The sequence below is a fragment of the Flagellimonas baculiformis genome, from assembly GCF_033441575.1.
Taxonomy (GTDB): Bacteria; Bacteroidota; Bacteroidia; order Flavobacteriales; family Flavobacteriaceae; genus Flagellimonas; species Flagellimonas baculiformis.
In genome coordinates, this window is the sequence record NZ_JAUZVW010000001.1 from 346,028 (window position 1) to 461,370 (window position 115,343).

92 protein-coding genes and 1 riboswitch (2 of these 93 running past the window's edge) are annotated in these 115,343 nt (G+C 46.3%); of the genes, 38 read left to right on the forward strand and 54 right to left on the reverse strand.

Annotated features, from left to right (window positions below):
* The 3 genes in view from SD450_RS01560 to SD450_RS01570 are tightly spaced (at most 31 nt apart) and all read left to right on the forward strand, a layout consistent with a single transcriptional unit that may run on beyond the window.
* Window positions 1-337, forward strand: partial view of a xylulokinase gene (locus SD450_RS01560; RefSeq protein ID WP_318342899.1) — the 3' portion only. 1,148 nt of this gene lie to the left of the window's left edge; the window shows 337 of its 1,485 coding nt (coding positions 1,149-1,485); its start codon lies beyond the left edge, outside the window; its stop codon occupies window positions 335-337.
* Window positions 338-350: 13 nt separating this feature from the next.
* A complete protein-coding gene (gene xylA, locus SD450_RS01565) occupies window positions 351-1,676 on the forward strand; it encodes a xylose isomerase (protein WP_318342900.1) in 1,326 nt (441 codons plus the stop codon).
* A 31-nt stretch (window positions 1,677-1,707) separates the two neighbouring features.
* Window positions 1,708-3,360, forward strand: a complete 1,653-nt coding sequence (locus tag SD450_RS01570) for a sodium:solute symporter (protein WP_318342901.1) — start codon at window positions 1,708-1,710, stop codon at window positions 3,358-3,360.
* A gap of 124 nt (window positions 3,361-3,484) precedes the next feature.
* Here the strand turns inward: SD450_RS01570 and SD450_RS01575 are convergent, their stop codons facing one another.
* The 3 genes from SD450_RS01575 to SD450_RS01585 all read right to left on the reverse strand — a co-directional run bounded on the left by SD450_RS01575 (window position 3,485) and on the right by SD450_RS01585 (window position 5,593).
* On the reverse strand, window positions 3,485-3,916 hold the full coding sequence (locus tag SD450_RS01575; RefSeq protein WP_318342902.1) for a GNAT family N-acetyltransferase: 432 nt from the start codon (window positions 3,914-3,916) through the stop codon (window positions 3,485-3,487).
* A gap of 65 nt (window positions 3,917-3,981) precedes the next feature.
* Complete coding sequence (locus tag SD450_RS01580; protein WP_318342903.1) at window positions 3,982-5,286, reverse strand: phosphoribosylamine--glycine ligase; 1,305 nt, start codon at window positions 5,284-5,286, stop codon at window positions 3,982-3,984.
* Between the two features lie 25 nt (window positions 5,287-5,311).
* Entirely contained in the window at window positions 5,312-5,593 is a 282-nt protein-coding gene (locus SD450_RS01585; protein ID WP_318342904.1) for a hypothetical protein, read from the reverse strand.
* 1,013 nt (window positions 5,594-6,606) lie between these two features.
* Here SD450_RS01585 and SD450_RS01590 point away from each other — a divergent pair.
* A complete protein-coding gene (locus SD450_RS01590) occupies window positions 6,607-6,954 on the forward strand; it encodes a winged helix-turn-helix domain-containing protein (RefSeq protein WP_318342905.1) in 348 nt (115 codons plus the stop codon).
* Here SD450_RS01590 and SD450_RS01595 read toward each other — a convergent pair.
* From SD450_RS01595 to SD450_RS01640, 10 genes are read right to left on the reverse strand one after another with little or no spacing between them, the layout of a single operon-like run.
* The gene (locus tag SD450_RS01595) at window positions 6,951-7,706 is read right to left on the reverse strand and encodes a sulfite exporter TauE/SafE family protein (protein WP_318342906.1); all 756 of its coding nucleotides are present in this window, start codon (window positions 7,704-7,706) and stop codon (window positions 6,951-6,953) included. The two genes, SD450_RS01590 and SD450_RS01595, sit on opposite strands and share 4 nt — an antisense overlap.
* A 3-nt stretch (window positions 7,707-7,709) precedes the next feature.
* Window positions 7,710-8,876 (reverse strand): molybdopterin molybdotransferase MoeA, encoded by a 1,167-nt coding sequence (locus SD450_RS01600; protein ID WP_318342907.1) that lies wholly within the window; start codon window positions 8,874-8,876, stop codon window positions 7,710-7,712.
* Window positions 8,876-9,868, reverse strand: coding sequence for a GTP 3',8-cyclase MoaA (gene moaA, locus SD450_RS01605; RefSeq protein ID WP_318342908.1), 993 nt, complete (start codon window positions 9,866-9,868; stop codon window positions 8,876-8,878). Before moaA ends, SD450_RS01600 begins: the two co-directional genes overlap by 1 nt.
* Window positions 9,861-10,757 carry a bifunctional molybdenum cofactor biosynthesis protein MoaC/MoaB gene (gene moaCB / locus SD450_RS01610; RefSeq protein ID WP_318343088.1) on the reverse strand — a complete coding sequence of 299 codons (897 nt, stop codon included), beginning with the start codon at window positions 10,755-10,757 and terminating at the stop codon, window positions 9,861-9,863. The genes moaA and moaCB overlap by 8 nt, the downstream gene beginning before the upstream one ends.
* Complete coding sequence (locus tag SD450_RS01615) at window positions 10,757-11,200, reverse strand: molybdenum cofactor biosynthesis protein MoaE (RefSeq protein ID WP_318342909.1); 444 nt, start codon at window positions 11,198-11,200, stop codon at window positions 10,757-10,759. The genes moaCB and SD450_RS01615 overlap by 1 nt, the downstream gene beginning before the upstream one ends.
* A complete protein-coding gene (locus SD450_RS01620) occupies window positions 11,193-12,206 on the reverse strand; it encodes a HesA/MoeB/ThiF family protein (protein WP_318342910.1) in 1,014 nt (337 codons plus the stop codon). Before SD450_RS01620 ends, SD450_RS01615 begins: the two co-directional genes overlap by 8 nt.
* A complete protein-coding gene (locus SD450_RS01625) occupies window positions 12,203-12,439 on the reverse strand; it encodes a MoaD/ThiS family protein (protein WP_318342911.1) in 237 nt (78 codons plus the stop codon). Before SD450_RS01625 ends, SD450_RS01620 begins: the two co-directional genes overlap by 4 nt.
* The gene (locus tag SD450_RS01630; RefSeq protein WP_318342912.1) at window positions 12,436-13,041 is read right to left on the reverse strand and encodes a nucleotidyltransferase family protein; all 606 of its coding nucleotides are present in this window, start codon (window positions 13,039-13,041) and stop codon (window positions 12,436-12,438) included. The genes SD450_RS01625 and SD450_RS01630 overlap by 4 nt, the downstream gene beginning before the upstream one ends.
* Window positions 13,038-14,192 (reverse strand): XdhC family protein, encoded by a 1,155-nt coding sequence (locus SD450_RS01635; protein WP_318342913.1) that lies wholly within the window; start codon window positions 14,190-14,192, stop codon window positions 13,038-13,040. Before SD450_RS01635 ends, SD450_RS01630 begins: the two co-directional genes overlap by 4 nt.
* A complete protein-coding gene (locus SD450_RS01640; RefSeq protein WP_318342914.1) occupies window positions 14,189-15,343 on the reverse strand; it encodes a cysteine desulfurase family protein in 1,155 nt (384 codons plus the stop codon). The genes SD450_RS01635 and SD450_RS01640 overlap by 4 nt, the downstream gene beginning before the upstream one ends.
* A gap of 627 nt (window positions 15,344-15,970) precedes the next feature.
* Between SD450_RS01640 and SD450_RS01645 the strand changes: the two genes are divergently transcribed.
* Window positions 15,971-16,978, forward strand: a complete 1,008-nt coding sequence (locus tag SD450_RS01645; protein WP_318342915.1) for a glycoside hydrolase family 43 protein — start codon at window positions 15,971-15,973, stop codon at window positions 16,976-16,978.
* Between the two features lie 85 nt (window positions 16,979-17,063).
* Here SD450_RS01645 and SD450_RS01650 read toward each other — a convergent pair whose 3' ends face one another.
* The 3 genes from SD450_RS01650 to SD450_RS01660 form a co-directional block, all read right to left on the reverse strand.
* A complete protein-coding gene (locus tag SD450_RS01650; RefSeq protein ID WP_318342916.1) occupies window positions 17,064-18,080 on the reverse strand; it encodes an acyl-CoA dehydrogenase family protein in 1,017 nt (338 codons plus the stop codon).
* A complete protein-coding gene (gene pnuC / locus SD450_RS01655) occupies window positions 18,067-18,666 on the reverse strand; it encodes a nicotinamide riboside transporter PnuC (RefSeq protein ID WP_318342917.1) in 600 nt (199 codons plus the stop codon). Before pnuC ends, SD450_RS01650 begins: the two co-directional genes overlap by 14 nt.
* 61 nt (window positions 18,667-18,727) lie before the next feature.
* Window positions 18,728-18,839, reverse strand: a riboswitch (TPP riboswitch).
* 145 nt (window positions 18,840-18,984) lie between these two features.
* Window positions 18,985-19,800, reverse strand: a complete 816-nt coding sequence (locus tag SD450_RS01660) for a helix-turn-helix domain-containing protein (RefSeq protein WP_318342918.1) — start codon at window positions 19,798-19,800, stop codon at window positions 18,985-18,987.
* A gap of 379 nt (window positions 19,801-20,179) precedes the next feature.
* Between SD450_RS01660 and SD450_RS01665 the strand changes: the two genes are divergently transcribed.
* The 11 genes from SD450_RS01665 to SD450_RS01715 all read left to right on the forward strand — a co-directional run bounded on the left by SD450_RS01665 (window position 20,180) and on the right by SD450_RS01715 (window position 30,280).
* Window positions 20,180-21,871, forward strand: coding sequence for a GMC family oxidoreductase (locus SD450_RS01665; RefSeq protein ID WP_318342919.1), 1,692 nt, complete (start codon window positions 20,180-20,182; stop codon window positions 21,869-21,871).
* 14 nt (window positions 21,872-21,885) lie between these two features.
* Window positions 21,886-22,965 (forward strand): Gfo/Idh/MocA family protein, encoded by a 1,080-nt coding sequence (locus SD450_RS01670; RefSeq protein ID WP_318342920.1) that lies wholly within the window; start codon window positions 21,886-21,888, stop codon window positions 22,963-22,965.
* A gap of 16 nt (window positions 22,966-22,981) precedes the next feature.
* Entirely contained in the window at window positions 22,982-23,533 is a 552-nt protein-coding gene (locus tag SD450_RS01675) for a gluconate 2-dehydrogenase subunit 3 family protein (RefSeq protein ID WP_318342921.1), read from the forward strand.
* Window positions 23,533-24,240 (forward strand): galactosamine-6-phosphate isomerase, encoded by a 708-nt coding sequence (locus SD450_RS01680; protein ID WP_318342922.1) that lies wholly within the window; start codon window positions 23,533-23,535, stop codon window positions 24,238-24,240. Before SD450_RS01675 ends, SD450_RS01680 begins: the two co-directional genes overlap by 1 nt.
* Before the next feature lie 109 nt (window positions 24,241-24,349).
* Window positions 24,350-24,739, forward strand: a complete 390-nt coding sequence (locus tag SD450_RS01685; RefSeq protein WP_318342923.1) for a DUF1398 domain-containing protein — start codon at window positions 24,350-24,352, stop codon at window positions 24,737-24,739.
* 134 nt (window positions 24,740-24,873) lie between these two features.
* A complete protein-coding gene (locus SD450_RS01690) occupies window positions 24,874-25,671 on the forward strand; it encodes a LuxR C-terminal-related transcriptional regulator (protein ID WP_318342924.1) in 798 nt (265 codons plus the stop codon).
* A gap of 281 nt (window positions 25,672-25,952) precedes the next feature.
* Window positions 25,953-27,089, forward strand: coding sequence for a hypothetical protein (locus SD450_RS01695; protein WP_318342925.1), 1,137 nt, complete (start codon window positions 25,953-25,955; stop codon window positions 27,087-27,089).
* Window positions 27,090-27,095: 6 nt separating this feature from the next.
* Window positions 27,096-28,031 (forward strand): toxin-antitoxin system YwqK family antitoxin, encoded by a 936-nt coding sequence (locus SD450_RS01700; RefSeq protein WP_318342926.1) that lies wholly within the window; start codon window positions 27,096-27,098, stop codon window positions 28,029-28,031.
* Between the two features lie 22 nt (window positions 28,032-28,053).
* Window positions 28,054-28,629: a hypothetical protein gene (locus tag SD450_RS01705; RefSeq protein WP_318342927.1), complete on the forward strand. Its 576-nt coding sequence runs from the start codon at window positions 28,054-28,056 to the stop codon at window positions 28,627-28,629.
* 26 nt (window positions 28,630-28,655) lie between these two features.
* On the forward strand, window positions 28,656-29,549 hold the full coding sequence (locus SD450_RS01710; RefSeq protein ID WP_318342928.1) for a formylglycine-generating enzyme family protein: 894 nt from the start codon (window positions 28,656-28,658) through the stop codon (window positions 29,547-29,549).
* 14 nt (window positions 29,550-29,563) lie between these two features.
* Complete coding sequence (locus tag SD450_RS01715) at window positions 29,564-30,280, forward strand: formylglycine-generating enzyme family protein (RefSeq protein ID WP_318342929.1); 717 nt, start codon at window positions 29,564-29,566, stop codon at window positions 30,278-30,280.
* 11 nt (window positions 30,281-30,291) lie between these two features.
* Here SD450_RS01715 and SD450_RS01720 read toward each other — a convergent pair whose 3' ends face one another.
* Complete coding sequence (locus SD450_RS01720) at window positions 30,292-30,978, reverse strand: TrkA family potassium uptake protein (protein WP_318342930.1); 687 nt, start codon at window positions 30,976-30,978, stop codon at window positions 30,292-30,294.
* Window positions 30,979-30,988: 10 nt separating this feature from the next.
* Entirely contained in the window at window positions 30,989-32,737 is a 1,749-nt protein-coding gene (locus SD450_RS01725; RefSeq protein WP_318342931.1) for a TrkH family potassium uptake protein, read from the reverse strand.
* A gap of 231 nt (window positions 32,738-32,968) precedes the next feature.
* On the opposite strand from SD450_RS01725, the gene SD450_RS01730 reads away from it, so the two are divergent.
* The 5 genes from SD450_RS01730 (at window position 32,969) to trxA (ending at window position 40,265) form a co-directional block, all read left to right on the forward strand.
* Entirely contained in the window at window positions 32,969-33,565 is a 597-nt protein-coding gene (locus SD450_RS01730) for a Crp/Fnr family transcriptional regulator (RefSeq protein ID WP_318342932.1), read from the forward strand.
* A 532-nt stretch (window positions 33,566-34,097) separates the two neighbouring features.
* Window positions 34,098-34,652, forward strand: a complete 555-nt coding sequence (locus SD450_RS01735) for a DUF4347 domain-containing protein (protein WP_318342933.1) — start codon at window positions 34,098-34,100, stop codon at window positions 34,650-34,652.
* Between the two features lie 7 nt (window positions 34,653-34,659).
* The gene (locus SD450_RS01740) at window positions 34,660-38,865 is read left to right on the forward strand and encodes a T9SS type B sorting domain-containing protein (RefSeq protein WP_318342934.1); all 4,206 of its coding nucleotides are present in this window, start codon (window positions 34,660-34,662) and stop codon (window positions 38,863-38,865) included.
* Between the two features lie 2 nt (window positions 38,866-38,867).
* Window positions 38,868-39,782: a PorP/SprF family type IX secretion system membrane protein gene (locus SD450_RS01745; protein ID WP_318342935.1), complete on the forward strand. Its 915-nt coding sequence runs from the start codon at window positions 38,868-38,870 to the stop codon at window positions 39,780-39,782.
* A gap of 183 nt (window positions 39,783-39,965) precedes the next feature.
* Window positions 39,966-40,265 (forward strand): thioredoxin, encoded by a 300-nt coding sequence (trxA, locus tag SD450_RS01750; protein WP_318342936.1) that lies wholly within the window; start codon window positions 39,966-39,968, stop codon window positions 40,263-40,265.
* A gap of 24 nt (window positions 40,266-40,289) precedes the next feature.
* Here the strand turns inward: trxA and SD450_RS01755 are convergent, their stop codons facing one another.
* Both SD450_RS01755 and SD450_RS01760 read right to left on the reverse strand, forming a co-directional pair.
* Window positions 40,290-41,159: a universal stress protein gene (locus tag SD450_RS01755; RefSeq protein WP_318342937.1), complete on the reverse strand. Its 870-nt coding sequence runs from the start codon at window positions 41,157-41,159 to the stop codon at window positions 40,290-40,292.
* A complete protein-coding gene (locus tag SD450_RS01760) occupies window positions 41,156-42,001 on the reverse strand; it encodes a universal stress protein (protein ID WP_318342938.1) in 846 nt (281 codons plus the stop codon). The genes SD450_RS01755 and SD450_RS01760 overlap by 4 nt, the downstream gene beginning before the upstream one ends.
* A gap of 259 nt (window positions 42,002-42,260) precedes the next feature.
* Between SD450_RS01760 and SD450_RS01765 the strand changes: the two genes are divergently transcribed.
* From SD450_RS01765 to SD450_RS01775, 3 genes are read left to right on the forward strand one after another with little or no spacing between them, the layout of a single operon-like run.
* Window positions 42,261-43,337 carry an efflux RND transporter periplasmic adaptor subunit gene (locus SD450_RS01765; protein WP_318342939.1) on the forward strand — a complete coding sequence of 359 codons (1,077 nt, stop codon included), beginning with the start codon at window positions 42,261-42,263 and terminating at the stop codon, window positions 43,335-43,337.
* A complete protein-coding gene (locus SD450_RS01770; RefSeq protein ID WP_318342940.1) occupies window positions 43,334-46,432 on the forward strand; it encodes an efflux RND transporter permease subunit in 3,099 nt (1,032 codons plus the stop codon). The genes SD450_RS01765 and SD450_RS01770 overlap by 4 nt, the downstream gene beginning before the upstream one ends.
* Entirely contained in the window at window positions 46,422-47,732 is a 1,311-nt protein-coding gene (locus SD450_RS01775; protein ID WP_318342941.1) for a TolC family protein, read from the forward strand. Before SD450_RS01770 ends, SD450_RS01775 begins: the two co-directional genes overlap by 11 nt.
* A 249-nt stretch (window positions 47,733-47,981) precedes the next feature.
* Here the strand turns inward: SD450_RS01775 and SD450_RS01780 are convergent, their stop codons facing one another.
* From SD450_RS01780 to SD450_RS01815, 8 genes are read right to left on the reverse strand one after another with little or no spacing between them, the layout of a single operon-like run.
* Window positions 47,982-49,601: a sodium:solute symporter gene (locus SD450_RS01780; protein WP_318342942.1), complete on the reverse strand. Its 1,620-nt coding sequence runs from the start codon at window positions 49,599-49,601 to the stop codon at window positions 47,982-47,984.
* Window positions 49,602-49,608: 7 nt separating this feature from the next.
* Window positions 49,609-50,793 carry an aldose epimerase family protein gene (locus tag SD450_RS01785; protein WP_404828211.1) on the reverse strand — a complete coding sequence of 395 codons (1,185 nt, stop codon included), beginning with the start codon at window positions 50,791-50,793 and terminating at the stop codon, window positions 49,609-49,611.
* 35 nt (window positions 50,794-50,828) lie between these two features.
* The gene (araA, locus tag SD450_RS01790) at window positions 50,829-52,334 is read right to left on the reverse strand and encodes an L-arabinose isomerase (protein WP_318342944.1); all 1,506 of its coding nucleotides are present in this window, start codon (window positions 52,332-52,334) and stop codon (window positions 50,829-50,831) included.
* Between the two features lie 17 nt (window positions 52,335-52,351).
* Window positions 52,352-53,053, reverse strand: a complete 702-nt coding sequence (locus tag SD450_RS01795) for an L-ribulose-5-phosphate 4-epimerase (RefSeq protein ID WP_318342945.1) — start codon at window positions 53,051-53,053, stop codon at window positions 52,352-52,354.
* Window positions 53,054-53,056: 3 nt separating this feature from the next.
* Window positions 53,057-54,733, reverse strand: a complete 1,677-nt coding sequence (locus tag SD450_RS01800) for a ribulokinase (protein WP_318342946.1) — start codon at window positions 54,731-54,733, stop codon at window positions 53,057-53,059.
* A 28-nt stretch (window positions 54,734-54,761) separates the two neighbouring features.
* Window positions 54,762-56,693: a glycoside hydrolase family 97 protein gene (locus tag SD450_RS01805; protein WP_318342947.1), complete on the reverse strand. Its 1,932-nt coding sequence runs from the start codon at window positions 56,691-56,693 to the stop codon at window positions 54,762-54,764.
* 53 nt (window positions 56,694-56,746) lie between these two features.
* Window positions 56,747-58,723, reverse strand: coding sequence for a glycoside hydrolase family 127 protein (locus tag SD450_RS01810; protein ID WP_318342948.1), 1,977 nt, complete (start codon window positions 58,721-58,723; stop codon window positions 56,747-56,749).
* Window positions 58,724-58,729: 6 nt separating this feature from the next.
* Window positions 58,730-60,262, reverse strand: a complete 1,533-nt coding sequence (locus SD450_RS01815; protein WP_318342949.1) for an alpha-N-arabinofuranosidase — start codon at window positions 60,260-60,262, stop codon at window positions 58,730-58,732.
* Between the two features lie 377 nt (window positions 60,263-60,639).
* On the opposite strand from SD450_RS01815, the gene SD450_RS01820 reads away from it, so the two are divergent.
* On the forward strand, window positions 60,640-61,377 hold the full coding sequence (locus SD450_RS01820; protein WP_318342950.1) for an NUDIX hydrolase: 738 nt from the start codon (window positions 60,640-60,642) through the stop codon (window positions 61,375-61,377).
* Window positions 61,378-61,397: 20 nt separating this feature from the next.
* Here SD450_RS01820 and SD450_RS01825 read toward each other — a convergent pair whose 3' ends face one another.
* The 8 genes from SD450_RS01825 to SD450_RS01860 all read right to left on the reverse strand — a co-directional run bounded on the left by SD450_RS01825 (window position 61,398) and on the right by SD450_RS01860 (window position 76,554).
* Window positions 61,398-63,545, reverse strand: a complete 2,148-nt coding sequence (locus tag SD450_RS01825) for a family 43 glycosylhydrolase (protein ID WP_318342951.1) — start codon at window positions 63,543-63,545, stop codon at window positions 61,398-61,400.
* A 3-nt stretch (window positions 63,546-63,548) separates the two neighbouring features.
* Complete coding sequence (locus tag SD450_RS01830; RefSeq protein ID WP_318342952.1) at window positions 63,549-66,254, reverse strand: DUF5695 domain-containing protein; 2,706 nt, start codon at window positions 66,252-66,254, stop codon at window positions 63,549-63,551.
* A gap of 12 nt (window positions 66,255-66,266) precedes the next feature.
* A complete protein-coding gene (locus SD450_RS01835; protein WP_318342953.1) occupies window positions 66,267-69,317 on the reverse strand; it encodes a beta-L-arabinofuranosidase domain-containing protein in 3,051 nt (1,016 codons plus the stop codon).
* A gap of 27 nt (window positions 69,318-69,344) precedes the next feature.
* Entirely contained in the window at window positions 69,345-71,609 is a 2,265-nt protein-coding gene (locus SD450_RS01840) for a S9 family peptidase (RefSeq protein ID WP_318342954.1), read from the reverse strand.
* Between the two features lie 183 nt (window positions 71,610-71,792).
* Window positions 71,793-73,037 carry an NAD(P)/FAD-dependent oxidoreductase gene (locus SD450_RS01845; protein ID WP_318342955.1) on the reverse strand — a complete coding sequence of 415 codons (1,245 nt, stop codon included), beginning with the start codon at window positions 73,035-73,037 and terminating at the stop codon, window positions 71,793-71,795.
* An 11-nt stretch (window positions 73,038-73,048) separates the two neighbouring features.
* Entirely contained in the window at window positions 73,049-74,056 is a 1,008-nt protein-coding gene (locus SD450_RS01850) for a 4-hydroxyproline epimerase (protein ID WP_318342956.1), read from the reverse strand.
* Window positions 74,057-74,107: 51 nt separating this feature from the next.
* A complete protein-coding gene (locus SD450_RS01855; RefSeq protein WP_318342957.1) occupies window positions 74,108-75,631 on the reverse strand; it encodes an aldehyde dehydrogenase (NADP(+)) in 1,524 nt (507 codons plus the stop codon).
* Window positions 75,628-76,554 (reverse strand): dihydrodipicolinate synthase family protein, encoded by a 927-nt coding sequence (locus SD450_RS01860; RefSeq protein WP_318343089.1) that lies wholly within the window; start codon window positions 76,552-76,554, stop codon window positions 75,628-75,630. The genes SD450_RS01855 and SD450_RS01860 overlap by 4 nt, the downstream gene beginning before the upstream one ends.
* Window positions 76,555-76,817: 263 nt before the next feature.
* On the opposite strand from SD450_RS01860, the gene SD450_RS01865 reads away from it, so the two are divergent.
* Complete coding sequence (locus SD450_RS01865) at window positions 76,818-77,693, forward strand: AraC family transcriptional regulator (protein ID WP_318342958.1); 876 nt, start codon at window positions 76,818-76,820, stop codon at window positions 77,691-77,693.
* Between the two features lie 43 nt (window positions 77,694-77,736).
* On the opposite strand, the gene SD450_RS01870 is transcribed toward SD450_RS01865, so the two are convergent.
* The 7 genes from SD450_RS01870 to SD450_RS01900 form a co-directional block, all read right to left on the reverse strand.
* Window positions 77,737-79,473: a DUF885 family protein gene (locus tag SD450_RS01870; RefSeq protein WP_318342959.1), complete on the reverse strand. Its 1,737-nt coding sequence runs from the start codon at window positions 79,471-79,473 to the stop codon at window positions 77,737-77,739.
* A 2-nt stretch (window positions 79,474-79,475) separates the two neighbouring features.
* Window positions 79,476-81,251, reverse strand: coding sequence for a DUF885 family protein (locus SD450_RS01875; protein ID WP_318342960.1), 1,776 nt, complete (start codon window positions 81,249-81,251; stop codon window positions 79,476-79,478).
* Window positions 81,252-81,560: 309 nt separating this feature from the next.
* Window positions 81,561-83,297, reverse strand: a complete 1,737-nt coding sequence (locus SD450_RS01880; RefSeq protein WP_318342961.1) for a DUF885 family protein — start codon at window positions 83,295-83,297, stop codon at window positions 81,561-81,563.
* Between the two features lie 134 nt (window positions 83,298-83,431).
* Window positions 83,432-84,886: a SusD/RagB family nutrient-binding outer membrane lipoprotein gene (locus tag SD450_RS01885; protein ID WP_318342962.1), complete on the reverse strand. Its 1,455-nt coding sequence runs from the start codon at window positions 84,884-84,886 to the stop codon at window positions 83,432-83,434.
* Between the two features lie 10 nt (window positions 84,887-84,896).
* Window positions 84,897-88,082 (reverse strand): SusC/RagA family TonB-linked outer membrane protein, encoded by a 3,186-nt coding sequence (locus tag SD450_RS01890; RefSeq protein ID WP_318342963.1) that lies wholly within the window; start codon window positions 88,080-88,082, stop codon window positions 84,897-84,899.
* A 634-nt stretch (window positions 88,083-88,716) separates the two neighbouring features.
* Window positions 88,717-90,327: a RagB/SusD family nutrient uptake outer membrane protein gene (locus tag SD450_RS01895; protein ID WP_318342964.1), complete on the reverse strand. Its 1,611-nt coding sequence runs from the start codon at window positions 90,325-90,327 to the stop codon at window positions 88,717-88,719.
* Window positions 90,328-90,340: 13 nt separating this feature from the next.
* The gene (locus SD450_RS01900; protein WP_318342965.1) at window positions 90,341-93,382 is read right to left on the reverse strand and encodes a SusC/RagA family TonB-linked outer membrane protein; all 3,042 of its coding nucleotides are present in this window, start codon (window positions 93,380-93,382) and stop codon (window positions 90,341-90,343) included.
* 484 nt (window positions 93,383-93,866) lie between these two features.
* Between SD450_RS01900 and SD450_RS01905 the strand changes: the two genes are divergently transcribed.
* Window positions 93,867-95,237: an exonuclease domain-containing protein gene (locus SD450_RS01905; protein ID WP_318342966.1), complete on the forward strand. Its 1,371-nt coding sequence runs from the start codon at window positions 93,867-93,869 to the stop codon at window positions 95,235-95,237.
* Window positions 95,238-95,248: 11 nt separating this feature from the next.
* Here SD450_RS01905 and SD450_RS01910 read toward each other — a convergent pair whose 3' ends face one another.
* Together SD450_RS01910 and SD450_RS01915 are read right to left on the reverse strand one after the other, a co-directional pair.
* Entirely contained in the window at window positions 95,249-96,025 is a 777-nt protein-coding gene (locus SD450_RS01910; RefSeq protein WP_318342967.1) for an aldose epimerase family protein, read from the reverse strand.
* Window positions 96,026-96,207: 182 nt separating this feature from the next.
* Window positions 96,208-97,449, reverse strand: a complete 1,242-nt coding sequence (locus SD450_RS01915; RefSeq protein ID WP_318342968.1) for an ABC transporter permease — start codon at window positions 97,447-97,449, stop codon at window positions 96,208-96,210.
* 3 nt (window positions 97,450-97,452) lie between these two features.
* On the opposite strand from SD450_RS01915, the gene SD450_RS01920 reads away from it, so the two are divergent.
* Entirely contained in the window at window positions 97,453-98,679 is a 1,227-nt protein-coding gene (locus tag SD450_RS01920; protein ID WP_318342969.1) for an exo-beta-N-acetylmuramidase NamZ family protein, read from the forward strand.
* Here the strand turns inward: SD450_RS01920 and SD450_RS01925 are convergent.
* Together SD450_RS01925 and SD450_RS01930 are read right to left on the reverse strand one after the other, a co-directional pair.
* Window positions 98,670-99,506, reverse strand: a complete 837-nt coding sequence (locus tag SD450_RS01925; RefSeq protein ID WP_318342970.1) for a sterol desaturase family protein — start codon at window positions 99,504-99,506, stop codon at window positions 98,670-98,672. The genes SD450_RS01920 and SD450_RS01925 overlap by 10 nt on opposite strands.
* 21 nt (window positions 99,507-99,527) lie before the next feature.
* Window positions 99,528-100,022, reverse strand: a complete 495-nt coding sequence (locus SD450_RS01930) for a YkgJ family cysteine cluster protein (RefSeq protein WP_318342971.1) — start codon at window positions 100,020-100,022, stop codon at window positions 99,528-99,530.
* 74 nt (window positions 100,023-100,096) lie between these two features.
* Here SD450_RS01930 and SD450_RS01935 point away from each other — a divergent pair, with 74 nt between their 5' ends.
* Together SD450_RS01935 and SD450_RS01940 are read left to right on the forward strand one after the other, a co-directional pair.
* Window positions 100,097-100,807 (forward strand): class I SAM-dependent methyltransferase, encoded by a 711-nt coding sequence (locus SD450_RS01935; RefSeq protein WP_318342972.1) that lies wholly within the window; start codon window positions 100,097-100,099, stop codon window positions 100,805-100,807.
* A gap of 41 nt (window positions 100,808-100,848) precedes the next feature.
* Entirely contained in the window at window positions 100,849-101,676 is an 828-nt protein-coding gene (locus SD450_RS01940) for a hypothetical protein (protein WP_318342973.1), read from the forward strand.
* Window positions 101,677-101,686: 10 nt separating this feature from the next.
* On the opposite strand, the gene SD450_RS01945 is transcribed toward SD450_RS01940, so the two are convergent.
* Window positions 101,687-102,319, reverse strand: a complete 633-nt coding sequence (locus tag SD450_RS01945) for a 7-carboxy-7-deazaguanine synthase QueE (protein ID WP_318342974.1) — start codon at window positions 102,317-102,319, stop codon at window positions 101,687-101,689.
* Between the two features lie 34 nt (window positions 102,320-102,353).
* Window positions 102,354-102,806, reverse strand: coding sequence for a RidA family protein (locus tag SD450_RS01950; protein WP_318342975.1), 453 nt, complete (start codon window positions 102,804-102,806; stop codon window positions 102,354-102,356).
* A 56-nt stretch (window positions 102,807-102,862) separates the two neighbouring features.
* Here SD450_RS01950 and SD450_RS01955 point away from each other — a divergent pair, with 56 nt between their 5' ends.
* Entirely contained in the window at window positions 102,863-104,371 is a 1,509-nt protein-coding gene (locus SD450_RS01955; protein ID WP_318342976.1) for a helicase HerA-like domain-containing protein, read from the forward strand.
* Window positions 104,372-104,376: 5 nt separating this feature from the next.
* A complete protein-coding gene (locus SD450_RS01960; RefSeq protein WP_318342977.1) occupies window positions 104,377-104,925 on the forward strand; it encodes a hypothetical protein in 549 nt (182 codons plus the stop codon).
* Window positions 104,926-104,946: 21 nt separating this feature from the next.
* Here the strand turns inward: SD450_RS01960 and SD450_RS01965 are convergent, their stop codons facing one another.
* A complete protein-coding gene (locus SD450_RS01965; RefSeq protein ID WP_108423855.1) occupies window positions 104,947-105,369 on the reverse strand; it encodes a winged helix-turn-helix transcriptional regulator in 423 nt (140 codons plus the stop codon).
* Window positions 105,370-105,467: 98 nt separating this feature from the next.
* Between SD450_RS01965 and SD450_RS01970 the strand changes: the two genes are divergently transcribed.
* Both SD450_RS01970 and SD450_RS01975 read left to right on the forward strand, forming a co-directional pair.
* Complete coding sequence (locus SD450_RS01970; RefSeq protein ID WP_318342978.1) at window positions 105,468-106,307, forward strand: alpha/beta fold hydrolase; 840 nt, start codon at window positions 105,468-105,470, stop codon at window positions 106,305-106,307.
* 32 nt (window positions 106,308-106,339) lie between these two features.
* Window positions 106,340-106,762: a VOC family protein gene (locus SD450_RS01975; RefSeq protein ID WP_192938422.1), complete on the forward strand. Its 423-nt coding sequence runs from the start codon at window positions 106,340-106,342 to the stop codon at window positions 106,760-106,762.
* On the opposite strand, the gene SD450_RS01980 is transcribed toward SD450_RS01975, so the two are convergent.
* On the reverse strand, window positions 106,763-107,389 hold the full coding sequence (locus SD450_RS01980) for a DUF2306 domain-containing protein (protein ID WP_318342979.1): 627 nt from the start codon (window positions 107,387-107,389) through the stop codon (window positions 106,763-106,765).
* A gap of 119 nt (window positions 107,390-107,508) precedes the next feature.
* Between SD450_RS01980 and SD450_RS01985 the strand changes: the two genes are divergently transcribed.
* Window positions 107,509-107,667: a hypothetical protein gene (locus SD450_RS01985; RefSeq protein ID WP_159076345.1), complete on the forward strand. Its 159-nt coding sequence runs from the start codon at window positions 107,509-107,511 to the stop codon at window positions 107,665-107,667.
* On the opposite strand, the gene SD450_RS01990 is transcribed toward SD450_RS01985, so the two are convergent.
* The 3 genes from SD450_RS01990 to SD450_RS02000 all read right to left on the reverse strand — a co-directional run bounded on the left by SD450_RS01990 (window position 107,664) and on the right by SD450_RS02000 (window position 111,796).
* Window positions 107,664-108,551: a bifunctional 5,10-methylenetetrahydrofolate dehydrogenase/5,10-methenyltetrahydrofolate cyclohydrolase gene (locus tag SD450_RS01990; RefSeq protein WP_318342980.1), complete on the reverse strand. Its 888-nt coding sequence runs from the start codon at window positions 108,549-108,551 to the stop codon at window positions 107,664-107,666. The two genes, SD450_RS01985 and SD450_RS01990, sit on opposite strands and share 4 nt — an antisense overlap.
* A gap of 72 nt (window positions 108,552-108,623) precedes the next feature.
* Complete coding sequence (ffh, locus tag SD450_RS01995; RefSeq protein ID WP_318342981.1) at window positions 108,624-109,952, reverse strand: signal recognition particle protein; 1,329 nt, start codon at window positions 109,950-109,952, stop codon at window positions 108,624-108,626.
* A 104-nt stretch (window positions 109,953-110,056) separates the two neighbouring features.
* Complete coding sequence (locus SD450_RS02000) at window positions 110,057-111,796, reverse strand: hypothetical protein (RefSeq protein WP_318342982.1); 1,740 nt, start codon at window positions 111,794-111,796, stop codon at window positions 110,057-110,059.
* Between the two features lie 114 nt (window positions 111,797-111,910).
* Here SD450_RS02000 and SD450_RS02005 point away from each other — a divergent pair, with 114 nt between their 5' ends.
* The 3 genes from SD450_RS02005 to SD450_RS02015 form a co-directional block, all read left to right on the forward strand.
* Complete coding sequence (locus SD450_RS02005) at window positions 111,911-112,411, forward strand: RNA polymerase sigma factor (RefSeq protein ID WP_318342983.1); 501 nt, start codon at window positions 111,911-111,913, stop codon at window positions 112,409-112,411.
* 115 nt (window positions 112,412-112,526) lie between these two features.
* Window positions 112,527-113,441: a FecR family protein gene (locus SD450_RS02010; RefSeq protein ID WP_318342984.1), complete on the forward strand. Its 915-nt coding sequence runs from the start codon at window positions 112,527-112,529 to the stop codon at window positions 113,439-113,441.
* Window positions 113,419-115,343 carry the 5' portion of a TonB-dependent receptor gene (locus tag SD450_RS02015; protein WP_318342985.1) on the forward strand. Its footprint extends 643 nt past the window's final position, so the window shows 1,925 of its 2,568 coding nt (coding positions 1-1,925); it begins with the start codon at window positions 113,419-113,421; its stop codon lies off the right edge, out of view. Before SD450_RS02010 ends, SD450_RS02015 begins: the two co-directional genes overlap by 23 nt.

Genomic DNA, 115,343 nt, shown 5'->3' on the forward strand with positions numbered 1-115,343 from the left:
TATTGCCTTTTCATTTGTGTATGGCATGGAAATCCTTCAGAATGATGGGGTGGAGATCGCTTCCATCAAAGCAGGCAACGACAATTTGTTCAGGGCGGGGCTGTTCTCCCAGACCATAGCCACGCTGACGAACAGTAAAATAGACATTGTGCAGACCACTGGGGCCGTAGGGGCGGCGAGGGCGGCGGCCTTTGCCCATGGAGATTTCAAGAGCATCGGCGAGGCAACGGCATCTGATGCCATACAGATGACCCATGAACCTGTAGCTTCAGCCGCAGCGTACCACGAAGCCTATCAAACATGGAAAAAAGAATTGAAAAAATATATTGATAACTGAATAAACCACAATCATGATCACAACAGGAGACAAAGAATATTTTAAAGGGATAGGAAAAATCCAATATGAGGGAAAATCATCCGATAACCCACTGGCATTCAAGTATTATGATGAAAACAAAGTTGTAGGTGGCAAGACCATGAAGGAGCATTTCAGGTTTGCCATAGCCTATTGGCATACCTTCACCGGTACAGGTGGAGATCCCTTTGGTGCCCCTACCCAAGATTTTCCATGGCTTACAAGCACAGACCCCATCCAACAGGCCAAGGACAAAATGGACGCCGCTTTTGAGTTCATGACCAAGATTGGCGCGCCCTACTATTGCTTCCATGATTTTGATCTGATCTCGGAAGGGGCCACCCTTGCCGAATCTGAAAAACGATTGGACCTCATCACGGATTATGCCCAAGAAAAAATGAAGTCATCGGGGGTAAAATTACTCTGGGGAACGGCCAATTGCTTCAGTAATCCCCGATATATGAACGGCGCTGCGACCAATCCTGATTTTGATGTGGTCGCCTTCGCTGGCGCACAGGTGAAAAACGCCTTGGACGCCACCATCAAACTAGGTGGGGAAAACTACGTCTTCTGGGGAGGACGCGAGGGGTATATGTCCCTGTTGAACACTGATATGGGCCGCGAACTGGACCACATGGCCCGTTTTCTGCACATGGCCAAGGACTATGCCCGCAAGCAGGGCTTCAAGGGCACTTTTTTCATCGAACCAAAACCGATGGAACCCACCAAGCACCAATATGATTTTGATTCGGCGACCGTGCTCGGCTTCCTGACCAAATATGACCTTTTGGGCGATTTCAAACTCAACATCGAAGTGAACCACGCCACCTTGGCCCAACACACTTTTGAGCACGAACTCCAAGTGGCCGCGGACAACAACCTCTTGGGAAGTATCGATGCCAATAGGGGCGATTATCAGAACGGGTGGGACACCGACCAATTCCCTGTGGATGTGTATGAACTCACCCAAGCCATGTTGGTGATCCTTCAGGCAGGTGGTTTTCAGGGCGGCGGAATCAATTTTGACGCCAAGATCAGACGAAATTCCACAGATCTGGAAGATATTTTCCATGCCCACATTGGAGGGATGGACGCATTTTCAAGGGCATTGTTAGCCGCAAATGCAATATTGGAAAATTCCAAATATGTCAGCATGAGAAGTGATCGCTATTCTTCTTTTGATTCTGGGAACGGAAAAGCGTTCGAAGAGGGAAAACTCACTTTGGAAGACCTTCATGCACATGCCTCTTCCAACCCAAACATCAAAAAGCGGAGCGGGAAGCAAGAGTTGTTTGAAAACATCATCAACCAGTACATATAAATTATAACCGAACAAGCTAAACCCAACAATTATGGAATCAGTTTTGGAAACGCCGGATTGGATCGTTCTCGGCATTTATTTCTTGGCCCTTATAGCAGTGGCGGCATGGGTGGTCCTCCAAAAAAACAAGGACACCGAGGATTACTTTTTGGCAGGCAGGAATGTAGGCTGGTTTGTGATCGGGGCCTCCATCTTTGCATCGAACATTGGTTCGGAACATGTTGTGGGACTTGCCGGCACCGGCTTTGAATCGGGCACGCCCATGGCCCATTATGAGCTTCATGCCTGGATCGTACTGCTGTTGGGTTGGCTGTTTCTCCCTTTCTATATCAGGAGTGGGGCTTTCACCATGCCAGAGTTCCTTGAAAAACGATTTGACAGTCGTTCCCGTTGGTTTCTTTCCATTTTTTCGTTGGTCGCCTATGTGTTGACCAAAGTCTCGGTGACCATTTATGCCGGCGGCATCGTGGTCTCGGAACTTTTGGGGATTCCTTTTTGGTATGGTGCCATTGGCGTAGTGGTCTTTACTGGCATTTATACGATCATTGGTGGGATGAAGGCCGTGATCTACACCGAAACGTTACAGACCGTGATCTTGATTTTGGGTTCATTGATCATCACCTATCTGGGACTGCAAGAAGTGGGTGGCTGGGGACAACTCCGGGAAACGGTCACCTCCGTTAGCCCGGACCACTTCAATATGTGGCGCCCCATGAGCGACCCACAGTTCCCATGGACGGGGCTGTTAATCGGTGGAACCATAGTGGGAATCTGGTATTGGTGTACCGATCAATATATTGTGCAACGAACCCTTGCTGCCAACAATATAAAAATAGGAAGACGAGGGGCCATTTTTGGGGCCTATCTGAAGCTGATGCCCATTCTGATATTTTTGGTTCCTGGTATCATTGCCTTTGCCCTGACCATCCAAAATCCTGAGGTTTTTAACGTTGACCGTGCCGATAGGGCCTTTCCTATGCTGGTCAAGACCCTTCTGCCTGTAGGGTTGAAAGGTTTGGTGGCCGGGGGACTTATGGCCGCCCTAATGAGTTCCTTGGCATCGGTGTTCAACTCCTGCTCCACCATTTTCACCATGGATATCTATAAAAAACTTCGTCCAGAAAAGACCGAGCGTGAACTATTGACCATCGGTAAGGTAGCCACAGGGATCATAGTGGTGCTGGGAATCATCTGGATCCCGATCATGGACAAGATCGGTGGTGGGGTCATGTACCAATACTTGCAAAATGTTCAGTCCTACATTGCACCTCCAGTAACAGCCGTGTTCTTGTTGGGCATTCTCTGGAAACGGGTCAATTCCAAAGCTGCAATTACGACGCTTTTGGCAGGTCTGGTCCTGTTGATCCTCAGGTTGGGCTCCGAAATTTATTATCAGCCACAAATAACGGCTGGAGAAGAAGTGTCAGGCTTTCTTTTCCAGTTTGCCACTGTGAACTTTGCCCACATGGCCATTTTTATGTTCATCTTTTCGGTGGTACTTTGTGTATCGGTCAGCTTGGCCACGACGCCACCGGATTATGTGACCATCAAAGGGCTTTCCTTTGGCACCTTGTCCGCTGAGGACAAAGCGGCCACCAAGGGAAGTTATAGCAAAGTCGATGTGGTACTCTCCGTATTGCTGGTGGTCATAGTAATCGCAATTCTATCCTATTTCACGGGGTAGCGAAGGCGTTATACAACATATAGAATGAAGTAGTAAAATACATAGGATATATGGGGAATTGAGTTTTTCAAAAGAGATTTTTGAAACTTAAACACATTATCAAAAATCAGATGTAGAAATTTTGTCAAGAGGTTTTTGGCCGGCCTTCAAAATGGTTCGGTGGTTCCCAAATCAAAAGTTCTTCACAAATCTGACCCTGTATAAGCGTAGCCGTCCACTTGAACCCGTTTTTTTCATAAAACGCAATCAAACCTGGTTCTTCAACGGTGAGCCAAAAACCTTTGTCCCCATGCAACGTCTTTATACATTCCAACCAGGTGCTTCCTAGGTTCTGCCCCCTATACGCTGGCACCACAAATAGAAAACCGATATATAAATGACCGTTTTCCACAAAAGGCTCCACTTCCTTTTCAAAAATTCCCATCTCTGGGGGAAGTCCCTTGAATAGCATTCCTCCCCCTAAAATGTGGCCCTGTTCCATTATTGCATACAACTCCATCCTGTCCATAGAACTCTCCATATACAGGAAAAAATCCAAACGCCATTCCTCGGGCATCGCCGTCAAGAATTGATCTGGGGATCCTTCCCACTTTAGAAATTGTCTCCCAGTTCGGTCTAAATCTATAACAGTCCCCACGACCACAATTTATCCGAATCTTCCAGCCATCGATCACCAATATCGGTGCGGTAATACCCATTGTTGACAATCACATTTTGGATACGGTTGTACATATTGCGCTGTGCATCGCGCATGGTAATTCCCGTTCCGGTGACCAAGACCGCAATTCCGGTATTCCCCGTAATGAGCCATTGGTCGTTTACCTTTTTTACGTGCATGGGATGTACGCCCTCTTTTTGGTCTTTTTTGAATACAACCACCGCGTCCTTGGAAAAAAGCTCAAATGTTTTTTTATCGTCGTACGGAAACGGTGGCACCACAATATATGCACCGACCTGGAATCCCTTTTTTACCTGGATCTGGTTTTTGGTCCCATCCGCGACTCCCATAAGCAGCGTGCTGATAGGGTCCACCAGACCGGCCCTTTGGATGAACACTTGGGGATATCCAAATCTGGAGGTGAATTCCAAAGGATATATGCCATTGCCATTCACAATACAGTTCAGGTCAATATGCCCACGGAACCCTTGCTGTGCCAAAGTGCTTTCGAAAGGCTCCAATGTCTTCTGGAACAACGGAGAGTCCTTTGTCCAAAACATACTGGTCCCCATTTCCCCCGTGGACACCCCTAGTTCCTTGGGAAACAGTTTCTTGTGCTCAAATGTGATGTTCACTGGTTGTAAAAACTGTTTTCCGTTAAAATAGGCCCCAATGGAAACCTCCACGCCCTTTACCTTATGCTGCAATTGAAAAGTGCCAAAGCGGTCCCCCCACGATTTCTCGTAGGCATACAACATCCGGATCACATCCAGTCCACGGTCATCATTGCCCACAAACAAAAGTTGTTTGAGGTCCTGTGTCTTGCCCGACGGTTTGAGCACGTAGGGATTGGGATGGGATTCGATGTGGGCGATGGCCTCGGAAAACGAGTCAAAATCCTTGGACGCCAAGGTCCTTATTTTGTGTCTTCGAAGTTCTGCCTGGCCAAAATTACGGTCCAGTTCAAGACGATCGGTATAGAGGGAACCCCCAAAGACCGATTTTCCTGCGGCCCTTAATTCTTCGTATTCTTCACCATAGCCCGTATAATCGAATACAATGCAATCCGCCCATGCGACGTGTTTTTTCCAATCCAGGGCTTTGGGTACAAAACCATACCCAATCTCCCGTGAGGATTTATCCTCAATGAACAGTTTTACCTGCTGTCCCTCATTTTGTGCAGCTAGGGCAACATCCAAAGTTTCACCCCAGCGGGATACAAACAATATCCTTTTTCCCTTTTGCTCTTGTTTTTTTAGTTTTTCCATGAAAAGTTAAGAATGTGCTATGAAATCAATAAACCAATGAAAGCCCGGTACCGATATACCTCCCAAAGGTTTCATTCGGATCACCATCCAATTCTTTCGCTATCCTATAGGTCAACCCGAAATGGTGGCCTACAAAGAATTCTTCGGAAAGATGGCCCGGTTCCAAACCAGCATTTTCCACACTGTGAAATAGGTAGGTGTTGCCATTCCCATCCACAAAAGGATGGGTGGTTTTTTCCGAGCAATCATACATGGTGTCAAGGGTATTTTCTTGGGGATTGTCCATCCAGGACAAAATAGGGGTCATTGAAATTATAATAGTTTTGATAGTATATGGATTTGGATCAAAAGATTCAGTTTTGTCAGTGCAAAAAGTCAGCTGTCCTGAAGACATACGGCTAAAAAGTCCCACTATGGAATTCCCGTATAGAACAGGCCTTATTCGGACTGAGTGAAAAAAAGGGATGCACCATCTGGGAGCCAATGCCAAAAACATTCTTTGACATAGAGATGTTGGGAATATATTCTCTTCGTTGGGCACCTACCCTGTAGATGGTTTTGGAGACGAATTCCCTATACACCAAAACCCCAACATCGTTGTTTGCTAGCATGGCCTTTCGCCTAAGGCGAGGCTCTTAAATCACAGTTCAAAGGAAGTGAAAAAACAGATATATTATAGTTAAGGTTGACTTTTTTTTATGAATCTGTCCTTGGGCTTTTATTCGTCCCTATTAACCTTTTTTGCACAGAAAATCCGAAAAAGCCAGTATGGAACCTTACTATACATGTCGTTTTCCAACAGCATCAGTTGTATGGAACAATCCATCAAGGAGACTCGGTACTTTGTTTTTATGCCCATCTTGTCATATTCACCATCCATGTACAGTCCCAATAAAATATTGTCAATGGGAATCTCGCTCTACCTGTTCTTGATAATCAAGACTCCAACGCCTACTTTTTGGCTTGGACCAATTGACCGAAACCTGAACCGTATTCAAATTGCATATGGACCAGGCTTATACAATATCTAGCCATGTACACAACTATTTAGTAAAAAAACGAATTGACCCCTTTTGGGTCTCAGTCAATGTTCAGCAAAAAAAGGCAAAATAAACTCGTTTTCCTTTTGCCTCATAATTCTATGGTGTTCCCGCTTTAAGGAGAACTCGCTCCCATGGTCACTCAGCCATCATCACCAGTTGCACAACCCTTTATTCAAGACTCCAAGGTAATACCCACATGGCGATTAATCCCTACCTTAGGCTCAGGCAATTTCAAGAAAAAGAACAAAATCATTGGCCAATACTTAAAGTTGCGATTATGGAAGGTATTAAACAACTTCGAACCAGATGCTGGATAGATATTGATGGAAAAAAATTCTTTGGCCCTGGACGGGCCCAACTATTGATGATGATTGCCAAAAATGGATCTTTGTCCAAAGCGGCCAAGGAAATGGGAATGTCGTATCGCAAGGCTTGGTCCATGGTGGAAGACATGAATCAAAGGGGACAGAAACCTTATGTGGACCTCCATAAAGGTGGAGCCGAAGGGGGTGGGGCCGAACTAACGGAGACTGGCAAGAAAGTGCTTTCCACCTTTTTAAAAATGAATGATGAAATCACTATCTCCATGCAAAAATATACCGATGAAATGTTGGCGCTGATTTAAATCTTTATACCAAAACCGTGCAATAAAATCAATCGGAAACCCACATAAAGAACCAAAATACTGGTAAGGAAGCCCAAAAATTTCAAGTTGAACTTTTTATTGGATAAGTAGGAACCGATACTTCCTCCGATCACAACTGCCACCACCAATTGCAATGTCAGTTCGTCGTGTAACTTGAAGGTTCCTGCCACATTGAGGCCAATCAGACCAGAAATGGAATTGACCAGAATAAAAACAGAGGCCAGCGAGGCTACTACCCGTGGGTTTTCCCACTTTAAAAGATTCAGCACCGGGGATAGAAAAATACCTCCGCCAATTCCAGAAATTCCGGAAAGCAAACCGATGCCACCACCAAGTGCCAATTTTTTCGGATTGGAAAATTTCTTCGAATCCAGTTTTTTCTTTGCAAAACGGAGCAGCATAAAAATCCCGGCCATGACCAAGGCGCTTCCCAGCACCAGAAAAAATACGGTTTGCGACAAGCGTATTTGAGCACCCAAATAGGCAAACAGAATGCTCATCAGCAAAAACGGCCAGAACAGTTTCATATCGAACACCCGGTTGCGGATAAAGACTATGGTCCCAATGGTCACGACACAGATATTCAAAATGAGTGCCGTGGAGCGTATCTCATAAAAATCGGTCAGGAAAAGGCTCAAAATGGCCAAGTAACTGGACCCTCCCCCAAAACCGACCGAGCTATAAAAAAGTGCGATCAAAAAGAAAACGATGGGCAAATATTCCACACTCATCAGTCAAGAAATCAATTTACAATCCACCAAATCCCCTTCTTTCAATTTTATCCCGTCATCCACAAAAGCCAAGGCATTCCCAATGGCCATGGATTGGATCATGGAGGATCCCTGTCCATCCAATATCTCTACCTTTCCCTCGAATACATGGGCCTTGAGAAAGGAGGGGCGTCCAAAATTGTTCGTATAGGCATGGCTTATGGGAAATTGGTACGTGGGCAAACCTACCTTTCCATATCCTGAAAACTTTTGCAGCAGAGGAAGCACGTACATATAAAAACAAGTAAGGGACGATGCAGGATTGCCTGGCAGTGCAAAAACAAATTGGTTTGCCCTTCGTCCAAAATACAATGGTTTTCCAGGCTTTTGGAGTACCCGATAAAACAATTCATCCACTCCGTTCGCTTCCAGGGCCGGCCGGACAAAATCGTAGTCACCTACCGATATCCCCCCAGACACAATCAAAACATCGCAGGATTCCAAGGCATTTTTAATGCCTTTTTTGGTTGCCTCAAGATTGTCCTTGATCTGCATTTTATGCTGATGTTGGAACCCAAATTGCTGCAACACTCCCGCAATGGCAAAGCTGTTGGATTCGTATATCTGTCCCTCTTGCTTGGGTTGTCCAGGGTGCACCAGTTCATTGCCGGTAGTGACGATGTTGACCCGAGGTTTTGAAAATACGTCCAAATGTTCCAATCCGAGACTTCCCATCAAGGATAGTGAGGGTGGGCCCAAAACATGTCCTTTCCCGAATACCAATTGCCCTTCGGTCAGTTGCCCTCCTCTTTTTCGGATATTTTGTCCTATTCTGGGCATTTCGTCCAAAAAAAGTGTGCCCGATTCCACCGAGGTTTTCTCCTGCATCATCACCGCGGAAGTGGCATGGGGCACTTTGGCCCCAGTAAAAATACGGACGGCCTCCCCATCATTCAACTGTATTTTTTTGGATTCCCCTGCTGCTACCTCACCTACCAGTTTATATGCTTGGTAAAGTCCACACAGGGCATAACCGTCCATAGCGGAATTGTCAAACTCAGGTACATGAAAGGGTGACAACGTATCTTTTGATAGGGCATATCCAAGGGATTCCCCTAAGCGAAGGGTTTGACTTTTTACATTGATTTTTTGATCATCAATGATGCGAAGTGCTTCAGAAATCGTTACCATTAGCCCCCTATTGAAATCATTGAACGGTTTTGCTCATAGTGCGCTGCGTCCATTTTTACTTCCATGCCGTCCCGGGAATGCTTTTTGGATTTTATGGCGTCCAAAATGATGGATTCCATTTTTTCTCCCTTGCGCAATGGGGTCAACAGATCGGTCTCTGATGTGGCGAACAGGCAATTTTTCATTTTGCCATCTGCCGTGAGGCGAATGCGGTTGCACTCATCACAAAAAGGATTGGTAATTGTGCTGACAATTCCAAAACTACCCTTATGTCCCTTGACCCTAAAATTAGTGGAAGTGCTGTGCTTTGGATTTTGAAGTTCCTCTATTTCACCAAATGCATTGCCAATGGTCTGCAGGATTTCTTCTTTGCCGACACCCTTGCTCCAGTCCCACTTGTTTCCTTTGAAGGGCATAAACTCAATGAACTTGATGGTCAAACCCTTATGTTTTGTCAAGGCGATGAAGTCATTGATTTCGTTATCGTTCACCCCTTTGATCAAAACTACATTGAGTTTGATGTCCATATCCATATCGAGCGCCATTTCGAGGTTCTCCATGATCCGGTCGTAATAATCGCGCTTGGTAATAAATATGGATTTGGCCTTGTCCAAGGTGTCCAGACTAAAATTGATCTTACGCAATCCTATCTTTTGGAAAAGTTCCAGATACTTGTCAAGCACAATACCGTTGGTAGTCAATTTAAGGGTCACGCCCAGTTTGGCCAGCTCCTCGACCAAAAAGCCAAAATTCTTCCGAACCAAAGGTTCACCACCTGTCAACCGAACCGTATCCACACCCAGATCCCGAAATGTTCTGGTCATCTCGATGATTTCCTCCAGGGTCATGATGCTCGGTTTTTCCATCAACTCAATACCTTCTTCGGGCATGCAGTAAAAACACCGAAGGTTGCACCGATCCGTCAATGAAATGCGGAGATAGGTGTGCGGCCTACCAAAATTATCCAGTATTTGTGGTTTTTTGTCAATCATGTCTTTTTCCTTCTATCACTTTAAATGCGTGCAGCACGTGTGGGAAAATCGCATCCATGGATTCCGCTGCTCCCTTGGTGGAACCAGGTAGTGCCAGAATCAATTTACCGTCCTTGATGCCCGCGATGGAACGCGAGAACATCGCATACGGCATCCGATTTTGCCCGTAGCTTCGCATTTGTTCTTCTACTCCTTTTAGTTTGATGTCCAACAAGGGCTCCAAAGTCTGAGGGGTGACATCCCGTGGCCCCACGCCCGTACCTCCTGTAAAAATCAACATGTCTACGGAAGAGTTTTCCACTTTCTTGATGATTTCCTCGGCTTCATCTGGAATGATGCTTTTTTGGGATGTTACCCCAAAAGCCTCCAATTTCTCGATAATCGCTTCGCCTGCCTTGTCCTCCCCTTTTCCTTTGGAAATGGTATCGGAACAAACAACAACATCAGCGGTCAAGCCTTCCGAATTGATTTTATAAGAGGATTTTCCTCCTTTTTTCGATTTGAGACGGATGGTGCCGATTTCGACATTCTTATCAATCGGTTTGAGCATATCGTACATGGTGAGCGCCACAACACTTGCTCCGTGCATTGCCTCTACCTCCACCCCTGTTTTGTAAATGGTCTTTACCGTCATCGAAATGATGATGTCCAGACCATTGATTTCATAGTCGATTCCTGTGTATTCAATGGGCAACGGATGACAATCGGGCAAGAGGTCCGGTGTCTTTTTCACGCCCAACAATCCCGCTGCCTTGGCCATTTCAAACACATTCCCTTTGGGAACTTCGTTGTTTTGAATTGCATCGATTGTAGCTTGATTACTTGTTTTTACGATGGCTTCCGCAGTGGCCTCCCGAAGGGTCGTTACCTTATATGTGATGTCTACCATTACTTGTTCACTTTCCATTGATGGGTTTCGTCTTCAAAAATTTCTTTGCCGAACACGGGCACTTTTGCCTTGATCTCTTCCACAAAAAAGTTGGTGGCGGCTATCGCAATTTTTCGATGTGCCGATGAAGTGAACACAAACAGGCAAAGCTCTCCAACGCCCACCTTGCCCAGACTATGGTAAATATGGGCACAGGTAATGTCAAACTTGGCAAAAGCGGTTTCACGTATTTCGTGGAACACTTTTTCCGCCATCTCTTCATAAGCTGTATAATCGATGGCGGTCACGGTTTTACCATCTACTTCATCTGCCCTGATCTGTCCCAAAAAAATACTGTGTGCACCAATATTGGTCTTGCTTTGGTGGTTGGCCACCGATTGGGCTATTTTTTCGGGAGGAATGGCCCCTTGTACAAATACTTTTTTCGGTTTTTTCTTATCCATCGATAATAGTTTCTATACCGCCTTCCACATTTTTCAAATTATGGAAACCAAATTCATTTTTAAGGATTTCGATTGCGTTCTTGCTTCGCTTTCCAGACTGGCAGAACACAAAAACCTCCTGATTATCAGGAATTTCCCGGTATCGTGATGTGAGATCGCCCAAGGGAATGCTCAACACTTTTTTTCCTTTTGGTTTGGGCTGTTCAAACGCCTCGCGCACATCGAGATACCATTGCTCCTTGTCCTTCAAGTCACAATCGATATAAAGGGGGGCAATTCCCCCTTTGCGTATTTTTTCCACTTCTTCGGGTCGCTTGTTTATTTTGATGGTTTGCTCGCTGGTCTGCATCATGTTGATGAGCTTTAGCTTACCGGATAGTACCTCGCCCGACCCTAAAATAATTTTAAGGACTTCGGCTGCCTGAAGCGTTCCCAAAATGCCCGGTAATACACCCAACACTCCCGTAGCCTCACAACTGATGTTCTGTCGGGTACTTTTTGGGAATACACATCGATACGTAGGTCCATTTTTGTAATTGAAGACCGACAATTGTCCTTCATTTTTATAAATGGAGGCAAAAACCCAAGGTTTATCAGTCAATATACATGCATCGTTGATGAGATATTTGGTTTCAAAATTATCCGTACCATCCAAGACCACATCATATTGCCGAATGATAGATTCAGCATTTTCAATCGTCAACGGTTCTTCATATACCTCAAACTGTACCTCACTGTTCTGCTTTTCCAGGCGTTCCTTGGCTACGGATGCTTTTGACCTTCCTAAATCCGATTCTTGAAAGAGCACTTGTCGATGCAGATTGGATATATCAACCCTGTCATGGTCCATCAGGCCAATCTTGCCCACACCCGCGCCAACCAAATACATCGCGGCAGGACAGCCCAATCCTCCAACACCAACAATCAATACCTTGGCATTGCGAAGCCTTTCCTGACCCTCTGGGCCAACTTCCGTGAGTTTTATTTGTCTGTCGTACCTGCTCATCCTCCTGCGAATGGTGGCAACAAGGCCACTTCATCACCATCTTTTAGGGTTATTTGATCATCTAAATTTTGGTTCACGGCTATCTGTATCGAATCTTTGTCCGCTATAGCCAATCCGTTCAAACATTGTGCTTTTAGTTCCAAAGCGGTCAGCGGTCCGTTGAACTCCAAAACCTCTTCGGACTTTTCAGTAGCTTCGGCCACCAAACCAAAATATTTAATGGTTACTTTCATTCTTCCATTTGCTTTAGTTGCTGCACATCTTCTTCGGTATCCACATCAAACACACCCTTTTTGAAGGTCTCCGTACAGAAATCAAATCCTTCCAAATGCATCAGTTTCTTGGCCCCTTCGTCTCCTTCCAACTGTAACAACAGTGGAAATGTTTCTTTACCAAAAATGGCAGGTACTCCAATGTCATTCCCATATTGGGAATAAGTAGCCATAGGCTTTTGAGTCAACTGGGTGTGTACCAGTTTATGTAAATTTTCCAATTCCAAAAAGGGCTGATCGGACACTAAAAACAACACATGATCCAATTCATTTTCTATTGACAAGGCGGCTTCCAGACCTATTTTTATACTGGATGCCATTCCTTGTTCCCACTCTTCATTGAACACCACGCTGTATCCTTCACCATCAATTTTTTCTTGAATATCCTTCAAATTTGCGCCCAGCACCAATATCTTGGTTTGGAATCCGAGATTATCTACATTATCCATGGTGCGTTCCAAAAGCGTCTTTCCTTTGAATTCCACTAATTGCTTGGGCCGCCCCAAACGAGTGGAACCACCTGCTGCCAAAACCACCACCGCTATGTCTTCTCTTGCATTCAAAGGGTTATCTTTTGAAATTGATTTGCTGTAGTATCATGAATGGGCTCTGTTTTTTGTTTTAGAGGCCGGGCCTCCTTGCGGGTCAATACACTCTGGATTTCCGCCAAAATGGACAATCCGATTTCGGCCGGCGTCTCCGCCCCTATTTCCAATCCTACGGGTGCATGGATCTTGGCCAAGTCCTCTTTCGAAACTTGAATGCCATCATCAGTCAATTCGTGGAGCATACGGTCGTATTTTTTTGAAGGTCCCAATATCCCGATATAGGGTATTTGGGGTTTTTCCAATATTAACCGCAGTACACTTAGATCATAGTTATAGTTGTGGCTCATGAGCACAAAACATGTTCGCTGGTCAATGTTGATGTTTTCCAAGATTTCTTCCGGCTTGGTGACAATGACTTGGCACGAACCCGCAAAACGTTCTTTATTCGCATGGGTGCGGCGTCCATCGGTCACGGTTACTTTCCAACCCAAAAGTTCGGCCTGTTGTGCCAAGACCTGGGCATCGTTGCCAGCTCCTACCAAAATCAATTTTACAGCGGGCTGATGTATTTGGGTGAACACAAAATGTGTTTTCTCTTTAGTCACAAGCTCTGCAAAACAAGAGGAACCATTGCCAATGGCCTCATTGCTTTTGACAAGCAAAGCTTGGTGCAAACCATCGGGGATTTCCCTTCCCAGTACTGCCCTATTTTCATCCGCAGTCAGAATGGTCCCCAGTTGTTGCTGGGTTTTGTCCAGATCAAAAACAACAGAAATGGTCCTGGGAACTTCTTGTTCAACGACAGTTTTAAAAAGTTCGCAGGGATTATACCTATCCGTGTAATCAATGGGCTCAAACAACACTTGAATGATTCCATTGCAACCCAACTGGGCCCCGATTATGGCATCATCTTCATCGCTGGTATCGTAAGTAACCAGTTTGTTTTCTCCCACATCCAAGGCATAAAGTGCCTTTCTGAGCGCGTCCCCTTCCAAGCAGCCTCCGCTGATGGCCCCTGTGATATTCCCGTATTCGTCCACCAACATCCGTGCGCCGGCCCTTCGATAGGATGAGCCCTCAACATGCACCACTGTGGCCAAAATACAGCGTATGCCCTGTGATTTTAGCTGTTGATATTGTGCTATGATCACATCCAACTCCCTCATAAGGCAACAGCTTTTAATTGATTTACTGTCGTTTTGATTTTCAAAACTGCCTTTTGGATGTCCTCCGAGGTGGTGTTTCGGCCTGTACTGATCCGTAAACTCGCCAAGGCATGGCCATCTTCCAGCCCCATGGCCTTCAAGACATGCGATGGATTCATTTGGTTGGAGGTGCAAGCAGAACCGCGTGATAAAGCCAATGTATTCAAATAACGGAGCAATTTTGTCCCGTCCACTCCTGCAAACGATACATTTGTGGTATTGGGCAGTCGTTCCTCACCGTGAGAATTTATGATGGCTCCTTCTATTGTCAACAACTCCTCTTCCAGTTGGTTTCGTAAGTCCAATTGGTTTTGATAATTTTCTTGGAGATTTGCTCCTGCCATTTTGCATGCAGCACCAAATCCAACTATTCCGGGAACATTCAGGGTTCCCGGCCTCACTCCTTTTTCATGGTTCCCTCCAAAAAAGTGTTTGGCGATGGTCGTGTTGTTGTCCTTGTTCAGATATAGGGCACCCACACCTTTGGGCCCATAAATTTTGTGTGATGAAAAAATGGCCATGTCAATTCCCAAATCTTCCAAATCCACCGGGATTTTACCAACAGCTTGTGTGATATCGGACATCAGGGCCACATTTTTTCCATGGGCTATCCCAGCAATGGATTTTATAGGATGAATGAGTCCTGTTTCATTGTTCGCCAACATGATGCACACCAGTAAAGTTGTTGGCAAAATCATTTTATCCAGTTCCTCCAAATCAATGTTCCCTTGCCCATCCACATCTAGATAAGTGACCTCAAAACCTTCTTCTTCCAACGCGTCCATGGTTTCGAGTACGGCCTTGTGTTCCGTGCTGCAAGTGACGATATGGTTTCCTTTGTTCCTGTTCTTCCTGCAAAAACCGAACAAAGCCAAGTTAGCGGCTTCAGTGGCTCCAGATGTGAAAGTTATCTCTGTTGGTCTACAATTGACCAACTTCGCCACCTGGTTCCGAGCTGTTTCCACGGCATCATCCGCAAACCAGCCAAAGGAATGATCGCTGCTCGCATTGCCAAAACTTTCCGTAAAGAAAGGCATCATGACCTTGACCACCTCAGGTTCAACTGGTGTGGTTGCATTATAATCCAGATAAATTTTATCACTCAAAACCATGAAAACTTCGTTATGCACACTTGTACATAACGCAATTTACTAATATTGTGGGTTCTGGCATACTTTTTCTAACGGATTGCCGCACTGAACTGAACAAAAGCTTTTTGATGGACCGCCCAAGGCGAATTGGACAAAATCAGTCAGGACGTTCAAAGTATTCTGAAAAATCTAGTGTCAATACAAGTGTTTTATCCAATACAACGTCAAGGATATACTTCTTTTTACAAGTCTTGGAATGGTCAATGAGGTTTTAGGTACCACAGAGACCTCATCTGGACCACTACTACTGTACGAGGAAATTTTGACCATTGATCGGATATATTCTTATCATCTTTTTTAATGACCTAACAGTTGCCTTTTATCCGGAAAAAACCTCGGTGGACATCGACCGACAAAGGAGGGTTAGGTGCAAGGAAAGCCCCAAATTTATACTCTTGAAATCTTTTATCTGTTATCTTTTGATCGTTAGGACTTCACATCAAGTTCCGTTTCCTTTCTTTATAAAAAAGAGTCCATCCATGTAAAAAGAGTAACTTGATAATTATATTAGTTTTGTGAAGACCTGTTCAAGATTGAGGCATCCATTGCTGCAATAAGGTGGTGGGCCATCAATTCAAAAAATATCTTATGAAGATCAAAATTCTCTTTTTAGCCGGCTGTACAATGTTCGGTGGACGGACATTTGCACAAGAAACAAAGCAAGAACAGCATAACAACCCCATTTTTGAAGGGTGGTATGCCGATCCCGAAGGAATTGTGTTCGGGGACACCTATTGGGTCTATCCTACCTATTCCGACGATTATGACAAACAACTCCATTTTGATGCCTTTTCGTCCAAGGACCTGGTACACTGGGATAAACATGAACGGATTTTGGATACCACCAATATCAAATGGTTGAGGCAGGCACTTTGGGCACCTTCCATTATAGAGAAAGACAATAAATATTATCTGTTCTTTGGGGCAAATGATATTCAGCGACCCGGCAGAGACGGTTATGACCCAGACAACGACATCAACCACTTCGGGGGCATTGGAGTGGCAATTTCCGATAGCCCAGGGGGTCCTTTTGAAGACTATTTGGGAAAACCGTTGATCTCGGATTTCCACAATAATGCCCAACCCATCGATCAATTTGTTTTTGAGGACAACGGCACTTACTATTTCTTTTATGGAGGTTGGAGCCATTGCAATCTGGGAAGGCTCAACGCCGACTTTACGGGTTTTGTGCCCTGGGAAGACGGTAGCCTGTTCAAGGAAATTACACCCGAAGGTTATGTGGAAGGTCCTTTCATGTTCAAGCGCAATGGAATCTACTATTTTATGTGGTCGGAAGGTGGCTGGACGAATGGAAGCTATAAAGTGGCCTACGCCATGGCAGACAAACCCACAGGGCCCTATAAGCGTATTGGTACCATCTTGCAATCCAAGGAAGGGGACATTGCCACTGGTGCCGGGCACCATTCCGTGATCAACAGGCCTGGAACGGATGAATGGATCATCGTTTACCACAGAAGACCGATACCTAACCTGGATCGTGACCATCGGGTCACGTGCATGGACAAAATGGAGTTCAATGCGGATGGCACCATCAAACCCGTGAAGATGACTTTTGAGGGAGTGGGCAACCCCTGAATCTATTCTCCCAAAAGACTGATTGACAAAGTAAACAGGGTTGGAAAGAGACTCTTTTCACTTATCATAAAAGAGAATTATACCTCTAACTTCTCCTACCCAATTCACTGAAAATATGATGCTGGGTGGCTGTAAAGTAATCCCTGAACGCTTGGTTCAGTGGATGGTTTTCAGTAGCTGCGCGTATGCCCAATTGGGGATAGACCGAGATAATTGCCCCCGAGAGTGACCTTACCGTATCGGAAGCTTCGCTATGTATTTCATTGATAAGGGATTGCGGCAGTTCCTCCCCTCTGTCAATCATCCGTTGTACCCGTTCAGCAAATTCCATCACTTGGTGATCGGTCTTGGTCACCAAGGCAAGCAATCTGTACAATGCCACGTCGGGACTTGCTATTTTTTTGGCCTCCTCCAATATATGCGCGGCCATACCGATATAATTGACCCATAGGGTCAGATCTGCAAAAACAGCAAACGGCACTTTGAAAATGTCATGGGGCAACATGGATTCGTCATACACAAAACCAAACTTTTCATGGATCCATTTGGATTTGATCACAAAGGAATGTGTTGCCGTTGCCTTCAGTCCCATCGTATTCCAATCCTGGATTATTTCAACATCTTCCCTTTTTACGACAAAAGACCGTACCAAAGGGATATTTTCTGCGGTAAGCACCTCTTCGCCTTTTTCCAGAATCTTGGCGTTCAAGGTAAAATGGGTAAGATAGGGTGCGCCGGTGGCATATTTCCATACTCCGGAGACCACATATCCATCGCCTAACTTTTCCGCAGTTCCAAATACACCCCCACTGCCCCCAAAACACACGGGTTCCCTTGGATCAGCAAAAATTTCTTTGGACGCCCCTTCCCGAAGGTTTCCTATAAAAAAATTGGCACCACTGCAAAGGGTGACCGTCCATCCCAAGCTTCCATCCATCTGGGCAAGGGACCGCAATTTCTCCAAACCTTCGGCCAACGTCATCTCCAATCCTCCGTAGGATTTCGGGACCCAAATGTTCCAAAGGTTTTCTTGGGCCATCCAATCCAATACCTCCTGTGGAAATTCCCTTTGCCCAAAACAGCGTTCCCTAAGCTTTTGCATATCCCTCATTTTCTTCTTGGTCCAAAATCTTTTTCCATCGGATATACCCCGATATGGCCACTATGAACAAGAATGTGGTCAACCCGGCATAGATATACAGTTCTTTGTAGATCAAGAGAGGTACGGATATGAGGTTGCTGATGTTCAGATAGATCCAATTCTCTATTTTTCGTTTGGCCATGAGCCACATCCCGGCCCAGGCAAAGGCACATACAACGGCATCCCAGTAGGGGACATCAGAGTCTGTGTACCACACCAACCAATAGACCATCAGCACAAAGCATCCTATTAGAATCCCGATGGCAATACCATGTTCTCTCCGTGTGGCAGATGAAATGCGGGTTTCTTGCTGTTGCTTGCCCATTTTCCAATAGAACCATCCATAGATGCTCATCACCAAATAATAGAGATTGAGCAAGATATCGGCATACAATCTGGACTGGTACAGCACCCAAATGCTGATCAATATGGCAATGATGCCAAAAAGATAGTTATGGACATTGTTCTGTCGGGCCAGAAGCACTTGTACCACGCCAAAGATTGTTCCAAGCCATTGCAATAAAGTCAATTGTGAAAAGAGTTCCATTTGTATTGGGTCATAAATGCATTCCAAAAATTCATGGGATACCCAACATGGAACAGAGGCCAAAACGGCCTTGCCAAATTCCCTACGCCAGCATTACCTGGATCAGGTGCGAAGTGGTCAACTTCAGGGTTTGATCTCAGCCCTGTTTTCACAGGACACCCCATTTGACCCCAAAGATATGGAATAGTTCCGACTCCAAAAAAATGTCCATCCCTTTTAAAAAATAACCCCTCCCCATTGTTTGTGGTTTTGTTCGATGCCTCGGACAGAAGGCCCATTGGTGAGATCTTTGAGTAAAAATAGAGCCAAACAGTTGGTTCATAACTTTTTATCCACTGTGTGATAAAGGTGTTTGTGCAAATGGCTTGCATCGGTGAATCCCCAATTCAGTGCCACAGCCTCTTGGGTGAGGTCCGAATTCTTCAATTGGGAAGCAGCACCCTTTATCCTGTATCGTAGCGCGAAATCAGAGAAAGTTGACCCCATGAGGTCCTTGAACAGGGCGGTAAACTTGGTGACCGACATATTACAGACCGATGCGGCCTCTTTGGTGGTGATCAATCGTCTTTCCTTGAAAATCAACCGAAGGGCACCTTGAATGGATGTTCGGGAGCCATAATCGGTCACAAGGCTCTGCGGTTCCCACTTTTCAATCAATGAAAGCATGGTCTGGAAGAAATAAAGCTTCGCCCAATCAGGATCATCATCTTCCGAAAATTGTATCTGTACCTTTTTGGCCAAACCTTTCATCTCCTGTTTTGAGCTGGACAATGTCCTTGGCCTTTCGGAGGGTGGAGCCATGAATGCCTTGGAAATATCCTTGTTCAGAAAATGGGATGTGGCCCCATATTTTGGGTCCACTACAAAAACGACCACTTCGCAGGGGGCCTCCAAAATCTCAAAACCATGTGGCTCCCACATATTGCAAAGCCAGATGTCCCCGGGTCCAATTTCCTCCTTGTGACCAAAGTATTCCCGGACCATTCTTCCTTCGACCACAACCCCCAGTTCCAGTTCATAATGCATATCGAACCAGCCTTCACCAACATCCTCATGCCTGTTCAGAAGCACCTGCACAGGTGTCTCCTCATCCAGTTCAAAGTAAAAGCGTTTTAAATCTGCCTCTTTGATCATTGTCCCATCACGATTTTACAAAAAATATGGGGTAATTTACAAAAAGAGTGTCGGATGAAACAACCACCTTTGGAAATCTGGCCATAATCCGCCGAACAAGAAATCCCTAATAAATAGAACAATATGTGAGGAACGAAAACCTAAAATTGTACAAAAGGTTTTATAACTTTAAGACTAAAGGAAACCTGTTGGGCATTTTGGCTGGAATATGTCAGTTCGAGTAATTTTTCTTTCGAAAAATTGTATCGAGAACCAAAATTTCAAGCTCAAAACCTATTCTCGATACAAAATTCCTCTGGAATTTCACTCGAATTGACGGTTTTGACTCAGGAAATCTTCAAAATGCAAAACGGAAATGGAAAACACAAACATATCTCCAATGGAAAACCAGTTTGATGCCATCGTGATCGGATCGGGCATATCCGGGGGTTGGGCGGCCAAAGAACTCTGCGAGCAGGGCCTCAAAACCCTGGTATTGGAACGGGGACGTGATGTAAGGCACATCAAGGACTACCCGACCATGACCATGGACCCTTGGGATTTTGCCCATGGCGGCAGGATGACCAAGGAGTTCTACCAAGAAAATCCCCTGACCACCAAAGCTTCCGGGTTTGGGGAGGACACGGCCCATTTTTTCATCAAAGATGCCGATCACCCCTACATCCAAAAAAAACCGTTCGATTGGATCAGGGGCTATCAAGTGGGCGGTAAATCACTCATCTGGGGGCGTGCCTGCCAGCGTTGGAGCGATTATGAGTTCAAGGCGCCCCAAAAATATGGCTACGGGATAGCGTGGCCCATTGGTTATGATGATATTGCACCTTGGTATTCCCATGTGGAAAAATTCATAGGGGTCTGTGGCAACAAGGACGGCATCGAAGCCATGCCCGATGGCGAATTTCTTCCCCCTTTCGAGCTGAACTGTGTGGAAGAACATATGAAGGATGTTCTTGAAAAACAGTTTCCCGGTAGATACTTGGCGCAAGGCCGATGGGCCCACATTAGTGAGCCGGAACAGATACACTTGGACCAAGGTCGGAGCAAATGCCAATGCCGAAACAAGTGTATGCGGGGCTGCCCCTTTGGAGGATATTTCAGTTCCAACGCGTCCACTTTGCCCTGGGCGGAAAAAACCGGAAACCTGACCATTCGTCCCTTTTCCGTAGTACACTCCATCATCTATGATGATGCTTCCGGAAAAGCTTCAGGGGTCAAGGTCATCGACACGAACACCAAAGAAGAGATTATCTATAATGCACGTATCATATTTGTCAATGCATCTGCGCTCAATTCCAACCTGATCTTGCTCAATTCAAGATCGGAACGCTTTCCAAACGGCTTGGGCAATGACCATGACCTATTGGGGAGGTATGTTGGCTTCCATAATTATAGGGCCAGTGCTGGCGGAAAAATCAGTGGATACGAGGATAAATATTATTACGGATCAAGACCTTCGGAATGTATCATCGCCAATTATCGCAACCTCAAGGAACAGGATACCGACTTTGTAGGCGGTTATACCATTTTTACAGGAGGTTATCGAAACAGGACCGAAGAAGTGCCTGAAAATGTCCCTCAACTTGGAGCCGACTTTAAACATCGGATCAGTAAGCCTGGCGATTGGCGCATCTATATGTACATGCAGGGCGAGACCATTCCCAAGGCTTCCAACAGGGTATATCTTAGCCCTGACAAGACGGATAATTGGGGCATTCCCCTTTTGGTGACCGATGTAGGCTATGACGAAAACGATGACAAAATGGTCAACGATTTTTTGACTGAAAGCCAAAGAATGCTGGAACAAATGGGTTGTACGGACATCGAAACCTTGGACAACAAACAGGCCCCGGGCCTCGACATCCACGAAATGGGCGGTGTACGGATGGGCAAAGACCCACAAACCTCCCTTTTGAACGAGCATAACCAATTGCATGCCTGCAAGAATGTCTTTGTCACGGATGGTGCCTGCATGACCAGTACAGGGAACCAAAGCCCTTCCATCCTGTACATGGCACTTACGGCCCGCGCGGCCACTTATGCCGTGGCACAACTCAAAAATGGAATTTTATAATAAAAAATGCAACAATGGACAAGAAAGTAGGGATCGGACTCGTAGGTTCACAATTCATATCGAGCATACACGCAGACGCATTGGGCCGGGTGGCCGATGCCGAAATTTTGGCGGTCATGTCCCCCACCGAAGGGAATGCCAAGAACTTTGCGGAAAAATTCAATATCCCCAACCACTTTACCGATCTGGACCAGATGCTGGCCATGCCGGAAATTGACATGGTGGTCATCGGGGCACCCAATTATCTTCATTGCGAGATCACACTGAAAATTGCAAAAGCGGGCAAGCATGTCGTGGTCGAAAAGCCACTATGCATGAACTTTAAGGAAGCCGACCTTATGATCGATGCGTGCAAACAGGCCAATGTGAAGCTCATGTATGCCGAAGAACTGTGCTTTGCCCCAAAATACGTTCGCATGAAGGCACTTTTGGATGAAGGTGCCCTGGGAAAACCTGTACTCTTCAAACAATCCGAAAAGCACGATGGGCCACATGCCGATCATTTCTGGGACGTGGAACGGTCCGGTGGCGGGGTCACTATGGACATGGGCTGCCATGCCATCCAATTTTTTCGTTGGCTACACCCCGGAAAGGCCATCAAATCGGTATATGCGCAAATGATGACCAGTGTCCATACGGATAAAACCAAGGGAGAGGACAATGCCATCATCATTTTGGAATTTGAGGACGGCGTGGTGGCCATGATGGAGGAAAGCTGGACCAAACTGGGCGGCATGGACGACAAAGCGGAGATACATGGATTGGAGGGTGTCGCCTACGCCGATTTGCTCCAAGGCAGTTCCATACAGACCTATAGCAACAAAGGGGTCGGCTACGCAGTGGAAAAAGCAGGAAACACCATTGGATGGAGCTACACCATGTATGAGGAAAGTTGGAATTATGGCTTTCCCCAAGAGTTTGAACACTTTGTGGATTGCGTCAAAAACGACAAACAACCCTTGGTGACCGGGGAGGACGGCAGGGCCGTTCTAGAGGTCATTTTTGCAGCTTACGAATCGGCTGGTTCTGGGAAAAAAGTGGAACTGCCCTTCAAGACCGAAGCGGACAAACCTTATAAATTATGGAAGCAGTAGTTATAAAGACCAAACCATGGAAAGAAGAGAAGCTTTAAAACTAACGACCATTGCGCTGGGCAGCAGTATCATCGGAGCCGAACTATTCTTATCGGGCTGTTCCGCTCCTCCCAAAAAAAGAGCGCAACTGATCACGGATACCGATGTACCATTATTGGATGAAATTGGCGAGACCATTCTCCCGGACACTGACCAATCGCCCGGTGCCAAGGCGGCCCATGTCGGGACATTCATCAAAACCATGGTGAACGATTGTTATGATCTTGATGAGACTTCCATCTTCATCAACGGACTCGAAACCATAACCGAAAAATCCGAAGAAACATACGGAAAAACGTTTCTTGACCTGACCCAGGAACAAAAGTTGGAACTGTTGATCCAATTTAATGATGAGGCAAGAAATTACCGATTATCAGACAAACCACATTTCTTTGGCATGCTGAAAGAACTCACTTTGTGGGGGTATTTCTCCTCCGAACCCGGCGCCACGAAAGCACTTCGATACAACCCTGTCCCCGGCAGGTTTGAAGGCTGTATTCCGTATAATGGTGAAAATGCTTGGGCGTAATGAACATACACACTTTTGACCATTATGGGCAAATGAGTGCCCATGCCGCCAAGATCATCATGGATGAATTGGCACAAAAAAAAGACCTTGAACTCTGCACCGCAACGGGCAATTCACCCACAGGAACCTATCAGCTATTGGCAGATGCCTTTGTGGACGACCCCAAACTTTTTGAGGGGCTGCATGTTCTAAAATTGGATGAATGGGGAGGACTCCCAGCAGACCATCCAAGTTCCTGTGAACGTTATCTGCAAGAGCAGCTGCTCCATCCCCTCAAAATAAGCAACGATCGCTACACAGGTTTTGTTCCCAACCCCAAAGACCCAGAAGCCGAATGTGCCCGGATTCAAAAACTTATCGAAAAAAAAGAAGAGATAGATCTATGTATTCTGGGCTTGGGAAAAAACGGACATATCGGTTTCAATGAACCTGCCGATGCGCTCCAACCTTTTTGCCATGTTGCCGAACTGTCGGAGGAATCCAAAGCGCACGGCATGGTAAGCGAACTGCCACAAAGACCCAAATATGGAATGACGCTGGGAATGCAAAATATCCTATCTGCAAAAAGAATCATCCTATTGATCTGTGGAAACGGAAAGAAAGAAGCAACCGCCATGCTCCTAAAAGGAAAAATAACTCCCCAGTTTCCCGTAACTTTTTTATGGCTGCACCCCAATGTGGATTGTTTGTGGGTGAAAGAAAACTAGGGCTAAGTCTCTTTGGTATTGTCCTTCCCGTCTTTACCATTTTGATGTTTGCTGCAATCGATTTTCCATTACATTTACAGAAACCACACAAACCATACAACAAAGGACTATGTTTACAATAGAGCAAATCAAGGCCGCGCATGGCAAAGTAAAGTCAGGTGCGGATTTTCCAGCTTACATACAGGAAATCAAAACTCTGGGGGTCACCCAATATGAAACCTATGTGGCTGATGGACATGTTGACTATCACGGGACCAATGGACATACCATCAAGGCACCTGCCAAATACGAGACCATAGCCATTGCGGATGCGTGCAACAGGGAACAGTTCCTGATTGAGTTGAAAGAGCATCAAAAAGGGAATACGGACTATCCCACTTTTATAGCTATGAGTGCCGAAATGGGCATCGAGAAATGGGCGATATCCATGAAAAAAATGACCTGCACGTATTACGATAAAAAAGGAAAGGAGATACTGGTCGAGGAAATTCCCCAGTAGTACCATATTCGGACATACCTATCCATAGTAGAGGCTTCCAAAAATTTGCAGTTTTTATTCTATATTACATACTAAAACCCAATCATTTTCTGTTCTTTTAGGGAACGGATAGAGCCAATTTTACCCATAAAGGCATGAAAACCAACCATGAAGTCGTTGTGGACATTTGGAAGTCGCACAGTAATTATTTGGCCAAAAAATCGGTGGAACTCAAAACCATCAACATTGTTGATTACATGGCCAACCTTTTTTGTCCAGGCCCCTATTACTATTACATCATTGACTCCCCTACCCTGACGCTGGACCTTGTCAGTGAATCTACGAAGGACTTGTTGGGCATCGAGTCGAAGGATCTTACCCTGGACAGGTTCATCGATCTGATACACCCCGACGACCTTGATTTTTTTATGCGGTGCGAAGATGTGGTGGCCCACTTTCTAAAAAACTGCATCAGCCCGGACAAAATGGTCAACTACAAGATTACCTATAGCCTTCGGGAAAGAGTGGCCAACGGCAACTACAGATTGTTCCTGATGCAGACCATTACCTTGAGTACCACAGAAAATGGTGCACTGTTGAAGGTTTTCGGTACCCATACCGATATCAGCCACATCACCTCCGTTGGCAATCGAAAGCTGTCCCTCATCGGTCTGAACGGGGAGCCATCCTTCCTTGAAATCGATGTGTTCGAAGATGGGGTTTTCGAGAATTTTGTACCCTTTGATTATGAAATGCAGAGCCCTTCCTTCACCAAAAGGGAACTGGAAGTGATACGGTTACTGGCAAAGGGGAACTCCACCGATGAAATTTCCAAGGAACTGAACATCTCCATCCAAACGGTCTTTACCCACCGTAAAAACATTCTGCGCAAGTCCACGGCAAAGAATACTTCCGAATTGGTCGCAGAATGCATCCGAAAAGGATACATCTAGACATAAAATATTCATTTTTAGCGTTATATAAGAGATGTAGATCTAAAATACCCAAAATTGGGTATTGCGGTCAACGGTCATACAGGGCTATTTTTGTGATAAACCTGAATCTTCACCTAAAAAAACTTGATCATGGAACAAGTTATTCTCTCCCTTTCCAGTTCAATTTCATTCAGTAGAAATAAACATATACCATGAAACGGGTCAAAGAACAAATCCGGCCCAATTCGCTCTAGGAAAGTGCAGATACCAACACCAAAAGACCAACCAAAACCAACATCATGATACAGAAAATATGGAAAAACTTTAAGCTTACCCTTGTCCTTTTTAGTACCGGAGCCATTCTCTTATGGGTCATTGAAGGGTATGACAGCATGGAATCCGCCATTGTGGAATACTGGTGGATGCTCCTCGTGTTGCCATTTGTACTGCGCTTCTACAACTGGTTCACCAACCTTAAGCAAAAAGCGTTCGATTACGGTGCCGACACCTCTGGGGCACAAGCAGAACGGAGCGCTTCCAGAAAGGACACCAAGAACAATGCTTCCGAGCAACGATATGCTGAAATGTTGGCAAGTGCCACCTATTCGAAAGCGGAGGCGGAAAACATCAGAAACCGTAAAAACTATGAAAGCCTTGCCCTGCAAAAAAGTATCTCGGAGGCGAGCGACAATTATACCATACCGCTCCACCGCTATGTAAGCGGGCTTCCCGGTCCCAATCTGTTGAGGCCTTCCGAGTTGAAGCAACAGTTCACAGTGGCCCAGATCAAGGATGGGATTCTGGAATTCCATCATTCCAGTCCACAGGAGCATGAAAAAAACACTCCTTTGAAAAACAAGTTCAGTCAAATCCCATTGGCCTCCATATTGGAACTTGAGGTGGTGGACCTGGCTGAGGGCAGGGAGCTCAAAAGAGTCGGTGCCGATGTGGGTCGAAGGATGGCCCAGACCATTGTGAGCGCAGCATCTCAGACCGGTGGCGCAAAAGTGGGCAAGGCTAATGTGGATGCTTCAAAATTGATTATTCACTATGTGAACGAAGACGGTATTGTAATGCCGGCAACCTTTGTTTACAATTCCAACAGCAAGTTTGGGGTCAAGGCCATGGAAAATATCCGGTTGCTGAACAAGACATTGAAGAACTACTCCTTTTTGGGACGAATCCAATGGAACTCCGAAGTAGTGGAAAATATCGATGCAACCACAGAAATATCCGAAGATATAAACGAGAACGAAGGGGACACCTTCGAAATTTCAGAAATGACCGCTTTGCTGGGCGACATGAACAAGGTGCTCAAGTGGGCCAATATGCTCTCGCCCCATGACAGTGCGGTGGTAACGGCCACATTGAGTGCCGAAATGCTGGCCGGGGTCATACAAAATCCTTCGGTGAAATTGACCAAAACCATACAATAAAATCCTATGCGAAAATTATTGTCATTTATAGGCCTGACGCTCCTCTCCGCACTGGCCTTTGCACAAAAAGACACCCTGATCTACTATCCCAATGGAAAGATCATGGAAAGGGCCCAAAAGGCCAATGGAAACTTACATGGCACCTATATTAGATACTTCGAGAACGGGATAATCAGCATCCAAGGATCTTACGAAAATGGGAAACAGTCCGGGGAATGGACCCAAAATTACCAGGATGGCAACATTGGCCGAAAAATACGTTTCGAGAACGGACAGACCACCTATCTCCAAGAGTATCGATATGGAAAAGTGGTACAGGAAGGATCGGTCCTTAACGATAAAAAACACGGGGAATGGAAACTATACTTTATAACGGAAGACTATTTATTCAAAAACGGTCCTCCCAAGACCCGCGTCATCGAGCACTATAAAAATGATGCCCTGCATGGCGAGCACAAAGAATTCCATGAAGATGGCAGTGTTTCCAGAATCACTGATTACAATGAAGGGAAAATCACCAAAGACAGATCATTTTGGGCAAACGGTCAAGTAATCTCCGATTGCACTTATGTGAACGGCGAATTGCACGGGCAATGCATCTCCTATGAGGAAGATGGTTCCGTTTGGCTGGAAAACAACTATGTAAATGGGAAAAACCATGGCCCCTATAAAAGATACAAGTGGAGTAGACTGAAAGAAGAAGGCCATTATGAGAATGGACTCAAGCATGGATTTTGGAGATCTTATGAAAATGGTCATGCACCAAAAACGGTGACTGCCGAGGGCAACTATGTTAAGGGCCAAAAAGAGGGCCGCTGGAAAGAAGATCGTTTGCTCACCGGAAACTATGCCATTGGGGAATATAGAGATGGTAAGCCTGTTGGGGAATGGAAACTCTATAAATGGGACAATGACGAATATGTGAAATCAGAGTTTCATTGATCTTAGCCTAAAACAAGTCCATATGTCAATAAAACAGGATTTTAAAGCCCTAGTTATGGCTCCAAAATCCATTATCTTTTTTCTACTATTGTCCCAACTCTGCCTCTCTCAAGAGAAAACGGGCAAAACGCCAACATCTGGTGAACAATTTGTTCTATGTGAAAAATTCCGCGACGATAACTTTTCTGGATTGATTGACAAGGCCCGACAGTATGGCTACGAACTCTATGACATCTACGATTGCATTACTTGCGATGGAGCATGGCGCACCAATGCCGACCTTATAAAATACAGGGCTTCTTTACCAACAGCTAGAAGTGATATAATGTCATTGGCACGGTATTATATAAAAATACACAACGACCCCGAAGCTCTTACCCGCATTTTCAACACCGTAGTGGATAATCCTGGGCAGCCTCGGGGCACTTTGTTGGATTGGGTTGATTTTTATTCGAGTAATCCGAGATTATCTTTAAATGATGTTGAAGAAATGAAAGCCTACGAAGAGGTCATCCGACACTTTGGTGGTAAACGGGAGACAGAATTAACGGCAGAGGAACGGCAGAACTATCAAAAGAGAAATTGTAAAGAGCAATGAGGTTATATCATTTCATAATAGGATGTTTGTTTTTTTGTACATTACATGCACAGGAAGAAACTTTTCTGGACGACTTTGTGGAAATCAAAGCGGATGGCCATCATTTCTATATCTACAAATATGTCATCAGTGCAGGGGAATACAATCAGTCCTTAAAATTATGGGATGAAGCCTCGCCCCAAGAATTGTCCGTTGAAGAAGCCAACCTGCCCGCCTTGATCACCAAGGAAGAAGCCGAAAGGTATTTAGCCGACATTTCAGATAGTTACTACATCCCTTTTCGACTGCCCACCGAAACCGAATGGGAATTGGCCGCCAAAGGAACAGCCACTCCCAAAAGAGCAAAGGAACTCCGTTGTGTGAGTTGTTCATCACCCAATGACCATGGATTGTTCGGCATGTTGGGCAACGTTTGGGAATGGACCTCCACTCCTGAAACCGAAAAAGATGAACGCTACTTTATCATCAAAGGGGGTGACTTTCAGGAACCGCCCAAAAGTCTATCCCCAAAATCAAGGTTTGCCGTGAGCAAGGACATGGGAGATATGAACATCGGCTTTAGACCTGTGGCCAATGCCCGGGATTTTGAGACCATAGTGCGTATCAATAGGGCCAATACACTTGTCAAAACACTGTTGCCCAACGAGGACATCACCATTTACCTGCACGATATGCAAATTGGGGAATTTTCCATGGGGTTTGGGGACACACCACCTGAAAGTTTTCCAATCACAGTGGACCAGGATACCCATGAAATCATCTTTTGTTGTATGCAAAATATGGAATTTGAACAAGAGGGCGCCCTGGAAACGGAAAGAATCACCTACATCGGCCTTCCCTTTGGTTTTGATCTCTCCCGGCTTTCCTTGGCCAAGGAGTTGGAACAACTTGTAAAACATATCATGGAACCCCTAAAATAAGCTATACCACTATCATGGACACCTGTAAAAAACTGTTGATTTTTCTATTCATTTTGCCAATGGCTTTGCATGCCCAGAACAACCTACCTGTGGATATGGTACATGTTCAAGGAGGTCCCTATGGGATTCAGACCTATGACAGCATTTCCAACACGACCAAAACCTATCTGTCCCATGACATCCCAAGCTTTTATATGAGCAATACAGAAGTCAGTGTCCAAGATTTCAAGCAATTCTGCAAGGAGACCGACCGCAAGATGCCACCAGAACCTGATTGGGGCTGGGGAGACCCCAAACTGCCGGTGGTGAACGTCACCTATTCCGATGCGCTCCAGTATTGTGCCTGGCTCACGGAAAAATATGGGCTTCCCTTTACATTGCCCACGGTCGGACAATGGGAATACGCTGCCCGGGCCGGAAACTTCGACACAGACGACTATGTGTACCATGAGGAACTACCCAACCCATATGTGGTCCACATCGGCAACAGCAAGGAGAAGCCGAATTGTATTACCTGTATGCAGCCCAATGAAATAGGGTTGTATGCCATGTGCGGAAATGTTTGGGAGTGGACGCTGAAGGAATTGGAAAACCGATGGGGGCCTTCCGTAATGGGTGGCAGTTTTTTTGAAGATGCCGACAATGTCAAAGTATATTCACGAAAAGAGTTCTCCCAAAGCCTTCGAAGACAGGACATTGGGTTCAGGGTCGTGGTAAATACAAATCAATAGACAACAAAGGATCAATCATCCTTCAAAAATTTTTTTATGTCCTTATTGGCTCCATAGACCACTAGGATATCGTCCTTGTTCAGCATACTATCAGGATGTGCCACGCCCTTCACTTTTGTCACATAACGAACTTTACCGATCAGGGCTTTTTCCTGTGTGCTTGCAATGGTAGTCAACACCAATAAATTATACCCCTCCCTGATATTGCTTTCCCTTATGGTCTTCCCATGGAGGCGTGTGGGAACACTGACCTCCACAATGCTGTAGTCATCGTTCAGTTCAAAGGAGTCGACCACGCCTTTGAGACATAATTTCTTGGCCCAACGCTCGGCCGATTCTTCCTCGGGATGTACAATTTCGTCCACTCCTATGGCATGCAGCACCTTCTCATGGAGTTCATCAATGGATCTGCTGATCAATCTTTTCACCTGCAAATTCTTAAAAAGGGCAGTCACCATCACGTTGGTCCCCTTGTCTTCCCCTATCGCCACCACCACAATATCGGTATCCTTCAAGGGCAGTCCGGAAACAGTGAACTCATCCGTGGCATCCATGCAAATGGTATGCGAAATGCGCTCTTTGTAGTTATCCACCTTGTCCATGTTCGTGTCTATCCCAATGACCTCATTTCCCTGCTCTGTCAATTTTTCGGCCAAAGATGCCCCAAAACTGCCCAAACCGACTATAATGTATTTCATGTGCTGTGTTTTAATTTATGGTAAGTTCCTCCACAGGATATTTGTATTGTTTTTGCTTGACTTTTTTGAACACCGCTATCAACAGCGTGAGCATACTGACCCTTCCGATGAACATAATGGCGATGATGACAAACTTGCTGGCAGCGCTCAACTGCGCCGTGATCCCCAAACTGAGTCCAACGGTGCTGTAGGCCGAAAAACATTCAAAGGCAATGTCCAACAGTTTTTTGTCGCCATCAAAGATGGAAATCAGGATAATGCCCGATCCGATGACCAACAAGGACAAAGATATGACGGCAAAGGCACGCCTCACCGATATTTCGGAAATCTCCCTTCGGAAAATCTCGATCTTCGATTTTCCCTTGGCGAGGCTCAAAAAGTTGAGCGTGGCAATGGCAAAGGTATTGGTTTTGATTCCCCCGCCCGTGGAGGCCGGCGATGCCCCGACCCACATCAACAGAAAGATCATCATCACGGTGGAGAAATCCAAGGCCGTCATGTCCACATTGTTGAAACCTGCCGTTCGCGGGGTCGCCGCCCCGAAGAGGGCCGTCACTATCTTCCCGACCCCTCTGTGCTCCGCCAAGGTGTTGTCGTATTCGTTGAAATAGAACATAATGGTACCCAAAACGGTCAACGTGGCCGTGGTGACAAGCGTGATACGACTGTTCAGGTTCAGTACCCAAGGCTTGTATTTCTGTTCGTGTCCCGCCAGGTAGAACAGTTTCCTAAGGACAAAATACTTGAGATATTTTAGAATGTTGACCACGATGGGAAAACCGAGTCCCCCCAACACAAAAGCCAATAAGATGATCCCTTGAAGGGGATAATTGAAGCGGAACCCCGTTTCGTAAAGGCTGTTGGGCAAGGTAGAAAACCCTGCATTGCAGAAAGCGGATACCGCATGGAACGCCGAGAAAAAGAAACGCTCAAAAAATGAGTTGAAGTAGGCTTTGTCCAAACTCAAATAAATCAGCAAGGCAGCTACCAATTCTATGGAAAATGTGATGACAAGGATACGTTTGAGCGTCGAGAACACTTCTCCCAACTTATTGCTTCCCGTCATGTCGCCCAGGGTCAATTGGTTCTCATAAGAAGCCCCTCCCTTAAAAAAATAACTGAAATAGCTGGCCACGGTCAATATGCCGATACCTCCGGCCTGAATGAGAAACAAGATAATGGATTGTCCGAATGTGGTAAAATAGCTTCCGGTGTCCACAACGATAAGGCCGGTGACGCAGACCGCGCTCGTGGATGTGAAAAGGGCATCCAAAAAGGAAATACCGTCCTGTGTCGCGTTGGGCAACATCAACAACAGGGCACCTATGAATATGATACCCAGAAAACTGGCGATAAAGAGCTGCGCCGGGTTGAGGATGGTACGTTTGTAATTGATATCCTGCTCGGAAAACTCCCGGATGAAGGTAAGAATGATAGCAAATTTCACCCAATTATCGCTGTAAAGGAACGAAATATGCTGATGGGCCCTTTCCCCCAAAAAATGGGCATAGAGTATCACAAGGGTGGCCAAAATGGTGACCGCGTCAAAAATGATGACGGAACGCTTCATCCCTTTTTGGCGTTCCAGATAACGAACGACCGTGGACACAATGCCCAGACCCACCACAAAAAAATAGACCGTATTGAACACCTCCTGCACCTGCCGGGGCTTATCGAAGCCAAAATCGGCAATAAAGAGCAATATCCCGAAAATACTGGTATAGAAGGTGACCTGAAAAAAGACCTTGGAGTATTTCAAATCAAAAAAATTATTTTTTCCGATTTTCTAAAATGGGACCGCAAACCATCCCCTTTGAAGCAGTAAATGTATGGATAAAGTGATAGAAACTGGTGCAACACTCCACTTTTTGATGCCCCAAACGAAAAAAGGGCCTAATTTTCATCTATAGTGGCCAATACAAACCCTAGGTCAGATGTATATGTTATTTTTGTAAAACAATTTATCCAAACAAGAAACCCGACCATTTTCATGTCAACCAACCAAAACATCGAGAAAAACCTCTTCATCATACTTTACCTGAATTCCATTTATCCACTCAGTCCCAGCCTCAAGGCCTTTTTGATCCAGAGGATAAAGAGCTGTTCCTTTGCCAAGAATGAGATCATCAGCAAGGAAGGAGAAATCTGTAACAGGCTGTATGTCATCAAACAGGGCATGGTAAGGGGCTACTTTATGAGCGGATCTACGGAAATAACGACATGGATCGACGCCGAAAATGAAATCTTCACCTCCATAACCGGGTTTTTCAGGAACGAGAAGAGCCGCGAATACATCCAAAGCCTTGAGGATACGTATTGTGACTATTTGGAATATGAGGACTATAAATACTGTCTGGATAATTTCACCGAAATGCGGCAGATCAACAGGATCATGCTGGAAGAATACTACATTCTTGCCGAGCACAGGGTGTATTTGGCGAGGATACCCAATGCACAGAAGCGGCTCATTTATTTCATGGAGAACACTAACCCGAAAATTATCAATAGAATCCCCAGAAAATATTTGGCCTCTTTTTTGGCGATGAGGCCAGAGACCTTATCAAGGTTGATGAAAGAAAAATTCTGATGTACACACCCACTTCCAACACATAGGTTAATTCCGACAAAAGCTTGTTTTTGAACAACCATCAACAAACTTTCACCACTTTGTCAAACCCTCTCAAAACCTTCACTCCCAGCCTTTCTTACTTACTATCGCACGTATTGTTGTAAGAAAATGAAGCAAAATTGATATTTATCAATTTCGCGAACAATTCCATAAAATAAGAATATCCACTCGCCGTTTCTTAGCTTTAGAATAAGAAAAATTGTACAATTTCAGATGGTGTGTCTGTGGGAAAACAGTAGGACCATCACAACAAAAGAAATGAATCCAAAAAGTTTTCGCTTCATGACATAAAGTTACCCTAAAGCACCCCCGGAAAAATCCATTCAAGTATGTATTGGAGTCCTGGACACCTCAAATAAGGAAGAAAGGACAACAAAGTGAACCGCCTCTATTTTGCTGGCCTGACCCTCCTTTGCCCAATCCCAAACCACTTGAAACCCAAAAATCGAATTGACTTTTTAATCATTGTAAAACCAAAATCAATAAATCAATGAAAAATCCATTTTACAGGAAAACCTTTACCATCTTCCTCCTCCTATGCACCATCATGGTCAGCGGAGCCATTGCACAATCCAATGACCTGGTGGTCATGATCGACTCCAAGTATTACCAAAAACAGCAAGTACTGGACAATTTGCCCTTGGGCACCGCCGTATTTGAGATTGACATGCAAGGAAACCCGTGGCAACAAATCCGTGGGTATATGGAACAAAACCGTTCCACGATGGCCATCCACCTTTTTGCGAATGCCAGTTACAATGCACTCCAATTGGGGAACACCACCTACGCTTTGGATGAGGTGGAACAAGAACTTGAGCTCCCCATGCTGGAGGGACTCTACCAAGGAAACAACATTCAGCTTTTGATCTACGATTGCAACTTGGGTTCCAATCCAGAGGGACTTTCGCTCCTGAAAAAAATCAGTGAAAGGGCATACTTCAACATTGCGGTGCCGACCCATTGTAATTCAATTTTTGGAGGCGACCTGGTATTTGACCATACCACAATGAACCAAACCACAAGCAATTCAATTTTTATTAGATAGCATAACCATGAAACAAATCTCAACAAACTTATTTTCATTTGTATTGTTGTTCCTATTATGCGGGACAGCAATGGCCCAAACGGTGGACATGACCGTAAAGCAGGGACCCAATGTGGATGTCATGGTAACCGTGGGTGCGGCCAACCTGGACCTTTCCACCTTTGAACAGGACCTGGAACAGGCCATGCACCTCAAAGGCATTCCTTTGGGCAAACTAAGGGTAGAAGCTTTCCAAAGAAGTTCCATATCCTCGGATCAAGCCGATGCCAGCGACATTTTCAACAGTTGGAACGTCATGGACTTTAACGGGGCCGAACCACCCAATCCCCACAACTACCTGAGTGGAACCGGGTCTGGCACATATACTGGCCCTTACTTTTCATTTGATTCGGCCACCAATCGGATTTTGGCAGATCCCGTGGCAAGGAATACAGGAAATTCCGGAGTTGCCATGTATGACCCTACAGGAGATGTGGCCGATGGAACCATTTCCGCCACTTTTGGACTTTCAGGAGATCCATACCAGCATGCCGAGGTCGGATTTATCTTTAGAAAAATAGACAACAATAATTTCTATGCATACCTCATAGACAACCACACCGCTTGTGGTAACCTAACAGGATACGGCGCGGAGGGCACACCGGCAGAGGCCATCTTGATGCGCAAAAATGGGGTGACCTCCATTTTGGCGGTGAACGCCACTGGCGGCACAACAGGAAAACCAGCTAGCTGGAACACCAATAGGGGTGATATGTTCGGGCCTTTCTACAATGGCCAGAGCATCGACTTTAAAATAGAAATGAGTGGCGACAACATCAAAGTATCGCGTAGGGGTGGTGGAGGAAACGCTGGAACCGATTGGGTACAGGCTTTTGACATCACCGATACCAACTTCTCATCCGGAAGCTATGGTTTCTATGTGCATGAGCAACAAAATGCCTATTTCAAGGATATCGAAATAGAAAAATTGGAGCTCCGAGCCTTCAAGGATGTGCTACGTGAACCACAGTGGAGGAACAGCGCCCTTAGGTTCAACGTAAACCTTGATGATGCCGAAGTGGCCGATTTTGATGTGGACACCGATCTTTCCGAGATATTGATGCGTACCATCAATGAGGACATCCATTATATTGGCTGGGGAACCAATGCCAACCAGGCCCAGTTCGATCGTTTTATAGCCCAGAACAACAGCCAGGGAACCTTTGTCAACAGGAGCAATGGCAGTTGGTCATCGTGGATAGATGACATAGCCCAATACATCTATGAGCAATATCAATTTGGCACCGTCACCGCAGGTGAATTTTTCATAGCGGGCACTTCTGTGGAAATTGACGTAGATCCAGCCCAGTTGAAAAACAATACCGCCAATGCCAGCTACCCAAGCGGGCGATGGAAAATAACCCATGATGAGACCCATTTCGCCAACAACACAGGTAAAGTTTCCTGGAATGGCCTTTATTTGGAGGATGTGCCCGAGTTTTACGAAAAAACCGGAAAATATACCTTCACCTTTGAAGACCTGCCCACTGCGCCCACAACACTGTACTTTCACCGTAAGCCCGTGGCCAGTTTTACCTATAGCGGTGATACCGGGTTCATAAACGACACGTCCTACGATTTGGACGGAGGTGCCAACAATGGGATAGCCCAGACCGAATGGCAATGGAAATCTGTGGATGCAGCCTCGACCAACGATTGGAACACAGGTATGTTTGACAAGAATGCCGTTCCCGAAGGCCAATACTTGGTCATGCTGAGGGTACAGGACCACCAAGGAACCTGGAGCAAGCCATCCAGTATCTACGTGGAGAAAACATCAGGTTCAGGGGGGACCGAGGACCTGCCCATTGCACAGTTCAACATCCTCCCCGACATGCTCAACACCTATTCCGGGAACATGGCCATTGCCGTTGAGGACAACTCCGTGGACCCCTACGGAAGGACCTTGTCCACACAGGAATGGATCGTGACACAACGCACCTATGATTCCGAAGGGAACCCGACCAACACGCAGATTTACAGTGGCGGGACCCCCATGACCGATTTCTCGGTCTACAATAACAAATCAGCCGATTACATTATCAGCCTAAGGACGCAGACCGATTCAGGCGTATGGTCACTTCCATTTTACCGCACATTGACCATTGTTGACGACAACATCGCTCCAACAGTAACGGCCAACCCATCCAACGGAGACCTAGATACGACCGATGACATTCTTCTCGTGTTCCAAGATGAAAATGGGGGCAGTGGCTTCGACGTACAACGCTTTGCCAAAGTACAGAGTGCCACACCACCCGCAACAGGCAATGCCGCCTGGACCTCGTGGAGCAACAGTCAATCCAAAACGACCTCGTTCGCTTCTGGCGGATCGGGCTGGTACATCCATGCCGAGGTAAAGGACAATGCCGGAAATGTCGGAACAACAAGTTTTGGACCTTACAATGTCACCTTGGTGGTCAGTGCAGATGATGACCTTGCCATCTTGGACGAGGATACCACATCCAACCCCATAGATGTACTGTTCAATGATGTGTATGACACTGCATTCACTCCAACGGTCACCATAACCGTGCAGGGAACAAAAGGGAATGCCGTAGTGAACGGAAGCAACCAAGTGGTCTATACACCTAATGCAAATGCAAATGGTACGGACACCGTCACATACGAACTGGATGACCAGGGGCAAAAAGTAACAGCCAATATCACCCTGTCCATTCTGCCAAAGGATGACTTGCCCGTTTCCAATGCAGATTCGTTCAATCTGGATGAAAATGGGATCCTCAGTGAAGATGTCTCCACCAATGATGTAGAGATTGATGGCGATGACCTGGTCTACTATCTTATCGATGGGCCTTCCCACGCCGCTTCCTTCACCTTCAATCCAGATGGGACCTTTACCTATGAGCATGACGGAAGCGAAACCACATCCGATAGTTTTACCTACAATTTTGAGGATGCCGTATCATTTTCCCAGACCGTGACCGTTACATTGACCATCAACCCAGTGAACGATGCTCCAGAAGGTGGAAACATTACTGTGGAGATAATACAGGATTTGGGATATGCCTTTTCAGTGGGAGATTTTACCTTCAACGATGTGGATTCAGGTGATGGATTTAATGGGATACAGATCATTTCCCTTCCCGCCAAAGGCACATTCACCTATAATGGAAATCCAGTTTCCCTCAATGACATGATCGATGACATTGCCCTTCTGGCCTATACCACTGAAGAAGGTGAATATGGTGAAAACTATGCCTCTTTTTCGTTCAAGGTGAAGGATGGTTCCGATGCATTGAGCAATGACACCTATTCCGCAACCATTACAGCCGCACAGGATACCGATGGTGATGGGACACCCGATGATGAGGATGGGGACGATGACAACGATGGCACTCCCGATGATGAGGACGACTTCCCGAAAGATCCTTCAGAGGATACCGATACCGATGGTGATGGGACAGGCGACAATGCCGATGACGATGATGACAACGATGGCACTCCCGACGATGAGGACGACTTCCCGAAAGACCCCTCCGAGGATACCGATACCGATGGTGACGGTACTGGGGACAACGCCGATGACGACGATGACAATGATGGGGTGACCGATACCGACACCGATGGTGACGGAACGGGCGACAATGCCGATGACGATGACGACAACGACGGTATTCCCGATGATCAGGATGACTTCCCCACCGATGCCAATGAAGACACTGATACAGATGGTGATGGTATTGGCAATAATTCTGATACCGATGATGATGGCGACGGATATTCCGATGAGGTGGAAGAGGCCGAAGGAACCGACCCGAAGGACCCCAATAGCAACCCATTTGATACCGACGGCGATGGTATTCCGGACAGCATGGACGACGATGATGACAACGATGGTGTTCCGGACGGCGACGATTCCTTCCCGACCAGCGATGAACCCAAGCTCGTACCCGCACAGGCCTTCACCCCCAACGGAGACGGGAACAACGATGCATGGGTCATCCCGGGCATAGACAACTACCCAAATAACAGGGTATCCGTCTACAACCGCTGGGGACATGAGGTCTTTGCCACAAGGTCATACAAAAATGACTGGGAAGGCTTCTATAAGAGCCGAAGTGAAAAACTTCCCGCAGGTTCCTATCTCTACATCATCGATCTGGGAGATGGCAATGCACCGTTGCAGGGCTGGATCTTCATCAACTACTAAAAATGACAAAAAACAGAATCAAAGACATGAACATCATATTTAAGATACGGATTTTGATAGTTGCCATGGTACTCTGTTCCACAGTCAGTGGCCAACAGGACCCCAACTACACCTTTTACAGGTACAACATGAACATCTACAACCCTGCCTTTGCCGGCAGTTCCGAAGCAGCCGAGTTCTCCTTGGGGGTTCGGAGCCAATGGGCGGGGGTGGAAGGTGCCCCGCAGAGCCAGAGCGCCATCTTTGGCATGCCCGTGGGCAGAAACCTGGGCCTTGGCGTGTCCGTCCTCAACGACCGGACCTTCATCGAGCAGCAGACCTGGATGGCCATCGACATTTCCTACCACATCCAACTGGACGAGGACCACAGGCTCTACTTCGGCATCAAGGGAAGTGCCAACTCCTATGATGCCAACACCAACGGACTTGTCACGTACGGGGTGGGCCAGGATGGCACCCTGATGGACTACGAGAGCCGTTTCACGCCCAACGTCGGGGCCGGGGCCTATCTAAGGCACGACAGGTACTTTGCATCCCTGTCGGCGCCCAAGCTGTTGACACCGGAACGCCTGCAGGAACGCGACGGAAATGCCTACCTCGGCGTTGACCGCATGCATGCCTATCTGAGCGGCGGCTACACCTTTCTGTTGGGAAAGACATTGGACCTGAAGACCATGGGGATGCTGCGCTATGTGGATGCCTCCCCGATCTCGGTGGAGTTGACGGGCATGTTGGATTTTGGCGAACGTTTTGAGTTCGGGGCCGGTTATCGCCACGAGGAGAGCATCAGCGGATTGTTCCTTTTCAACATCAGCCATGGCCTGAACCTGGGCTATGCGTACGAGACCTCCATCAAAAGTTCCATCGATGGGCTGGACAACAATACCCATGAACTGTTCATGAGGTTACGGATGTGACAATTTCCCACAAATGGCAGCAACTCGGGAATCATACCTGATACGCTGCTCCAATACACCAAAGGCCCATGTGGAAAATTCCGCATGGGTCTTATTTTTTCAAGCAAACAGTTGAATCATGACAACCGTCAATTTCAAAACCATTCCAATTTTTTAACTTGCATACCATCATTATTTTGAACCATGAAAGGAAGTTTTTCCACTTTGATACATTCGGACCAACTGGTGCTCATCGATTTCTTTGCAGAATGGTGCGGCCCCTGCAAAATGCTCGCCCCTATCCTCAAAGAGGTGAAGGACGAGATGGGCGATTCGCTAAAAATCGTAAAGATCGATGTGGACAAAAACCAATCCCTTGCCAGCACCTATCAGGTAAGGGGCGTGCCCACCATGATGCTCTTCAAAAAAGGAAAACAGCTCTGGAGACAGTCCGGTGTATTGCAAAAAACAGAGCTATTGCAAGTAGTGAAGTCCTATCTGTGATTCTTTTTGGGTCTGGCGAACATCTTATTTGAACAAGTGGATGACCAAAAAGGGCACTTGGGAGTTGAAGGAAACCTTTTGGATCACAGGCTCACGGGTCAACCGTTCAAAAAATCCCCGATCTTGGTTGATCATGGCCACCATATGGATATTGCTGTTCGCTTGCACCATTTTTTGGATGGTATGGTTGATGGAAGCATCTTTTTCCACCGACACAAAATCGTATTCGACGGACTTCAATTGTTTCTTGATGACATTTCTAGAAGCTTCCTGCTCCGAGGTCAATTCCTCCAAATTCCCCACATGGGTTATCCAGATCTTGGAACCATAAAGTTTGGCAATCTTCAGAAGGGGCCTGAGTTCATAGGATTCAAAAAGGTGTTCATACCCTGTGGCCAATAAAATGGTGTCGATATTCCCCTCACTTTTGAAATTCTCCGGAACAGCGATTATGGGGCAAAAATCGATTTCCTTGATGATCTTGTACGTATTGCTCCCCATGAACACCTCCTTCAGACCAGTGGCGCCCTTGGTCCCCATGATGATATAATCCATCCCTTTGTTATAGACGGTCCGTCCAATCGCATTGACAAGGTTGTCCGCAATGGAAACGGTCTCAAAAGTATGTTCGGGGCCACTGTCCATTTCGCTTAGCTGCTCCAAAGTCCTTTTCAGGTCGCGTTCGGATTGCTCCTTTAGCAACTGGAACAAACGGGTATCGTTTGCCTGTCCCATTCTGGTGCTCAATCCAGAGGTACCCACCTGAAAGGCGTTCAGGATAAAAAAATCACAGGGCACATTCTTGAAGAGGGTCAGTGCATACACAATCGCATTCCATGCATTTTTTGAAAAATCCGTGGGCAGCACCACCCTTTTTCTATCCATCTTTTTCATCTGTTCAAATTTTGCATCACCAGGAACGGTATTTTCAATTTCAAGCTCAAAAGGTCCACTGTAGATCGATAGAGCATATCCTCAAAAAAGGAATGTCTGGAGTTCACCATGACCAGCATATCGGCCCCTTTCAGTTCCAATTGTTCCATGATGGCCTCTGCCCTATTCTTGATGGGTGTGGTTTCAAAATGCAGATAGGATCGGGAAAGAGTGCCTTCCAAAAAACGTTTGTTGTCCTCCTGTCGGGGGCTGAGCTCATCAAAATCAGTGATGTAGAGGCAATGCACCTCTGACTTGAATTTCCCGGCGAGATCGTCCAGAAGTTTCAGTTCCCTGCGCTTGTAGAGAAGTAAATAATCCGTGGGAAAAAGAATGCTTTTGGGCTGTCTGTATTCAAAAGTTTCCGGTACGGCCAACACAGGACATTTCACATACTTGAACACTTCAATGGTATGGCTTCCGAAGATGGTCTTATGGTCGCTGGCCTCCCCTTTGGTCCCCATGACCACCATGTCTATGTTCATTTCCTCCACCACGTCGTTTATCGCGTCCACCAAACTATCAAAAGAGGCTATGACCTCAAGATTGTGCAAGGGGTTGGGTGGTATTCCCATAACCGTTTCCAGCATGTGGTCCAGTCGCTTCTCTGTCTGTTCCTTTTTTTCCTTTTTAATGGTTTCCAAGGTCTCCGGTTGCCTGCTCAAATGTTCGCCATATACTTCATCTGCATACGCATGCAAAACAAAAAAACAGGCACGCTCACATTTATACAGCTCTTGTGCATATTTGAGCGCATGCAATGCGTTGGCTGAAAAATCTGTGGGAACAAGTATGGTTTTCATGGCAATCTCTGTTTTCTTCAAAGATAGATGTGCCACTTCGGTCATAAAATGATATTGGTCAATACACCAAACATATCGAAATTAACAAATAGGGACACCCAGTGCGTTTGAAGCCCCACTATAAGTCGTTAACCCCTAACAACTGGACGTTCAGGGGATTCCTGTGTTAAAATACCCTTATCAAGTTTTATGGTACAACAGCTAAACTCTATCTTTGGCCATACACTATTTATATAGTGTTGCCATCCACCAAACCAAAATGAAAGTAAGAAATATTGTTTATATCCTATTGATCGTTGGAATAGGTGCCCTCATTGCCTACAGGATCAAGTCAAATGCCGAAACTGGCACATCCAGGGAAACCGGCCCACAGATTACCACCGTATCCGGGATGGTACTGAAACCGCAGATTTTCAAGGACAATATTTCCATTGCCGGAACCCTTGAAGCCAATGAACAGATCGAGATCCGAAGTGAAGTGCCCGGCGTCGTGGAGAGCATCAATTTCAAGGAAGGAAGCAAGGTATCCCAAGGACAGATCTTGCTAAAAGTGAACGACATTGAACTGCGTGCACAACTTTCCAAGGCACTCACCGCAAAAAAACTGGCCGCAGAAAACGAAAGAAGGGCCAAGTTGCTATTGGAAAAACTGGCCATAAGCCAAGAGGAGTATGACATTGCCAGTGCGGATTACCAATCGGCCAGTGCGGAGGCCGAACTGATCGAGGCACAATTGTCCAAGACCACCATTCGAGCTCCTTTTTCAGGAACCATCGGTCTGAGGTCCATTTCCAAGGGAACCTATGTGACCCCGACCACTGTCATTGCCAAATTGGTCAACACGGATGAACTGAAGATCACGTTCTCCGTACCTGAAAAGTATGCCTCACAAGTAAATGTGGGCACCGCCCTGACCTTTACAACATCAGATTCAAAAGAAGAGTACAATGCCACCATCTATGCCATAGATCCAGAGGTGGACATCACTACCAGGACCCTTAGGATGCGGGCCATCATGGACAATAGGGGCAACAAACTGTACCCCGGGGCCTATACCAGTGTACAACTGCCCTTGGAAACGGTGGACAATGCCCTGTTGGTCCCCTCAGAATCGTTGATACCCGTACAGAACGGAAAAAGGATCTTTATCCTAGAAAACGGTAGGGCCAAACAAGTGGATGTGGAGATTGGGGCCCGTACCGGCAAAGTGGTGCGTGTACTGACCAATTTACAACCGGGCGACACCATATTGACCTACGGTGTAATGGCTTTGCAAGATGGATCTCCGGTAAAAGTGATTCTTGAAGAACCCGAACCTTTGACCCAAGCACAATGAACCTCTCCACCATCAGCATCAAAAGACCGGTTCTCACCATTGTGATGAACATTTCCATCATCCTGTTTGGAATTATCGGTTATACCTTCTTGGGGGTAAGGGAATTTCCGTCCATAGATCCTGCGGTGGTTTCCGTGCGCACCAATTACTCTGGCGCCAATGCGGATATTATCGAATCCCAGATTACGGAACCCCTTGAAAAAGCGGTCAATTCCATAGACGGAATACGGAACATTACCTCTTCCAGTGTGCAAGGTTCCAGTTCCATCAACATTGAATTTGAATTGGACAAGGATCTGGAAGCTGCCGCCAACGATGTTCGCGATAAGGTTTCCCAAGCCCTGCGCAGCCTTCCGGAAGATTTGGATGCCCCTCCGGTGGTTTCAAAGGCCGATGCCGATGCCGACCGGATCATCTCCATGACGGTACAGAGCAACAACAAGAACATCTTGGAACTTTCCGACTATGCGGAGAATGTGATCGCGCAACGTATAGAGACCATTCCCGGTGTGAGCGGGGTCCAGATTTGGGGACAGCGCAGGTATGCCATGCGGTTATGGATAGATCCATTGAAACTGGCATCCTATGGGCTCACCGTGGCTGATGTGCGTGCAGCGCTTTTGGCGCAGAACATTGAACTGCCCTCTGGAAAGCTTACAGGGGATAATACCGAGCTCACCGTAAAAACTTTGGGGAACCTCAACACCGAAGAGGAGTTCAACAACATCATCATATTGGCAGATGGTGAAAAACTGGTACAATTGAGCGATATAGGCCGTGCCAGTCTGGAAGGGGAAAACATGGAGACCAAGATGAGCGATTCCGGACAGCCCATGGTGGCCGTAGCCGTGATTCCCCAGCCTGGGACCAACTATCTGGAAATTGCCAATGCCTTTTACGAGGAATACGAGAAATTACAAAAAGACCTTCCCGAAGATTTTAAGCTCAATATTGTCATTGACGATACGGTATTCGTTAAAAAAGCGGTCACCGAAGTCGCCGAGACCATTTTGATATCCATCGTGCTGGTCATCTTGGTCATCTATCTGTTCTTTAGGAACTGGTCGTTGGCCCTACGGCCCCTATTGGACATTCCCGTTTCCTTGATCGCCACCTTCTTTTTTATGTGGCTCTTGGGATTCTCCGTGAACGTCCTCACCCTTTTGGCCATCGTTCTTGCCACTGGATTGGTGGTGGATGACGGTATCGTGGTCACAGAGAACATTTACAAAAAAATCGAGGAGGGCATGAACCCCATAGAGGCGGCCATAAAAGGTTCCAATGAAATTTTCTTCGCCGTCATTTCCATCTCCATTACCTTGGCCGCAGTTTTCTTGCCCGTCATCTTTTTGGAAGGATTTGTGGGAAGACTGTTCCGTGAATTTGGTGTGGTGCTTGGCACGGCGGTCTTGGTGTCGGCCTTTGTGTCCCTTACGCTCACGCCCATGCTGAATGCATATCTGACCAAGCCTGGAAAACAGAGCCGGTCCAAATTTTATCAGGTCACCGAAAAATATTTTGTGGCCATGAACGAATCCTACAAAAATGCGCTGGAGAAGTTCATGCAGAAAAAATGGCTCAGTTTTCCCATCCTTATCGGTTGTATAGGCCTGATCGTACTGTTCTACTCCTTGCTCCAAAAGGAGACCGCACCTTATGACGACCGTAGTTTTGTGAGCCTCAACGTTACCGCTCCAGAAGGTTCGTCCTATGAATATATGGATAAATTGATGACCGGAATCACCCAAATGATCAATGACTCCATTCCAGAGAAAAAAGTAAGTCTGGTATTGACCTCCCCAGGTTTTGGCACCTCATCGGTGAATAGCGGCCGGGCCCACGTTGCCTTGGTGGAACCCAGCGAAAGGGAACGGTCACAAAACGAAATAGCCCAAGATTTTGGACGGTGGGCCAAAGCCTATGTCGGAGGAAGATCCAACGTATCCGAAAAACCAACAATTTCCGTGAATCGTCGTGGTGGACCGCCCATACAGTTCATCATCCAAGCCAAGAATTTCCAAAAACTGGAAGAAAAAGTACCGGAGTTCATGGCCGAAGCTGAAAAGGACCCCACTTTTGCTTTCGTGGATGTCAACTTAAAGTTCAACAAGCCCGAACTCTACGTTTCCATCGATAGGGAAAAAGCGGAAAGCCTTGGAGTTTCTGTCAGGGACGTGGCACAGACCCTTCAACTTTCATTGAGTGGGCAACGGTTTGGCTACTTTTTGATGAACGGAAAACAGTATCAGGTAATCGGGCAGTTCGACAAACAAGATCGGAACGAACCAACGGACCTTACCTCGATTTTTGTAAAGAACGATGAGGGACAATTGATCCAATTGGACAATTTGGTCACTACTGAAGAGCATAGCAGTCCGCCACAATTGTTCCACAACAACCGATACATGTCGGCAACCGTTTCGGCGAATTTGGCACCTGGCAAGAGCATTGGTGATGGAATCGATGCCATGAATGCCATCAAGAACCGGGTGTTGGACGATTCGTTTACGACCGATCTTGGTGGGGAATCCCGCGACTTTGTGGAGAGTAGCTCCAATACGGCCTTTGCCTTTGGTCTGGCCTTTCTACTGATATTCCTCATCTTGGCCGCCCAGTTTGAAAGTTTTATTGACCCCATCATCATCATTCTTACCGTGCCCATGGCCGTTGCCGGGGCAATGTTCTCCTTATGGCTGTTCGGGGAAACCTGGAACATTTTCAGCCAGATCGGTACCATCATGTTGATAGGATTGGTGACCAAAAATGGTATTCTTATCGTGGAATTTGCCAATCAGTTGCAAGAAGAGGATGAAACCATCTCCAAAATGGAAGCCATCATGAAGGCGTCGGTATCCAGGTTGCGCCCCATATTGATGACCAGTCTTACCATTGCACTGGGCGCACTCCCCATTGCATTGTCCTTGGGCGCTGCATCGGCAAGCCGGACAGGTATGGGAGTCGTAATCATTGGCGGTACCCTGTTCTCCTTGGTACTCACCTTGTTCATCATACCCGCATTGTATCTCATGTGGTCCAGAAAAAAAGTAGTACGTCCAGAATTCAAAAATCTAGAACTTTCCTCACATGGACATTAAGCAGCGAATAAGCATTTTTATATTCGTATGGGGTGGCATTGTTTTGGGCAATGCACAGGAAATCCTGACCGTTCAGGATGCGGTCAAAATAGCCTTGGACAACAACTTTCAGATAAAAACGGCCCGTAACGAACTGAAGATAGACGAGTTGGGCACCACTCCCGGACAGGCAGGAATGCTTCCACAGATCGGGGCCAATCTGAATGACAACAACACCGTACAAAGTTTGACCCAGGTCCGTAACGATGGAACCGTTCAGGATCGGGACAATGTAAAAAACAGCAACTTCAATTATGGTGTGGCCTTGGAGTGGACCGTTTTTGATGGGCTTCGCATGTTTGCCAACTACGAGCAGTTGAAAGAAACCAAAAAATTGGGCGAAGCCGAACTGAAACAGGCGATTTTGACCACCGTTGGGGAAGTCATGATCACCTATTATGACTTGGTCCAGCAACAGCAACAGCTCTCGGCACTCGACAGTACCTTGATCATCTCGGAACAGCGCGTGGAACTTGCCCAGAACCGTTTTACCATAGGTAAGGCATCCAAACTGGAAGTGTTGAATGCCCAAGTGGACCTCAATACGGACCAAACCCTGATGCAGCGCCAACAGGAACTTTATAAGAATACCAAAATCCAACTGAACGAACAATTGGCCCGTGACCTCAAAATCGATTTTAGGGTGATTCCTGAGATTTTTGTGGACCAAAAACTGATCTTGGACGAACTGGAAGCCAAAGTAGCGGAGGAAAATCCACAGTTACAGGCCGAAAAAATAAACAAACGCATCAGCGAACTGGAGCTGAAACAGATCAAGGCGGCCCGGTATCCATCCGTATTTGTGACTTCGGGGTACAACATCGGCAATTCCAAATCGGAACTCGGTTTTGCCATAAGTTCAGAATCCAAAGGGTTCAGCTATGGTTTTGGGGCAACCCTAAACCTGTTTGATGGTTTCAACCAGAACAGGAACGAAAAAATGGGAAAAGTGGCTCTCGAGAATGCTGAAATTGCCATTGCCCAACAAGAACAGGCCCTGACTTCCTTGGTGAACACTACTTATCAAACCTATCTGACCAACATCAGCCTCATGGAACTTGAGGAAAGGAACGAGGCCATCGCCAAGGAAAACCTCGACATTACCGTGGAGAAATACCGGATCGGTATCATTCCCACCATTGAGTTCAGAACGGCCCAGTTGAACTACATCAATGCGAGTGTACGGCTCAGCAATGCCAAGTTCCAAGCCAAACTTTCCGAGATTGTCCTCAAACAATTGGCCGGAAACCTGGAGATATAAACCTCAAAACTTTTATTGCCCTGATGCAGGGCATACCAAGAATCAGAGCTAAGACCGCTTCGTTTTTGGAGTCAAGAAACTGGACTTTGTCTTAACTCTATAAGTCAGTTAGATGCCGATCTTCGGAAATTCCCATGAATCAAATTCAGGTGTTGTCAGGTTGAGCGTAGTCGAAACCTATTGGTTTTGAGACGGATGTAGGTCTCGACTACGCCCGAACTGACAGCTAAAGAAGTTCTTTGGACAATACTACTTCCCATTGAACCACACCATCACATAGATGACAATGGCCACAATGACAAGTGAAATGACGATGTCCTTCCAGTTGTAACTGCTCTTGTTCTGCCGTTTTTCCTCTTCAGAAATAGTGGCATAGGTAAGGTTTTGCAATTTTTGTTCCGAAGGTGCTGCCGTGGCATAGCTTACCACCACAATCAAAATGATACAGAACAGGAAGAACCAGGACGCAAAGGACAAAAAGTTCATATCTCCCAAATGGAACCAGAAACTTTCTGGATCCAAAGATTCTTTCACCAATTCCAGAACAATCCTGAGCGCTCCAACGATAAATCCAACAATAAGGGTAATGAAAGCTCCCTGCGCATTGATCCGCTTGTGGAATATTCCCAACAGGAACACTGCCGTGATAGGCGGTGCTATATAGGATTGTACACTTTGCAGGTATTCATAAAGCACTCCTGAGATGTTGGCCATGATAGGAATCCAAATGATACCGATGATCACCACGATCACTGTGGCAATCTGCCCCGTCCTCACCAGTTTCTTCTCTGGTGTATTGGGTCGTAATTTTTTGTAGATATCCACCGTGAACAGCGTGGAACACGAATTGAAAACTGAGGCCAAGGAACTCATCAAAGCTGCCAAAAGACCTGCTGCGACCAACCCTCGCAATCCGGACGGCAACAGATTGCTCATCAAAACGGGGAAGGCCTCGTCCGGGCTGTCCCAATCCAGTTCACCGCGCATTTTTAAGGTCAAAGCAATCACACCAGGTATCAAAAAGAGGAAAACGGGCATCAATTTCAACAGGGCACCAAAAATGGTCCCTCTCCTACCCTCTTTAATGTTCTTTGCCGTAAGTGCCCTTTGCACGATGTACTGATCCGTACACCAATACCAAATTCCCGTAATTGTACTGGCAATCAAAAGGGATGGCCATGGAAAATCAGGATCGGAAGCGGAGCGCCACATGTTGAGGTATTCCGGGGTAACGGTCTCCTTCATGCTCTGCCAGCCTCCCACATGGTCCAGACCGATGAAGGTGAGGGCAGCGGCACCGACCACGAGTATAATGGCCTGCAAGGTTTCGGTATAGACCACGGCGCGCATGCCGCCCAGAACGGTATAAACTCCTGTCAAGACCACTGTGGCAATGGCACCGGTCCAAAAATCGATGCCCAGCAAAGCTGAGACCACAATCCCACCTGCATAGATGGTCACCGATATTTTGGTGAGCACATAGGCCACGATGGAGAATACGGAAAGAATCCATCGGGAGCGTGCATCAAAACGTTTTTCCAAAAATTCCGGCATGGTGAAGACCCCTGCCCGTGCATAGAAAGGTAGAAAGACCCACCCCAAAATAAGCACTACCCATGCCTGTATCTCATAAATGAGCATGGGCAAACGGTTCCCGGCCCCAGCTCCGGCAAGTCCCACAACGTGTTCCGAACCGATATTGGAAGCAAAGATGGAGGCTCCCACTACAAACCATCCCACATTTCTACCAGCAAGAAAATAATCTTCCGTGCTTTCCTTTTTCTTGCGTATCACCCAAACGGCGATTCCTAAAAGCACGACGAAGTAAGCGGATATGGTAATCCAATCAAAGGTATCCAATGTCTTCATGTCCTGCTTATTTGGTGGATAGTTTGAACGTGGTCCTGGACGAATAGGTCTCCCAAGGATTCAACCTAACGGAAGGAAAGCCTTCTTGGTTGGGGGTATCGGGATAATGTTGGGTTTCCAAACAAAATCCTGCCCTTTGTCCATAAGTCCCCCCCTTTTGTGCAGGCAAGGTGCCGTCCAAGAAGTTGCCACTATAAAACTGGATGCCAGGTTCGTCGGTATAGACTTCCAAGAAACGTCCTGTTCCGGGATGATATGCAGATGCCGCCAAACCATAATTACCTGCTTCTTGATTGAGTACCCAACAGTGATCGTAGCCTTTCCCCAGCTTCAACTGTTCATTCTCCGCATTGATTTCCTTCCCTATCACTTTTGGTTGTTTGAAATCGAAAGGTGTCCCAGCCACCTTACGCAATTCCCCGGTCGGGATAAGTCCCCGATCTACTGGAAGATAGGCGTCGGCATCCAAGAAAAGTTCGTGGTCGAGTATGCTTTGGGTAAAATCACCCGAAAGATTGAAATAGCTGTGTTGGGTCATGTTCACAATGGTAGGTTTGTCCGTGGTGGCCTCGTAGCGCACATCGAGTTCATTGTTCCCAGTCAAGGTGTAGGTGACCTTCACATCCAGTTTGCCCGGATAGCCTTCCTCCCCATCGGCGCTGGTGTAGGTAAGTTCCAAAGAAGCACCTTCGTCCGTACTTTCTGCTTTGGCTTGCCAAACCACCTTATCAAAACCTTTTTCTCCTCCATGCAAATGGTTTTCGCCATCATTGGTGGCCAAGGTGTAGATCTCCCCATCCAAACTGAACTTTCCCTTGGCGATACGGTTGCCGTACCGGCCTATCAAAGCTCCAAAATAGGGGTTTCCATCAAGGTATTGTTGCAAATCATCAAATCCTAGGACAATATCTTCATACGAGCCATTTTTGTTCGGAGCTGTCCATCGGGTAATGATTCCACCATAGGTGATCACATCGATTTCCATCCCCGAAGCATTCCTTAAGGTGTACTTTTCCACTGTCTGCCCATCTGGCATTTTCCCAAAACTGGTCTTTTCAAAATATTCTTTTCCCTGTTGGGCATCTGTGGTTTCCATACTTGACTGATTTTCCTTTTTGTTTTCCTTACATCCCAAATTTAAAAGTGTTAGCAGAAAAACAAAACAAATAAGGTAAGGTTGTGCTGTCCTCATGATAATCTGTTTGTTAGTTAATTTATTTACATTGATTACATCCCGTGCTGAAACAAATGATAGTAGGCTTCATTGGCATGCAACTGATCTTTGAAATTCCTGATCTTGGTATCGGCGTCGATCACCAAGAGTTCAATTCCGAAAATATCGGCAAAATCTTCCATATATTCAGTGTCCAGTGCTTGGGAATATACGGTGTGGTGCGCCCCACCTGCATAAATCCATGCGGTGGCCGCTATGTCCAGATTGGGTTTTGGGTCCCAAAGCACCCGTGCCACGGGCAGTTTGGGCAAATTGGCCATAGGCGCAACAGCTTCCACTTCATTGACAATCAATCGGAAGCGATTCCCCATATCCACTAGGGAAGCGTTGATCGCATTTCCTGCCGGGGAATTGAAGACCAATCGCACGGGATCTTCCTTGCCCCCAATTCCCAAGGGATGGACCTCACATGAGGCTTTTCCACTGGCTATGGACGGACATATTTCCAACATATGGGACCCCAACACATATTCCTTTTGCGGGGTGAAATGGTAGGTATAGTCTTCCATGAAAGAGGTGCCCCCTTCCAGCCCTTCGGCCATCACTTTCATGACCCTGACCATGGCCGCTGTTTTCCAATCGCCCTCTCCCCCAAATCCATAACCATCGGCCATCAGCCTTTGCACAGCAAGTCCCGGCAACTGCTTTAGTGACCCCAGGTTTTCGAAGGTATCGGTAAATGCCTTGAAGCCTCCTTCGTCCAAAAAGGTGCGAAGCCCTAGTTCAATCTTGGCCGCTTCCACCAAGGACTGGCGTTTTGCCCCATTTTTTTGGAGGGCGTCTGACAAGGTATATGTGGCTTCATATTCTTCAAGGAGCTGATCCACTGATTTTTGATCCAGCGCATCGATACGTTTGGTGATATCCGAAGAATCATACCCATTGACCGTCACACCAAAACGCATTTGCGCGGCCACTTTATCGCCTTCGGTAACGGCCACCTCTCTCATATTGTCCCCAAAACGGGCCACTTTCAGGTGTCGTAGTTCATCGGCGCCCAACGCCACACGGGCAAAAACACCCAGTTTTTGTTGCACTCTTTCACTTTTCCAATGGCCCACGATCACTTTTCGGTTCTTTCGCATGCGGGACATCATAAATCCAAACTCGCGGTCACCGTGTGCCGATTGGTTCAGGTTCATAAAGTCCATATCGATGTTCTCCCAAGGGATCTCTGCATTGAACTGTGTGTGCAGATGGCACAAGGGTTTGCTGAGCACAGTAAGTCCTGCAATCCACATTTTTGCTGGAGAAAAGGTGTGCATCCAAGCCACCAGACCAATACAGGAAGGGTCGTTACTGGCTTCGCGGCACAGTGTCAAGATTTCATCGGGTGTGGTCACTATGGGTTTAAAGACCAAGTTGATGGGCAATTGGCCCGATCCGTTCAGTCCGTCCACAATACTTTTGGAATTGGAGGCCACCTGTTTCAAGGTTTCTGGGCCATATAAATGTTGACTTCCGGTAACGAACCAGATTTCTTTAGAAGCTATTTTCATTTAGATGTAAAATTATATTATTGACCGTAATAGGCATTTTTACCATGTTTACGCTCGTAGTGTTTTTTTATGAGTGATTCTTTTAATCTCGGTGCATCGGGGTTTATCTGCAGGGTGAGATAGGCCATTTGCGCCACAGTTTCCAATACCTTGGTATTGTAGACCGCTTTAGCTGCATTTTTGCCCCAGGCGAAAGGACCATGGTTCCCTATCAATATCATTTCCACTTCATGATAATCCAGTCCCCGTTCCTTGAAGCAGTCCAAAATCTGGATACCCGTATTGTGCTCATAGTTCCCTTCGATGAGCTCGTCCGCCATGGGCGGGGCACAGGGGATATCCTGGGTCAGATGGTCCGCATGGGTGGTTCCAAAGATAGGAATGTCCAATTGGGCCTGCGCCCAGGATACGGAATACATGGCATGGGTGTGCGCCACTCCGCCAATGTTTTCCCAATTTTTGTAGAGATAACTATGGGTCTTGGTATCCGAGGAGGGTCTTAATTTCCCTTCCACCACTTGGTTATCGTAATCCACGATGACGATATCCTCAGGTTTCAATGTTTCATAAGGCACACCGCTGGGCTTGATGGCAAAAACCGAATTTGCCCTATCCACGGCACTCACGTTCCCAAAGGTATAGATGACCAAACCAAGGGCATTCAGCTCCATGTTGGCCTCATAACATTCTTCCTTGAGCGATTTGTATTTTGAGCCCATATCTTATTTGTTTTTGTTGGTTCGTTCTTCCACAAAGTTCCCAAGGGCCTTGTATTCTTCCATTAATTTGGCGTAGGCTTCCACTTGGGAGGGCTCTGGCACATATTCCGCTTCAAAGTCACTGCCCATGATTTTGCTGGCTTCGATTACATTTTTATGGATTCCCGATGCCACGGCCGCATATATCGCTGCTCCCAAAGCGGGGGCCTGATCGGACTCTGCCACTTTGATGGGCATGTTCAGCACATTGGCCAAGGTCTGCATGATGAAAGGGGATTTTCGGGCCACCCCACCGATACCGATCACGGTATCGATCTTTACCCCTTCTTCTTCAAAACGGTCCACGATCATTTTGGAACCAAAACATATCGCATTCACCAAAGCCTTGAAGATATGTGGAGCTTTTGTTCCTAACGAAATCCCAGAAATGGCACTTTTCAACTCTTGATTGGCGTCCGGGGTTCTTCTACCATTTACCCAATCCAAAGCAATGGGAACCGACTCCGTCAAAGGAATTTTCTCAGCCTGCTCGGCCAAGGTGCGTATGAATTTGGATTCCACTTCGGCCTGAAGTTCTTGCTTTTGCTGATCTGAGAGCACCGTTGATTCCATGATCAGATGGTCCATGGGCCATTCCAATAGATTTTTGAACCATGCGAGCACGTCGCCGAAAGCGGATTGCCCGGCCTCAAGTCCTATCATTCCCGGGATTACGGAACCATCAACCTGCCCACAGATTCCCTTGACCGTTTTGCTGCCTACTGCTTCCGCGGAGGACACCATAATATCGCAAGTGGAGGTTCCCATGACCCTGACCAAGGCATGATGGTCCACTTTGGCTCCCACAGCACCTGCATGGGCATCAAAAGTGCCCACAGCGATCACTGTATCCGTGGTAAGGCCTAATTTGCCTGCCCATTCTTTATTTAGATGGCCCGCCACCTCATCGGAAGTATAGGTTTCATTATAAAGATTTCCCCGAAGCGATGCCAGATATGGGTCCAGTTTTGCTAAAAATTCAGCATCTGGAAGTCCGCCCCAGCTCTCGTGCCACATTGCCTTGTGACCAGCTGCACATCGACTTCTTTTGAATTTTTTCAGATCCTTTTCATCGGCCAGCAGATAGGTGACATAATCACAATGTTCCATCCAAGTATGGGCGGCCTCGACCACGCTTTTATCTTCTCTGGCCACATGGAGTATTTTGGCCCAAAACCATTCGGAAGAATAGATCCCCCCTTCGTATTTGGTAAAATCTTCCCCTCCCCAAGATCGGGCCAGGTCGTTGATCTCGTTGGCTTCCTTTACAGCGGTATGGTCCTTCCAAAGCACCATCATGGCATTCGGGTTTTCCTCAAACCCAGGTACCATGGCCAATGCTGTTCCATCTTCGGTGATCGGCATTGGGGAGGAGCCTGTGGTGTCGATACAGATTCCCTTGACGGTTTCCGGGGACACACCGCTTTGCTTCATCACGGCCCGTATGGTGTGCTCCAATCCTTCGATATGGTCCAATGGGTGTTGGCGGAACTGATTGATTTCCGGTCTGCAATATTTTTGTGCCTTCCATCTTGGATACCAAAATACTTCGGAGGCCAGTTCTGCACCATTTTTTGTGTCGATCAATACAGCCCTTACCGAGTCGGAACCATAATCGAGTCCTATGACATATTCTTTCATTATTGCTTTACTAAGCTTCTATTGTTGATTATATTTTTATCACAAATCCTCCGTAGGGTTCTACTTCTATTTGTGAATGTGATCGATCTATCTTATTTGATGCAGGAATTTTTGTTCCATCATCGTAAAACAATATACCTGAATTGTTTTCTGTGAAGGAAAGATCAATGCTCCAAGTTTTTGGAGTTCCTTCACCGTTTATTCCCACGACATACCACTCTGTTCCTTTGCGCCTGGCCATGATCACTTCTTTTCCTGGATATCCTTGAACAAACTTTGTTTCGTCCCATTGTACAGGAACTTGGCTCAACATTTCTACGATTGCTTCAGGCATTTTGGCCATTCCCTGAGGTATCTCTGCGATGTGTTGAATTCCCGACGTAAACAAAATAGGCAGTGCCAACTCAAAGGTCGTTGTTGTTCTTCGGTCGATATTGGGAATACTATCCAACACCATGGGAGTAAAATCCATGGGATCATACACATTTCTTGTAAATGGTAGTAATGCTGAATGAGTTGGTTGAAGGTCTGCATTGGCCTGATCAAATGTAATAAACTCTTCCCCTTTGATGGATTCCATCGTCATGAGGTTGGGATAGGTGCGATGCCATCCCCTGGGCAAGGTGGCCCCATGAAAGTTGATCAAAAGACCAAAATCGGCAGCATCCTTCAAAATACCATGATAATAGGCAATCATGGATTGTCCATCGCCTCCAAAAAAGTCTATCTTAAGTCCGCCCACGCCCATTTTCTTAAGTCTGGCAAACTCTTCCCTTCTATCTTTTGAATTCAATAGTTTGCTCTTGGGTGTATATTCTGTACTGTTCCAATCCCCTGATGAATTGTACCACAAAATCACTTTTACGTTTTTGCTGGAAGCATAATCCACAAGTTCCTGCATTCTTTCGTACCCTATTTTTTGGTCCCAGTTCACATCGATCAAGGTATAGGGCCAGTTCATGGAAGCAGCATAATCGATAAATTGGTGGGAGGTTTCGTAATCTATTTTATCATCTTTCAACAATACCCAGCTCCATGTGGCCAAACCCCCTTTTACCGGGGTGGTGTCCATATCAATTGCCGGAGCCGCCAAATCGGTACCGAGGGTACTTTCTGTAATTTGTTTTAGATCGCCCACCGTAATGATTCTCCATGGCGTGGTAAAAGGCAGCTCCCCGTTTGGCAACAATTCCCCTCCCGGGAACACTTCTTCTTGTTGAGGGAAGCTAACAGCCAATCCATTTTTATCTTCATCATAGATCAATCTTGTTCCGCAATAGTTTTCATGCAAATTTGTTTCACTCACCAACAACCATGATTCTCCTGTCTTGAACAATGCGGGATAAACATATCCCTCCCCCAATGGAGATGGCTCATTTACAGGAATCCCCATTTGATAATTTTCCTCATATGAAGGATTGGTATCGCTCCACCCCGTTTTTGCCTTTGACATGGGTTGCATCCACGAAATAGTGTTCTGTGGAAATCCATAACTAGAAGATTCTCCGACTACCTGAATGGGATTATCTTGTTCTCCCAAAACTCTATATCTAAAAGCAAAGCCTGTATCGGATAAATCGAACTGACATTCCAAGAGCCAATTACTTCCCGAAGAAAAGGTGATCACATACTGGTTTGCATCATAGCCAATATCCTTTTGTTTGCCATGGAACATGGTGTAGGATTCAGAAATTTGCTGGACGGGCTCCTTTTTCTCCAATGTCAGGCCTTTTGATAAATCAACATCTTTCAAAACGAGCCCAACATAAGAAGTATCCAAAACCATGCTGTCCTTATGAAACAATCGGTAAAAAGGTTTTCCCTCCTTATCCAAAAACAATTCAGCCCGAAGCGTACCTTCCTGATTGGTCATGGACACTCCGTTTTCTTTCGGTTCACAACCAAAAAAGAATGTTGTCAGAACAAACAGGGCAATGATGTTACGGACGTTGTTTTTCATTTTATATGGGTTGAAAATATCTCCTCAATAAATTATATTATGAGTGGCTCATTCTATTCTTCTTCCGCTGGCAACCAAACCTTCATTTTTCCAATGCCCCTGTTCGACCAAGCATAGTAAGGAATTGCGGTCAGCTTTTCGTTTGATATGGTATTGACCCCTTTCAGCAAATCGGGTTGCATCTCCACCTTGAATTCGTCATTCGCAGATAGTTGGATGTCATCAAACTTGCCCTTGTTATCGATTTCTTCCACCGCATAGACCACAGGACCGTATTCGAGTGACATTTTCCCTTGGTCTTCCTCTACCTTTGGATTGGCCATCACTTTCCGAACGGACATTGGAAACTCGAGTTCCACCTCATCCCCAGACTCCCAGGTTCTGGTCACTGTGAAATAACCATCATCAACAACCCCTTCAAGCTGCTCGCCATTCAAGAAAAGCTTGTTGGTGGATTCATCTTTGGATGCATAGTGATACAGATCCCCTGGCAAGACCTCATTTCTGGCCCAGCCCGGTATCCTGAGTCTGATGGTGAACTCACCTGCCTCATCCGGTTTTACGATAAATTTCACCTTTCCGTTCCAAGGATAGGAAGTTTCTTGTTCCACCGCAACAGTATGGTTCTTTAGTTCGACTTTGGCTGTGTTGGCCGAATATAGATTCACAAACAGGGTGTCATCTTGTTTGGAATAAATCAAACCGGGCATAGCTGGGATAAAACGAATCACATTGGTGGGACAGCAGGAGCAATCGAACCAATCTTTTCGGGTACAGGCCCCTTGATTGAATTTATACACCCCATCCGATTCCAACGCATTGGGATAAAAGAATTGTTGGCCATCAAGGGACAATCCAGAAATCAGTCCATTGTAAAGTGTTCTTTCGATCACATCGAAGTATTTTACATCTCCTGTCAAATTGTGCAACCGATGGTTCCAGTACACATCACCGATTGATGCGCATGTTTCGTTGTAAGCGGTCAGGTTGGGCAATTCGTAATTTTCGCCAAAGGCTTCCCCGTCATGCTTGGCACCAATTCCACCAGTAATGTACATTTTTTTGTTCACCATGTTGTCCCAAAGGACGTTTACGGCCTTGAGGTATGCCGAGTCCTTTTCAATGGCGGCAATATCTGTCATGGCGGCATACATGTACACGGCCCTTACGGCGTGCCCCACCACTTCGTCCTGGTCCACAACGGGCAGATGGTCTTGGGAATAGGCCCCAAAAAGGTCATGGTGTTCGGGTTTTCCCCTATGAGCCAAGAAATATTTGGCGAGGTCAAAATATTCTTTTTTTCCTGTGGCTTGATATAATTGGATCAGGCCCGTTTCAATGATCTGGTGTCCAGGCACGGCGGCAATTTTACCCTCCCCTTCACCAAAGGTCTCCACCATCAGATCTGCATTTTTTATGGCGATGTCCAAAAAGTTACGTTTGCCTGTGGCCTTGTAATGCACAGCAGCGGCTTCGTACAAATGGCCCGCATTATAGAGTTCGTGGCTTGCTTCCAAGGATTCCCAACGTTCCCCTTTTTCTACATTCACCCAATTTGCGGGAGGATTTGCAGGGTCTATGGTCCGCCAGGTAGTTAGGTAACCATCGGCTTCCTGTCCTACTTTTATGATGGACACCAAGGAATCCAGCAAGGTTTCCAGTTTGGGATTTGGAGCACTGATCAAGGAATTGGAAGCTCCTTCTATAATTTTATAGACATCGGTATCATCAAACGGCATGGCTCCCCTTGTCTCACCTTCCATTTTCCCTCCAGCGATCAGGAAGTTGTCGAACCGACCCTCTTCCCTGCATTTTTCCAAGGCATATTCAATCGTTTTTTCTTGAACACGCTGTATGATCGGCAACCAGAATTCATCCTTGATTTTTACATTTTGAATGTTCACCGGTTCAATGGGATAACCAGATTCCGCATAGGTCCCATCTTCAGTCTCCGATGGCTTTTCCGTTTCTTTTTTACATGAGGCCACCAACACCAATACACTGGTGGCCATCCATATTATTTTTTTCATCTGCGTTTACTTTCCTTCTAATGCAATAAGTGAATGAGCTGGGATGGTAAGAGAGATTTTTCCTTTTCTCAGTTTGGCGCCCTTAAATTCCTTTGGTGTCACTTTTTCGGGATTGTCAAAAGAATTATGGTCCTGCAACTTATCGGATGTCAAAATTTGCCCAGCAATATCCTTGATCTCCAAATTGCCCATATCCAATTCCACTACGATATCATTTTTTGGGTCGATGTTGACCAAAGAAACATGGACCTTTCCCGTTTTGTCCTTGGATGCCGACACGGAAATGGCCGGAAGCTCCCTAAACTCCGTGTTCTCTTCTATTTTGGAAGGCAGCAATTGTGCATCCTGATGCACTTTGTATAGGTTCATGACGTGATAGGTCGGGGTTTTGATCATCTTCTCCTTATCGGTGAGGATCACGGCCTGCAGCACGTTGACCATTTGGGCCAAGTTGGCCATTTTTACCCGTTTTGCATGGTTGTTGAAGGTATTGAGCACCGTTCCGGCAATCATCACGTCCCGAATGGTGTTCTGTTGGTAGAGCACTCCATTTTTCACTTCGGGTTCGGCATCGTACCAGCCGCCCCACTCGTCCACAAAAAGGGCCACTTTACCCTCGGGATCATATTTGTCCATAATCTCGATGTGCTTGGTGACGTACTCCTCCATTTTCAGTGCCTGTTCCATCGACTTGAAGTAGATTTCCTCGTCAAAATTGACGGATGGCCCTTTGTCGGACCAATCAAAAACTGCGTAATCGTGCAGGGCAACGGCTTCCATTAGACTGTAGGGCACATTTTTCATCAAGGTTTCGGTCCAGTGATAGTCATCTTCAGATGCTCCCGAAGCAATCCTGTAAACGCCCCCGCTATTGTTCCAATCCGACATGAAGGTTGCATATTTTCTGTAGATATCCACATAGTACTCAGCAGTCATGTTTCCGCCACAGCCCCAAGTTTCATTGCCTACGCCCCAATATTTTACACCCCAGGGCTCTTCTCTTCCGTTCTCGCGTCTCCAATCGGCCATTGGACTGACCCCATCATGGTTGGTATATTGCATCCAATCAATCAATTCCTGAACAGTTCCACTGCCCACATTGGCGGAGAGGTATGGTTCCGCCCCCAATACTTCGCACAGGTTCAAAAAGTTATGTGTCCCAAAACTGTTGTCCTCGGTAGTCCCGCCCCACCAACGGTTCACAATGGTCGGCCTTTCTTCCTTGGGTCCCACTCCATCCTTCCAATGATAGGTGTCGGCAAAGCAACCTCCCGGCCATCTCAGGTTGGGGATGTTGAGTTCCTTGAGTGCCGCAATGATGTCATTCCGCACACCTTCCGTGTTGGGTATAGTCTTGTTCTCTTCGCCCACATACAGGCCTTCGTAGATGCAACGCCCCAAATGTTCGGCAAAATGTCCGTAAATGTGCTTACTGATCTGCGGCGAGTCGGAATCCTCGCTCACACTTATCAAAACAGTCTGTTGGGCAAACAACTGGGAAGACAGCACCGTGGTCAAAAGTAAAGTCAGGTATCTCATAAAAACAGTTTTTCAATGGTTACAAAAGGTAAAAGGCCATGACCGGGTCATGGCCTTGAATTACAATTACTAAACTTAAACTAACCCAAATATGTCAACTCCATGATTGATGGAAGAACATTATTTAAGTGTTGTTTTTACATTTATAAATTAACAAAAGTTTCGCCGTTAAAACAAATTTTATTTTAAATTTTATGTGTCGATTTTACACTATTTGCAAAGATAAAACATAATACTCTCATTTTCAATAGCATATAAAAACATAACCTAGCGAAAAATGACCCTTTCCCTGTCTCTAGAAGATTTGGGACTCTTTTTTAAGGATTTTCATCAAAAGATATTTGTTTAAAAAATTTAGTTTTAGGATTTTAGCTCTTATGGAAGTACCCAAAAATGCGGAGTTGACCACGGACATTGACAGGCAACTTAATTTTTACCAAAAGGAGGACCAAGTTTTATTGGCCGTGGACTGTATTATTTTCGGTTTTGACAAGACCAACTTGAAAATATTGCTCATCAAACGGAATTTTGAACCTGAAAAGGGCAAATGGTCCCTCATTGGTGGATTCTTGAAAAAAAATGAGAACTTGGACCAAGCTGCCACACGGGTGCTGAATACCTTGACGGGGCTGAGCGACATCTACATGGAACAGCTCTACACCTACAGTAAGGTGGACAGGGATCCCGGACAACGTACGATTTCCGTCTCCTATTTTGCGCTGATCGATGTGGATTCGCACCAGTTTGACGGTATTCAAATCGAGTCCGCCCGGTGGTTCGACCTCAACGAGGCACCCAGCCTGATCTTTGACCACGAGGAAATGATCCAAAAGGCCATAGCCCGTTTGAGACGCAGGGCCATGACCATGCCCATCGGTTTTGAACTGTTGCCTGAGAAATTCACCATGCGCCAGCTCCAAAACCTATACGAATCCATTTTGGGCAAAAAACTGGACAAGCGCAACTTTATCAACAAGGTCAATTCTTTGGACGTCTTGGTAAAATTGAACGAAAAGGACATGACCGTCTCGCGCAAAGGTGCTTACCTCTTTGTGTTTGACAAGGAAAAGTATGAGAAAAAGGTTGCCGAGGACGGTTTCAGTTTTAAACTCTGAGGGTTCGCTCAAGAACGTGATTAATTTTTTACGCTCTTTGGTTTTGTTTGGTGCATCAATTCGTTGATTTCCGTTTCATCCAAGGCGTAATCGTACATCTGCAAGGAGGCCAAGTGACCAGAAAAATGCTCGCCCACATCCGAGGCCCCTATCCGAATTTTGGCATTCTCAATTTGTGAGGCCAAGGTCATGTTCTGGGAATTGTCCAGTGTACCGTCCACATATATTTTTTCGACCACCCCATCAAAAGTCAGTACGATATGGTGCCATTCATTGGCAGATGGAAGGTTTTGGTAGCCCATATCAAAATGTCCATCCAAATGTGCAGCGGCGCCATAATGGCCACTATTGAAATGCAAAGCATTGTAGGAATTGGCCAGATTGAACCTGAACCTATCGCACCAGGACAACAAACACTCCCCTTCTTTGGCTATTTGTGGATTTTTCACCCAAGTGGCCACGGTGAAAGCTCCGTTCCATTCCAAACTTCGGGGAACTGCCCGGTCCAAAACCAAGGCTTCTTCTGTAAAATTGAAGGCCCTTATCCCCTCTTCATCCACTTCAAGGACCACTTTCCCTTCCTTTTCAAAATTCCCGGCTATGCTTCCTTTGTTGGACAGATGAGTAAAGTTATTTTTGTCAGGAAAATCATTGGCGTTAATATCCACCAGTTTTTGATGGTCACTTTTTACTCCAGTGCCTTCGTTTGAAGGTCTATTTTGTAGATCCAATGGGATTTCGAACAAGGACCCGAATACCTTGATGTTCCAAACTGCCGCGTAAAGCCCCGTTTTTTCTACATCCAAGACCGTTAGCTTCAAATAGCGGGCCCTGACCTCCTTGTCATCGACCATGGGGCTTCCCGGTATTTTGTTGCTGGAACGGTCTGCATAAAGTTCCCAGTTTTGTCCATCCGCGGAATGTTCCAGTTGGTATTGGTAATAGTATCCTGCAAACTCGAATTGGGTCATGACCCTTTTGATGTCGGTCTCTTTTCCCAGGTCAATAGTCAACTGTTGCGGAAAGGAATTGTCCGCGGCCTTCCACATGGTGGCATTGTGGTCATCCGTGGCGAAAGAGGGCTCATAGGCATAGTCGTATTGCAAGGATTGCAAATGATAAAATGACGATGCACTGGCCGTTCCCCCCAATGCCAAATTCCTTGGCAGGTTGGCTGCCCTCAAATCCTGAAGGGCTTTTTGTCCCGGAACCACTTTCCTGATGGTGGAATCGTTTTCGAAAACCATTTCATCCACAGCAACTTGTCGGGACAGGCCACCCCGTGTCATTGGGTAATCGTGTTTGTGATAGACGATATAATACTTCCCATTTTCCTCCAACACCGAATGGTGTCCCGGACCATGCACCGTTCCTTCTTCATTGGTGGACAAGATGGGGTTGTTCTGCCCCGGAACAAATGGTCCGTAGGGCGTATCGGAATAGGAATACCTCACATTGTAGGTTTCATCATGGCAGGAACCGCCGGAATACATCAAAATGTATTTGTCCCCTTTTTTCATCATATAGGCAGCCTCGAAAGGTTCCGGGGTCTCTTCCAAAGGAATGTTTTTCGCATTTTGGATCTTCGCCATACTTGTATCCAATTCCCCTACGGCATATCCACCATTGTAATGCACCCATGTGCCCCAATAGGCATAAATCCGTCCGTCACTGTCCTCAAAAAATTGGGCATCTAGTGAAGGAAACTCTTTTCTGGGATAGTTGTGTGCAATTATCGGAGTATCGTCCTTTTTCAATTTTTCCCAAGGACCCACTGGCGTATCGGACACATAACCATAGATATTGCACCCGGCCTGGCAATTGCCAAAATACAGGTAGTATTTGCCATCATCCCCTTCGATGATATCCGGTGCCCAAAAATTCCTGAGGTTGACGGATTCCAGGGAGGGGACTTCCATGGTATAGTTGTACCAATGCTCAAAATCCGTACTGTACCAGACCGTGGGAACACCGGATGCCAGCATTTCGTTATCCGTCGTGGCATAGATGTAGTAGGTGTTCCCGAATTTTTTGATAGTGGGATCTGCAAAATACCCAGGGAGAATAGGGTTCACCTTCTCCATGGGAAGTTGGCCCGTACGTTGCTGGCCAAAGGCATTGGAAAACACCAAGATCAGCAACACTATGTTCCACGTTCTATTTCCCAAATTCTACAGTTTGATCACCGTTCCCTTCTTGTCCAGTGCAATTTCGTAAGCGCCACGCACTTTTGGATATGGCAGTTCCGCCTCACCATCTATCCGTAAATAGGCATTGGGAGTATGGGTTGTGCTTGCCCCTAGCGTAAGGGTGACCTCACCAGTGCTTTCATTGTAGGCCACTTTTTCAAATGATCCTGCATCCAAGGTAAGCCAAAGCTTTTTGGGAGCGATGAAGATTTTTGACCGTGCCGCTGTGGTCAGTTCCATTTCCACGACGTTCCCTTTTTGGGACAAATTGCCCCCAAAGGCCAACCATCCCATATCCTCATCCTTGACCAGATAGGACGAAGTGTTCACGGCATAGCCATAGAAACCAGAACCATAATCCCCTGAAATCCCATCTATTTTGAGGGTAGATGGATAGGAATGAAAGGCCGCCGGGCCAAATCCGTCTTGGGTGATGTTGGAAATTCCCCCCAAAAGTCCACCGTAGCCCACTTTCAATAGGTACAGGTCGTCCGGTTTTTTTCGGAAATGGCTCAACACCGGAATGGCGTTCAACGATGACCCATAATGATGGATCTGACGTTCCACACGGGAAGTTTCCCCTGCCTTGCCACCGTACAGGAAATCCCAATATCTTCTGGCATTGCCATTATAGCCCCAATGGGGCATGGTGGGCATATAGGCCAAAATGGCACTCAGGGTCACCATCGCTTTTCGGTCATATCCAAAATAATTGGACCACATATAGACTTCCTCCTGTCCTGTGGAATCCCAGGGCATTTCACTACCAAAGGGATAATCCAATGCCTTCCAGTGGTCCGCTCTTTCCTTCATCCGTTTTTCCAAATCGGTGGCCATTTCGGTGAGCCCTTCATTTTTCAAATCTTCCAAGATAAAAAGGAACACAGAACCTTCCATTTGTCCAAACTGGGCATAGTACGGTGCCTGCTCTACCATGGCCACACTGGTATGGTAGGCATTTTCCAAATACCAATCCCAGGACCTATTGTCCACCAACCCTTGATGGTATCGGGACAGGCGGTACATGACCCAATAGGCAGCCGCTACGTGGGGATAGTTGTAAGATCTACCGGGGTCGTTGGCATGCTTGTGGTCCCAGGCTGCCCAGGTCTTGTAGTTAATTTTGTCACTGTAGGTGCCTTGGGGCAGTGAATCGGGCTCGTAGTAGTACATGCTCTTTTTTACGCCGTACTTATGGGGACCTTCGTTGTACTGTATGCCTCCCCAAAGGGTCTCATCCACAAATCCCTGCAACTTTTGGATCTCTTTTCTGTTGGGCTGTACCAATTGCTTCATGATGGCGGCCAACCAACTTCCGGCACCACCTTCATCGCTCAATCCACTGATCCAGACCCTTCCGTCCTGTACCACCTGCTCTTTTTTCTCATAATCATACGTGATGGCTGATGGATTCCTTCCAAAGGGATCGTTGGGGTCATCAAACCATTGTTCCGTGGTCAAGAAATGTCCAAAATCCTTGATGACCTCTGTTTCCGGTTTGATGGTCTTGTAGTTGATGGTCTGCTCCACACCATCGGCATAGGTCAGGGTAAGCCTTGCCCGGCCCCATTTTTTTCCTTGGACACGATATTTCTTTTTCCCTGATGGGGTTTTTCCATCCTCTTTGACCTCCAGGGAACCTTTAGGTTCAACCTGAAAAGAAGCCACTTCGCTTTTGTAATCAACGAACAATTGGCCCTCCACATCTTGGGGCAACACATAACCCGGAACCCCTACGGCCACTGGGTGTTCTTGCTTCACCAAGGTCTCCCGGATGTTCTTGATACCTTCGGACAGCACAAACTTCAAGGAAAAGTTTTTGGTCTCCTTGGGTTGAAGGATGAGCGAGGTGGGGTTGTTCCACTGCTCCACCCCCTGCCATTCCTTTTCCGCATAGGCTTTGCTATGGGCCATCCACTCATGAAAGCCTTCAAAAACGATGCTCTTGGGTGTGGGGTCGTCCAATAAGGGTCGGTAAGCTTCAAAACCCATGTTCTCCTTGGGCAGTACCAAAAGTGCGGGACCTCTTCCACTCAGTCGTTTCACTTCCAGATAGCCCGCATCCTTTCCGATATAGGGGTCAAAAAATACGTTTTGCGCATGGGTCTCCGTCAATGATTTGCCTTCAAGAATATTGTTGAAGATCATCGGGATGCCCAATGCCCCAATTTCCACAGCTGCATTTTGCTTGTTGGTGATCTCAAAGCGCATGACCAGTTGATCATGGTCCAATTCATAATACCTTTTTACCGAAACGGGGATGTCACTGGGCAAGGTATTGGCCAAATCGGCAGCGGCAAGAATGGTGCCCGTTGCTTCCAAAGGAGTTATTTCTGCGCGATGGGTAGCGGTGGAATACGATTTCCATGCGCCGTTGGCATCCTTTATCCGAAGGTTGATGTCGCCCAAATGATAAAGGCTGTCCTTGTCCCTGATCTCGAGGCGCTCCCCGGGAGTAAAGTCAAAATAAGGTTCGCTATTGGGCCTGAGGGCGGCAACGGTCTGTGAGGCCTTTACCAATTTCAACTGAAAATCAGGGGTGTTGAATTTCTGATACACATCGGCAATGCCCAAGGTCGATTCCCTGCTCTCCACCCTGCTCCAATAGGTCCGTTGTGCTTGTAGCCCGGATAGGATGGCCAAACAACATACCAAAGCCAATCCATATTTTTTATACTTCATCTCCATTACGATCCGATTTTATTTCAAGGTTACATCCAAATACACCGAGTGGCGACCATAAGTTTCATAGAACGGTTTGAAGACCACTCCGTCAATTATAAATTCCAAGGTTTTGGGGTCACCTTGGATGGTCTTACCAATATCATTGGCATCCAAGGTCACTTTACGCCAATCGTTCCTGGCTTCAGGTTCTTGGGCCACCAATAGGATGGGGCCATAAAATAGACTGGCAATGTTCTGTTGGTCCATTACAGGGTCCAAATGGAACTGGAACGGCATTTGAACATCCACAATGTCACCGTCCTTCCATTTGCGGCTCAAGGTAAGGTACGTACCCGGTTGGGCGACTATTTTTTCTTCCTTGCCGTTCACTTTTACAAGAAAACCTTTGGTCGCCCATTGCGGTACCCGAAGGTTCAGGTCAAATTTACCCTTGCCTTTGATGATCAATTGGGTTTGGTCCGCTTTCGGGAAAGCTGTTTTCTGCTGAACGGTGATATTTTTCTCTTCCCATTTTAACGTGGAAGGCACATAAAGGTTCACATACAGGGCGTTCGCATACAAACTTTTGAAATAAATGGAGTTCTGGAGCTTGGTGCTGCTCTCCAAAGCGGTGCCGTTGCAACAAGTAAAGCCACTCATATCGGCATTCCCGAATCTTTTTGCGGAACCGGGCCTCAACGATATGTGATAGGTGTTGGCCGGACTATCCTCGGCGACGGAGGCAAGGATATGGTTGTAGAGTCCACGTTCATAATAGTCCATCAACTCGGTCCGCTGGTCAAACAAGAAGAGGTTTTTGGTGAGTTTCAACATATTGTAGGTGGCACAGGTCTCATTTTGTCCTCCTGCTGAAAAACCATTCGCGTACAGTGTGGCGGGTTGGGCAATAAAGCATTCCGCATTGGTGGGATTCCTGGCCCCGGCCACGCCCCCAATACTGTACATGTAATCGTTCTTGGCCTTGTACCAGAAATTATCGGCCACACGATAATATTCGGGCGATTCCGAATCGCGATAGATTTCGAGCGCGCCCATGATCTGGGGGATGTGCTGATTGGCATGCCGCCCTCGGAACGAATCCACATTTTTGGCCAATCCGTGGGAATGTCCTGCATCACCAAAGAACATTTTGATGTTGTCGAACAATTGGGCGACCTTCAGGTAGCGTGGTTCATCGGTGATCCTGTCCAAACGGGCCATGGCCTCGTTCATGCCCCCAAACTCCCCGGCAATATAGGTGTTCCACATACTGATCAGGGTATCTGTGGGCACTTGGCTCAATCGGGCATATACCCAATCGCCCATTCCCTTGGCAATTTCAAGGGCCTTCGCATTTCCGCTGACCTCATAAATATCCATCAACCCGGCCAAAATCTTGTGCAATGTGTAATAAGGTGCCCAAACTTGGGTAGGCTGGGTACCGTAGGTGGCCCCTTTTTCCAACATGATGAACTGATCGGGCGGATAGGCACTGATGAACCCTTTTCCCCAATTCCAGTAATCTGTCCGAATGCCGTTTTCACTAATATCGGAATCATAGGCAGACTTGCCTGGTCCCGGTGGGACCGCCGTTGGGTCGGCGACATGCTCTCCTCCTGCTTTGGTGGGCTGTCCGGACATTTGGGACAATTGGTAGAGTACTTCCACCATATAGTCCATCTTATCGGCAAAATTGGCCTGCAATTCCTTGTCATAACCGGTACTGGCATAGGCCTGGGCAATGGCAGTAAGGTAATGGCCCGTGGCATGCCCCCTCAATTTGGTCTCTTGACTGTCCCAGACCCCCAATGGCTTTGCGCCTTCCGGTTGCTCCTGCCCAAAGGCATTTCGGAACATATAGAGAAAATTATCAGGGTTGGTCTGCGTAAGCGTGTTGATGAATTTGTCCCTGTTCTCGATAAACTTTGTCTGTTGGCCATTGGCGTCGGCATCCAAGGACACCTCATCCAATCCGAATACCTCCAGTTTGCGGCTGGGTGTGCCCATTTCTTTGCCTGATTTTACCGTGACCTTGGCCTTGGGCTGAAAATCCGTGCCCGCCACTTGGCCGGTAACCTCGTAGGTCCCTGTCTGCAACACCTGGGTGTTGTCGGTTGGGGATGGCCACAATACCCTTACTTTTGGGCCTTTGACGCCATTGCGGTAGGTGCCTTGGACATAACGAGGCAATCTGGGTAGATGGCCCACTTCGGTCTCCACTTCAATATTGGATACCCCGGTGAGGTAGGTATTGTACAATTGGGGGGTTCCCGCTTCAAATTGTGGTAAGTTGTCCTCTGGCCTTTCCCTTCTTGCGGTCCCCTCTCCCCCTCTTAGGGCGATGTAACGGATCCTACCTATTTGATCTTCGCTCAAAGGAATTCGATATAACCTAAAATCATGGATCTTGGCATCGAGATAGGGGTTGTTGGAGGTTATCGACCTTCCCAAATAGAGCAGGTTCTCGTGGGCGAACAGTTCATCCAGTTCCATGTCCATATTTTCGGTTTTCGCTACCTGTTCCCCATTGATGAAGACATCCATGGATTTGGAGGGAATATCCAGCACTATGGCCAAGTGCACCCATTCGCCCAATTCAATTTTTGGGTTTGTCACAAGGGCCGTGAACTGTTCCTTGCCCTCTTTTACGATCTGTGCTTGATATCCCTCTTTGCCTTGGATTCCCGAAGGGGCCACAAAAAAATGTGTCCTGTCGTCCTTCCCAAAATCAAAAAGATACTGGCCTGCTTGCATGGACTTGAAGTTGACCCATGCGGATATACTGAGTGATTCTTCTCCTTCCACGGCCTCGCCAGGAATGGAAATGTATGACTTGCCATCCGCTGAGAGGGAAAGTACCTTGCCAAATTTTTCATCATCCTCAAACTTGGCATTGGTGCCATATACCCTTGCATTCAGATTGTTCCTGGACCAATCCTTGGCATCCCCATTGAAAATATACCGGGCAATCATCCCTGTCTCTCCAATCCCATCCAATATCTGGTTGCCGCTTTGCGCTTGTAAACCGTTCAGGCCCAAAGCAACAAAACTCAAAAATGCACAAATGAATAACTTAGCTAGTTTCATGATAAAATCGTTTCCCTCTATTTAAAATTAATTGGTTTTCTGACCGTAAATGGCTTCCCATGATGGTGGGTCCACTCCCATCAAGTGTTTCACAAAAAAGTCCTTGCGTTTGCGTTCCCCAAAATCCCCTCCGGAAGAATGGCCCATTCCGGGTATGGTGACCAATTCAAAATCCTTGTTGGCCTTGATCAGCGCATTGGCAAACTGCATGGTGCTGGCGGGATCTACATTGTCGTCCACCTCGCCCAATATGAGCATCAGGTTACCGCCCATCCGATCTGCATTTTCCACATTGGAACTGGCTGCGTAATGGGGACCGATGGGATAGCCCATAAACTGTTCGTTCCACCAGATCTTGTCCATTCTGTTGTCATGGCATCCACAGGAAGAGACCGCCACGTCATAAAAATCCGAATTGAAGACCAAGGCTGCTGCCGCATTCTGCCCCCCGGCCGAAGTTCCGAAAATCCCCACTTTATCGGCATCCATGTAGGGGTATTTTTTTGCGGCTTCCTTGATCCATATTTTCCGATCGGGGAAACCGCCATCTTTCAAGTTCTGCCAACAGATGTCGTGAAAGGCCTTGGATCGGTTGGAAGTGCCCATCCCATCGATCTGCACCACAATAAAGCCCAACTCGGCCAAGGAGGACATGGACCAATAATAGGCCCTGAAATCTTTGGGCACAAAGGAACTGTGGGGACCTGCGTAAATATATTCAATGACCGGATAGGTCTTGTTGGGATCAAAGGAAGTTGGCCTGATGATGATGCCCCAAATATCGGTGATACCGTCCCTTCCCTTTGTCGTGAAAACTTCGGGTGCGATCCATCCTTCTTTCAGCAAAGCGGAATGGTCTGCCTTTTGCAACTGCATGATGGTCTTGCCTTTTTTTGATGATTTCAAAAGGGTCACTGGCGGTGCATCCACCCTGGAATATCGATCCACATAATAGGCAAAATCCTCGGAGAAGGTGACCTCATGGTTGGCATTTTCCACCGTGAATCGGGTAAGGTTCTTTCCATCAAACCCCACCTTGAAATAGTGGATGAAATAGGGGTCTTGGTCTTTATCGACCCCACTGGCGGTAAAATAGACCTCCCTTTTCTCTTCATCCACATGGACGACTTGCCGTACGACCCATTCCCCTTTGGTAAGCTGTCTTTTTACCTGCCCTGTCTTTCCATCGTAGAGGTAAATGTGGTTCCACCCGTCCCGTTCGGACGTCCAAATGATCTCTTTGCCATCCGCCACATCGTATCGGTACTTTTTACTGCTGTAGTCAATGAAGGTGTCACTGGTCTCGTTCACCAAAACTTTCAGGTTCCCCGTCAAAGCATCCACCTCGATCACTTTATAGGCCTGATGGCCGCGTTGGTTGAACTCGAAGGAGAAGGCACGGCTGTCCTCCCTCCAATCGATTCGGTTCAGGCCAAATTGATGGTTGAACTCGTCCGTGGGGATAGGGATGTGCTTTTTGGAGTCCACCAAGAACAATTGCGGGCTCTTGAAGGGAAGTTCATCCCCCGGTTTCAAATAGTCCCTGGATTGCAACTTGGGCTGGAACTGATCTGCTGGACTGGATTCCACAAAATATATTTTACGGTCATCGCCCGGACGCACTTTGTAGGCCATGATCTTTTTCCCATCAGGTGACCATTTGATATAGCTCGAATAGAAAAAACCGGGCGCCCCGTCATAACTCAGGCGGGTTTCCTCTTCGGTCTCATTGTTCTTGATGTACAGGTTGCTGTTTTTGATAAATGCGGTCATCGTAGAGTCTGGCGACATCACGGGCGGGTTGGTCGTTTCATCGAACCTGCTACCCCAATACCCCTTGTTTCGATCTCTATCCTTTGGATTTGCATCAATAATGGTCAGCGTGTTGCTGCTTGGGCGGTATGCAACCTTCTTCTTGTCAAAAATGAACTTGATCTCATCCATGACGGCATCAAACTCCAGTTCAGTAATGTCGATTTGGTCCGCATCGATTTCTTTATCAAATGTTTCGGACAACAATTTGGCCAAAGCTACATGGTCAAAACATTGTTGCTGGGTCTCAGCGGAAGGATCTACCCAGAGGTATTCCTTTCCTTTGGACGTATTGTTCACATACCACAGCAACCCATTTTCCAACCAATGAAAACTGGAAGGTGAGTTGATGACCTTGTCCCGAAACAGGGAATCCAGGGCAATCGCCTTTTTATATTCCGCTAAAGTCCCTTGGGCAAATGCTGCTCCCGAAGTTATAAGTATAAAAAATACACTTATTTTTTTGACAAAAGATTCCATAGTATACATAAGGCTAAAACTAGAGATAATCTCCAATTGTCCATCAGTTCATATTACCTGATACTGATACTATATTACCCTAATCATCTGTTTCGACACAAAAAAAGATATAATTGAACAGGATTCCAAAGAGGACAATGAAATATGGGTCTTGCTTGTTGCCGATATGTTGACCTAAGGTAATTATTTGAATCTGTCGGGCGAAAGTGGAGTTAAATCAACCGAAGTTTTTGTTCCAGAGATTTCCTGGGCCACCAACTTGCCCGTAATTGGCCCCAAACTCCATCCCATCATGGCATGTCCAGATGCGATGACAAGATTGTTGTACTTGGAGGTTTTTCCAATATATGGCAATCCATCTGGGGATACGGGTCTCAATCCTGACGTCGCTTTATCCTTCTCTGCTTGCAGTATTTCAACATTTTGGTAATGGGCCTTTACTGCCTTGGCAAGGGCCTCCACCCGTTCTTTTTGTATGGTATCGTTGTTGCCGGAGAATTCCATCGTGCCGGCAAAACGCGTAAAACCGTCCATTGGGGTGATGGCCATCCGGGCATCCACCAAAATGGTCGGCAATGTGATTCCGGTGGGGCGTTCCACATCCATGCTATATCCCTTCCCTCCTTGAATGGGAACATTCAGCCCTAAAGCGGCAGCCAACTTCGACGTCCAGCTGCCACAGGCCAGTACAAATTCATCGGCCTCATAAACTGTGTTCTGGGCTTTCATGGCCGTTATTTTTTTGCCCTCAACAGTGACCTCCTCTACCTTTTGTCCCGTCCTGAACCGCACGCCCTGCAACTGCAACCAATCCTTTAGTTGCTGCATGAAATGGTGAGGGGTCATGTGGGCATCACAGGTATAATGCACCGCTCCTTTTACTTGGTCCGAGAAGCCCGGTTGGATCTCATGCAACGCTTCTTTGGAAAGTACCGAGACATCCAGTCCTTTCTGTATGGCCTGTTCGGCCACTTCGTGCTCCTCTTCTTCAGCCTTGTTCGAACAGTACGCCATCAGCACCCCTTTTCTTTCGTAATGGAAGTCAAAATGCTGAGCGGATCGTATTTCTTCATACAAATCCCTACTCTTCAGGTTGAGTTCCATGATAACGGGTATCGCTTTTTTCACCTTTGTTGCAGTGGCCGATTTCTTAAACAAAAGGGCCCATCTGAAGAATTCCATGTCCCACCTGGGTTTGATGTAGAACGGACTGGAACTGTCCAGCATCCATTTGAGACCCTGGGTGATGATGCCTGGGGCAGCCAAGGGTATAAAATGGCTCGGGGTGATGTATCCTGCATTGATGTAGGAGGCCCCACTGGTCATATCGGTCTGGTCCAACACCGTTACCTCATACCCTTCCTTTACCAAATAATAGGCACTAAAAAGTCCGGAGATGCCTCCCCCCACAACGATCACTTTCTTCATTTTGGTACGATTTATAACACTTGGAACCCGTGTGCATAGGGGTCGTCATCATCTATGATGATGTTGTTGTATCCGGTGACTTGGGCCCATCCTTGGATACTGGGCACAATGGCTTTTTTGTCTGCCAGTGTGGTCTCCTTCATCACCTTCCCGACAAACTTGCTGCCGATAAAGCTTTCATGGATGAAAGGTTCCCCCATTTTCAATTTTCCCTTGGCATGCAACTGGGCCATTCGTGCCGAGGTCCCTGTTCCACAAGGGGAGCGGTCTATCGCCTTGTCCCCATAAAAAACGGCATTTCTTCCGGATGATGTCGGGTCGATGGGGTCTCCCGTCCAGAGCATGTGGCTCACATCGCGAATGGTACTGTTTTCTGGATGGATGAACCTATCTGGGTATTTTTCGTTGATCCTTTGTCGCACCACTTGGGAGTATTGGATGATCTGCCCCGCAGAAAAATGGTGCACTCCCTTGAAGTTTTGTTGGGGATCCACAATGGCATAGTAATTTCCACCATAGGCCACATCAAAAGTAATCTCTCCCAATTCCGGACATTCCACGGTCAGGTTTTCGGCGGCCAAATAGGATTTCACATTGACCAAGCGCACCCAATCCACTTTTTTTCCAGTCTGTTGGTATTCGATTTCCACCAATCCGGCCGGCGCTTCCATCCGTATCTTTCCAGGTACTTTGGGAGCGATCAATCCTTCTTCAATCGCCACGGTGATGGTCCCAATGGTCCCGTGCCCGCACATGGGCAAACAGCCAGAAGTCTCGATAAAAAGGATGGCGAAATCATTTTCGGGTTCATGGGGCGGGAACAGAATGCTCCCGCTCATCATGTCATGTCCCCTGGGCTCAAACATTAACCCTTTTCTTATCCAGTCATATTCCTTTAGGAAATGCTGTCTTTTTTCACTCATATTGGCCCCTAAAAGATTGGGACCGCCTCCTGCCACAACCCTAACCGGATTGCCACAGGTATGTGCGTCAACACAAAAAAAAGTTTTTCTTGCCACTAGCAGCTCTTTAAAAAAACCATCCTATTTTAAGCAATCAATTTGCGACTATTATCCCTTGAGGTGTTCCGGCAACAATGACTGCGGAAAGGACTGATAACTCACAGGCCTCACCCATCTTTTAATGGCATGTATGCCCACCGCCGTGAACCTCGAATCCGTTGAGGCCGGATAAGGCCCGCCATGTTGCATGGACGGACAGACTTCAACTCCTGTCGGAACTCCGTTATAGATGATCCTACCTACCCTGTTCTGAAGGGCGTCCACAATCTCTGCCAAATCCAAGGTATCATCCTCCTCTGCAATCAGGGTCCCTGTCAATTGTCCTTCCAATCCTTCTATGATCTGAAGGAGTTCAGCTTCGTCCTTGCACTGGACCACCATGGAAAAAGGTCCAAAAACTTCTTGGTGCAATTTGGGATTGGCCAAAAACTCGGTTCCCGATACCGTTGCCACCACAGAGGCCGCATAATTGGGCTCCAATGTTCCTTGCACTTTTCCAACAACTTGAACCCCACCCTGGGAAGTCACATCCGCACCTTTTTTGTCATATCCACTTTTGATGTTGGGGTGCAGCATGCACTGTGGATCCAAAGCGATGGTCTCTTTGGCGAGTTCGTTTACAAAATGCTCCGTATTGCCATCCTTTACCGTCAACAATAGACCGGGATTGGTACAGAACTGCCCGGTTCCCAAAGTGATGGAACCAGCGTATGTCTTGGCAATTTCCCCCGCTCTTTTGGATAGGGCGCTGGGGGTGATGATAACTGGGTTGATACTTCCCATTTCCGCAAATACCGGAATGGGTTCTTCCCTTTTTGCCGCCAAATCGAACAAGGCTCTTCCCCCGCCGATACTACCCGTGAATCCCACTGCTTTTACCTTGGGATGACTCACTAGATCCACCCCGGCCTGAATGCCTCCATTGATACTGGAGAACACCCCTTTGGGCATCCCGGTCTTTTCGGCCGCTTTTACAATGGCAGAAGCCACAAGTTCTGATGTGCCAGCATGCATGGGGTGCGATTTCACAATTACGGGGCAACCAGCGGCCAAGGCACTGGCGGTATCACCACCCGCTGTGGAATAGGCCAATGGGAAGTTACTGGCCCCAAATACGGCCACAGGTCCCAAGGGAATCATTGTTTTTCTCAGGTCATCCTTTGGCAATGGTTTTCTGTCCGGTTGGGCGGCATCGAAGGTGTTTTCCCTCCAATCGTCGTTGGCGACCAGTTCGGCAAAGGTCCTCAACTGGAACACAGTCCTGCCCCTTTCCCCTACTGCCCTTCCTTCGGGCAATCCGGATTCCATGGTGTAGGTGTCCACCAATTCTTGGTCCAGAGCCAAGATTTCATCGGCAATGGTATTCAAAAAAGCTGCGCGTTTTGCCCCCGGCAGCTTTCTGTATGTTTTGAAGGCGTCCCATGCCGCAGAAACGGCCTCCTCTATTTCTTCTTTTGTGGCCTCCACAAAAGTAGTTGGGTTTTCACTGTTCAATTTGGGATTGATGGTCTTGAACTCCACGTTTCCCTTTCCGCTAAAATCTCCTGCTATACAGTTTTTACCTGTAATCATACTACACTTTTAAGATGTTTATATTCTGGGAGCACAGGCCTATTTTTCATGGCCGTTTCAATTACTTTGATCACCCGCTCCCTTTCTTTTCCTTGCAAGGGCAATCTTGGGGGCCTTACGTTTTCGGTCCCTATTCCTGTGGCCACTTCGGCCAATTTGATGTTCTGTACCAATTGGGGGCTGATGTCCAGTTCCAACAATGGCATGAACCATCTGTATATGTCGAGTGCCTCGTTGATCTTTCCTGCCTTTACCAATTCGTAGATGGCAACGGTTTCCGCTGGATAGGCACAGACCAATCCGGCCACCCAGCCATCGGCACCGATCACCAAGCTTTCCAGACCAAGGGTGTCCACACCAGTGAATATCTTCAAGCGGTCTCCAAAGCGGTTTCTCAACCTGATGACGTTGGTGATGTCCCTTGTGGATTCTTTGATGGCCTGAATGTTATTGCACTCCAACAATTCTTCCATCATATCCAAAGTTACCTCTATTTTATAATCCACAGGGTTGTTGTAGATCATGATGGGCAGGGAAGTGCTGTTCGCTATGGCCTTAAAATACGTCACAGTTTCGTAATCGGTGGCCTTGTAACGCATCGGTGGTAGGATCATTAGCCCTTGTGCGCCCACTTTTTCTGCATGCTGCGCTACGGCAACGGCCTCTTTGGTGCTCTGCTCAGCAATGTTGATGATCACGGGGATCTTGCCCGCAACTATTTCCAGGGAGGCTTTTATCAGGGTTTCCTTTTCTTCCTTGGTAAGGGTGCTCGCCTCTCCCAAGGTACCCCCCAAAATGATCCCATGGACCCCTGCTTCCACTTGGGCCCTTATATTTTTCTCAAACATGGCAAGGTCCAATTTGTCCTCACTTGTAAATTTTGTCGTTACAGCAGGCATAACGCCTTCCCATTGTATCATAATGTTAGTATTTTGATTGCAAAAATAAAAGACAGCATTGCAAGAATTCGCCTATTTATTAGCCTTTTGTTATACTATATTGACAGAAAAATAGGATTTAATCTTTCCAATCGGCAAAGTTTAGTTACAAAATCGATTCCGTTACCAAGTAAAAATAATGCTTGGTCACCTTCTTGATTTTTATTATCCAAGATCTATACTATATTACCCTATTAACTTATTATATTCAATAAAGTAATTAATTTTATATAAAAACCTCCGATACCATGAAAGTCCTTCCCTTTAAGATTCCAAAACCTGAGCAAGAAGCACTGGTCTATCAAGAAGACACAGGTATTTTCTTTTATGACAAGCTGCATCAGCACGAGGAAATCCAGATCAGCTATATTGCTTCCGGGGAAGGGTCGCTGATAGTGGGCGATACGGTAAACGATTTCAATTCGGGGGATGTCGTGGTCATAGGGGAAAACGTTCCCCATGTGTTCAGGAGCGACCCCAAAAGCTCATCCAAGTCCATTATGTACACCTTGTTCTTCACCAAGAAGTCCTTTGGTAAGGATTTTTTCAATCTTTCTGACATGACAAGGCTCCAGCTTTTCTTTGGAGAATCGGGCTATGGCATCAAAATACTGTCCGATTTGGAAAAGCTCTCGTCCCATTTCATGCAACTGAAGAATCAAAATCGGATACAACGCATTGCGACCCTACTGCATATCCTTGACATCATGATCTCGGCCGAAAAGCAGCCCTTGTCCACCTTTGTCTATCGTAAGATATATACCAATGACGAAGGCAACCGCATGAACAATGTGTTCGAGTTTGCCCTGAACCATTTCCATGAATCCTTTTCATTGGATGCTGTGGCAGATAAGGCCAATATGAGCAAAAATGCCTTTTGTCGCTATTTCAAGAAAAGGACGAACAAGACCTTTTTTCAGTTTTTGATAGAAATACGGATAGAACATGCCTGCCGATTGCTCTTCAAGAACAACGATCTTTCCATTGCCATGGTCTCCGAGCAGTGTGGTTTTCTGAACATTGCCAATTTCAACAGAAAATTCAAGGAGCTAAAAGGCGTCACCCCTACCCAGTACAGGAGATATTCCATTGAAAAATGGAACAACCAATCCAAGGCCTCTTGATCCAAACAACTTGATGGAATGAACACCCATTTTGGTTGCCCATCTACTCGTAGAACTTCCAGTTGGTCTTAAAATCCTTGGTCAATTTTTGGCCCGTCATAATGGCACGAACCATTTCCATGGGCATGGCATTCAATCTGATGGCCTTGTCATGGAATTCCTTGATTCCCATTTTCCCGCTGTCTACCATTTCCTTTTTCAATGCATAGAATTGACGACCTCCGGTCAAATAACCCACTTGGTACAGCGGGTTGCTGTTGCTGGATAGGGGTCCGCGAATCTCGCTTTCGGCATTGATGCGTTCATGACCCACTTTATCCACCAGAAAATCGATACATTGCTGTGGGGTCCATTCGCCCATGTGGAAATTGAATGAAAATATAATTCGTGCACAGCGGTGCATGTGCCAGAACAGCATTCCTACACGCTCTTCAGGTGTGGTCGGGAAATCCATATCCCACAACAATAATTCCCAGTACAACGCCCATCCTTCCATCCAAAATGGGGTGCCAAAATCGCGATAGGTTCGGTACCGGGCATTCATAAAATATTGCATGTTGTGTCCTGGAATCAACTCATGATGAACGGTGGCAAATGAGAAATTGGGATTGTTCCCGCGCATGCTCATCATCTTGAATTCATGGTCCATGGTATTGGTGGGGTAGGAAATGGTGATGTTGTTTCCACCCGTAAAAAAGGCATTGGTGCGCTGTCTTTCGGGAGACATCATGTACATCCCCCAAACCTCTTCCTCCAACGGCGGTATGGTCACCAAATCGTGCTTTTTCAAGAACGCCACCGATCTTTCGTATAGATCCAGGATGGCCTCTGGTTGCTTCCCTGGAGGCACGTAGGTATCCTTCACATGTTCCAAAGCTGCTTTCCAATCATTTCCGAATCCCAGTTCTTGGGATGCTTTTAACATCTCCTTCTCGCACCACGCGAATTCCTCGTTGGCTATTTTGGTGAGCTCCTCTGGCGTATAGGGTACCATCTGGTATTCCAATAGGCGGATAAGCTCCTCACGACCCACTGGTTTTCGGGAAACGATTCCATTTTTGTCCGGGGTCTGTTTTTGCTTGAACAACTCGGTGTATTCCTTCAAGGATGCATCCAAATCCTCATAGGTCTTAGAGGTCCACCACGTGAACATGGGATCGTACCCGTTATAAAACCCATGAATATCGGCCAAGGCCTGTTGCAGGCCATTGCCCACATCGGTTGCCTTTCTGATGACCAGCACACTTAAGTCATCGGACTCTTTTAGAATTGTTTTCAGGGAATCAATCTGATCAAGGATTCCGGACCATTCCTTTGCCACTTGTTGCGCATCGGGCTGGATTCCCCTTCTTCTCAGTTTGAACAAATCGTAAACGGTGCTGCTAAAGGGAAACCACTTGCCCACACTGTCCAACTCGCGTCGCTCCACTTGGGATTGCCGCAAGTTTTCATTAAGGTCTCTTTTCAAAAGGATGTAATCTACCTTACATTCCTGGGGCAAGCCATCAAAGTCCAAAGCGCTCAGTTTTTCCAAATATTGCTTGTACAGACGGTCCATTCGGTCCAGTTTTTCCGGATATGAGGCTGATGGCCCCCTTCTTCCAAAGCCATAGTACGACCCTGTGGAAGGGCTGTAAAAATTGTCCAATACCCGCGAATCCGCTTCAAAATTCTCGATGAGAAACGGCATCTCCTGGCAAGGAACAAAATCTGCTTCTTGGGCCGAACCGGTGGTCATACATACCAGTCCCAAAAGTCCTCCAATGAAAGTGCTTCTCATCTTTATTGTTTTGGTGGATCGTAGAACTTCCATTTGGCCTTGTAATTTTTGGTGATTTTCTGATCGGTCATAATGGCCTTGATCATCTCAACCGGCATGGCATTCATGGTGATGATCCTGTCGTGAAATTCCTTGTTGGTCATTTTACCGCTATCCACCAATTCTTTGTGCAATGCATAGAACTGACGGCCTCCTGTTAGGTACGCCAACTGATACAAGGGCGGGTAGTTGCCCACAAAGGAACGTCTTACCTCACCTTCGGCATTGGCGCGCTCATGCCCCACACGATCCACCAAAAAGTCGATACATTCCTGTGGGGTCCATTTGCCCAAATGATAGTTCAATGAGAAAATGATACGGGCGCAACGGTGCATGTGCCAGAACAACATGCCTATGCGGTCTTCGGGCCCTTGTGGGAAACCTTTGTCCCACAATAGAAGTTCCCAGTACAATGCCCATCCTTCGGTCCAAAATGGTGTGCTGAAATTACGGTAGGTGCGGTGACGGCTGTTCATAAAGCCTTGCAGGTTATGCCCCGCGATCAATTCGTGGTGCACGGTTGCCATGGAGAAGTGTGGGTTGTTGCCGCGCATGCTCATCATACGTTGTTCATACGTCATGGCATCAGTGGGGTATGAAATGCTGATGGAGGAGCCACCGGTAAAGAAAGGATTTACCAACTGGCGCTCAGGGGACATCATGCCCATACCCCAAACTTCTTCAGCCAAGGGGGGAACTGTGATCAAGTCGTTCTTTTTAAGGAAATCAACCGCTTCATTGTAGAGACGAAGGATCAATTCCGGTTGTTTTCCAGGCTCCACATAAGCGTTCTTTACTTTTTCTTGGGCAGCCTTCCAATCATTGCCAAATCCCATTTCCTGGGATGCTTTTAGCAGTTCGGCATCGCACCAGGCAAATTCTTCATTCGCCAATTTGATCAATTCTTCAGGAGTATAATCAATCATCTCGTACTCCAATTGTTTCACCAGCTCTTCCCTGCCTACGGGGTTGCCCACAATGCCGCTTTCATCAACTGGTTTTCCCTTGTCAAACTTGGTTTTGAACACTTCGGAATAAGCATCAAATCCTTTGCCCATTTCTTCGTAAACGGTAGGCATCCACCATGTAAAAAGAGGGTCATAGCCGTTGTAAAAGGAGTATACATTTTCTGCGGAATTCTTTAGGTCTTCTATAACACGTAATGCTTCTTCAACCTCATCCTTGCCCAAAGCTGTTGTTACTTCCAGTTGACCTTTCAGTGTCTCCATCTGTTCCACAACATCGTTCCATTCCTTGGCCATTTTAGAGGCATCCGGTTGATGGCCCCTTCTTCTTCCTTCCAAATACGAATAGATGTTGTTGGAAAACGGAAACCATTTTTTGATCTTTTGGTAAACCGCCTCTTGCTCTTGGGCCTCGGCGTTTTCCTTTTCCAAATCCCTTTTGAACAGCACATAATCTGCCTTGCATTCTTGGGGCAGTGCATTAAAGTCCAACTTTGCCAATTTTGTCAAATAGTCATTTCGCAATTTGGTCATGCGTTGCCTTCGCTCGGGAGATCCCCCCGGATCGTTTGTCCTTCCCCAATACCCGCGGGCACCCGGCGCATAAAAACGAACCAGCGCACCGTAGTCCGCTTCATACTTGGTCATTACATCTGGCATTTCCTCGCAGGGCACATACAGCGCTTCTTGTTTTGCCTGTGCGTTCAAGGATATTGAAATTGGCCCCATCGTAAGAATCAAAGAGGCCATCCAAAACATTTTCTTTTTTTTCATCCGGATAGTTGGTTTGGTTTAAAAAATATGAAATGCCGAAAGGAAATGACCGAGTCACGGGAATGGTGCCGATCATTTTTGGGCATAGCCGAAAACTTGCATTTTCGTAGACACTTTAAAGGTATTGTAGATCTATGCTGTCCCGTAATCGCATATTAACTGTAATTGATATTATATTATCTAATGTAGTTTCAAGCAGATACCTTGTCACGGAACCCTTTGGCCGAGGTTTAAGGAGCTCCTACAAAATCCCAGGGCCATCATTTTAATGATGGCCCTGGGGAACTAAACTAAAAACAATTAAAACAATTATTTTCGATCATAAAACTTCCATGAAGTTTTATAGTTTTTGTCCAAAGGTTGGTTGGTGAGTATGGCCCTCACCATTTCCACAGGCATACTGTTTTCCCGCAAAACGGCATCATGGTATTCCTTGTAGGTCATTTTTCCCGAATCCACCAATTCTTTTTTCAGGGCATAGAACTGCATTCCTCCGGTCATATAGGCCAACTGGTACAATGGGCCGTACCTTCCGGTGAACGATCGTCTGACCTCACCTTCTGCATTGGCCCTTTCGTGGCCCACTCGGTCCACCAGATAATCAATACACTCCTGCGGGGTCCATTTGCCCAAATGATAGTTGAGGGAGAAAATGATCCTAGCACAGCGGTGCATTCTCCAGAACAACATCCCGATGCGGTCCTCTGGAGATCGGGGAAAATCCATGTCCCATAAAATCAGCTCCCAGTAGAGGGCCCACCCCTCGGTCCAAAACGGGGTCCTGAAATTTCGGTACGTCTTGTTCCTCCTGTTCATGAAACCTTGCAAGTGGTGGCCCGCTATCAGCTCATGATGTACGGTGGCCCTTGAGAAATGTGGGTTGTTGCCCCGCATGCTCATCATTTTGTCCTCATGGTCCATGGTGTTTGTGGGGTAAGAGATCATTAAGGTCTCCCCTCCCAAGAAGAAAGGCGCAATTTTTTGCCGTTCGGGGCTCATCATGCTCATTCTCCACGTTTCCTCGGCCACTGGTGGTATGGTCAACAAGTTATTTTTCTTTAAAAAGTCGATGGATTGATTGTACAAATCCAGCATTGCTTCGGGCTGCTGCCCTTCGGGCACATAGGATTGCTTTACTTTTTCTTGGGCAGCCTTCCAGTCATCCCCAAATCCCATTTCCCGGGATGCTTTGAGCAGTTCTTTATCGCACCAAGCAAATTCCTTGTTGGCTATTTCCACCAATTCCTCTGCGGAATAGGGTATAAAGGCATCTTCCAAGAGATTTTTCAGTTCCTTGGCCCCTACGGGATTGCCGATAATCCCACTCCCATCATCCTTGGGGAGGGTGCTTTCATCCACTTTGGTCATGATCAGCGCTCCGTACGCTTTGAGCTCTTCCATCAACTTGGCATAGGGCTTCTCCATCCACCATGTAAAATCGGGGTCGTAGCCGTTGTAGAATTCGTAGATACTTTCGAGAGCTGTTTGGTGGCCTTTGACCACATCTTGGGCTCGTTCGGCGAATCTGCGTTCAAATGAAGGTGGTTCTTTGGATAATTCTTCGGATAAACTTTCCAATTTTCCGCTAATTTCATTGAGTTGGGCGGCTACTTTGGATGATTCCAAATGAATGCCCCTTCTGCGCAGTTTTTCGGTTTCGTAGATAGGGCCTGCATAGGATACCCATTTTTCAATTTGGGCATATTCCTGTTTTTCTTGCTCCAGATTTCTGAGATTCCTGTTGATCTCACTTTTGACCAAGAGATAATCCACCCTACCGTTCACCGATAGTTGGTTGAATGGAAACTTTTCCAATCTGGACAGGTAATCTTGATAAAACTGTATGAAACGCTCCCTTTTCTCGGGCGAACTCTCCACGATGTAAAACCTGCCCAGACTTCCTTCATCGGCGGACATCTCGTTCATCAATTGATATAGTTCACTCACTGGAGGTTCGTTCCCTGCACCGTTCTGGGAATGTCCGGCCCATCCCATGCCCAAGGCCAGCAATAGGACCTTGAGGTGCATCTTGTAAAATCTCTTCATGTTTTTGTACGTTTTAAATTGAATTGGTGATATATGACGGCCCAGGCCAATCAAAAATACCAATCTATTCCATACCAAGTCCAAAAAGGGAAAGGGGCCATGGTTCTTGACCCCTTTGTAGTCCCTTAGGTTGGTTATTTATTGTCCCAAGTGGTTCCTTTGGCAAACCAATCGGGTTGACCAATGGCGGCAATGTTCGGGTTTCTCTCCACTTCATTGAGCGGATAGGGAAACCTTCTAGGGAACGTTTCCGTGTTATAGACGTTCAATAGCATATAATCGAAATCGAACTCTGGATACCCGGTCCTCACATAATCAAAATAGGTTTCGTGGGTCCTGAACACATTGGCTATATATTTTTGCTCAATGATAAGCTTTTGTGCATCTTCCACATTGGTGGGCATGGTCAATGAACCCTGCGCCAGATAGGTGTCAATGTCCGCTTGGTCAACGCCGATGAACTGCATATCCGCAGTAATCCCTGCTTTCATGGCCTCCTCTGCCAAAACCCACTGCCCCTTGAGTGCATGGGCCTCTGCTTTGATGAACAGGGTTTCCGAATACAACATGATCTGGGCCGGATAGGACATGGAGATGTAGGTGTATTTCCAGTGGCTGGGTGTTTGCCCTGGCTGGACAACGGCCCCGGACTGCAAACCGGCAAATCCATCGGGGAACTCCTCTGAATAGGTGAACATGATGGGCCTCCTAGGGTCATTGTAGGAATTCATCAAGTCGATCAAAAAGTTGCCCGGTGTCAATCCAAGTCCACCGGAATACGCCCTGTTCATATAATTGAACAAGGGGTTTGCATTGGCCAATTCTTCCAAATGCCTCCACATTACACTGTCATCATTGGACGTCATGCCATTTTGGAGGTACGATAGGGCCAAATCGGCCTGGGCCGTGGGGGTAGTGCCGGGAGCATAGGACAATCGCAGGGCCTGTCTGGCTTTCATTGAATAAGCATACCTGATCCATTTGTCCATATCCCCTCCAAGAAGGTAATCGTCAGTTTCCGGAACCCGATCTCCTTGGTTAGCGGCACCCAAAAGGGCTATCGCCTCATCCAAAAGGCCATTGGCATGGGCATATAGTTCTGCTTGGGAGACCAGGGCGGGTTGTACCGCATCCAATCCTTTGATGGCGTCTTCCAAGGGTGCCTGATCGTAAACATCGGCGATGTAGAACCAGTGAAAGGCTGCGATGATTCCCGCCACACCTTGGTAATGGGTATTGCCATTTGCCTCAGCTTTGTCATACAGTTCAACGGCATGTTTCAACGAATAGGCATAGGAATTCCAAACTTCATTGCCATAACCGGCATTGATGTCCATGGATCTTGAGGTTGATCCTTCAATGGAGTGCCAGGACAACCATTGGGCAAAACCTTCCCAGGTATCCATTTGATTGGTGGCCAAAGCGGCCCATTCGGCCTCTAGCCCTATCAGCATCACATTTTCCGTGATCAGCGGGCCATCAACAATACTATTGGGATCTTGATCGACATCCATCCAACTATCACAACCTATCAAAAGGGTGATCATGGCGACCAAAATAGCGTAGTGCTTTATATATGTTCTTTTCATCGTCTTTATATTAAAATTTGGCGGTTAAGGTAAGTGTATATGTCTTGGTGGCTGGAAAGCTATACCCCAAGTAGGCATTACCATTAGTTATCCCATTTCCATTGTCACCCGGTGTATTGATTTCTGGATCTGGACCTTCAAAACCGTCCTTGAACTTTCTCCAAAGGTTTCTTCCTGAAAAGGAGACATCAAGAGCGGTCAAGCCAATGCTGGACAACATATCTTTAGGAACTTGATAAGTAAGGTTTACTTCTCTCAATTTGATATAGTCCCTTGGCATGATGTTGTCTTCCCAGACGTTCTGTGCCACGGTCTGCCAGTATAGGTCATATCGGGTCGGTTCGGGTGTCTCGCTGGTTACCACAACTTCTCCATTCTCAACATGGCCCATAACACCGTCAAAGGTGATCATGTTGTCCTCAGGTCGGTTCTCTTGGTGCTTTGCCATGCCATAGTAAGTAAGGTAATGGTCGTTCAAACTATAGACATACCCTCCTTTACTGATGTCCAACAAAGCAGAAAGTGAAACATTCTTATATCTGAAACCTGTTCTAAAGCTTCCCATCCAATCTGGGACGGTCTGTCCCAATATCTGGTTTTGGGAGTTATCCGCCAATGGGCGTCCGTACCCTGTTCCAGGAGCGTCACTCAACACCAATCTTCCTTGATCGTCCCTAAGGAAGCCTGGGCCATAAATAACAGGATATGGCTGCCCTACAACGGCGGATCCGTATGCACCCACACCCACAGGTTCATCATTGTTTCCTAAACTATCCACAACGGGGTTATCCTTAGAAAAATTGATATTAACGTTCCACTCAAAATCAGTAGTCTGAATTGGTGTGGCATATACTGAAAGTTCTACTCCCTTGTGGGTAATGCCACCAATATTAATGTCACCATAGGTATATCCTGTGGAAGCAAGGAACTGTTCACTCAAAATCTGGTTCTCACTCCAGTTATGATAGTACGCAAAATCAATTCCCAATCGATTTTGGAAGAATTTGAGTTCAGCACCCAATTCCACTTCGCTTTTGAACTCATTGGTTAAACCTATATTAGGTATCTTGTCAGTAGACAAATAGCTTCGTTGACCATTAAAAGGCCATAGCACACCATCACTGGCAGGATCATCCAATACTACGTTACGGGCATAAGGATCTGCAGGAGAACCTACTTTTGCATAGCTCGCCCTCAATTTACCATAGTTGAACACATCGGATTTCGGCAACAATTCACTAAAGATGAACCCTAAACTATGACTGGGATAGAAAAAGCTATCGGCCACACTGGAAGCCCAATCATTCCTACCGGTTACAGTGTAGTAAAGCCAGTTTTTGTATCCGATCATGGCCTGTCCGAAGAACGAATAGGACCTAAAGAGATTTTTGGTCTCCCATGAATTGAATCCACTTACATTCGCCGTGTTGTAAATACCGGGCAGAACCAGTCCATTGCCCTCAAATTCAATTCTACGGTTTCTACTTTCGGAGATATTGTGTCCTACCAAGGCCATTAAGCTGATATCACCAAAGTCATTGTCATAGGTCAGGGTCTCTGTGGATTCTATGTTACGGTCAAATCGCTCCATAGTGTTGTAGCTTCCTTGTACAGAGGCATATCCCCCTTTATTGTAATGTGCATCTGCGTGCAGGCTTGATGTACTAATACCTGTGATAGTTCTAAAGCTCAATTTAGGCACGATTTCATACTCTATGGTAATATTGGCATTAAAGCGATCTCTTTCATTATTGTTGCCCACGTTATCCAATAACCAGAGATATGGATCCCTCGAACCTCCACGATATGACCTTAAGTTACCTTCATCATCATAAATAGGGTAAGGGTTCCATGTGTTCGGTTGTGCCAATACAGTATTCATGAACGCGCTGTTGGAGCTATTCTCATCCAATTGGCTATTCTTTTGGGTAGTATATAAGATACTGGAGGACACGGTCAGCTTTGGTGTGAACTTAAAAGAAGTATTGGCATTGATGGAGTTTCTTCTAAACTTCAAGGGGTCCAATATACCATCGTTCATCAAGTTGCTGTAGCTCACAAAATAGGATGCTTTTGAGGTTCCTCCAGAGGCACTTATCGTACTTTCGTTGGTAAAGGCCGTTTTGAACACGTCCCATCTGTCATAGTATTGTGCTCCGGGCACATCTTCGATGCGTGGGCCCCAACTGGTGGATGTAAATGACGTTTCACCATCAACATAGCTCCAGTCCGAACCATCCCAAAATCCCTGCGACCATGTTTTCTGAAGGGGTACTTCATAAATTCTGTCAAAGCTTACAGAGTTGGAGAAAGTGATGACGGGTTTGGATTCGAATTCCCCAGATTTGGTAGTGATGAGCAATACCCCATTAGCAGCCCTACTTCCATAGAGGGCAGCTGCGGAGGCCCCTTTAAGAACACTCAAACTCTCGATGGAATTGGGATCGATGTCGCCAAGTCCCGATGATGTGCTGGAGTTGGCCGCATCAAAGGGAACACCGTTCACTACGATCAATGGCTGGTTGTTCCCTGTGATGGAAGACCCGCCCCTAATCACGATACGGGTACCGCTCCCTGGCTGACTGGAGGTACTGGAAATCTGTACCCCGGCCACTTTACCGCTCAAGGAATTGACAAAGTTATTGGTCGCTTTGACCCCACTTATATCGTCCCCATCCACTTGGGCAGTGGCATAACCGAGTGCCCTCTTGTCGCTCTTGATGCCCAAAGCGGTAACAACCACTTCGGAAAGGGCCTGCGCACTCTCTTCCAGGGACACAGCGATACTGGACTGTCCATTTATCGCGACCTCTTGGGAATCGTACCCCATGTATGAGACTACCAAAGTGGCATTCGGACCGGAAACTTGGATGGTGAAATTACCGTCAAAATCGGTCTGGGTCCCATTTGAAGTCCCTTTTTCCACAACACTGGCACCGGGTAGTGGCACCCCTGCACCGTCCGCAACGTTTCCACTGACCGAAAATTGAAGATTGTCTGTATTAGGGACATCTCTTGCATTGGTGCCAAGATCTAATTCTGGCATCTTGAACAGCCCTCCCTCATTTTCCCATTCCGTAACGGGCAGGTGCATGGCATTGGTCTCTGTGGGCCCTACGATAGAACAGATCATATACGTACAGACCAGCAACAACAAGCTTGTTGTCCTTTTGGACGACTTTTTAAGGTTTTTCATGTTTGAATTAGTGATTTAAGTTTAATTGGTTTTTTGTGGTTCACTGCAATTTTTTACATTGCCGGGTGACCAAGATCATGTCTAGGTTATTTTTCCATACAGGCATTTATTGTTATAGTTACATTCTTAACCTTGGTGTACTGGGAAAGCACCAAGTTTGAAGATCTGTCCATGTACTACAAATGGATCATGGGCCAAAAAAATCCACTTGGCACGGCCGCATTTATCTGTACCTATAGAAGGGGTACTATGAATGCATTTTATTTATTACACTTTTATCCTTACCTAGGTAGTTTGAAAGGATTTAACGATTTTCTTACCGAAACTTAAAAAAAAAATGAAGAGCTTAAATGGTGCGGGATAATATAATACACACATACGATAATATGTTATTACATCCATAGTGTTTTTAACTTTAGCCCCCCCTTTTTATTGTCCTCAACAAGACATTCAGCACGAATCATAAAAAGTCCATCGGAATATAAAAATCCTCCATACACATACAGACAGCCACCTCAAATTCCAGTCAAAAAAAGTGGCCTTGCACAAAAAAGAAAGCGAATGGAAATCCATTCGCTTTCGTAACTAACTACTAACTCAAAACAATTATTGAAACAATCTTTTACTTTCCTGATCAGTTTGGGTAGCCGGGGTTCTGCTCTAGGTTAGGATTGGTTTGCATTTGGCTCAAAGGTATAGGGAAAATTGCTCGATAATCTCCATTAGGTGTATGTGAAAACCAAGATTTGGATGTATATACATTAAACCGAATCAAGTCTTGCTTTCGGTGGTGTTCTCCCACAAACTCCCATGCCAATTCATCCAAAAATCTACCGTACTGGATATCGTCACCGCCCTCTAGGTTAGTGATGATCCCATCTTCTTGTGGTCCATACTGATATACACTACCACCCATTAATTCTTCTCCGGTGACGGTAGCCTTGGAAGGATCGGTATCCTTAAACGCCCTTTGACGAATCTCGGTGACTATTGCCGCCGCTTCGTCAGCATTGCCCATTCGTAACAGACATTCGGCCTTTATCATAAGTGCATCGGTATATCTGTAGAAAGGAACATCATTGGATGTGGTGCCTACATCCCCAGCGCCGATTTCGTACCGTACAAACCGGTAACCATCCGCATCATCCGCCTCATTCACATTTTTTATATAGTTGACATACTCCAATTGGGAATCGGGGTCACTTGGATTCAAAAGCAACGGGGCACCTGAACTGGTAAATTGTGGGCCACCCAGCCAAGTATCCTTCAAGCGCCGATCGTCCTCATCGTAGGTGTCAATAAATTGGGGGATTGCAGCACTGCCTCCCCAAGGTGAACCTGAAAGATCAAAAGTCTGCCTACTGGCCCCTAACAATGCCTTGTATGCCAAATATGAACCTCCGGCATTAATTTGGTCAAACGGAATTGCATAAATGGTTTCCGAGAGGTTTTCATTTTCAATGGCAAAGACATCCGAATAATCAGATGCCAAACTGAACAGGCCACTATCAATGACATCCTGTACCTCGTTCAGGGCATCGTTCCAACGTGCTGTTCCAATATATACTTCAGAATTCAGGTACATTTTGGCCAAAGTCATTTTAACGGCCCATTGCGTGACCCTTCCATAAGTAGCTTGGCTTTTTTCTGTGCTCAATAAAGGCATTGCATCTTGAAGCTCCTGTAGAATGAAATCATATACTTCTTGGTTGGAGCTTTGCTCGGGCAAGAATCCTTCTGGAACATCAAATTTTGTGACCAAGGGAACATTTCTGAAGTTATCGTACAACAGATAATAACAGATAGCCCGTAATGCTCTCATTTCGGCAATATAACCTTCGACACCTTCGGCACCTTCAAGCTGTTCCAACTGGAGAATGGCCTTGTTGGCATTATTGATGGCCCTATAGGCCCTGAACCATAAAGCTTCTACATGGCTCACATCAGGGGTCCATGTGTGCTGGTGCATGGTTATATAGTATGCTCCCCATCCAATATTGGTACGTCTGGGCGTTACCAGTAAATCTGATGATTCCTCATATATATCAAAGAGTCCGTCCCATTCCCAATAGATACCTCTCATATTGGCATAGGGTGTCGCAATTATAAGATCTAGATCCTCTGCCGTAAAGATAGTTTCCTCAGCGGTAATATTGCTGTAAAGGTTCTCGTCCAAATCCGTACAACCCACGGCCAGAACACCCAAGGCCGTAATCAATCCTATTTTTATTTTAACAAGTTTCATAATTCTAGCAATTTTATAAGTTAACGTTTAGGCCAAGCGTGAATGTCCTTACAGTAGGGTATTTGTCCCTATCGTCGGTTCCTTGGAAAAGTATGTTTCCGCCGTCCCTCCTAATTTCAGGATCAATACCTGAGTAGTTGGTAAATATGGCCAGATTATTTCCAGTAACATACACTCTCAGCGACTTGATAAAGTTCAAACGGTCCACATTGAAATTATAGCCCAAGGTAACGTTGTCCAATTTCACATAGTCACCGTCCTCAACATAGTAGCTCACAAAAGTTTGCCCTATTTGGTTGCTTAGGGTAACATCTTTTCCATAAACAGGACCAAAAGCAGAATTCAACACATTGTATTGGATATGCGGATATTCATAAAAAACCCGCTGCGCATTTATGATCTGAAAATCAAAGGCACCGTTCAACACAAAGCTCAGGTCAAAGTTTTTGTAACGAAAGGTATTTGTGATTCCCGCAACATAAGCCGGATATCCATTCCCCAAATACTGTTTGTTTTCATCACTGTCCAATTCATTGCTCCATGGAACAAGGCTTCCATCAGGAAGCTCTATGGTCCAGAAATAACCTTCATCAAAGTTGTCGCGGGCTTCCACTAAGTCAACATCCACAGACCTCAACCCCCAGAAATTGCCTACTGGCTGTCCCACCTCCAATCTATGCGTAACTTGTGACACAGGCTCACTTAAGGTGAAAAAATTGACATAGTCGCCCTCTATTTCATATAAATCATTGGAAAGACTCAACAATTCATTTTTGTTATGGGAAAGTGTAATGTTGGATTCCCATGAAAAGTCATTGGTCTTAATGGGAGTCACGTTCAACAATATCTCAAATCCTTTGTTTTCCATCTCACCCACATTGGCCAAAGTAGTCGATGACAAGTTCGGTGGTGTGGGGACACTGTAATTCCACAACATACCTTCTGTTTTTTTGCGATAAAAGTCAACACTACCATCGATGCGATTGTTGGCAAATGCAAAATCAAGTCCCAAGTTAATCTCTTTGGAGACTTCCCATTGTAGATCCGGGTTAGGGTTGTTCTGGGCTTCCAATCCACGAACCCATTCACCATTGGAATAGAATCTACCTGCATAATCAAGCAAGGTCAGAGATAAATAGGAATTGTTGGGTATGACACCTGTTTCTCCATAACCTGCTCTTAATTTGAGATTGTCCACAAAACCAATTCCATCCATAAAGGACTCATTACTAATGGTCCAACCAGCAGAAATGGCCGGAAAATTACCCCATTTGTTGTTTGCCCCGAATTTTGAGGAGCCTTCTCGTCTAAAACTGGCCAAAAGATTATATCTGGAGTCAAATCCATAACTTACCCTGCCAAAAAAACCGATCAATCTGTTATCGTCCCTGTAACTGTCCATTCTCGCCGTGCCATCGATCAAGCCTTGGCCTACCTCCAAATTGTGGTAGGAAAAGGCATCTGTGGGAAAATCACGGTTATTTGCCCAGAACCCTTCCCTGTCAAAATATTGATAGCTATATCCTCCCAAAACTGAAAAATTATGTTTGTCCAGACTTTTGGTATACTTGGAAGTAATTTCCATAAGGTTGGTCTTGGTCTGTTCGGTGCCCCTTGAAGCAAAACCATTCCTTCTTTCCCCATTATACCCTAAATATTCCTTTTTTTCGGTATATCCGGTAAGGCCATTTCTTCTTTCGGTCGCTACCATGATATTATTTTCCCATCCCTCAAGAGGAGTTAAAGTTACATTGCCCGTCAATCGCATCCATCTATTTTGGATAACCCCGTCGGTAAGCTCAATCATACCCACAGGATTCACATACTGCAACTTACTGCCATCTTGGATAAAGTTACCTTCATCATCCCTTATCCTGTCCGTGGGGTTCCGTATCAATGCCTGTCTGTAGATTCGGTTGTCAAAGGCATTACCATCTCCAAGAGCACCTGTGTTTTGCAATCCATTGATTATATTGGCATTCAGTTTAAGTAAACCGTCAAACATATAATGGTTCACATCCGCACTGATACGGAATTCCTCATTAAAGGACTTTTTAAAAACCCCTTCCTGATCGGTATAGTTCACATTGACCGAATAGGTAGAGCTTTCATTTCCGCCCGAGAAATTCAGGTTGTGGTTTTGTGTAACGGCCGTTCTGGAAATTTCTTTGAGCCAATCCGTGGTATATCCCAAATCATCTCCAAAAGGCAGCGTTTCTCCCTCTGCCATGAGTTTACGTGCATCATTCGCATCCAAAAAGTCGGCTGTTTTGCCAAAGGAAGACATTGATGTATAATGTGAATACGAAAGTGTAGGGGCCATATTCCTTTTTCCCGATTTGGTAGTGATCAGTATCACCCCGTTGGCACCCCTTGTACCATAAATAGCAGCAGCGGAAGCATCTTTCAGTACATCTATACTTTCAATTTCGCCAGGAGACACACTGTTTAGGTCACCAGGCAAACCATTGATCAGCACCAAAGGCTGCGCATTTCCCTGCAAAGAAGAGATTCCCCTCAATGACATAAACGATGTAGCCGATGGGTCACCAGAACCATTGCTAATGTTCAGACCTGCCACTTTGCCCTTGACCAGATCTGCGGCATCCCTAACAAAACCAGGGTTAAAATCCTCTGATTTAACAGTGGCGATCGCAGTGGTCACTTCTTCTCTCTTTTGGGTTCCATACCCAATCACCACCACTTCGGAAAGTTGTTGTAGGTCTTCTTTCAACTCTACATTCACTGTTCCGCCCTGAACTGGGACTTCCTGGGCCACAAACCCTAAATAAGAAAACACCAGTATAGGGTCAGGTCCTATTGTGGTGATCTCAAAATTTCCATCAAAATCCGTTGCGGTACCATTGGTCGTGTTCTTTTCCAATACCGCCGCCCCAGCAATGGGGATGCCCTGCTCGTCGGTCACAGTACCCGATACCCTTTGTTGGGAAAGTCCTGCCTGTGCCATAAAAAGGCAAAACATCGAAAACAGTATCAGTTTTTTAAAACGATTGGTTTCCAGACATTCCTTGAATAAAAAGCTAGCCAATTTCATAATACATTTTTAGGTTATTTAGTTAATTTTTCGCTTGAAACTCATCAATCCAGGTTTCAAAAATTTAACCGAAAATTAATAAGCGTTGTTTTTACACTTGTAAATGTAGCTTTATGTATTAGAAGATTTTTGGAAATGTTACCCTGTTTTGATACTATATTGACCAATCAAAGTGTTTTATTAGGTTTTCAGTAAAAAAAATCATCAAAAAAGGGTTTACAAGTATGTTTTTTACACTTTTAATGTCTTTCGTGGAGCTTTACATTTGCTTTGCATTTGATGTGATTTCCATGGCATGATGTTGGGTCCATAAAAGAGAATAGCTTCCTTTATCCTAAAATGTGTCTGGCGTTAAAAAGCCATATGCACCGCTCGTTTATGGAATACCCAAGGGACATGGTTACTAAAACAAGCGCAAATAGATCTTCAGTTTGGTCGCTGTTTACTTTATCTCTAATTTCAGGGTCGATTAGGACCTATCATTTTGTACACCATCATCGACATAGAGACCACGGGCAACGGTATCAAGGGTAACAAGATCACCGAAATCTCCATTTTCAAACACGATGGAAACCAGATTGTGGACGAATTCACTTCCTTGGTGAACCCCCAATGCCCCATTCCGCATTTTATTACCGGCCTCACGGGCATCGATGACCACATGGTGCAGGGTGCGCCCACTTTTACCGAAATAGCGGACCATGTTCTGGATCTAACGGAAAGCTGCATATTTGTGGCCCACTCCGTAAATTTTGACTATGGGGTGATCAAGGAAGAGTTCCGGCAGATCGGGGTCGATTTTATAAGAAAAAAACTGTGTACGGTACGATTGTCCCGAAAGCTCATCCCCGGACTGCGATCCTACAGCTTGGGAAAACTGTGCTCCGCCATCCAGATTCCGTTGGTGGACCGGCATAGGGCCCGTGGCGATGCCCATGCCACCGTGCTGCTCTTTCAAAAATTGATGGCCCTTCCAACTTCCGAAAGTGTCTTCAAACAATTTTTGAACGCCCGGAGCCAAGAGGCCACCCTTCCTCCCCACCTGCCCAAATCCGTTTTTGACAAAATCCCGGCCAAACCGGGCATCTATTATTTCAAAAACCAAGAAGGCAAGATCATTTACGTGGGAAAGGCCATCAACCTGAAAAAAAGGGTACTTGGACACTTTTATGACAAAAGCGTGAAGGAAACCCAAATGTGCAGTGAAACGGCCGACATCGATTTTAAGCTTTCCGGCAACGAACTGGTCGCCCTGCTGATGGAATCCGCCGAGATCAAACGGCTTTTTCCTCCCTACAACCGCGCCCAGAAACGTACGGTGCGGCAATATGCCATTTTTGCCTACGAGGACAGGAACGGTATTGTGCACTTGGCCTACAACATTGTCAAAGGTGTTCCCAACCCGCTAAAGATTTTTTACAACCAGACGGATTGCAGGGCCTATTTGGAAGAACTGTGCAAAAATTTTGCGCTTTGCCCCAAGTATTGCCATTTGCAACAGACGAATGCCGCTTGCTCCCATCACCAGATCACCACGTGCGAAGGCATCTGCAGAGGAGAAGAAACCGTTGCGTCCTACAATGAAAAAGTACAGGAAGCCATTGACCATATGAGGATGTTGGCTTCCGAAGTGAAGATCATCAAGGAAAAGGGCAGGGATGAAACTGAAAATGCCGTGGTGCTCATTTCGGATGGTGTGTATAGGGGGTATGGTTTTATCGACAGCGATGTGGACATCTCCTCTTTTGACGATATCGAGGCATTCATCACCCCACAAAAGAACACCGTGGAAACGGATAGCATCCTGGCCACCTATTTGTTGAAAAATGCCAAGACCAACATTTTGACGCCTTAAAATAGACTCTGCTACACCCCTGGTTTCAAGCTGACCTTAAATGTTGCTGTTCCGTCCAAATGCAGAAAGCCTTCGTGCAGATGGGATTGTTTCACATCATAGGGATAAAACGAAATGGGTTCGATGCAGACCATATTGTCCACTTCGGTCCAGCACATAAAATTTCCAAAACCTTCGGTCTCCACGGTGATCTGTCTGCTGTCCTTTAGTGTGATGGAGCTACAATCGGGTACTTTTAGTGCTCTGTTACCAACGGCCAAGACTTCATCCAAAGAGATTTCCCTACCCTTGGCCACGATCTTTGGGGAACTGGAATGCAACTTGAAGGCCGGATGGTACCCCAACATAAAGGGCATCCCCTTCTCGCCCGATATTTTGAAGGTAATCTCCAACACATCGTCCTTCAACTGAAAGAATTTTTCAAAAACAAAATCGTAGGGCCATGCCAATTGGGGCTCGGTGGATTTATCGGGGTATTTCGAATTGTTCACAGCGGTGCCTGCATGGTATCGTTTTGCAAAGACTGCCGTAGTTGCGGTTTGTGATTTCAAATCGTACGGCATTTGGCGCAATAATCCATGTTGATCCTGGACTGCCTCCCCTTTGGGTGTCCTTACCCTGAAATTGGCCTCGTTCACGGGGCCGATGATGGGAAACATCTCCGTATCGGAACTCCCCCAACCCGGACTCCCTTTTTGGTGGATGAACTCATGCCCATCAACCACAAAACTTACCAGTTCGCCTGCATCGATTCCAACAGTATATGTATTGTTCTTAAGCTGTATCATGATTTGGTATTTATCGATTTAGGTTTATCATAATAAACAATAAGTTGTCAGGTCGAGCGCAGTCGAGACCTCATTTTTAAGGCATAAAGCCCCATAACTTCTCGACTGCGCTCGAAGTGACAGTGTATTATAATTGATACCGGGTATTCAATTTAAATTTCTTCATTTACAGATTTTAAATGCTACTCAAACTGTATGGCCTTCACCGGAGTGATCTTGGTGATAATGTAGGACGGCACCAAGAGCATCAACAAACAAAGGAGCATCACCCCAACATTCAATAGCAAAATGGTGGGCAGGTCGATGCTTATGGGGATGTATTCAATATAATATTCCTCAGGATTGGGAAACTTGAACATGCGATACCTGTCCTGTAGGAAAATGAACCCCAACCCTATGGCATTGCCCCAGAAAAGTCCGATGGCAATCAAATAGGCCGCATTGTAGAGGAACACCTTTCTGATGCTCCAATTTGCGGAACCCAACGCTTTTAAGATGCCTATCATCTGTGTGCGCTCCAAGATCAAGACCAAAAGGGCCGTGATCATGTTGATGCCCCCCACAATGATCATGATCCCAATGATGAGGGCGATGTTGAAGTCGAAAAGGCCCAACCATTCAAAAATCCGATAGTATTTTGTTTGGATGTTCTGGGTGTCCAAGCTCGAAACCGTTTTGCCATAGATTTCGTTGCTCTTTTCCTCCAATTGGTCAAAATCGTCCAAAAAAACCTCAAAATTGCCAATCTCGTCCTCTTCCCACTTGTTCATGCGTTGGATGTGGCGGATATCCACAAAGACATAAGTAGCATCGAACTCCTCAAAACCGCTGTCATAAATCCCAACAATGTTGAACCTTCGGTTATTGGGTATCTGCGAAGCATCATCATCTTTCAGAAAAAAGGAAAAAAAGGTATCCCCAACACCCAGTTGCAGGCGATTGGCCATTCTTCTGGAAATCAGTACCTCATCGTTCAGCTTTCCGGAGTAGTCAGGCAATCTGCCCTCCACAAGAAAATCCTGAAAGGCCGACCAGTCATAATCGGTGCCCACTCCCTTGGCCAACATTCCCTCAAAAGTATCCTCGGTACGGATAATCCCACCTTTGGTGGCCACTGCTTGCACATGCCGCACCCCTTCCACATTTTTGAACTTGGGATAAAAATCCTGATGGATGGATATGGGCGAGACCGAAACCTCGGACATATTGTTGTCGTAATTGGAAACCTGGATATGCCCGTTGAAGGCAGCAATTTTCTCCCTGACCTTGTGTTTTAGGCCCACGCCAGTGGCAATGGCAATCAGCATCATGACCACGCCAATGGCAATCGCAGCGATCGCGATTTTTATAATAGGGGCGGAAATACTAATTTTATGTTCCTTCCCTGTGATCAGGCGCTTGGCAATAAACAATTCTAAATTCAACGAATGCCCATTTTATCTAAAGTCAAAAGTACAGTTTTATTATTGTTTTTGATCCTTTGCGCGTGCAAGGGCCAACAAAAACAGGATGAGGTTTCTGCAAACCCATCAAAAACGGAACCCATTCCTGAAATTAAAGTCGCAGCGAATCGGACAGATATTTATCTCCCCATGCTCCATGGAAAAAAAGTCGGGGTGGTGGCCAATCCCACGAGTGTGGTGTTCCATGAAAAAGGGCATACCCATTTGGTGGACTCCCTGCTTTCCCGTGATGTACAGGTGAAACAGGTGTTTGCGCCGGAACATGGTTTTCGGGGCACGGCCGATGCCGGGGAGCATGTAAAGGATGGTGTGGATTCACAAACAGGTCTTCCCATTGTTTCATTGTACGGCAAAAACCGAAAGCCCTCCAAAGCACAATTGGAAGAATTGGATGTGGTGGTTTTCGATATCCAGGATGTGGGCGTTCGGTTCTATACCTATATCGCCACCTTGCAATTGGTGATGGAGGCCTGTGCGGAAAACGGAACCCCCATTATTGTTCTGGATAGGCCCAACCCCAACGGACATTACGTGGATGGCCCCACCATGATGAAAGAACATACAGGCTATCTTGGCCTGAACCCGATACCGTTGGTGTATGGCATGACCATGGGTGAATATGCCCAGATGCTGAATGGCGAGGGGTGGTTGGAAAACGGCCTAAAGGCCGATCTGACTGTGGTTCATTTGGAGAACTATACCCATGCTTCCGAATACCATTTGCCCATTCGGCCATCTCCCAACCTACCCAGCGATGCCTCCATCACCCTCTATCCTAGTTTGGGGCTTTTTGAAGGCACCAATGTGAATGCGGGTCGTGGTACCGAATTTCAGTTTCAGCGGTATGGGGCTTCCTTTATGGACAGCACCCAATATGATTTCAAATATGTGCCGGAACCCAACTTCGGTTCCAAAACCCCGAAAGAGGAAGGCAAGACCTGTTATGGCAAGGACCTTTCCCAAACACCACGAATGAACGAAGTGACCATGGAATGGGTCATTGATGCTTACCAAAACACCGTGGATAAATCGAAATTCTTTTTAACGGATGGATTCACCAAACATGCAGGTACTCCCCTATTGCAAAAACAGATTGAACAGGGGATGACGAATGCAGAGATCAAGGCCACTTGGCAAGATGACCTGGAAAAATTCAAAAAAATCAGGGAGAAGTATTTGATCTACGACTGATTTTCTGTAGTCGGTCTCCGATACTTATGAAACGGCTGTTTTAAAAGTCCTTTGATGCTGCTGTTCTCTTTTTCGTCCGGAAACGTGTCCACGCCATAGACAATGTCCTTCACATCCAAGGTCATGTAGGTCCCAAAAAGTCGGTCCCAAATAGAGAAAATGTTTCCATAATTGGAATCGGTGTAGGGCAACTGATAATGATGATGCACTTTGTGCATGTCGGGACTCACCACAAACCAACTGATGGCATTGTCCACCTTTTTCGGCAAACGGATATTGGCATGGTTGAACTGTGAGAACACCACGGAAAGACTCTGGTAGAGCATGATGATGCCGATTGGCGCTCCCACGATCAAAACTCCTATCAACGTGAAAGTATATCGGATCAGACTTTCCAGCGGATGATGCCGATTCGCCGTGGTCGTGTCCACATTATGGTCAGAGTGGTGCACCAAATGGACCATCCAAAGCGGTTTCACCTTATGCTCTACCCAATGTGCCGTGTAGGCCCCGATCAGGTCCAAGAGCATTACCCCCAAGAGCACGTAGAGCCACAAAGGCATTTCGGGCAACCAGTTGATGATCCCGAACTGGTTTTCCACCGCCCAATCCGAAGATTTCAGCAATAGAAATGCCAACGGAAAGTTGACGATAATGGTGGTCAATGTGAAAAAGAAATTGGGAACGGAATGCCTCCACTTTTTATAGGGCACATTGAACAAGGGAACAATTCCTTCCAAAACCCAGAAAAAAGTAATCCCGCCCACCAAAATCAAGCTTCGGTGCGAGGATGGGATGGTCTCAAAATAGGATATGATCTGCTCCATATCCCCAAATATAAAAAATCGTCAAATTTTTATGCTTTTTTTCATCGCTTCCACAATGTTAAAAGCTGCGGGGCATATGGCAACGTTCTTCAGCGTGAGATTACTGATCTGTTGGAACTTTTTGCGGTCGGTATGTGGAAACTCGCGACAGGCCTTTGGCCTTACCTCATAAATGGAGCAGTAATTGTCCGCCCCCAGGAAAGTGCAGGGAACTTCTTGGAGCACATGGTCGTTCTCTTCGTCGATCCTCAAGTACCGGTCTATGAACTGTGAAGGTTTCATCCGAAAATGCTTCGCGATGCGTTCAATATCAGCATTGGTAAACAAAGGCCCCGTGGTTTTGCAGCAATTGGCACAAGTGAGGCAGTCCGTCCGTCCAAACTCTTCTTCATGCAGTTCCTGCATTACGTAATCAAGGTCCTTGGGCGGCTTTTTTTTCAGCTTCGCAAAAAACTTCTTGTTCTCTGCCTGCTTTTCCCTGGCTCTTTGGGGCAATTCTTCCAAAAATTCGTCCATAACACCACAAACTTATCCATTTTAAACCTTTCCAAACAATTAAAGTCAGACCTTTGCAGAAACTTTTCCGACCCATGGCAGACGTTTTTGGCAAGGCGTTGATGGACTTTCAACACGGCAAATATACCGAGGACATAAAAACCTATTCCTCTTTGGATGAAGAAGACGTAATCCCCATACCCTATCTGTTCCGCAATTTTGATGAAATGCCCAAAATAGAGCAAAAGGCACTGCAAATGGCACATGGAAAGGTGTTGGACATTGGTTGTGGGGCAGGGAGCCACTCCCTGTACCTTCAGGACAAAGGTCTGGACGTTACCGCTCTGGACAACTCGGAGGGATGTATCTCAGTGTGCAGGGAACGTGGCATAGCCAAGACGGTGAAAAGTCCTATTTTGGCGTATGGCAACGATACGTTCGATACCATACTTTTGCTGATGAACGGAATTGGATTGGCAGGCACTTTAGATCGATTGGATGTTTTTTTAGCGCATTTGGCCTCATTATTGCGGCCCAATGGACAAATCCTATTGGACAGTAGCGACATCATCTATATGTTCGATCAAGATGAAGATGGGGGGTACTGGATTCCTGACAATGGTGGGTATTATGGCGAAGTCAACTTTACCATGGAATACAAGGGATTGAAAAGTGAGCCTTTTGATTGGGTCTATGTGGATTTCAACACCCTGCAAAATGTGTGTTTGGCAAACCATATCAATTGCGAGCTTGTTATGGAGGGCGAACATTATGATTACTTGGCCAAACTTACCATGGAACCATAATAGATTCCTTTGTAAAACGTTTTTATTTCATATTCAAGATGATGAAAAAGAAAATTGCACTTTACCCTTTTCTAGCCCTATTCCTGTTTTTGGGCTGTTCCAAAGACGCGGAAAATCCTTCCAGTTCATCGGCCAGTGTCGATAAATCGGCCAATTTGTTGACTACGGGGGCATCTGCCAATGATATTTTGTCCAGCAACACATTTGACAAGCTGCTCATTGAAATTGCCTATGTATCGGGTTTTCAGCCTACCGTTGATGCCATTGACACCCTGGAGGAATTTATCAAGGCAAGGACGTTTAAGGAAGAGGTGGAATTCAAATATACACCGCTCTCTTCTCCCAACGAGGAAACCCTCACCCTTAATGAGGTAGCAGAGCTCGAAAGGGACAACAGGACGGCTTATAACAATGGAAGTACCATGGCCATTTACATTTATTTTGCCGATGCTCCCGCCGATTCAGATGATGAAAGTGAAAATCTGGTCACTTTGGGTGCGGTTTATCGCAATACGTCCATGATCATTTACGAACCCACCTTGCGGGATTTGGCCAGCAGAAGTACGGTCATTTCCGTTGCTGATCTGGAAGCGGCCACGCTCAACCACGAATTTGGACACTTATTGGGCCTTGTGAACTTGGGCACTGACCCTGTCCACCCCGAACACGAGGACACGGAAATTGATGAAAATGATGTGGAAACAGGCAACAACCACTGCAATGTGGACGGCTGCTTGATGCGTGCCGAGCTTCAGTTTGGAGGTCCCATGATGAAAGCCATGCAAAGCAATGTTTCCAAAGGATTGACCACCGTGCCCCAATTGGATGCCGAATGCTTACTGGACCTTCAGAACAATGGAGGACGTTAAGCGCTTCGTCTCAAGGAATATTCAAATATTTATGAGTCTGCAATGAAACCTTCCACTTGGGATTTTTCATGACATAGTCCACGATCAAGGGAACCATCTTATCCCGAACGCTCCATTCCGGTTGTAGATAGAGAATACAATTTTCACCCACTTCGGCCGCCTGTTCCTCCGCAAATATAAAATCGTGCTTGTTGTACACGATTACTTTGAGTTCATCCGCTTTTTTGGCGATATCCCCCACAGGCAATTTGTTCTTTTTTGGGGAAAGACAGATCCAATCCCAAACCCCGGTCAATGGGTAGGCTCCAGAGGTTTCAATATGGGTCTTCATGCCTTCTTTTTTGAGCCCTTGGGTCAAAGGCCCCATATCCCAAGTCAGGGGTTCACCACCCGTTATGACAATGGTATCGGAGTATTTTTTTGCATTGGCAATGATACTGTCAACAGCCGTCGGCGGGTGAGTCTCCGCATTCCAGCTTTCCTTCACGTCACACCAATGGCAGCCCACATCGCAACCACCAACACGAATAAAATAAGCGGCCGTCCCTTTATGGAACCCTTCCCCTTGAATGGTGTAAAATTCCTCCATCAAGGGAAGCATCAGCCCCTTGTCCACCAATTCCATTACGTTTTCTTCCATCATGGCGCAAAGATAGTCCACTTCTAGGTTTCGATACCTATTTCACGGCGATAACATCGATTTCGACCTTGCCATTGGCGGCAATGCCACTTGCAGCAAAGGTGGTCCTTGCGGGTTTGTTCGTGAAGTATTTGACATAGACTTCATTGAAGGCTGCAAAATCATCCATACTGCTTAAGATCACTGTACACTTGACCACATTTTTCAGGCCCAATCCGTGCTGTGCCAATACTGCCTCAATATTTTTAATGGTCTGTTCCGTTTCGGCCTGTATGCCACCTTCGACCACGGTGCGACTGGAATGGTCCATCCCTATCTGTCCCGCCAAAAAGAACAGGTTTCCCGCCTGCACTGCATCACTGAAAGGAGCGTCCTGCTTTTTGGGTTCGTGCGATGGATGAAAAATGATCTCGGTGTTTTCCTGGGCATGGGTCGTAGCCAATAATCCACTTACGAAAACCAGCAACAGTGTATGTTGAAAAGGTTTCATGATCTCACTTTTAGTTTTGCTTAAAATTACCCTATTTTTATCGGAAATTGAGCAGCATGGGCAACAAAGAAAAATTCTTTGCAGAGATAGAACAGGGCTATGCCATGAAAGGGGATTACATTACCCTAGGTGCCGGCATGTTGGATGGCGAGGCCATCACCAATGCCTTGATCAAAGTTCCCTTAAAAACCCTTAACCGACACGGCCTCATTGCCGGGGCGACAGGTACTGGGAAGACCAAGACCCTGCAGGTATTGGCCGAAAATCTATCGGACAAAGGCATTCCCGTGCTGCTCATGGACCTCAAAGGAGATCTCAGCGGCATTGCCCAACCCGGCCCGGGACACCCTAAAATTGATGAACGCCACCAAAAAATCGGGATTCCTTTTGAACCCAAAAGTTTTCCTGTGGAGATTTTGTCCCTTTCCGAACAAGGAGGCGTTCGCTTGAGGGCCACAGTTTCAGAATTTGGACCTGTACTCTTGTCCAGGATCCTTGATCTTTCAGAGACACAGGAAGGCATTGTGGCCGTGGTGTTCAAATATTGTGATGACCACAAACTACCGCTACTGGACCTGAAAGACTTTAAAAAAGTGCTGCAATATGCGACCGAAGAGGGCAAGGACGAATTCCAATCGTCCTATGGGCGCATCTCCACCAGTTCCACAGGTACCATCTTGAGAAAAATCATTGAACTGGAGCAGCAAGGAGCCGACCTCTTCTTTGGTGAAAAATCTTTTGAGGTGGACGACTTGGTCCGAATCGACGAAAAAGGAAGAGGATACATCAATATCATCCGATTGACGGACATTCAGGACCGTCCCAAACTGTTCTCCACCTTCATGCTGAGCCTACTGGCCGAAATTTATGCCACCTTTCCCGAACAAGGGGACAGTGACAGGCCGGAACTGGTGCTTTTCATCGATGAGGCCCACCTCATATTCGACAATGCGTCCAAAGCGCTTTTGGACCAAATTGAAAGCATTGTAAAACTGATCCGTTCCAAAGGAATAGGGCTCTATTTTGTGACCCAAAACCCAACCGACGTTCCCGATGATGTATTGGCGCAATTGGGATTGAAGGTACAGCACGCACTCCGCGCCTTCACCGCCAAGGACCGGAAAGCCATCAAACTGACGGCACAGAACTATCCCATTACCGAGTTCTATGACACCGCAGAGGTGCTCACTTCCCTCGGGACGGGGGAAGCCTTGGTCTCCGTATTGGACGAAAAGGGCAGGCCCACCCCGCTGGCCGCGACGCTAATGCGGGCTCCCATGAGCCGAATGGACATCTTGACCGATGATGAGCTCAAAAATGTGTTGGACCAATCCAAATTGATCAAAAAATACAATGAGGAAATAGACCGCGAAAGCGCCTACGAAATCCTCAATGAAAAAATTGAAAAGGCTGAAAAAGAAGCCGAAAAAGAAAAAGAACAACGTCCCACCAGCAGGTCTTCATCTACTAGACGAAGCACCCGAATGAACCCTGTGGTCAAAGTTTTGACCAGTGCCACTTTTATCAGGGGGGTTTTGGGCGTGTTAAAAAAAGTGATGCGATAATTTTTATGAAAAGAACTACAAAAGTACTGGTGCTACTGCTTGCCATGGCATCTATTCAATCCTGTCAAAAAGATACCACATTCCTCATTACCGAAAACAGTGTGGGGCCGTTGTCACAAACCACCAAAGTAAGTGACCTGGAATCGGTCTTTGCCCAGGATTCCATTGTTCAGGACACTACGACCATAAAACTGGGCGACTCCAACAAGAAGATAGAGGTGTTTGAAAAAGGGGGCAAGCACCTTCTCACCCTGACCCCTAGTTCGGATAGCATCCCGACCATTGAAAATGTTCGGGTCATGGACCCTCGTTATGTTTCCGAAAACGGCATTGGCCTCCAGAGCACTTTCAAGGATATTGAAAAAGCGTACAAGTTCAAGAAAATAGTGACCACTTTGAACAGCATCGTGATTTTCCCAAAGGGAAGCAACCTGTATTTTACCATCGACAAACAGGAACTGCCCTCTGGACTCAGGTACACTACCTCGACTATTGAAGCGGTGCAGATCCCTGATGATGCCAAGATCAAATATTTGATGTTGGGGTGGGAATAAAAACTTGGCCTTAGAGACTATTTACTCCAACCCATATCTCTTGCGATTGGCCAAGACTTTGGGACTGTTGTCATGCATCCATTCGGCCAGGTCCAAGAGTTTTTCCACATACGACCGTCCAAATTCGGTCAGGTTGTACTCTACCCTTATGGGCACTTCCGGATAGGCCTTTCGCTCGATATAGCCATCGGCTTCCAGTACTTTCAAACGTTGGCTCAGCACCTTATTGGAGATGCCGTACACATATTTCTTGAGCTTATTGAACCGGAGGACAGAAAAATAGCCCAGCCAAAGAAGTATCAAAATGCTCCACTGGTCCGATGCCACTGACATCACATCCCTTACTGGACAAAGTTCGGGCGGATTTCTGTAATCGATGTGGCCGAACATTTTTTCCAGTTTTTTAACGGTCCTAACTTTCTGATTTTCAACAATAGTTTCCATTCCCATACCTAGTTTTGCAACAGTGACTTCTTTTTTGTTCAAAAATGAATCTGTACTTTTAGTATCAAATACAGAGTAAGTTACAAAAAGAAACCTTAATGAAGAAACTGCTCAACAAGATAATGCCGCTGGCCTACGGGCAATTCTACAACACCTATTCCTTGATCGCCCCAAAAAAAGTGGCCAACCATGCGTTCCATTTGTTCTGTACCGTACGGAAAGGTCGTGTGCTGCCCCAGCAGGCCGAATATCTGGAAAAGGCCAAGTTGACGGTGGAAAATGTGGCCGATCATGAACTACAGGTCTATCATTGGCCGGGAAAGAAGGAAACCGTTCTCCTCGTGCATGGTTGGGAGAGCAATACCTTCCGTTGGCGCAACCTCATCAAGAAACTTCAAGAGGCCGATTTTAACATTATAGCCTTCGATGCTCCTTCGCATGGCCACTCTTCGGGAAATTATCTGTATGTACCCCTGTATGAGGAAGCGGTGGACCACATGGTCAAAAAGTATGCTCCAAAGCATCTCATCGGTCACTCAGTAGGGGGCATGACCATCATGTACAACCAATACAAAAATCCCTGTAGCAATGTAGAAAAAATGGTCACCATTGGTTCCCCCTCGGAGTTTTACGAGATTATGGAGCATTTCCAGAACATCTTGAAATTCAATGACCGGGTGATGGGCCACTTGGATGCGTATGTGATGGAACGGTTCGGTTTTAGGATCCGTGAATTTTCCACTTCCAATTTTGCGAAGTCCATCAACAAAAAGGGCTTACTTTTTCACGACAGATTGGACAACATTACCCCCTACCATGCCTCCGTTCAGGTAAATGCCAACTGGAAGGGCAGTTCGTTGGTGAGCACGGAAGGGCTGGGCCACTCCATGCACCAAGACGATGTGAACGATCAGATCATCTCTTTTTTGGAAGCCTGAAAAAGTTGTCCTACTTTTCAGAAAAATTTTCCATGCAGAACGTAACTCCTTTTCACGTGGCCATTCCCGTGCACAATCTGGATGAGTGCCGGACTTTTTATAGGGAAATCCTTGAATGCGAAGAAGGCCGGAGCAGTGACCATTGGGTAGATTTCAACTTGTTTGGGCACCAGCTCGTCATCCACTACAAACCAAAATCCGAGGAGGAACTCCACACCAATCCCGTGGATGGGAAAAATGTACCTGTTCCGCACTATGGCGTGGTCTTGCCGTGGGACGTTTTCCAATCCTTTTCCAAAAAACTGGAAAGCAAGGGCATTGCCTTTGTGATTGAGCCTTACATTCGGTTCAAAGGAGAAGTTGGGGAGCAGGCCACCATGTTCTTTTTGGACCCGGCAGGAAATGCATTGGAATTCAAGGCCTTTAAGGATATGGGACAATTGTTTGCCAAATAATCAGGCCAAAGTGAGTCCTTTTCTACGCACCCAAAGATGGGCAAATACGATATTGGGCACCCAACAGAGCCAAGCCACAATCTTATAGGCCAGCAGAAATTCCCCTAAAACAATTGTAAGCAAGGGCAACCAAATACGAAGGGTGACCGCTGCAAAACAAGCGGCATAGCTATAGACCATCATCCCTTGATGAAGGGAAATATCCTTTTTTCGTATGGCGAGATATGCCCTTATGGTGGTGAACAACCAAACAATTCCCAAACTGATAAACCCTAAAGAGGGGACAAGTCCGCCCGAAGCATAAAAACCAATGTACACCCCACAAATCCCACTTATCACAGCGGACAGAACATATATTTTTCCCAAATTTCTGTGGAGCTCCAGTTTTTTGGTCCTGAGTTTTCTGCTGAACTGGGACCAACCCGTCAAAAGGGCCAATCCCCCAAATACAATATGCCCATAAAAGCCGATTCTCCAGAGCATATTGGCCGATATATCCTTGGATTTCCCCTGCAAAAGGCCAAATTCTTCTGCCGAAAAAAAGTACATCAACGGATAGAGCCCTATCCCTATGGCCAAAATGGCAAATACGGCCCAAGCTGTTTTGTTCCTGACGGATCCAGCCATAACGTTATGATTTATAGTGAGGTAAGTTATCGATTATTTGACAACTAAAACAAGATTCTGCAACGGAATTCGTTATCATGTACAGAACAGGCCACAGCGCCATCCCAAATGTTACCTTTATGAAAACAATTCTACTTTTGATCACCGTGCTATTTTCTTCCATGGCACTATCCAGCTGCACCAACGATGAAGGTGAGACCGAATTTGACCGCATTACCCCAGAAGAGGAGCAACAGGCCGCCTTAGCGAAAACGGAACAAAAGGAACAGGTACATTAAGCCTGTTTGGACTTGTGCCTTTCCCTGGCCAATAGCGTGTTTTGGAGGAGCATGGCAATGGTCATGGGCCCCACTCCGCCCGGAACAGGGGTAATATAGGATGCTTTTTTGCTTACATTTTCAAAATCGACATCCCCGGTGATGTAGTATCCTTTTTCATGGGAATCATCGGGCACACGGGTAATGCCCACATCGATGATGGTGACCCCATCCTTCACCATATCTTCCTTTAGGAAGTTGGGGACTCCCAATGCCGATACCACAATATCCGCCTGAAGGGTCAGTGCCTTGAGGTCCTTGGTCCTGCTGTGGGTAAGGGTGACCGTGGAGTCGGCCGCCTTTCCTTTTTGGCTCATCAAAATACTGATGGGTCTCCCCACAATATGGCTCCTACCGATCACCACAGTGTGCTTTCCTGAAGTTTCCACATTGTACCTACGCAATAGTTCCATAATACCGAAGGGCGTGGCAGGAATAAAGGATTCCATATCAAGGGCCATCTTACCGAAATTGGTGGGATGGAACCCATCCACATCCTTATCGGGATCTACGGCAAGCAGTACTTTTTGCTCATCGATGTGCTTGGGCAATGGCAATTGCACAATGTACCCATCAATGTCAGGATTGGCGTTCAAATCTGCCACTTGTTTCAGCAAGGCCTCCTCGGTGGTATCTTCTGGAAGATGGATCAGGGTGGATTCGAAACCTATCTTTTTGCAGGAGCGCACCTTGCTGCCCACATAGGTGAGACTGGCCCCGTCGTTGCCGACAAGAACTGCGGCCAAGTGGGGAACCTTCTCCCCTCTTTCCTTCATTTGAGCTACCTCAACGGCAATCTCATCTTTAATTTGGTTGGATATTTTTTTTCCGTCAAGGATTTCCATACTGGTTATTTGGTTTTGATCATTTTCAACTTGAGCAACTTCTGACTTCTGACTTCTGACTTCTGACTAAAGTTATCTCATGTTCTGCATCATCTGCATCATCTTTTTGCCCCCACCGCCTTGCATCATCTTCATCATTTTGCTCATTTGGTCGAACTGTTTTAGTAGCTGGTTCACTTCCTGAACGGAGTTACCACTACCGGCAGCGATGCGTTTTTTGCGACTTGCGTCCAATTTTGAAGGGGTGGAACGTTCATCAGGGGTCATGGAATGGATGATGGCCTCAATGTGCTTGAAGGCATCGTCGTCTATATCGAGACCTTTCAGTGCTTTCCCTGCACCGGGAATCATCCCCATCAGGTCCTTCATGCTTCCCATTTTCTTGATCTGTTGTATCTGGCTCAAGAAATCGTCAAAGCCGAACTTGTTCTTGGCAATCTTCTTTTGAATCTTACGCGCCTGTTCTTCATCAAACTGTTCTTGGGCGCGCTCCACCAAAGAGACCACGTCACCCATTCCCAAGATCCGATCGGCCATCCTCGAGGGGTGGAAGACATCGATGGCTTCCATTTTCTCCCCTGTTCCAATGAACTTGATGGGCTTATCCACCACAGATTTGATGGAAATGGCCGCACCACCACGGGTATCACCATCGAGCTTGGTCAAGATGACCCCGTCAAAATTGAGGACGTCGTTAAAGGCCTTGGCCGTGTTCACGGCATCCTGACCTGTCATGGAATCCACTACAAAAAGGGTCTCTTGGGGCTGTATGGCCTTGCGGATGTTGGCAATCTCTGTCATCATCTGCTCATCCACGGCCAAACGACCTGCGGTATCTATGATCACCACATTGCAACCCAAACTTTTGGCCTGTGCCACACCCGCCTTGGCAATCGCCACGGGATCATTGTTCTCCCTATCGGAATAGACCTCCACACCAATTTGTTCACCAACTACGTGCAATTGGTCAATAGCCGCCGGACGGTACACGTCACAGGCAACCAAAAGTGGCTTTTTATTTTTCTTACTTTTGAGGTAATTGGCGAGTTTCCCGGAGAAGGTGGTCTTACCCGACCCTTGGAGACCGGACATCAGGATCACGGAGGGGTTTCCTGAGAGGTTCACATCCTCTGCATCGCCCCCCATCAGTTCGGTGAGTTCGTCCTTTACGATCTTCACCATGAGCTGACCGGGCTGCAACGTGGTCAACACGTTCTGTCCCAGTGCCTTTTCCTTTACTTTATTGGTAAATTCCTTGGCAATCTTGAAGTTGACGTCGGCATCCAAAAGGGCCCTTCGTACTTCCTTCAGGGTTTCCGCAACATTGATCTCAGTTATCTGCCCATGCCCTTTGAGGACGTGGAGCGCCTTGTCCAGTTTTTCGCTTAAATTATCGAACATAAGTTCTTGTGTTTTAAAGGAGCGACAAATTTAAGAATAATAAAAAAGAAAAGGACGGCTTTGGGGATGGCCGTCCTCTGAAAAAAAGAATTGGGGAAAAATTTTTAGGGTTTTTCGAACACCAAGGTCTTCAAATTGCCTTCTTCACTATCATCTTTGAGTTCTATTCGGGTGGATGTGATGGAAACCACTTTCCAATCATCGGTCAGTTCCAACAAATCTCCATCGGTATCAAAATTAAGGTAGCACTTGAGTCCTTCCTCTGTGTCCCTGAGCACCCTCCATAGCCCAGTGGCCACAGGATCTTGGTTTACGGACACCTCGATTTGGTTCATTGTGGAAAAATTAAACTCCATTCCAGCAAATGATGTGGTAAGGTCCACTTCGGCCTCTTTGTAGAGTGTAATGCTCCATGGTCCATCCATGGCGATGTTCCTTATTTCGACGACATCGCCATCATCTGCGTTGTCGTTGCATACACGGAGCAGTGTCATTTCATGGTCTGTGCCAAACACTTCAAATTTCAACCGTGTATCCGTCAGTTCCCTGAGAGGCCATTCAAAACTGACTCTTGGCTCAGTACCGATACTGATCATTACGGCCAATTGGAGCTGGCTATTGAGACCTATTTCCCAAGTCCCTTCCGATACCTCCACGCCATTGCTCAGCGTCACGGTACCATCTGCCATGAATTGGAACTCATGGCCCAAAAGCCTTCTGACTTCCTCACCGTCATTCTTCACCTTTTTGATGATCCATTCACATTCGTTCAAAATGGCCCTTAGGGTATCAGGGTTTATCTCTTCGACTGGGTCCACATCACATCGTTTTTTGAGGATGATCTTGTTTCCGCCATCCCTGTACAATTTGATGACACCAGGTTCCAATTCATAGACGTCCCATGTCATGGAAAAATCCAACAAAGCATTGAAATCCAATGTCAACTGCACCCCATTCGCAGTATCTCGAGTGGTCCAAGTACCAGTCAATGGAGCATTGATTCCTCCTCCGATCACCACAGTCCCACCTGGGGAAAAGGTCATGATGGATTCAAAATATTGGTCTGTGTTGTTCACATTTTCCCTAAGCACCTCCCTCACCTCCAATTGACAAGCCAAAAGAAAGGCATCTAAGATTTCTTTGTTAAGTATGTTGCCATCACATTCACTTCCAGCAGTGCTAAGAACCGAATGCAGATCAGTATTGTTTTCTACGGTAATCTCGGTTCCATCACTTTTCTTGAGGGTAATGGGAAAACTGATGCTGACCAACTCATTGTCCTCCAATTCAGAGAAGAACCTTCTCATTTGCATATCGCTATCCACCATAACCTCACCCGTCATTTGATTGTCCACATCGAAGGTGAAAAGGGTTATGGGATACACAAAATCTATGCATCTGATCTTATCATCAGTGGCACTTTCCACACAGTCCCTGGCAAGTTCCTCGAGTTGCTCCCTATTCTCCACAACAATTTCACCATAATCAGAAAGTGTGATGGTGACCGGAAAATTAATTTCAAGAGCACCATTGTCCTGCCCTGCCAAAGTCATTTTAAGGGCCTGTAAGTCTTCCAAGGAATTAATGGTAATGTCGGCAGTACCGTTGATACTTACGGTATAGGGAAACTGTATGGCGAAACAACTTGTGCCATCCACTACATCGTCATAAGAGCCATCCAATGAGGTAGTCTTCTCAATCAGACTTGCTGTCGTTGAATTGGCTTGGATGGTCTGTTGCTCATTGTCCCCATTGACTTCCTCAAATTCGTCTTGGCATGAGGAAAGAATGGAAACGATTCCGATGAGGGCTACATACCCTATCTTTTTCATTAAACTTTTCATAACTGTTTGAACTTTGGGGTTATAATTCAACTTTAGAACAACTCTTTCCAAAAAAACCCTACTTTGGCTCCACAATTTTCAAATATATTTGAACCGAGAAACAACTCCTTCCTTATGGATAATGTTTGTGAAGATAAAATATTCAGTTCCATTTTCAAGACACATTCCAAAACGGTCTTCAACTATATCTATTATAAGTTCGGGAACGAGGAGAAGGCCCACGATGCCGTGCAGGAAGCCTTTGTGAAACTATGGGAGAATTGTGCCAAGGTGAGCCCCGAAAAGGCAAAATCGTTTGTCTATACGGTGGCCAACAATCTCTATTTGAATGTAATCAAAGCGGAAAAGGTCCGGATAAAGTATGCTGCTGACAAAGGAAATGACCGGTCCAACGAGTCCCCGGAATTTTTGATGGAGGAAAAAGAATACAAGGAAAAACTGGAAAAAGCACTGAACGCCCTTCCGGAAAACCAACGCACCACCTTTCTGCTCAATCGGATAGATGGAAAAAAGTATGCGGAAATTGCCGAGATGGAAGGTGTCAGCGTAAAGGCCATTGAAAAGCGGATGCATTTGGCCCTGAAAAGCCTGCGGGAACAGATTGATGGGATTTGATCAACAGAGAAGAGAAAAAAGAAATGGAGATTTGGAACTTGGAATTTGCTGTTTGGCAATTAAAAAGTAGGGTATTGTATAAGTTAGTTGTTGTAATAAGGTAAAGCATAGACCCATGCAAGAAAATTATTTGGCAAAATGGCTGAGCGGTGAACTGTCCGCGGATGAAATTGCGGCATTCAAAAAATCCGACGAGTATGCTTCCTATGTCAAGTTGATGGAGGTTTCCAGTACCATGGAAGCCCCCGATTTTGATGTGGATGGCGCACTGCAACGCATCAAGGACGAGCGCATCGGGAATGCGCCAAAGGTCATTGCCCTGAACCCCTTCAAGAAATTTCTACGGGTGGCTGCCGTTATCGCCGTGCTCATGGTGGGCTCTTATCTCTATTTGAATACCCTTGATGAATCCGTCACCACAGATTTTGCCGAACGTTCCGAAGTGATCCTTCCCGACAATTCGGAAATTTTCCTCAATGCTGGTTCACAAGTATCGTTCAGCGAGAAGAAATGGGACCAAAAAAGGGATGTCTCCCTAAAGGGAGAGGCTTTCTTCAAGGTCGCCAAAGGAAAAAAATTCACCGTGTCCACTGAACATGGAACCGTGACCGTTCTGGGCACCCAGTTCAATGTGGAAAACAGAAAAGGCTTTTTTGAAGTGACCTGTTACGAAGGTCTGGTAAGCGTCACCCACAACAACACAGAGACAAAATTGCCCGCCGGAACTTCCTTTATGGTCATCGATGGAAAAATCATCGATTCCGCAAAACCCAACGGAACCCGACCTGCCTGGATGGGGAACGAAAGTAGCTTTGAACGTATTCCGCTACATTATGTCTTTGCCGAGTTGGAAAGACAGTTCAACATCAAGGTAAAGACCCAAAGTGTAAACACCAATCTCTTATTTACCGGAACTTTCAACAACACAAATCTAGAAATGGCGTTAAAAAGTATAAGTACCCCGTCTCAAATCCAATACAAAATAGAAGGCGACAACGTACTTTTTTATGCTGGGAACACTATTCAATAAGCATTCGGGCCTATTTTTCGCCCTTTTGTTTTTCCTGTTCCATTCCCTACATGCGCAGGAAGAGCAGCAATCCCCTATTAACCTTGTTTCCTATATCAAAAGCTTGGAGGACCGCTTCGAGGTAAAGTTTTCGTACATCAACGAAGATATGGACGGTCTCTCCATCGACCCACCAGAAAACCTTAGGGGACTGGATGACATCTTGGATTTCATCGAATCCCAGTTCCAGATAAAGGCTGAAAAACTCAGTGACCGCTACTACACACTGACCAAAAGTTCTTTAGTGGATGTGTGCGGCATTATATTGGACAACTTTGCCGAAAATACCATCCCAGGAGCCACTGTGGAAATCCTGGGAACGGATATAGCCCAGATATCGGATACCAATGGGGTGTTCAACCTGGGGCAGGTACCCAGAAAAGCATCGCTCAAGATCCGATACTTGGGCTACCTCACGAAGTACATCAGCGTGGAAGAGCTATTGCACCAAGGCGAATGCCCCAAAATCCTTTTGGCACAACACTATGAAGAACTGGATGAAGTGATTGTTTATAAATTCCTTACCTCGGGTATCATCAAGGAAAGGGATGCGAGCATAAGCTTGAACACTTCGGAATTTGGCATTCTTCCGGGACTTATCGAACCCGACGTACTGCAAACCGTTCAGGCCCTTCCGGGTATCAAGAGTATTGACGAGACGGTGTCCGACATCAATGTGAGGGGCGGCACCAACGATCAGAACCTCATTCTCTGGAATGGTATAAAAATGTACCAATCCGGCCATTTTTTTGGGCTGATTTCCGCTTTCAACCCCTACCTGACCGATAAAGTGACCATTTATAAAAATGGGACTCCTGCAGCTTTTGGCGATGGGGTCAGCAGTGTGATCCAAATGGAGACCGGCGACCACATAACCAACACATGGACAGGTGGGGCCGGTTTCAACCTCATTAGTGGCGATGTTTATACCGAGGTACCCATCAGCGAAAAACTGGGCATCCAATTTTCCGCAAGGCGTTCAATGACCGATTTCTTGAGCACCCCCGCCTACAAACAGTTTTTTGACCGCGCCTTTCAAGATAGTGAAATCACAGACGAGGATAACAATACCGTGGACGATGAGATCACCCGTGAAGAGGATTTTTTCTTTTATGATTTCGGAGGAAAACTTCTCTATGACATCAACGACAAACACAAGGTCAGGTTGAGCTTGATCAACATCAAAAACAACTTGAAATATGTGGAGCACAATGTTAGCGACAATGAAAGGACCGTCAGCCTTTTGAAACAGGACAACCTTTCGGTCGGGGGGCAGTTCCAAAGTCAATGGTCCGACACGTTTTCGTCCCATCTGAACATTTATTACTCCCGATACAACCTGGATGCCCAAAACGTCTTTGGAAACCAAGTGCAACTGCTGTTCCAGAACAACCAGGTTATTGAAAACGCCTTGAAACTGAGTACGGACTATGGGATCAGCGAGCATTTGGGTTGGAACAACGGCTACCAATATATAGAAACAGGGATCACCAATGCCACCGAGCTCAATGAGCCGGAGTTCATCAGCGAGATCAAAGGCGTTATCCGGATCCACGCCCCTTTTTCACAGTTGAACTATACCTCATCGGACAATAGGTTTATGGCCAAAGTGGGCGCCCGATTCAATTTTATTGAAAACCTGGACACTTTTTCCGAATTGCTGGTAGAGCCAAGGGTCAACCTAAACGTTAAACTGGCCAACTACTTGAGAGCAGAGATTTTGGGCGAGTTCAAGAGCCAGACCACCAATCAGGTCGTCGATCTGGAGCAAAATTTTTTAGGAGTGGAAAAACGTAGGTGGGTATTATCCAATGACACGACACTTCCCGTGACCAAGAGCAAGCAAGGCTCGGCGGGTATCAA

Excerpts from the sequence above, each read along its gene's own strand:
- xylA (WP_318342900.1), top strand. The coding sequence starts at position 351 with ATGATCACAACAGGAGACAAAGAATATTTTAAAGGGATAGGAAAAATC.
- SD450_RS01570 (WP_318342901.1), top strand. The coding sequence starts at position 1,708 with ATGGAATCAGTTTTGGAAACGCCGGATTGGATCGTTCTCGGCATTTAT.
- SD450_RS01575 (WP_318342902.1), bottom strand. The coding sequence starts at position 3,916 with ATGCCCGAGGAATGGCGTTTGGATTTTTTCCTGTATATGGAGAGTTCT.
- SD450_RS01580 (WP_318342903.1), bottom strand. The coding sequence starts at position 5,286 with ATGGAAAAACTAAAAAAACAAGAGCAAAAGGGAAAAAGGATATTGTTT.
- SD450_RS01585 (WP_318342904.1), bottom strand. The coding sequence starts at position 5,593 with ATGACCCCTATTTTGTCCTGGATGGACAATCCCCAAGAAAATACCCTT.
- SD450_RS01590 (WP_318342905.1), top strand. The coding sequence starts at position 6,607 with ATGGAAGGTATTAAACAACTTCGAACCAGATGCTGGATAGATATTGAT.
- SD450_RS01595 (WP_318342906.1), bottom strand. The coding sequence starts at position 7,706 with ATGAGTGTGGAATATTTGCCCATCGTTTTCTTTTTGATCGCACTTTTT.
- SD450_RS01600 (WP_318342907.1), bottom strand. The coding sequence starts at position 8,876 with ATGGTAACGATTTCTGAAGCACTTCGCATCATTGATGATCAAAAAATC.
- moaA (WP_318342908.1), bottom strand. The coding sequence starts at position 9,868 with ATGATTGACAAAAAACCACAAATACTGGATAATTTTGGTAGGCCGCAC.
- moaCB (WP_318343088.1), bottom strand. The coding sequence starts at position 10,757 with ATGGTAGACATCACATATAAGGTAACGACCCTTCGGGAGGCCACTGCG.
- SD450_RS01615 (WP_318342909.1), bottom strand. The coding sequence starts at position 11,200 with ATGGATAAGAAAAAACCGAAAAAAGTATTTGTACAAGGGGCCATTCCT.
- SD450_RS01620 (WP_318342910.1), bottom strand. The coding sequence starts at position 12,206 with ATGAGCAGGTACGACAGACAAATAAAACTCACGGAAGTTGGCCCAGAG.
- SD450_RS01625 (WP_318342911.1), bottom strand. The coding sequence starts at position 12,439 with ATGAAAGTAACCATTAAATATTTTGGTTTGGTGGCCGAAGCTACTGAA.
- SD450_RS01635 (WP_318342913.1), bottom strand. The coding sequence starts at position 14,192 with ATGAGGGAGTTGGATGTGATCATAGCACAATATCAACAGCTAAAATCA.
- SD450_RS01640 (WP_318342914.1), bottom strand. The coding sequence starts at position 15,343 with ATGGTTTTGAGTGATAAAATTTATCTGGATTATAATGCAACCACACCA.
- SD450_RS01645 (WP_318342915.1), top strand. The coding sequence starts at position 15,971 with ATGAAGATCAAAATTCTCTTTTTAGCCGGCTGTACAATGTTCGGTGGA.
- SD450_RS01650 (WP_318342916.1), bottom strand. The coding sequence starts at position 18,080 with ATGCAAAAGCTTAGGGAACGCTGTTTTGGGCAAAGGGAATTTCCACAG.
- pnuC (WP_318342917.1), bottom strand. The coding sequence starts at position 18,666 with ATGGAACTCTTTTCACAATTGACTTTATTGCAATGGCTTGGAACAATC.
- SD450_RS01660 (WP_318342918.1), bottom strand. The coding sequence starts at position 19,800 with ATGATCAAAGAGGCAGATTTAAAACGCTTTTACTTTGAACTGGATGAG.
- SD450_RS01665 (WP_318342919.1), top strand. The coding sequence starts at position 20,180 with ATGGAAAACCAGTTTGATGCCATCGTGATCGGATCGGGCATATCCGGG.
- SD450_RS01670 (WP_318342920.1), top strand. The coding sequence starts at position 21,886 with ATGGACAAGAAAGTAGGGATCGGACTCGTAGGTTCACAATTCATATCG.
- SD450_RS01675 (WP_318342921.1), top strand. The coding sequence starts at position 22,982 with ATGGAAAGAAGAGAAGCTTTAAAACTAACGACCATTGCGCTGGGCAGC.
- SD450_RS01680 (WP_318342922.1), top strand. The coding sequence starts at position 23,533 with ATGAACATACACACTTTTGACCATTATGGGCAAATGAGTGCCCATGCC.
- SD450_RS01685 (WP_318342923.1), top strand. The coding sequence starts at position 24,350 with ATGTTTACAATAGAGCAAATCAAGGCCGCGCATGGCAAAGTAAAGTCA.
- SD450_RS01690 (WP_318342924.1), top strand. The coding sequence starts at position 24,874 with ATGAAAACCAACCATGAAGTCGTTGTGGACATTTGGAAGTCGCACAGT.
- SD450_RS01695 (WP_318342925.1), top strand. The coding sequence starts at position 25,953 with ATGATACAGAAAATATGGAAAAACTTTAAGCTTACCCTTGTCCTTTTT.
- SD450_RS01700 (WP_318342926.1), top strand. The coding sequence starts at position 27,096 with ATGCGAAAATTATTGTCATTTATAGGCCTGACGCTCCTCTCCGCACTG.
- SD450_RS01705 (WP_318342927.1), top strand. The coding sequence starts at position 28,054 with ATGTCAATAAAACAGGATTTTAAAGCCCTAGTTATGGCTCCAAAATCC.
- SD450_RS01715 (WP_318342929.1), top strand. The coding sequence starts at position 29,564 with ATGGACACCTGTAAAAAACTGTTGATTTTTCTATTCATTTTGCCAATG.
- SD450_RS01720 (WP_318342930.1), bottom strand. The coding sequence starts at position 30,978 with ATGAAATACATTATAGTCGGTTTGGGCAGTTTTGGGGCATCTTTGGCC.
- SD450_RS01730 (WP_318342932.1), top strand. The coding sequence starts at position 32,969 with ATGTCAACCAACCAAAACATCGAGAAAAACCTCTTCATCATACTTTAC.
- SD450_RS01735 (WP_318342933.1), top strand. The coding sequence starts at position 34,098 with ATGAAAAATCCATTTTACAGGAAAACCTTTACCATCTTCCTCCTCCTA.
- SD450_RS01740 (WP_318342934.1), top strand. The coding sequence starts at position 34,660 with ATGAAACAAATCTCAACAAACTTATTTTCATTTGTATTGTTGTTCCTA.
- SD450_RS01745 (WP_318342935.1), top strand. The coding sequence starts at position 38,868 with ATGACAAAAAACAGAATCAAAGACATGAACATCATATTTAAGATACGG.
- trxA (WP_318342936.1), top strand. The coding sequence starts at position 39,966 with ATGAAAGGAAGTTTTTCCACTTTGATACATTCGGACCAACTGGTGCTC.
- SD450_RS01755 (WP_318342937.1), bottom strand. The coding sequence starts at position 41,159 with ATGAAAAAGATGGATAGAAAAAGGGTGGTGCTGCCCACGGATTTTTCA.
- SD450_RS01760 (WP_318342938.1), bottom strand. The coding sequence starts at position 42,001 with ATGAAAACCATACTTGTTCCCACAGATTTTTCAGCCAACGCATTGCAT.
- SD450_RS01765 (WP_318342939.1), top strand. The coding sequence starts at position 42,261 with ATGAAAGTAAGAAATATTGTTTATATCCTATTGATCGTTGGAATAGGT.
- SD450_RS01770 (WP_318342940.1), top strand. The coding sequence starts at position 43,334 with ATGAACCTCTCCACCATCAGCATCAAAAGACCGGTTCTCACCATTGTG.
- SD450_RS01775 (WP_318342941.1), top strand. The coding sequence starts at position 46,422 with ATGGACATTAAGCAGCGAATAAGCATTTTTATATTCGTATGGGGTGGC.
- SD450_RS01780 (WP_318342942.1), bottom strand. The coding sequence starts at position 49,601 with ATGAAGACATTGGATACCTTTGATTGGATTACCATATCCGCTTACTTC.
- SD450_RS01785 (WP_404828211.1), bottom strand. The coding sequence starts at position 50,793 with ATGAGGACAGCACAACCTTACCTTATTTGTTTTGTTTTTCTGCTAACA.
- araA (WP_318342944.1), bottom strand. The coding sequence starts at position 52,334 with ATGAAAATAGCTTCTAAAGAAATCTGGTTCGTTACCGGAAGTCAACAT.
- SD450_RS01795 (WP_318342945.1), bottom strand. The coding sequence starts at position 53,053 with ATGGGCTCAAAATACAAATCGCTCAAGGAAGAATGTTATGAGGCCAAC.
- SD450_RS01800 (WP_318342946.1), bottom strand. The coding sequence starts at position 54,733 with ATGAAAGAATATGTCATAGGACTCGATTATGGTTCCGACTCGGTAAGG.
- SD450_RS01805 (WP_318342947.1), bottom strand. The coding sequence starts at position 56,693 with ATGAAAAACAACGTCCGTAACATCATTGCCCTGTTTGTTCTGACAACA.
- SD450_RS01810 (WP_318342948.1), bottom strand. The coding sequence starts at position 58,723 with ATGAAAAAAATAATATGGATGGCCACCAGTGTATTGGTGTTGGTGGCC.
- SD450_RS01815 (WP_318342949.1), bottom strand. The coding sequence starts at position 60,262 with ATGAGATACCTGACTTTACTTTTGACCACGGTGCTGTCTTCCCAGTTG.
- SD450_RS01820 (WP_318342950.1), top strand. The coding sequence starts at position 60,640 with ATGGAAGTACCCAAAAATGCGGAGTTGACCACGGACATTGACAGGCAA.
- SD450_RS01830 (WP_318342952.1), bottom strand. The coding sequence starts at position 66,254 with ATGGAGATGAAGTATAAAAAATATGGATTGGCTTTGGTATGTTGTTTG.
- SD450_RS01835 (WP_318342953.1), bottom strand. The coding sequence starts at position 69,317 with ATGAAACTAGCTAAGTTATTCATTTGTGCATTTTTGAGTTTTGTTGCT.
- SD450_RS01840 (WP_318342954.1), bottom strand. The coding sequence starts at position 71,609 with ATGGAATCTTTTGTCAAAAAAATAAGTGTATTTTTTATACTTATAACT.
- SD450_RS01845 (WP_318342955.1), bottom strand. The coding sequence starts at position 73,037 with ATGAAGAAAGTGATCGTTGTGGGGGGAGGCATCTCCGGACTTTTTAGT.
- SD450_RS01855 (WP_318342957.1), bottom strand. The coding sequence starts at position 75,631 with ATGATTACAGGTAAAAACTGTATAGCAGGAGATTTTAGCGGAAAGGGA.
- SD450_RS01865 (WP_318342958.1), top strand. The coding sequence starts at position 76,818 with ATGAAAGTCCTTCCCTTTAAGATTCCAAAACCTGAGCAAGAAGCACTG.
- SD450_RS01870 (WP_318342959.1), bottom strand. The coding sequence starts at position 79,473 with ATGAGAAGCACTTTCATTGGAGGACTTTTGGGACTGGTATGTATGACC.
- SD450_RS01875 (WP_318342960.1), bottom strand. The coding sequence starts at position 81,251 with ATGAAAAAAAAGAAAATGTTTTGGATGGCCTCTTTGATTCTTACGATG.
- SD450_RS01880 (WP_318342961.1), bottom strand. The coding sequence starts at position 83,297 with ATGAAGAGATTTTACAAGATGCACCTCAAGGTCCTATTGCTGGCCTTG.
- SD450_RS01885 (WP_318342962.1), bottom strand. The coding sequence starts at position 84,886 with ATGAAAAGAACATATATAAAGCACTACGCTATTTTGGTCGCCATGATC.
- SD450_RS01890 (WP_318342963.1), bottom strand. The coding sequence starts at position 88,082 with ATGAAAAACCTTAAAAAGTCGTCCAAAAGGACAACAAGCTTGTTGTTG.
- SD450_RS01895 (WP_318342964.1), bottom strand. The coding sequence starts at position 90,327 with ATGAAACTTGTTAAAATAAAAATAGGATTGATTACGGCCTTGGGTGTT.
- SD450_RS01900 (WP_318342965.1), bottom strand. The coding sequence starts at position 93,382 with ATGAAATTGGCTAGCTTTTTATTCAAGGAATGTCTGGAAACCAATCGT.
- SD450_RS01910 (WP_318342967.1), bottom strand. The coding sequence starts at position 96,025 with ATGATACAGCTTAAGAACAATACATATACTGTTGGAATCGATGCAGGC.
- SD450_RS01920 (WP_318342969.1), top strand. The coding sequence starts at position 97,453 with ATGCCCATTTTATCTAAAGTCAAAAGTACAGTTTTATTATTGTTTTTG.
- SD450_RS01925 (WP_318342970.1), bottom strand. The coding sequence starts at position 99,506 with ATGGAGCAGATCATATCCTATTTTGAGACCATCCCATCCTCGCACCGA.
- SD450_RS01930 (WP_318342971.1), bottom strand. The coding sequence starts at position 100,022 with ATGGACGAATTTTTGGAAGAATTGCCCCAAAGAGCCAGGGAAAAGCAG.
- SD450_RS01935 (WP_318342972.1), top strand. The coding sequence starts at position 100,097 with ATGGCAGACGTTTTTGGCAAGGCGTTGATGGACTTTCAACACGGCAAA.
- SD450_RS01940 (WP_318342973.1), top strand. The coding sequence starts at position 100,849 with ATGAAAAAGAAAATTGCACTTTACCCTTTTCTAGCCCTATTCCTGTTT.
- SD450_RS01945 (WP_318342974.1), bottom strand. The coding sequence starts at position 102,319 with ATGATGGAAGAAAACGTAATGGAATTGGTGGACAAGGGGCTGATGCTT.
- SD450_RS01950 (WP_318342975.1), bottom strand. The coding sequence starts at position 102,806 with ATGAAACCTTTTCAACATACACTGTTGCTGGTTTTCGTAAGTGGATTA.
- SD450_RS01955 (WP_318342976.1), top strand. The coding sequence starts at position 102,863 with ATGGGCAACAAAGAAAAATTCTTTGCAGAGATAGAACAGGGCTATGCC.
- SD450_RS01960 (WP_318342977.1), top strand. The coding sequence starts at position 104,377 with ATGAAAAGAACTACAAAAGTACTGGTGCTACTGCTTGCCATGGCATCT.
- SD450_RS01965 (WP_108423855.1), bottom strand. The coding sequence starts at position 105,369 with ATGGAAACTATTGTTGAAAATCAGAAAGTTAGGACCGTTAAAAAACTG.
- SD450_RS01970 (WP_318342978.1), top strand. The coding sequence starts at position 105,468 with ATGAAGAAACTGCTCAACAAGATAATGCCGCTGGCCTACGGGCAATTC.
- SD450_RS01975 (WP_192938422.1), top strand. The coding sequence starts at position 106,340 with ATGCAGAACGTAACTCCTTTTCACGTGGCCATTCCCGTGCACAATCTG.
- SD450_RS01980 (WP_318342979.1), bottom strand. The coding sequence starts at position 107,389 with ATGGCTGGATCCGTCAGGAACAAAACAGCTTGGGCCGTATTTGCCATT.
- SD450_RS01985 (WP_159076345.1), top strand. The coding sequence starts at position 107,509 with ATGAAAACAATTCTACTTTTGATCACCGTGCTATTTTCTTCCATGGCA.
- SD450_RS01990 (WP_318342980.1), bottom strand. The coding sequence starts at position 108,551 with ATGGAAATCCTTGACGGAAAAAAAATATCCAACCAAATTAAAGATGAG.
- ffh (WP_318342981.1), bottom strand. The coding sequence starts at position 109,952 with ATGTTCGATAATTTAAGCGAAAAACTGGACAAGGCGCTCCACGTCCTC.
- SD450_RS02000 (WP_318342982.1), bottom strand. The coding sequence starts at position 111,796 with ATGAAAAGTTTAATGAAAAAGATAGGGTATGTAGCCCTCATCGGAATC.
- SD450_RS02005 (WP_318342983.1), top strand. The coding sequence starts at position 111,911 with ATGGATAATGTTTGTGAAGATAAAATATTCAGTTCCATTTTCAAGACA.
- SD450_RS02010 (WP_318342984.1), top strand. The coding sequence starts at position 112,527 with ATGCAAGAAAATTATTTGGCAAAATGGCTGAGCGGTGAACTGTCCGCG.